Origin of the sequence: Rossellomorea aquimaris (genome assembly GCF_000935355.1) — a bacterium.
GTDB classification, from domain to species: Bacteria; Bacillota; Bacilli; order Bacillales; family Bacillaceae_B; genus Rossellomorea; species Rossellomorea aquimaris_B.
This window is the reverse complement of the sequence record NZ_JXZC01000001.1, coordinates 1-115,343: the sequence shown is the minus strand read 5'-3', so window position 1 is coordinate 115,343 and position 115,343 is coordinate 1. Positions and strand designations below refer to the sequence as shown.

Here is a 115,343-nt window from a genome sequence, read left to right as displayed (position 1 = left end):
GCTTTAGTGATGTTAATCATATTCGCCGTACATGAAGGATCTGCCTGGCATGTTGTGAGCTTCTCTATCTTCGGTGCATCAATGATTCTTCTATACTTATTTTCAACCCTGTTACACAGCTTTAAGCCATCAAAGGTAAAGAATCTGTTTGCCATTTTAGATCATTCGGCCATTTATATCCTGATCGCTGGAACGTATACGCCGTTTATGCTAATCAGTGTAAGAGGTGCATTGGGATGGACATTATTCGGCATTGTCTGGGGACTCGCGATTGTAGGAATTGTATTTAAATGCTACTTCGTTCAACGTTTCCAAGTTGTTTCCACCCTCTTTTACCTAGTGATGGGCTGGCTTGTCATCATTGCCATTAAACCATTATATGCCAGTCTTACCGGTGCCGGATTCGGACTGCTGCTGGCAGGCGGAATCATGTATTCCATCGGAGCTATTTTCTACGTGTGGAACAAATTACCCTACAATCACGCTATTTGGCATCTTTTCGTGTTAGCTGGAAGCAGCTTTATGTATTTTTGCATTCTCTTTTACGTTTAAGGAATTCAACACATAAATAATAAAAAGGCTAGCTAATGTGCTAGCCTTTTTACTATGATACTTTTTTTATTTTATCCAATGAAGCTTGAATGATTCCTCTGAGTTCTTTGGATAACTCTTTTACGTCACTGCCTGCTACATATGCGGAAGGCACGGATGGAAGTATTTCAACATAAATATCACATGGCTTGATACCGCGGGGATGATTTTCAAACATATCAGCTGTCCCTTGAATCACCACCGGGACGATCGGCACACCTGCATCTTTTGCCATGCGAATACCACCTGTTTTAAACTCTTTCAGTTCTCCCCCTTTGTTTCTGGTACCTTCAGGGAAAATAAGTAGGGAATGGCCTTCTTTCAGTAATAGGCTCCCTTTATGGATTGATTGTATCGCCTGTCTTCTATTTTTACGATCAATAAAAATGCACGATATCATGGTCATCCATTCACTGATGATTGGCAGCTTTTTCACCTCAACTTTAGAAATAAAGCCAAATGGTTTCTTTACATATCCTAATAGGACAGGGATATCAAAGTCTCCCCCATGATTAGCCACAAACAGGACAGGCCCCTCAGGAATATGCTGCTGTCCACTAATATGTATAGCACTCCCAGTCTTTTTCATTATCCCCCTTGCCCATTCTTTTGGTAGTCTATGGATCATGCGATCGCGTTCTTCAACCGGAATATCACTACCCAGCCTTTTTGCTTTTTGAAGAGTGGGCAAACTGTAAATAAGATACACACACATATAAATCAACACATACATCATTCTAAACACTTTTTTATCCTCCTTGAAATTCCTTTCATCATTATACAGGAAGGATAGATAGGAAAATAGACAAAAATAGGGGAATGCCGAACAGATCAGGCATTCCCCTATTAGCGATTATTTTCTTATATACACTTTAAATTCATAATCATAAGGATTCTTTTCATCTTTTAATCCCTTTTCAGAGGAAGTGCAGGTGAATTCCTCCCAAGGGATAGCAGGCATTACCGTGTCGCCTTCAAATTCATGATGAATCTCTGTTACATACAACTTATCTACGTGAGGGATGAACTGCTTGTACACTTCTCTCCCACCCATAATAAAGGTTTCTGAATTTCTTCCTTCCGCCCATTCCAGGATATCCTCCACAGAATGCAGGACAAGACAGCCTTCAGGTTGAAAGTTTTTACTTCTTGTAAGAATGACATTCTCGCGTTTTGGTAACGGCTTACCAATGGAATCAAACGTTTTTCTTCCCATGACGACCCCGTGGCCATCCGTCGTTTTCTTGAAAAATTTCAGGTCCTCCGGTAATCTCCATGGCAAACCATTGTCTTTCCCGATCAGGCCATTCTTATCCATTGCCCATATAAAAGAAATCATACACTCACGACTCCTTTGATATGGGGATGAGGGTTATATTCTTCAAGGGAGAAATCCTCAAAGCTGAACCCAAAGATATCCTTTACTTCAGGATTGATTGTTAACGTTGGTAATGATCTGGGTTCCCTTGAAAGCTGTAAGTTTACTTGATCAAGGTGATTCTGATAGATATGGACGTCACCAAAAGTATGGACGAACTCTCCTGGTTCCAGATCACAAACTTGTGCTACCATCATCGTTAATAGGGCATAAGATGCAATATTAAAAGGAACGCCCAGGAATACGTCAGCAGATCGTTGGTAAAGCTGACAGGATAGTTTTCCATCGGCTACATAGAATTGGAATAGACAGTGGCAAGGGGGTAAAGCCATATGATCTACATCTGCAACATTCCATGCGCTTACGATCATTCTTCTGGAATCGGGATTGTTTTTGATTGTATCAATCAAATTCGTTATTTGGTCAATCGTTTCACCATTCGCTCCTGACCATGATCTCCATTGATGACCATATACAGGACCTAATTCTCCGTTTTCATCCGCCCATTCATTCCAGATTCGGACTCCGTTTTCTTGAAGGTATTCAACGTTCGTATCCCCTTTTAGAAACCAGAGAAGTTCATGGATGATGGATTTCACATGCAGTTTTTTAGTGGTAAGAAGAGGGAAACCTTCCTTTAGGTCAAAACGCATTTGATAACCGAACGTGCTGATCGTGCCTGTACCTGTTCGATCTTCTTTCTTCGTGCCATTTTCAAGAACATGTTTACACAAGTCTAAATATTGCTTCACACTGACCACACCTTTTATAAGTTTATAGTTCTTTGAAAAATTGATATGTTGCTGGTGCCTTCTTTTTAAGAAGATTTCTAGATTCTGAGTTTAAATAATACATGGCAAATGTTTCTGCAAAATATTCTTCTTTGTATTGAAGAAAATAGGGTTGGTCCGGGAAAACCTGTGGAGCTTCTCTCTTCCAAAGAGGCAAGAATTCGAGCTCATAGTCAAGGTCCTTTAAGACGTAACGATCTATACTGTGGGCGAGTTCATGTAATTCTAAATTAATCGAACTGTGACCTTTCCCTTTCTCACTGTGACCGATTTTCACCAAAACAAGCTTGGATCCGCCAATTCCAGGAACGTCATCCCATGTGATACTTTTATTAGTGTACCCTCTTGGGGTAACTCCTTTCAAGTGACTTGTGGTAGAAAAATCGGTTAAATTTTTTTCAAATAATCTTATTTTAATATCTTGTGAATTCGTAGACTCTAAGAGTGGAGTCGGAATATGATCTAGTCTTTCAATCATTTCCATTGCCGCTGATTTATCATAATTTGACTGGGGCAACAGAACCATGTTTTCTAATTGTTTACTGGATTGAAGTTGTAATTGTGTTTTAAGAGGAGAATGCTTTAAGAGGGTTCCACTGTAGTCGGCTTTTGAATGGGCCCACAGAATGACAAGAATAACCGAAATAACGACGATGCTAAAGATGCGCTTCACTTATTGTCCCCTCCTTTCCTCCAGAAAAAGTATCATGATCGTTATTACTATTTTAACATAATGATAGAGTCGTTTTAGGAGAGATTGTTTCCAATAACTAAAGCGGAGGCGGCTTGGGCAGAGGCGACAAGCATAAGGCGAAGATGCCGGAAAGGCGCTTTCTGCCTTTTTGGCATGTTTGACTTATGACCTCGAGCCTCTAGCCGCCGGAGCTGGATGAAGCAAAAGCGCAGGCGGCTCGTTTAGCCCCGACAAGCATAAGATGAATTGGCCGGGAAGGCGTCCTTTGCCTTCTTGGCCAATTTAGCTTATGACCTCGAGGGGCTAGCCGCCGGAGCTGGATGACACTAAAGCGGAGGCGGCTTGGGCAGAGGCGACAAGCATAAGGCGAACATGCCGGAATGGCCACAATCCCTGTAGATACAAAAAAAGCAAGCACGCTCGTCCACGTACTTGCTTTCATTCATTTCTATGAAATCACTGGGATTACGAAACACTCAACCATTGCGGTGGAGTGTTTTTATCCCAATAGATGCTTCCTAAGTCATGATGTGCTTGAAATTGGTCATGCACTGTATGATAGTGAAAGTTGAAGTAATAGCCATCTTTTGGCGGATGATCTTTTCTTACATGGAAACGTATGACATCTTCACCAGAGCGTTCGTCATAAATATGAAAAATCTTTTCCGTTTTTGCATATTGAGGCACTTCTGAAATAGTAAGTGACGTTAAGTCTTCTTCTGGAAATTGAACAGCTGTATCAGCTATCGCCTTTTCGATTTTAGGAAGGATTAAAGACTTGAATTCGTCTTCAATGACAGGCTTGATCTTAGCCCCGAACTTTTCATAAGCGTTTTTCTCTGCCTGTACCATCATATTCCCTACGAAATCCTCATAGGAAATGGAAGACTCCTCTTCCAGTACTTCCTCTGGAACAGATTCAACCGACGAAGGCTTCCCATTGCCTTTTGCCATGGTATGATTATGTTCATTTAGAAAGGCTTGTGAAGGGGAAACAAGTCCAAATGTCAGGATGGATAGCAGGATAAAAAACGACTTTTTGAGCCAGATTGACATAGATAACGTCCTTTCCTATGTATTACGTCTATTATTATACTATTTCTTACAGATAAAAAGTGAAAAAGGTTTCATTTTTTTGTAGGATATAAAAATATTTATGTGGTAGTATATTAAAGAGGATACTTTGTAAGGAGGATAACTAGATGGATACAGGACTTATGATCAATATCGGATACTTACTTCTATTAGGTTATTTCGTTGTACTAGGATTCACTGATTAATACTTAGATGATTAGACAGGCTTAAGATGCCTGTCTATTTTATTGTTTAGTTTTGATAAACAATGCTGTTATTTTACATAATTTACCTATCACTAAAAATCAACAATCCGTTTATAAACATGTTCTTTAAACTCGAATGATTCCAAAGTGAAATTTGGCTGATGGTCTTTTGATTACGTCAAATCCCAGTTCTTTGAATAGTGGGGACTGATAGTGTTCTTTTAATACTACCCGTTTTTTGGCCACACGTTTTGCTTCTTCTATTCCTTCTTTTGTTATGCCTGTGTAGTTTGCCCACTGGCGGATGGGGTTGATTCCGTGAGAATCGGTCAAGGCTTCTTCAAACATCGGATCAATGTAGACGACGTCAAATGCATCATCCGGTATACCCTTTAATTCTTTCTGAAAATGCCCGTTAATGACGGTGATTCGATTCATAGCGCTATTCAGTTCATCGAGTGGAGATACCCAGTCTTTTAGTCCGTGATGAAGGATATGTGAAATATACTTATTCGCTTCAATTCCGACAACTCTCCCCTTTTCGCCGACGATATGGCTGGCGATAATACTATCTGAAGCAAGACCCAGCGTACAGTCCAGGAAACTCATACCTTCTTTAAGATCTGCAGCCTCAATGAGTGGATCGATCTCCCCTCGCATGACTCTTTTAATCCGAAAGGAAGCGGAGTTTGGATGGAAAAAGAAAGGGCCGCTATTTTCTTCTCTTGAATGAAGTTCCAATCTCTCTTTTCCAATGACTAAACAGTCTTGTCCATGCAGATTCATATGGTGTAAAATCGATCTTTTTTTTCTGGGGATATAGGGAATATCGAGTACCTCAGCTGTTTTATATGCTTTCTCTATGACTTCCTGGTTCGCTCTCCCGCATGTAGTGACAAACACGATAAACATTCTCCTTTATCGGTACCATTTTACTTGTACATATTTTTTACGTTTATTTATCCTACCATAAAAAGAAACGGATGACAGAGTCACCCGTTTCTTTTTGGCCATTTAGCAATTTTGGTCAAAAGCTGTGGATAAATTGGAAATAATCGACGAAATATCATGATCTTCAATTTCTTCCCTAGGGATGAAGTGGACGACTTTCTTTCCTTTCAGTAAGGCCATGGATGGGGAAGAAGGTTCGTATCCTTCGAAATACTCTCGCATTTTGGCTGTCGCCTCTTTGTCTTGACCGGCAAAAACCGTTACAAGATGGTCTGGCGTTTTTTCATTATTCATGACTGATTGCGTTGCAGCTGGTCTTGCCAGTCCTGCTGCACACCCACATACAGAGTTAACAACGACCAGGGTTGTTCCATCTGCATTTTCCATATGATTCACTACATCTTCTTCCGTACCCAGCTCTTTAAAGCCTGCTTTTGTAAGTTCTTGTCTCATCGGCGTAACTAACTGTCTCATATACTCTTCATATGCCATTGACATCATATTTCAATCCTTTCTCTCTTTTATTGTTGACGTGCTTCGGTCATCTGTTTCCAAACAGAACCTTTTGCTTCTTCGCCGCCTTCAATTCGTTCGATTGCCATTTTCACTTGTAATTTCACTTCAAATTCCGAATCATTCTCTGCTTCCTTTAATCCTGGCAGTGCAGATTCATCGCCGACTTCATAAAGGAACATTGCAGCACGCCATCTTACAAGCTTGCTTTTATCCTTTAAAGCTTCGATCATTTCAGGAGTTGCTTTCTTAAAGCCCAGGTCTGACAGACAATCTCCAGCCGTTCTTCTTACAGTCACTGATTTATCCTGTAAACCTTTATACAATAGAGGAAGGACTTTTTCATCTTCGATCATTCCTAAGTAGACAACAGCCAACCGGCGAATGGATACTTTCTCATCCTCCAGAGCTTTTTCCAACAGGGGTAGGTCGTCTAAAGTGGGATCCTCCATCGCATCCAGCTTCTGATACCTTGTTTGCCAGTCCGGGGCTTCAAAGTCCGCGATACTCACCTTTTGCTTTTTCTTATAAATGAGAGGTCCTTTGGAATCGGATGTTTCCTGTGCTTCTTGGACAAGTGCTGCCAGTCTTTCAGAAGGATAGGCTGCAACCAGTTCTTCCGTCACATTATTGCCAATCTCATCTAAGTCCCCGTACCGGATACCATAATCTTTCCACTTTCTGAGAAGGACGACATTATCTCCCTCTTTTTGAGCCTGACCGATCGCTTCCAGGAATGGTGCTGGAAGGGAAAACCGCTTCTCTTGTTCCCCATCTGTCACCTTCACTTGCATGGGAATTCCCTTGAACATCTGTACGCTAACATTCACTTCACCAAAATGTTCTTCCATATGAGATTCATTTTCCTGGTCGAGAGTATCTTCACCGAATGCCTTTCTAACCTGTGGCAAAAGCTCTTGCCAATCGAATTTCGCATTTCGTTCAACGGCTAAGAAGTCGGCAACATGATAGACCCCTTTGATGCCTTCAATGGCAAGGATGTCTTTAATGACGGGAGGGGCCCCGTCCACTTCATCTTTTTTATAATTATTGCTCTTTCCGGCTTTCATTTCCTGATCAAGCAGAACTTTCATTGTATTAGGACTTGGAGTAGGTTCAATCGATACTATCCTCAAGCTTGGTACCCCTTTCTATAAATTGTTCTTATACCATTCATTCTAACACAGTATCCAAGACGCCTTAAACGAAGAGGCTTATTCAGCAAATTCGGAGAGGTATGTCCATCTTTCAATGAGCTCTTCCAATTGTTCGTTGAGATCTTCACTTTCGTTCATTAACTTTTGTGCTTTTTCAAAATCACTGCCGACCTTTTGCAGCTCAGCATCTGCTTCTTCTATACGCTGCTCGATGTCTGCCATCTTTTCTTCGATTTCGTCCCATTCCCTCTTTTCCATGTAAGAAAGCCTCTTTTTCTCTTTCTCTTCCTTCAAGGGAGCAAATTCTTGCTTTTTGACCGGATCTTGCTTCTTACTTTTCGCTTCGTTCTTTTCCAGGTACTCAGTGTATTCACCAAAGTAAAAGTCGATTTGTCCATCTCCATTGAAGACCAATAATTGCTCGGCTGTTTTATCTAAAAAATATCGGTCATGGGAAACGGTTATGACAACACCGGAAAATTCGTTTATATAATCCTCCAGAACAGTGAGGGTTTCTGTATCCAAATCATTCGTCGGCTCATCAAGTAGGAGGACATTCGGTTTTGACATTAATAGCTTAAGTAAGAAAAGTCTTCGTTTTTCTCCACCGGAAAGCTTTCGGATCAATGTACCATGTGTGCTCATTGGAAATAGGAATCTTTCCAACATGGATGTAACGGAGATCTGCTCTCCTTTATCCGTCGTTATATATTCTCCTGCTTCTCTTATATATTCGATCATACGCATATTCTCATCAAGTTCTTCATGACCCTGGGTATAGTAAGCGACCTTTACGGTTTGACCTTTGAGTAATTCACCGCTTGTAAGCTCATCTGTCCCGGCAAGGAGGTTGAGAAAAGTTGATTTTCCGCTCCCGTTTTTACCTACGATTCCAATACGGTCTTTAGGCTTGATGAGGAAAGAGAACTCTTCTAAAATGCGCTTGTCTTCAAACATTTTTGACGCATTCTTGAATTCAAATACTTGTTTACCCAGACGGTTTCCTCCGATTGCCATATCTACCTGGCCGCCAGATGGACCTGAAGACATCGTATCCTCCAAGTTTTCAAATCGTTGAATTCGAGCCTTTTGTTTAGTGGTTCTCGCCTTTGCTCCCCTTCTCATCCAGGCAAGCTCTCTACGATAAAGATTTTGCTGTTTTTCGGATAATTGGCGTTCCACCTCTTCCCTGGAAGCTTTCGCCTCAATAAATGAGGCATAATTTCCTTTGTAGGAGTAAAGGTTTCCTCCATCTAATTCAAAGATTCTGTTCGTTACCTTATCGAGGAAGTAACGGTCATGGGTCACGAGTAACACGGAGCCGTTATACTTCCCTAAATAATCTTCCAGCCATTTAATTGACTGGTAGTCTAAATGGTTGGTCGGTTCGTCCAAGATTAATAAGTCCGGTGTTTCGATCAGGACGCCCGCCAGCGCCACTCTCTTTTTTTGCCCGCCTGATAACTCGCTCATTTTCTTTGAAAAGTCGTGAATTCCCAGTTTTGTTAAAATGGATTTCGCATTTGCACTTGCATCCCAGGCGTGAAGGATATCCATTTGCTTTTGAGCTTCAAATAAATCCTCTTGTATTCTTGGATCTTCTGAGTTGTTCTCCATTTCGATAAGGGCCATTTCATAATTTCGCATAGCCTGGATGATTTTTGCTTCACCACGAAATACTTGTTGTATCACGGTTAAATCCCCATCAAAAGAAGGCTCCTGTTGAAGGTAGGCAATATGATAATCGCCCGGCTTCGAAAATTCTCCAGTATCATATTCTTCCATCCCGGCAATGAGTTTCAACAGGCTTGATTTACCCGTTCCATTCACCCCGATCAGTCCGACTCTTTCTTTCTCAGTAATTGAAAACGATATATCTTTAAACAAAGTTTTCTCCCCATACGTTTTAGAAAGATTCTCAGCTGTTAACATTCTCATTCTTGACCATTCCATTCTTTATTAAATTGCTCTAGAAACCCTAGCATGAAGGCGTGACGTTCTTCTGCCAGTTTCCTTCCCGTTTCCGTACACATCAAGTCTTTCAGCTTTAGTAATTTTTCATAGAAATGATGGATACTGGAACTATCCCCATTTCTGTACTCATCTAAGGTCATCCCCACCCTAACTTGAAATTCAGGATTATATAGTGATCGACCTTTCTTTCCCCCATATGCAAACGTCCTGGCGATTCCTATGGCACCTATGGCATCGAGACGATCGGCATCGCGCACGATTTTCGCTTCCATGGAGGTTAATTCTGCTTCGTGACCACCTTTATATGAAATGGAATAAATTATTGATTTTAACAATTCCATTTCAGAATCCCGAAGAGAGAGGGTGGATAGAATGTAGTCCAGCTTTTCCTTCCCCTCTTCTTCTTCAACGAACTTTTCATCCGGAACATCATGAAGCAATGCAGCGAGTTCGATAATATATGTATTGGGTACATTTTCTTCCCTTGCAATGATAAGTGCCTGTTTACGGACACGATTCAAATGAAACCAATCATGTCCAGTAGACTCCCCAAGGTACTGACGTTTTAAATAGTCGATGATATCGTCCAACTTTTTTCGCTCCATATCACTTTCTCCTCCATTGTACCAAAAAATATCCTCTTATCAGAATAAAAAGGAGTCGATGCATCATTCTCCACATCACTCCTTTTTTCATTAGTTCACTTCGTCTTCTGCAAACCAGCTTATACCGATTGTATTGGCCCCTGCGTGTACGCCAATCACGGCACCCAGCGGGTACGCCCCAAATTCGATTTCCGGGTATTGTTCTTGCAGTTGCTCAATCCATTCTAAAGCATCTCCACGATTTAAACCATGTAATACGGAAACTTTCGATATTCGTTTATTAGCGAGAGCCCTATTTAATTGATCAGCCATGCTGTTCAAACCTTTTTTGATGCTCCTTACTTTATCCTTCACTTCAAGTTTACCATCCTCTATCGCAAGCATGGGCTTTACATTAAGAACACTTCCGAGGAAGAATGACAGCCCACTCATTCGGCCACTTTTATGGAGTTGCTCCAAGCTGCCTACCATGACATAGGTTTCACAAGAAGCGATTCTTTTTTCGATAGCTTCCCTGATTTGTAACGGAGCCATTCCTTCATGCTGCAGTCTTTGACCGTATAGGATTAATTCCGTCAATGGATTGGAAATGACCTTCGAATCTATACAGATAATGTTTGGTAGTGTTTCCTTTAACAACTCTGCAGCTTGATGGGCTGATGAATATGTTCCGCTAAAATGTGAAGAGACATGGATTGAAAAGATATAATCGTATTCCTTGGATAATTCTTCAAACAACTTTTTAAAGGTACCGATTGAAGGTTGTGAGGTTTTCACCTCTACTTTCTCTTCCTTTAACTTGAAGAACAATTCTTCCGGAGATAAGTCAACTCCGTCTTGATACTCGCTCTCACCAAAGAGGATATTCATCGGAACGATATAGATGTGATTTTCTTTACTGCTCGAATGAGTCGGAACAAATGCTGTGCTATCTGTAACCCAGGCTATTCTCATTGTAAAAATCCCCTTTTTCTATATAATTATGAACTCTCTTCCATACTAGAAATCTATTCGATCAAGTTGTTGTAACGTTTCAACTGAAAAGGAAATCATTTGAAGAACATCATCAACCATTTCTTCTGTGATGACTCTATTAAAAGTCAGATTCCCCTCGCAGGCAGGAGGATTAAGAGAGGATATCACTTCTTTCCATTCCCACTTTTTATCTTTACCCCATGTTTCTTCAAGTAACTTACGGCCATTCTTCAACTTCTCGTCACCTTTATAGACGATGAGGATATCAGCTCCTGCTGTATTCTTTTCTGTCATCATCTTTCGCTCCGCCAGAAAGTGACCCATATCCGCTTTCAAATGAAACTCTATCGAGATGGATTCCTTGTAAGGTAAAGAATAGTGAATTTGATAACAACGCTCGTAGTGGGCAAAGTCAAATAAATCCTTCCGATCAAGAATATGAATTTCCCCTGATAAATCAAGATCATATACTGCTCCCTCAAAGATTACCTTTAAGTTGTCAAAGGCTGTTGGATCAAACATGTTTTCCTCTCCTTTCAAACCTGAGTGGCTAAAATAAGCCTATGGCCCTGCCTTCATCATCCACATTCATTCCAAACGCAGCCGGTTTTTTCGGCAGGCCGGGCATCGTCATCACTTCTCCTGTTAAAGCAACGATAAATCCGGCTCCGATTTTCGGTTTCAGCTCCCTTATTGTGATTGTAAAATTCTCAGGACGACCGAGTTTTGTAGGATCATCTGATAGGGAATATTGGGTTTTAGCCATACAAACCGGCAGGACGCCCCACCCCTGGTCTTCAAACTGCTGGAGCTGCTTTCGTGCTTTCACTGTGTAGTCAACTTCTTTCGCTCCGTAAACCTTTTTTGCAATCATTTCAATTTTAGATGGGAGTGAATCAGAAAGTTCATATAGGCGGGAAAATTCTTTTGTGTTCCCTTCGATCTCACGCAGCACCTTTTCCGCTAAATCTCTGCCACCCTCTCCACCTTTTGCCCAAACATCGGTTAGTGAAACTTGAACTCCCAGGTCTTCGCACCACTTGATAAGGGTCTGGATTTCGTCATCACTATCCGTCACAAATCGATTAACGGCAATTACATAAGGTACGTTGAAATGGTCTAACGTTTCCATGTGCTTTTTGAGATTAGACAATCCTTTTTTGAGAGCTCGAAGGTTTTCAATTTGAAGTTCACTTTTCCCTTGACCTCCATGCATCTTCAGAGCACGAATGGTGGCTACAAGCACGATGGCATCCGGGGCTATGTCTGCAGCTCGGGATTTGATATTCAGAAACTTCTCCGCCCCTAAATCAGCACCAAATCCAGATTCAGTTACAACATAATCAGCCAGCTTAAGAGCCGTTTTAGTCGCCATGACACTGTTACACCCATGAGCGATGTTTGCGAATGGTCCGCCATGAACAAGGGCAGGGGAATGTTCAATCGTTTGAACGAGATTAGGTTTCAGGGCATCCTTTAACAATAATGTCAGGGCACCTTCAGCCCCTAAATCTTCAACGGTTACAGGTTGCTTTGTAAAGTTGTATGCGACAACCATTTGTCCAAGTCTTCTTCTTAATTCATCAAGATTTTGAGATAAACAGAGAACTGCCATAATCTCAGAAGCCACTGTAATATCAAATCCGTCTTCGCGTGGAACACCTTGTACCGGTCCACCTAAACCAACGATTATTTGTCTAAGGGCACGGTCATTCATGTCCAGAGCCCGCTTCCATACAATCCTTCTTTGATCGATATTCAGTTCATTTCCCTGATGGATATGATTATCCACCAATGCGGCTAAAGCGTTATTTGCAGTCGTTATAGCGTGGATATCGCCTGTGAAATGAAGGTTAATATCCTCCATGGGAAGCACTTGGGAATACCCTCCTCCTGTTGCACCGCCTTTTATTCCCATCGTTGGTCCAAGTGATGGTTCCCTCATGGCAATGATGGTGTTTTTATCTAACTGATTTAATGCATCCCCGAGTCCAACCGTAACCGTTGATTTCCCCTCTCCTGCAGGAGTGGGATTGATCGAAGTGACTAAGATTAATTTCCCATCGGACTGACCCTGGATTTTTTGAATTGTTTCATACGTGATTTTCCCTTTGTATTTACCATAAAGCTCGATATCATGTTCTGATAGACCTATTTTCTTTGCAATGTCCAGTATCGGTTGCATAGTCGACTGTTGAGCAATTTCAATATCTGACTTCACTATTTTCTTCGTCGTTGTCACCTGTTTTCACCTTCTAGTTATGTAATAGGTATTGGGCATAAGCCCTAGATATAAATTTTACAAAAAATCATGTTTACTCTTAAACTTCATTTACAATCCCTTTGTAATCTTAAATGGTAGTGTTACTTAATTTTACACTATGTTTTATATCTCCACCATTATTGCCTTTTATAGGGGGAATAAGATTGCTGCAAGAAAAGTCAGTTCTAATTTTGACCGCTCGTTTTGGAGAAGGACATATTCAAACTGCTGAAACTCTAGCTCATACATTTAGGATCCAGGGATATAAATGGGTGAACATCTGTGATCTATATGGAGAAGCCTACCCTGCAATGCACTCCTTGGCCCAGAATTTATTAAGAAAAGGATATTCAAAATTCGGTTCCCCTTTCTATAAAGCATTCTACTATGGAACCGATAAACTTTCCTCAAAAGGATTGAGCTACTTTTATCAGCATCTAGGAAAAAAGCGCTTAATGAAACTGGTTGAAACGTACTCACCGTCATGCATTGTCACGACATTCCCACTTCATGCTGCACCATACCTGAGGCTTCGCTCAAGCTTAAACATACCCACATATACCGTCATTACAGACTACTGTGTTCATCCGTTGTGGATTCATCCCATGATCGAGAAATACTATGTGGCAACAGATCACGTTAAGAGGACGCTCGTCACTTACGGAGTAGAGACAGAGAAAATCTTCGTTAGCGGATTACCTATCCGTTCCAGCTTTCATCATACAGTTAAAAAAAACTATAAAGAATTTGAACTTTCCCCAAACCGGAAAACCATCACCATTATGGGGGGTGGTCTAGGTTTGGTTCCGAATATCGAACCCCTTTTATCCTCCCTATCGAATGATCATCATCTTCAAGTAGCTGTTGTGTGCGGGAGGAACGATCAGCTATACAATCAACTAGAAAAATTTAAATCCAACGGTAACATCCACACTTTCGGATATATTTCCAAAATGGAAAACCTGTTTTCCCTTACTGATTGTCTGGTCACTAAGTCGGGTGCCTTATCGTTAACGGAAGCTGCTTGTTTTAAATTGCCTATCATTATTTTCAAGCCTTCACCCGGTCAGGAGAATGAGAATGCCAATTACTTATTAAAATTGACTGCGGCACTCACCTATACAAATCAAACGGATCTTCTTAAAAGCATTTATCGATGTCTATATGATAACAACACCAAAGAATCATTATCGAGAAATATTTCCTCATTATTTAACAAGAATGCCTGTCCAACGATCGTGGAGGATATTCTTCGACACGAGCACAGGATAAACACCCTTGTTGAAAGAAGAATGTGATTTGGAAACCCCCACTTTATATCCTATTTGGTGCCGGAATCGGTTCTTTAGCTTCCCTGGATCCTGCTTTACAGGAATATTCATTGCAGGTTTATGTCTCATGTGAACCGGCCTTAAATATGGACCTCCATTCCTGGCAGGTGATCAAAAAAGGAGTGCAGAATTATATTCTTGGATGATAAACTTGGGGAAAGCTCGTGTTGGATTCAGTCCTTGAGAAAGAAACGTCTCACCAGTGGACAAGGATATCTCAAAACCGATTCAATATAAACGTATCAAAAAAGAACTTGTAAATGAAGTCAGTAAATAAAAAAGACATGCTCGATCCCATTCCGATCGAGCATGTTCATTATTTTTGAAACATAAACAATGTCATAAAAGTTAAAGCTTGCTTTAATTCACTTGGAAGCGTCTCTGTTAATGAAGACGTTACTCCTTTTTTGTAGACCCACTCTTCATCAACCTTCTTCCAGCCTTTTTCACCAGCCAGCTTTTCCAGTTCCCAAGGCATCATTGTGTTACAGATGACGTTTTCTCCATGAAGGCGCGGATAGGCATTTTCCCTGGGGTGAGCGGTCGGACCTAAGAGGCCAATGCATATATACCCGTCAGGAGACACAATTCGCTCGATTTCGTTCAGGGTATGAAGGGGGTCTTCCGTCCATTCAACTGAATTAATCGCCATTACAGCTTGAAACTGTTCATCTTGAAAAGGAAGAGAACGCAAGTCTCCTTGAACAAAAGATAATGAGTCCCTTTCTTGTTTCTTTGCAATTTTAACCATTTTTTCGGAGAAATCCATCCCCGTGACGACATAGCCTTTTTCGAAAAGCAAAAATGAACCATATCCATCACCGCATCCTAAGTCTGCTACAGCATCCCCGCGTTCAATATGTTTAGTGAAAAAGGGAATTATAGCCCTCCTGCTTCCACTTGTCCACATCTCTACACTTTTGGAATGCCAATGATCTGCATTATCTTCCCAGCGTGACCTGGCACTTGTATGCCATTCTGAATTCTTCATATGTACACCTCAATATTTTTTCTATACTATTCTTTATTCTCATTCAGTGAGCCATAATCCTTCTTTTCAGGTATGATCTCTGTTTAATCATTTGAATATCATAATATTATTATGTAAACCAATTGATGATCTGGATTATGTTTTACTGCTCTTTTGTCCATACTAGTCCTATAATCAGAACAAGAAAGGTGATGTTGTATGGAAGAGATTTCTAGGGTCCAACGGAACTACCATGGTGACATTATCAGTTTTCAAACTTCTTCCGGCCGTATTATCTCCTATCGAAAAGCTGTATTGGAAGCATCAGAGGGATTACTTCAAGGAGTAGTCCTGAATGAAAATGAGTGGGGAGAAATAGAACTATCAAGTATGTCGGTCGATGATGGAAGCTTCAATCACTACCCTTCCATTTTCTAGAGTGATGGTAAACTTTTCAGATCGACAAGCCAAAAAGGACTTCATGCTCTAGCAAGAAGTCCTTTTTGGTTTGAATTGTCTGGATTCTACATGCTTTACCCATTATCATTCAGTGCGATTTTGAATTGTTCGAAGTTCTTCTACGCGGTCTTTCTCTTCATCGAAGAATTGAACAAGATCTCCAATGCGGTCAATTGAATCCCAGCTCAGGTGGTGTTCAATTCCTTCAACGTCTTCATATATATGCTCTTCTTTTACTCCAATTACACGAAGGAATTGTTCTAACAGTTCATGTCTATATACTAAACGCTTTCCTACTTTGTTTCCCTTTGGAGTCAGAACAAGCCCGCGATATTTCTCGTAAATGAGATAATCGTCCTTATCTAACTTCTGCACCATTTTGGTAACGGAGGAGGGGTGAACAGATAAAGCTTCTGCTATATCTGATACTCTTGCATAACCCTTGTTCTCAATTAACATATAAATCTGTTCTATATAATCTTCCATACTTGGTGTAGGCATTCTGTACCCTCCAAATTTCCATAAATATCATTAAAAGTTTACTATAACTACAGAATGAATACAACCCAAGCACGTCATTACTCCTCTGTTAATCTTCGGTTAAGGAACCTTGATATCAACCCGTGCTTTGGTGATATCATCCATACAATGAAGAAAATAATTCCTGCGGCTACTGCCATTGAGCCTGAAATGGAAACATCAAACACCTTTGCCCCGTAATATCCAATGATACTATCAAAGACTCCAATTACACCGCTCATTAGGAGCATCACTTTATATTGATCAGTTAGCAAATAAGCTGTAGCTCCTGGAGCAATAAGCATCGCAACAACAAGAATTGCGCCGACGCTATCAAATGCCGATACAGTCGTAACGGAAACAAGTCCCATTAATATATAATGAACCACTAGTACAGGAATTCCGATGGCTGCTGCCATACTGGGATCAAAAGAGGTTAATTTAAACTCTTTAAATAGAAGGAAGATGATGATGATATCTAAGATCAATACAGATCCTAGCATCACAACCGATTTTGGGATGTCCCCGACTAAGGGCAAGGACAAGGTATTCCAAGGTACGAATGCGATTTCACCCATTAAGGCATGCTCCACGTCCAAATGAACATTTTTGGCAAACAATGAAATGAGGATGACCCCTAAAGCAAACAGGGAAGTAAATACCACACCTATTGCAGCATCTTCCTGGATCCCGCTGGAATTCAATAACTGAACCATAAAGGTAGTCAACAATCCAGCCACTGCTGCACCGATCAGCATATAAAATCCATTCATACTTTGGCTGACAATGAATGCCATAACCAATCCGAGGAGCACGGTATGGCTGATTGCATCTGCTAACATCGACATCTTTCTCAGGATTAAGAAGCATCCTACGATGCCACAGGATAAACCTACCAAACTACCAGTCAGAAGAATCCATAATTCATAACTCATATCCCTGCCCCCCCCTTCTGCTTGACATCTTTACGTTTAAGAAAGGATATTGCATATAAATATCTGACATTTTCATTTGCAACTTTGTGAGTTGTTCTTTTGATAACGCCTCTTTTTCTTCCTTTTCAAGCCACTGGATATCAAGTGACCCCAACTCACTCGGGTACATTTCTTTCAGTTCCATGATTTCATCAACAAAGCTGAATTGCTCCGCTTTCATTAGCCCTGATTTTGTAATCGTCAATATTCCATCCTCTTGATTCAGGTAACCTTTTTTCACTAAATGCTTCAATACCCGATTAAATCTTAAGGTAGAAATATTGCTTTGTTGAAATAAATGATCCATACGTATCGTGTGTTTACCGGATTCATACATCTTTTTCAATATAAAGCGCATAGCCAGTCGATCATCATTTTTCAATCTTTTCAATATAACTGAGATTAATCCGCGCTTTGGAGAAAAAAGCATGGATATGATGAAAATAACTGTAGCCGTCAATACAATGAAGGGACCGGTCGATAACCCTTTACCAAGGGTACTGATCAGCGTTCCGGCAGCCCCTGATAAGCCTCCGACCATTCCAGATATAAAGACCATTGTCCGTAATGAATCCGTCCAGTATCTTGCTGATATGGCAGGAGTGATCAGCATAGCCGCCATCAGGATGACACCTACCGCTTGGATTCCGATGACAACCGTAATTACTAATAAGGAAACAAAAAGAAAATTCAAAAATCCTACAGGAAGCCCGATTCCCCTTGCGAATTGAGGATCAAAGGTACTCACCTTAAATTCTTTGAATAAAAGTGACGTAATAATAATTAGAGCCGCTGCCGTTAAGCCCATAAGTTGAACATCTCTCCCCACCAGGGAAGCTGCCTGCCCAAAGATAAAATCATCCAAGCCGCTTTGGTTACCTGTAGGCATTTGAGCAACTTTTGTTAAAAGGACGATGCCTAATCCAAAGAATACAGACAATACTAAGCAAATAGCCGTGTCTTCCTTGATCCTCGTTGTATTCGTAATGAGTTGTATCGTGTAAGCAGCAAGAAGACCCGTGGCGGCAGCACCAATCAATAGTACAAAGAAATTTTTCTCCCCCATGAACATAAATGCAAAACAGATTCCCGGCAATGCTGCATGGGCGACCGCATCCCCTATTAAGCTTTGTTTCCTTAGTAAAGCAAAGCTACCTAAAACTCCGCTCGCAATGCCCAGTAATAAGGTACTCAGTAATACCCATTGGGTATTTCCGTCCGTTAAGATCGATTGCCATAAATGATTCATCATATTCACCTCTTTCTATGGATGAATTAACATTTGATCCTTTTCCAGAAAAGATAATTTCCCTCCATAGGTTAGTTGTAAATTCTCTACGCTAAATACATCTTTTGTTGGACCGTAGGCGATCGTTTTTCTATTCAGTAACAACGTCCAATCAAAGTACTCTGTAACAGTTTGTAAATCATGATGAACAACCAACACGGTCTTGCCTTGTTCCTTTAATTCATTCAATAGGGATATGATCGCTTTTTCCGTTGCAGCGTCAACACCAACGAATGGTTCATCCATGAAATAGACTTCTGCATCCTGAGCCAGTGCCCTGGCAAGGAAAACCCTTTGCTGCTGTCCCCCTGATAACTGGCTGATTTGTCTTGATGAAAATTGAGTCATACCTACTTTATCGAGACACTCCATTGCAAATCGAATATCTTTTTTTGATGGTCTCTTAAACCATCCCAAATGACCATATCTCCCCATTAATACAACATCTAATGCATTAGTAGGGAAATCCCAATCGACAGATCCACGCTGAGGGACGTACCCTACTAATTTGCTTTTAGGGGAATATGCTTTTTCAAAGATTTTTATATCTCCTGACGAGCGTGGAATCAAACCTAAAATGGCTTTAATTAATGTAGATTTACCAGCACCATTAGGTCCGACTATTCCGATTAACTTACCTTTTGGAACAGAAAACTCTACATCCATTAAAACCGGTTTTCTATGATACGCAACGGTTAAACCCTTAATATCGACTGAATTCATGGTTTTCCCTCCTAAGACTTTACTTCAATCCTTTTACAATTGTATCAACATTATGTTTATACATGCCGATATACGTTCCTTCTTCTGTTCCTTCTTTACCCATAGCATCAGAGAATAACTCCCCGCCTTTTTTGACTTCATGGCCTTTATCTTTTGCCCCTGCTATAACGGCGTTTATCGACTTTTCAGAAATACTTGATTCTACAAACACAGCTTTGATGTTTCTATCTACCAGTGTGTTTACAAGGGACTGCACGTCCGCTAATCCATATTCAGCATCAGTACTCAGACCTTGTAATCCCATAACTTGAAGGTCGTATTTTGCTCCAAAATAGTTAAAGGCATCGTGCGCTGTAACAAGAACCCTTTGCTCTTCCGGAATCTTTGCCATTTCTTCAGTAGCATATGCTTTAAGCTCATCTAATTCCTCAAAGTACTTTTCTGTATTTCGAATGTAGTCTTCTTTGTTCTCAGGATCTTTCTCGATCAATCCATCCCGTACTTGCTCTAATGCGATTTTCCATAAATCAATATCGAACCATACATGTGGGTCTGTCGCCGTATTATCTGCCTGATCTTTACGCAGCTTATCTTTAGGTATACTATCAGCGATAGCATAGGTCGGTTTTTCCTTGTTCATTTTTTCAAAGATCTCAAGCATTTTACCCTCTAGATGGAGGCCGCTATAGAAAATGATATCTGCTTCCTGAAGTTTGCCAATATCGGATTGCTTCGCTTTATATAAATGCGGATCTACACCTGGTCCCATTAAACTATGAACCTCTACATGTTCTCCTCCAATATTTTCAACCGCGTCTCCTATTTGCCCGATCGTCGTCGTTACAACTAGTTTATCGCTTGAAGGTCCACTTGTAGTAGCTCCACACCCTGCAAGGATAAGTCCTGCCGATAAAATAATGATCATCCCAACAAGAACCATTAGTCTTTTATTCATATTTGATCTCCTCCCCAATCTCATTGTCTTTATTTTCTATTACATTTACCCTATTCATGAAACTTACATATGTTCACCTTTTTTTACATAAGTAATTTATTTTTTATTAAACTACAAAAGTTTCCCTAGTGCAAACTTTATTACCTTACTCAATATTTGTCAATACATCATCACCAAATTATTTAAAAATTTCCGCAAAAAAAGTGTGAATATTGACTCGAAAATCGCCATATTGTATAGTTAAGACATCATTGAAGTGTACAATTTTCATGCTTATACTTAAGCAATGGAAGTCATCATTTCGTGAAAATTATTTTCCAGAGGCACAAACGTGCTTGAAACATTTAGGAGGATTCGAAAATGCAAAATGGTAAAGTAAAATGGTTCAACAATGAAAAAGGATTTGGATTCATCGAGGTTGAAGGTGGAGACGATGTATTCGTTCACTTCTCAGCGATTCAAGGTGAAGGATTCAAGTCATTAGAAGAAGGTCAAGAAGTTTCTTTCGACGTTGTAGAAGGAAATCGCGGACCTCAAGCAGCAAACGTAGTTAAATTATAATAGGTCGAACAATATAGCATGCAAAAGGGCGACAATTCACGGGGGGAATACCCCAGAATTGTCGCCCTTTATTTCTGGTCAAATAAACCGGTTGGGTTTCCCAAGCCGTCTATGCTTTTTAATTCAATTTTTCTCCATAATTTCTTATTTGTTCCCCGATCGTACATTGTTCTATGCAAAAGCGGTGAGCATGCGTTTTGCCGTATTCTTTGCGAAAGTGTGCTTTAAGCAAGCAATCATTGCAGTAGGTGTCTATGAGCTCATCCACTTTATCCACCACTTGTTTTCGATTCATGTGATCACTCCTAAGCTTGTTCAAGGACTAAATGTGGTTGTTATTTATAGAGTATATAATAGAGGGAGAAATTATTCTATTCGTTTGTTGCTGTGTACTTTTGTACCTTGTAAGGCTTGATTAGCCAGCTTATCCGCTTCTTTATTGTCTTTTCTATTCAGTACGACCAAACTGGTTCTCAATCTAAGTTTTTTAATCAAGGCTTCAATTCGATCAAGCCACCGATTCAATCCTTCCTCATAACAAGGCCACTCCCCACTCAGTTGCTTTAATACAACCTGGGAATCCCCCTTAATGGTACAAGGCATACTTTTGACGCCAATCTCCTCAAGTAATCGGAGAGCTATATGTAGAGCAGCATATTCCGCTTCGTTATTATTGTCTATTTCCTCCAGGAGTTCATTTTTTCTGATTCTGAAAGACTCTCCCCCTTTGTCGTAGTAAACCACAATCCCGGCACCTGCAAGGAGCGTCTCATTATCATAGCCCCCATCAAAATACACTTTGATGTTTTCAGGTTCTTTTTCTAACTCCTGATTCAGTTTAATAAATTCCTTCCTTGACCAAGAATTCCCCATTTCATCGATGATTTCAAGCTCTTGGACCCTTCCTGTTTTCATCAAATCATCAATATGAATCATTGTTTCTTTTCTTGGGAAGTAGTTTGATTCAAACCATATACTTGACGCTGTTTTGCTTACATATTTAAATTTAAGTTTCATTTCCATAAATCTTCACTCCTTTTTTTCCATCTTATTGTTCATTTTCACTTTTATTTGTATAATGAGGACTATTGTTTATTTACGCTTACACTATAGGAGGACATGAAATGTTTAATATATGGTTTGGGTTAGTCTTCGTTCTCGTCACATTCTCTTTACTTATTATTATGTATCGAATGTTTGGACGGACCGGACTATTTGTATGGATAGGGATATCCACGATACTTGCTAACTTACAGGTCGTTAAAACGATAGAAATTTTCGGGTTGACCGCCACTTTAGGAAATGCCATGTACGGGACCGCTTTTTTAGTAACGGACATCCTGAACGAAAAATATGGAAAAAAAGAAGCCCAGAAAGCGGTTTGGCTGGGATTTTTCACTTTAATCGTTATGACTATTATTATGCAGCTAGCGTTGATATTTCAACCGCATCCTGAAGATTTCGCCCAGGAATCTCTCGCTACGATCTTTGGAATCATTCCGAGAATTGCACTTGGAAGCTTAGTGGCTTACCTCGTAAGTCAATTAACAGACGTGTATATCTTCACGTTCTTAAAGAAGAAATTCCCTTCAGATTCACAGTTTTGGATTCGCAATAACGGAAGCACGATGGTAAGTCAGCTTCTTGATACTCTTGTATTCACCAGCATCGCTTTTCTTGGAGAATATCCGATGGATGTTTGGTTTGAAATATTCATTACTACTTATCTCATCAAATGGATCATATCCATAATTGATACCCCATTTGGTTATGTGGCAAAACGATTCCCTAAGAATATAGTTTGATTTTTGACGTCGGGTGATTGATTTCACTCGACTTTTGTATGTTGAGGATGAAAACGTGAAAAACCAATAATCCTCCTTAATCACTCTATATATGCTACTATATTAATATTCAGAATGTGTTTGAGGTGAATATATGTGTTAGAAGTAAATATTGATGGGGCAAGTGCCGGAAACCCGGGGCCAAGTGGAGCCGGTATTTTCATTAAAAACAACGGAGAAGTGGAAAAACACTCCATACCTTTAGGGATCATGGATAATCATGAAGCTGAATTTATTGCATGCAAGAAAGCTCTCGAAATCTGCTTGGAAAAACAAGCGGATACCGTGTGGCTGCGAAGTGATTCACAAGCAGTCGTTCATGCGATTGAGAAAGAGTTTGTAAGGAATATTCAATATAAACAGTTGCTCGATGATATATTGGACTTGACCAGACAAATAGACCTTTTCTTCGTGAAGTGGATACCCAGTAAGGAAAATAAAGCTGCAGATGAGCTGGCCCGAAAAGCTATTCATCTGAACTAAAGAGTGAAATTTGGGGTGGAGTGTAATAGCTTTGTTTTATCGACCGTTATCCAAATTTATCAACCGTTCCTTCATTTTATCAACCTTATTTTCAATACCGACCGTTCTACAAAAATCGACAGACCCAAACCAACAAGACAAAGACCATCAGGAAGCAACCCCTTCCTGATGGTCTCAGTCTTATGCTTGTCGGGCCTGATCAACCCGCCTACGCTTTTCTCTTGTCCAGCTCCGGCGGCTAGTCCCTCGAGGTCATAAGCCAAACCACCCAAAAAGGCAAAAAGCGCCTTTCCGGGTGGTTGGGCTTATGCTTGTCGGGCCTGATCAACCCGCCTACGCTTTTCTCTATGCCAGGCCCTGTTTCTCCATCCACTTCAATGCTTCTTTTCGGGATGGGATTTGCTGGGAATGAAGTCTTTCTAATATGGACATATAGAAACTGCTGTCAAATTGCTTCTGTGCTTTTAATGTTATTTCAATGGCGCTATTGACCAGTTCATCCGGGGCGTCTGTATATTTTTTTCCGAAATAGATGAAGCCAATTGCATCTTCCTGAAATTTGAATCCTTTGTTTTCGAGATCTATGAGAAATTCTTCTGTTGTCTTTTTCACGTTTCTCCTCACCTTATCACCGCTTTATCTTCTCTTATCTTACAGAAAATTTTTTCTTTTGCCTATCCTTTTTCGATATCAAGAAGGCAATGTAGCCCATAAATGAGCCGAGTAACGCACCGCCAACGACTTCTTGAGGCTGATGTCCCAGCATTTCTTTCAGTCTTTTTGGCTTTTTTTCTTCGAATTCCACCGTTTCTTTTTCATGAGCTTTTCTAACAAGCTCATCCAAACTGTTTACTTTAAGGGTCAGTTCACCTGTTTGTCGTCGAATTCCTTGGGCATCATACATGACGATGAGACCAAAGATAAATGAAAGAGCAAAGTCAATCGTTTTGACTCCCCTCTTTAAGGCAATGAATGTTGTTAAAGAGGAAACCCCTGCACTATGGGAACTTGGCATTCCCCCTGTCTGGAAAAACAGCTCAGGTTTCCATTCCTTCTTTTTCAAAAAATGCAGTGGAATCTTCAGCCCCTGTGCGAGGGCTATACTAATAAGCGCCGTTACTATCCCTTTATTCACCCTTACACCTCCCTGTCTCTAGTTTGTCCTAAAATTCTATACACATGGGATATTTGTAATAAACATAGCCAAAATAATAATGACCACATTAAAGGAGGGGTTTTGGCATGACAAAAGGAAACAACAAAAACAAAGGTAAAAGCGCTAAAAGTGTGAATCCACAAGGGATTTCCCAGGATGCTGAATTTGCCATGGAGCCGAAGAGCAAGTTAGAAAATGCTGCTAAAAAAGCAAATAAAAAGTAAGCATTTCACCATTAAAAAAGTGTCAGGGTCAAAAACGATCCCTGACACTCCTACTAAAGGTTAACTTGAGGCAACCATCACATTAGAGCCCACTAAATATCTTCTAAGCACTTTCAACTCTAAGTCATCCACAAGGGAGAGAGTTTCATGAGCTACGTTATTCCAACGGGCTTCATCTACCGAAACAGATAGTGGCACCTCGCAGTGAATCTCAGCTAACTTTCTTGAAACGTGAAGCATGTCCAGATCGACTTCAATCTTCTTTCGTTGCGATGGGGTTAACTCGTGCAGATTGTCGAGAATACCTGAAATATCTTTATATTGTTGAATCAGCTTTAATGCTGTTTTCTCTCCGATTCCTTTAACCCCTGGATACCCATCACTTGTATCACCCATTAATGCTTTCACATCAATAAATTGTTGAGGAGTAATTCCTCTTTCTTCCACAAAAATCTCTTTGGTATAGGTTTGGTAGTTACCAAAGCCTTTTTTCAGGAGCATAATATCGATATTGTCATCCAAAAGCTGCAAGAGGTCCTGATCACCACTGAGGACCGATACTTTGCGCTCGGTATGATGAATTTTGGCAAGAGTACCGATACAATCATCTGCCTCATAGCCTACTACCCCTACATTAGAAAGATTAAATCCTTCTGCCACCTCTTTTGCAAGATCAAATTGCGGAATCAGTTCAACGGGTGGTGCATTTCGATTCGATTTATAATCATTGAATACTTCATTACGGAATGTCTGGCTTCCCATATCCCAGCAGACAATGATATGTGATGGCTTCACATGATCCGCTGCCATTAACAAGTGCTTCATAAATCCCTGAACTCCATTAGTGGGAAGCCCTTTTGAGTTCATCATAAATTGACCCGTTACAGCTGTTGCAAAAAAAGATCGAAATAAAAGTGCCATTCCATCTATAAGTAATAAATGCTCATTTCTATTATTCAAATCATACACTCCTCATCGTTCATTCTCGATTTAGTTCACTTTATAAAGTATAACATATACGAATAAATAGCTAATTGGAAAAGTGATGAACCTTTTCCAATTAGCTATCCCTTTTATTCCCTATCTACCTTGTGATCATTGTAGGAAACCCAATCACTGTAGCTTCCAATATAAAGCTTCACATGATTAAACCCTGCTTCCTTAAGAGCAATGAAATTCGGAGTTGCTGTTACACCGGAACCGCAATAGACAATTACCGGATCCTTCTTATTTAGGTGTGAGAATCGTTTGTTCTGCTCTTCTCCTGGAATAAAATACCCATCCTTCACACCATCTGTCCATGGAAGGTTGATGGCCCGTGGAATATGACCTGGAATTCGGTCTATTGGTTCTTCATGACCCAGGTATCTTTCTCTACTTCGTGAATCAATTAAAGGGATATCTCGCTCCCCACTTGCAATACTCTTCACCTCATCCAGAGAAGCTGCAATGGTTTCATTAAAGCTTGGACGATAACTTTTTTGGGGATACACAGGTACGCTTGATTCTGTTTTCCCTCCAGCCTTTTTCCAAGCGGAAAATCCACCATTTAAGATATACACTTTCTCGTGTCCGATGTATTGGAACAACCACCAGCATCGGCCGGAAAAGGCTCCTTCCTTTTCATCATAAATGATAACTGTTGTATCGTTATCAATACCGACGTCCTCAACCTTGCGCAAAAAGTTCTTCATATTCGGGAGGGGATGACGCCCTCCATGCTTTTTCACATATCCTGATAAATCCTTTTCCAAATCGAAAAATACGGCTCCTGGAATATGACTCTCTTTATACAGTTGACGCCCCTCTGACGGGTTTCCCAGAGAAAAACGACAATCAATGATTCTTAGATTCTCATCATAATTATGCTCACTTAGCCAATCTATATCGATAAGTGCACTCATGATATCATCCCCCTCTTCTTCATCAATTTCAGCACTTCCTCCTTTGGTTCCCAGCATGAGAATTGATAGGTGGTTTTGGTTTCATAGCCTAGTCGGGAACAAAAATAGGTGGTCTTCTGATCAGTCTTAACTCCTTGGATGTGAATACAAGTAGCACAGCAATGATAAGGATTAGCCACTACCCCACTCCTTCTCTTTTAAGCTTGGATGCGTTCGAGCAGCTCCAGATCCTGCTTTAGTTTGTGTAGGTCCTGAACAGTCTCTAAAGCGTCTATATTGGAATCGATCTGCTCTGTCACCTGGCTCGATATTTCTTTTTTAAGTATGTCTAATTCTCTTTCTAAATACGAAGCACCCCATGCTTCCATACGTAACTGTTCGTGTTCTAAATATCTATCTGCAGGCTCTTGAAGTAGTGCTTCCAATTTTTCCTGAACAATCTTTTTTCCGCCTTGTTCAAAGAAATGCTTTGGATTCTTAAATGAAGAAAAGGCTTCTTCGAATGGTCGCAGCTCTGTTTGTTTAAACGCGCTCTCAAATTCAATGGTGCTTTCGTTTTTGTAGTCTTGTGGTGATAATACAAGGTCTTTTTCCACCTGTTGAATCAATTCTTCTAGGACCATCCATTGTTCACTGAGTTGTCTTTGGATGTATTGTTGTATGCGAAGGGAGGTGGCCCTCATTTCCTGAGCCAAATCAAATCCGGTACTCGATAGGAACTCTTTTATACCTTCCCTTATCGCTTGGGATTGATTAGGAAATTGAAGAAATAATCCTGAATGAAAGGCTTCTTTATAGAAGTCGGATACCCTGAAGAACACCCTTTGCTTCACATAATAGACAAGCTCCTTCGATTCTTGTTGCATTTCAATTTCAAGGGGTTGAACAGATTTCGAATCGATAAGTGAGCGAATCTCTACCTTTGCGTCCTTCAGTTCCTGCTTGCGTACTTGCCTATACGCTTTATCACTGGAAGCCGTATGAATATATTGGTTGAACCGCTGTAGTCCCCTATCCCATTCACTAAGGGCGGAATCAATACTCATACTCACTAACTCATTCTGTATAAATGATTGGAATTCCTTCTTAAATAGGTCCATACCTGACTTGTTGGGAGCTGATTCCTTGAGAGCTTCGAGAGAAGACACTCCAAAGATCCTTGGAAAACGGATGCCATATTGAATCAGCTGCGCTTCCACATAGTCTATCACTTCATTCTTTTCTTCTTCATCACTTGCAAGATCGATGGCGTTAACGACAAAGAACATTTTATCTAATTCAAATGTGTCCTTCACTCGCCCTAATTGAATAAGGAACTCCCGGTCTGCCTTGGCAAATGCATGATTGTAATAGGTCACAAATAGGATCGCATCGGCATTTTTAATATATTCAAATGATACTCCCGTATGTCGTGCGTTAATTGAATCTGCTCCTGGAGTATCGACGAGTGTGATTCCCTGTCTTGTAATATCACAGTCGTAATAGAGATCAATGGACTCAACAAAACAAGCTTGAGCTTCATCCGCTACAAACCCTCTATACTCTTCAAGATTTACCATTTTTTTCTTCCCAAGACTCTCCTTAAAGGCAGGATAACCATTATAAAAAGCCTGCAGGAATGAAAGGTGGACATTCTCCTTACCACTGCCTTCACTCGTTAAATCAGGTACAACCCCCATTGCTTCATCGAGTGTTGAAACATTGCGATTGAAAAAAGAAAGAGAATGAACGATGTCTTGAAATAGTTGGTCATAGGTTTTAATTTGTACATGAGCAGTCTCGTGCTCACCACTTTCTGATACCGGATTGATTCGGTTGATCGAAGCAGTTGTCGGATTCGGACTTACAGGAAGTATTTTCTTCCCCAATAGTGCATTCGCAAATGATGATTTCCCCGCACTGAAAGCACCGAATAAGGCAATCGTAAAGGATTGATTGGTAAGGCGTTCTTTCTTTCCTTCTAAAAGATCTGCTGTCTTGGTAAATCCTTTATATTTCCTGAATACATGGGTCATCGTTTCTAAACGTTCGATTACCCCTCCTATAGAAGCTTGTTGCTCTTTTCGAGGCTGAGCCACAATTTCTTCCCTGGTTTGTGTTGTGATCTCTTTTTGATCCAACTCCATGTCAGATGCAAGAATATACTCTTCCGACCTCGCCTTCCAATTGACTATCCATTGTTGGAGAATAGAATCAGCTTGGCTTTGATCGATCTCAATTCTCATTAATTTTCTAAGTTGAGTAGTCTTTTCCTCATGTAATGTGTTCCACTGAAAAATGACTCCCGTTTTCTTTTGGAGTTTATCAAGCTCAGCTTCTAAAGCTGAATTCTCTTCCCGGGATGCACTTTCAATTTCATTCAAAGTGTCTACAAACAAATCATTAGTATAGCTTCTGGCTTTCTTCTTTAATTCCTCAGAAAGATCGTCACAGTATTGGAGTACGTAATCACCCGTAATTCCTGCACCTGGTTTGATCAGACCGTTAAGAAATGGTTCATCCACTTCCAAGGATAATTGATCCCATTTCATTAATTGATCTGATGAGGGACTGTATTCTTTCACCATATTTTTTCCGAGTGTCTTCAGATGCCATTCTAATTGAGATTCAATGCGGGTATTTAAATCGTCTTTAAATTTCTGTATTCTGATCGCTTTTTCGTCTTCAGTTTTTTGTTTTGAAAATATAAAACCTACTTTAAAGTCTGATTGTCTGCTTTCCAGAAAATCTTTCGCTAATTCTCTCGTTTCAAAAGGCATTAAATAAGCATTTTTAAGGATTTCTCTCCTTTCTTCCTCAAAATGTTCATTTATCGCTTTTACGTTATTTTTTGCTAAGGTTTCTATCAATCTTTTTTCAGTTTGCAGAAGTGCGGCTTTGTTATTCCATTCCTCCTCTGTAAGGAGGTCTCTTCCTGTTTCCTCGATTTTCTCAAGCTCTTCCTCATACCACTTCTCATGCTCAGACCGTAATTGAGAGATAGCCGATTCTGCAGAGGCTTCTATCAGATCACTTTTCATTTTCACCTGGTCTTCAATTAATGACTCTAATTCTTCGAGGTCATTATGAGGATGATGTGGAGCTTTTAAACTTGTAAAAAATGTTCCATTGGGTACAACTCCCCAAGATGCAAACGACTTCTCAACACTTTCTTTAAAGTCGCTGAATGCCAATTCTTCTTCCTGGTGTTTATCAATCTGGTTTACAATGAGATACAACTTGACTCCATGACGGATCATTTCCTTTGTGAACTCGAAGTTCACCTGAGATTGAACATGGTTATAATCCATTACGTAAAAGACGGCGTCAGCGAGGTGAATGGCCGATTCCGTTGATAGTCTGTGGGCATCATCCGTACTGTCTACACCAGGGGTATCTAAAACCGATACACCCTCTGGCATCTCACTCTTGCTTCGCCCTATTTCTACAGAATATACCTCTTCACCGTTTTTACAAAAGTCCTTAATGGTGGAGAACTCATATGGTGCCTTAAAGTATAGCGGCTTAGAATGATGATAATGGATTTTCGCAAAATCCGTTGGTGCATGGTGCACCTTCACTAAATTTGCACTGGTAGGGATTGGACTCGACGGGAGGATTTCCTCTCCCATTAAGTGATTGATCATCGTTGACTTTCCTGCAGAAAAATGCCCACAAAAGGCTAAAATCAATTCATCGTTGTTTAATTTCTCTGCTAATCTTTCTACCTTTGCAGCCCGCTCTTCGTCTCCGTTGTGACGGAAAGTTTCGTGATAGGCTGCAAGATGTTGCAATTTATTATGTAATTGGTTACTCTTATGCTCTATCTGACTCATTGAACTAGTTCCTTTCTGTTTTCAGAAAAATGATAACGTTTTTATTTTATCGTATTTGCCCCAATTTCTCTATGAAATCATATCAATGTGGGGAATTTGAGAACGGTATTAGTATATGCAGGAATTTTAAAAGAGCCAAAAGACAAAATAAAAAGCCCTCTTCCGAAGAAGAGGGCTATGTATTTATCGTGTTGTTTCAGTTGCAATCAAGTTTGAATGAACAAAAGATTTTGAGTTTGTCTGGTATGAAGATACTTTCTTCTCTTGTGCTGAATCCTTCATTACATTTGATAAAACATGCTTCATCATGAAGCTATACGCTAATACAGTAAACAATATCAGAAACCATACCATATTTGTCCCCACCCTTTTGTTAATGTTTAAATGAGAATAATTTTCATCTTCAATTAGAATCTTAACAAAAACGATAATCATTTTCAATAAGAAAATTATTTTTCTTTTCTGATCAGGGGGATCCAGCCCTTTGTATGAAGGTGAATCCTTTCATAATCGGTTTCATGGCGAAGCGCATGTTCCTCAAGCGGAATGCGAATAGAGAGAATGAATTGATTCAGTAACGCGAAGATAAACAGGGTCCAATAGGCATGAAAAAGTAATGGAACAATCAAGAACTCTAATGTGACGATCAGGTAGTTAGGATGCTTCATATACTTATAAGGACCTTTCGCTACCACTTCAGCCTTCGGAAGCACGATGATTTTTGTATTCCAATACTTCCCCAGTGAAGAAATCACCCATATTCTCCCGAGCTGAGTGAGGATGAAACCAGCCAACAGGATCGGCCAATAGGGATTGACCCCTGTATGAAAGATCCCTCCTTCAATTAACAGCGAAACAAAGAATGCGATATGGATAGCGACCATCATTTTATAATGAGCCTTTCCATATTCTTTTGCCCCCTGTTCCTTCATCCACTTTTCATTTGAATTAGCGATGAATAGCTCCACAAGCCTCTGAATCATCAGTACGAAAAAAAACAGGATGAAATACAGCATCATTCCCACCTCATCAAAAGCAGTTCTGAACTAAACCCCGGCCCTAAAGCGGTACCCAAACCTATATCTCCACGTTCACAGCCTTTATTCATAAATTCCTTCAGCACATACAAGATGGTTACAGATGACATATTCCCATAGTTTTTTAAGACCTTCATAGATTCAGATGTCATACTTTCTTCCATTCCTAAAGCTTCCTGATAGGCTTCAATGACCTTCTTTCCTCCCGGATGTGCCACAAAGTGCTTAATATCTTCAAGGCTTATATCATTTCGATTGATGAATTCCTCAACATTCGGCCTGAGCCAGTTCTTCACTAGAGTAGGAATATCTTTCGAAAACACAACATACATACCGTTATTCTTTACCTCCCACCCCATTACATCCAGTGAATCCTCCAAAAGAGTAGATTGAGTAGCGAAAATGGATGGCAGCGGGTGGGAAATTCCTTCTAGTAATGGACTTTCATCACCACAAACAACTGCACAAGCAACACCATCAGCAAAAAGTGACGTACCAACTAAATTGCTCTTAGAGCGATCCCCATGCTGAAAGGTGAGTGAACAAAGTTCGATGGAAAGGACGAGAACATTTGCTTTCGGAAAAGCTAAACAGTATTCATAGGCACGTGACAGCCCGTTTGCTCCCCCCGCACATCCCAATCCCCAAATCGGGATTCGTTTAACATGAGAAGAGAACGGCAGATGATTCATAATTCTCGCTTCTAGACTTGGTGTTGCGATGCCCGATGTTGAAATTGTAAAAATCGCATCAATGTCCTCTAATGTAAGCTGATGATGGGATAGGATTTTCTTAACGACCCTGCTCCCCAGTTCAACTGCGTGGTGAATAAATTCATCATTTTTTTCTTGAAAGGTATGCTCCCTGGAAAACCATTCGAGATCTTTTACGAAATAGCGGCTGTCTATTTCACCGTTTTCAAACACAGTGAGAAGACGTCCGATATTCTTAAAGCTTGTCGAAAACAATTGTTTCGCAAATTCTGCCGCTTCTTTTTGTGTAATCTTCACAGGTGGAATCTCGGTTTCAACTGAAACAATTTTCGGCATTCATCTACACTCCTTACAATTCCATGTAAGGGTAGCATTTCCAAAAAATCACAAAACATGTATCGAGATTATGTATAACCCTTCTAATCAATCTAAATAGGTCTTCATTACGAAAGGAATACCCATTGGTGCCTCTTGTGGGGGATAAACACGTCACCATACAAGAAAGAGCTAACCCGCAAAGGTTAGCTCTTTCTTGTATGGAAGTTTAAAAACCTTGAATCGTCATCCCACCGTCTACAAAAATGGTTTGGCCCGTAACATAATTCGAGGCATCAGAGGAAAGGAAAACAGCAGGGCCTACTAGTTCTTCCAATTCGCCGATTCTTTTTAAGGGGGTTACGGCCAAAATATCATTTACATATTCTTTGTTTTGCAATAGCTCTTTCGTTAAGGGCGTTTTAAAATACCAGGGTCCGATACTATTCACATTAATATTGTATTTTCCCCATTCTAAGGCTAAAACTTTCGTCATTTGAATCATGGCAGCTTTCGTTGAAGCGTACACAACCCCCGTTCGTAAAGCTACATGCCCGGCTACAGAAGCTATGTTAATTATTTTACCCTGATTCTTCTCCTTCATATGTTTACCTGCTTCCTGACTCATCATAAAAGCAGATTTCAAATTTGTATCCAAGATCGTTCCCCATTCTTCATCCGTAACCTCCAGGGCGCTGGAACGGATATTCATGCCTGCATTATTAATTAAAATATCAATGGAACGTTTTTGATTTTCTATGTAAGCAATCGCTTTTTGAATTTCCTCCCGTGATGTCACATCTGTCGGGATTATATAAGCCCTTCTTCCCAGCTTTTCAATTTCACTGGCCGTTTCTTCTAAATCGCCCCTCGTCCTTGACAGAAGAACAACATCGGCTCCTGATTCTGCTAAACCTATACTGAGAGCTCGTCCAATTCCACGCCCGGCACCAGTGACAACAGCAAGCTTATCTTTTAATGAAAATGAAGGTAAATACATCTTCACACCACCCTACCCATTATTTGAATCTTCTATATATTAACACAGTCACTTTGACTGCTAAAGGTTTACGGTTCGGTTTAATAAGTTTTCTTTTTTTCCTCCTGGTTCTGGACATGAATCTGGATTTTCGAATCTACGTGAAGTTGACATTGAGGACAAACCGTTTTCTCTGAAAAGATCTGACAGCAATGCTTACAATAAAATTTTTCCACGAAATATCCTCCCCCTCTTTATTATCATTCCTATACTCTATGCATATCGCTCCGACAAATGAACCGGTTGAAAGACCTATTATGTAACTGATTTCACATTTATTTCACAATATTTCTCGTAACCTGTGACATTTATCACAGATTCATAAGGGTTTACACCTTTATGATAGTGATAACGAAATCAATCATCCAATGAATGGAAGGAATGAGATATATGGTGAAACCGGAATTACACCAAAAAACCGAGGTTAAGGTCGAAGAGTCTACTTCACTAAAAGGAACTTTCACATCGGTTCTGTTCTTAGGTGGTTTTCTAGTCCTTACTTGGCTGGGAGTATTCTTACTATTTATCAATCGTTTTTAATTCTGAAGGAGTGGTTAACATGCACATGCATCGCTATGAAAAATGGTGGTTAACATTAGGAACAGGGTCTCTTATCTTATTTTTAATTATTTTAGGAATCAGTGCTTTTCATCAAGGACATCAACCTCCAAGCGCGAAAGCATACGTCAATCCCGAGCGAGTGGATAAAACCTCGCCGTTTAACGAACCTGGTTTGAAGAAGGTAGAAGGAAAGGCTTGGGATTACGAGTTAGTGTTTGTGGCATCTGCATTTCTCTACACACCCGGGGAAATTGAAATACCAAAAGGATCTACACTTAAAATCATCGCCACAACAAAAGATGTTGTTCACGGATTTGAAGTGGCAGGAACAAACATTAATATGATGCTTGAACCTGGATTTGTAAGTGAGTATACAACAACCCTTGACAAAACAGGGGAATTTCTCGTCGTTTGTAATGAATATTGTGGGGTAGGTCACCACACAATGAAATCTATGATCAAGGTGGTGGACTAAAATGAACCGATTTGTTCAAATTGAGAAAAAAGATGCTACTTTGGCGATGGCACATATTTATGTTGGCTTTATCGCATTGGCGCTAGGTGGATTGGCTGGATTATTACAAGTGTTAGTAAGATCAGGAAAATTCATATTACCTGCAGGGATAGGTTATTACCAGGTCTTAACGGTTCACGGCGTATTATTGGGATTGGTTTTAACCACTTTCTTTATCCTTGGATTCCAGCACGCTGCCATTTCCCGAACATCCGGCACCTATTCCGGGAAATCCCGCTTGTTTGGATGGTTAGGATTCTGGGTCATGCTTATCGGCACAATCATGGCCGCTGTTATGATTCTATTAAATGAAGCAACTGTACTGTATACTTTCTATGCCCCCCTGCAGGCACACTGGATATTTTACTTAGGATTGACCTTCGTCGTAGTTGGAAGCTGGTTAGGCGGGACCGGCATGATCATCAAATATATAAGCTGGCGGAAAGAAAACCCTGGACTGCCAAGCCCTCTCTTAACATTCATGGCCATCATCAATACCGTCTTATGGATTGTCGCAACCATTGGGGTGGCAGGAACGGTTTTATTCCAGCTCCTTCCTTGGTCTCTTGGCCTTGTTGATCGAGTAGATGTGCTTGTAAGTAGAACATTATTCTGGTATTTCGGTCATCCCCTAGTATATTTTTGGCTGCTGCCCGCCTATATGGCGTGGTATGTCATTATTCCAAAAATCATTGGCGGAAAAATATTTTCAGATTCGTTAGCCAGACTTTCTTTTATATTGTTCCTCCTATTTTCTATCCCGGTTGGTTTTCATCACCAATTAGTGGAACCGGGGATTGACGCATATTGGAAGTTTTTACAGGTTGTTCTTACCTTTATGGTTGTCATACCTTCCTTGATGACTGCATTTTCTCTGTTCGCTACTTTTGAAATGTACGGCAGATCCAAAGGGGCTACCGGATTGTTTGGATGGTTTAAGAAGTTACCATGGGGAGATGCCCGCTTTACCGTACCATTTATTGGAATGGTAGCCTTTATCCCAGCGGGAGCTGGGGGATTAATCAATGCCTCAAACCAGATGAACCAGGTCGTTCATAATACCATTTGGGTTACCGGTCATTTTCACTTAACTTTGGCAACTTCTGTTGTATTAACGTTTTTCGGTATTGCCTATTGGCTCGTCCCTCATTTAACAGGACGCGTCTTAACGAAAGCAATGAACAAACTGGCAATTGTGCAAGCCATTGTTTGGTCTATAGGAATGGGCATCATGTCAGGTGCCATGCATGCCGTCGGCTTACTAGGCGCACCAAGACGATCTTCTTTTTCAACTTATGGGGATGCACCGCAAGCCCTTGCTTGGATTCCGTATCAAGTCGCACAAGCCATTGGGGGAACCATTCTCTTTATCGGGATCATATTGGTTCTATATATCTTTATCAACCTAGCATTCTTCGCACCTAAAGGAGAAGAAGAATTCCCGGTGGGTGAAAAAGCTGAAGCAGCTGAGAGAACTCCGATGGCTCTTGAAAATTGGAGGATTTGGTTAACTATCCTAGCAGCTCTCATTCTTATCGCCTACACCGTTCCATTCATCGACATGATTCAAAATGCACCTCCTGCATCCAAGGGCTATCGTCTGTGGTAAAAAGAAAAGCGCAGGCGGCTTGATCAGGCCCGACAAGCATAAAAAGAGGCTGCTTCACAGAAGCAGCCTCTTTTCTATTTCTCTTTAATTGGAACAAACAACTCTAATTTCCGTTTATCTTCCGTTTCGTTGATTTCCCTATCCTGGGATAGATACTTCTCGACACTCAGTCTGGAGTAATCTTTTTCAAACCCATTTTCTTTAATCCAGTTAAAGATGGCGAAGTAAGCTTGCTCAACTTCCGTTGAAAGGCCTTCATAAAGAGCGTGGGCATACTCACCGGCAGGGAGTGACAGCTCCACTAATCCCGGTGGAAGCTTTTCCACACGATCAACCTCTACGGTACAGTAATACGTAAAATCAGTCGCTCTGTCATGGAAAGGTGCGTATATGCATTCATCTCCATTGATGTGGTGGATGGATGGGATCATCTGTTGAAACTTAGTGAATAGTCTCGGAATCTCAGAACCTCTTCCATATGGGCCTGTCCAGCCTATTCCAACAAGCAATTTATCCTCTAGCGATGCAACATTAATTTCCATGATTTTGCCTCCAGTGTTTAATTCAAGGAATACACCTTTGAATACTTCTCCGTTAAATACTCGGCCAAGTATTGGGCATTAAGCCCTTCTCCGGTAACCTCCCTGATGATTTCAAGCGGTTTCTTCATCTTGCCCCACTGATGGACGTTCGTCGTCATCCATTCTCTGATGGGAGCAAGATCCCCCTTTTCCAACAGCTCTTCATAATGTGGAAGATCGTGTAACATGGCACGTTTAAACTGTGCCGCGTACATATATCCTAATGCATATGACGGAAAGTAACCGAAGCTTCCACCTGCCCAATGAACATCCTGGAGGACACCTTCACCATTATGGGAAGGACGGACACCTAAATACTCTTCATATTTCTGATTCCAGATTTCAGGAAGATCCTTCACTTCCATCTCATCATTGAATAACCCTTTTTCAATTTCATAACGGATGATGATATGTAGAGCATACGTTAATTCATCGGCTTCGATCCGTATTAATGAAGGCTTCGATTCATTGATCGCCCGATAGAAATCGTCCAGTTCAACAGCATCAAACTGGCCCATCGAGTATTCCTTCAGTAATGAATAATTCTTCTTCCAGAAAGAATGATCCCTACCTACGAAATTTTCATAAAACAGTGATTGTGATTCATGGATTCCCATGGACGTGCCCGTACATAGCGGTGTGCCCATCAGCTTTTTTGAAATGTTTTGCTCATAAAGAGCATGTCCGCCTTCATGGATCGTTCCGAACACAGCTGTTCTCCAATCCTTCTCGTCATATTTAGTTGTTACCCTTACGTCACCAGGGTTTAAACCAATCGCAAACGGATGGACCGTTTCATCAAGTCTTCCTGAGTTGAAATCATATCCCATTTGTTCAAGTATCTTTAAACTGAATTCCTTTTGCTTGGCCTTTGGAAAGTGTTCAAAAAGGAAATCGGTTTTCGGCTTATTTTCCGAATCGGAAATTTTATGTACCAGTGGGACTATTTGATCCCGTAGATCACCAAATACTTTATCTAACACTTCTACCGTTACACCTGGTTCATACATATCCAGTAACGTATTATACTTATTATCCTCGTAGCCCCAATAATCAATAAAACGTTTCGTGAATGCCACCAGTTTTTCTAGATAAGGCTGAAACATGGTGAAATCCGCTTTTTCTTTTGCCTCTTCCCAGACACCTTCTGCTTTCGACTGTAACACTACATACTCCCTGTATTCAGAGGCAGGAATTTTTTTATTCCGATCATACTCTTTTTGACACTCTTCCAATAATTTTTGTGTCGTCTCATCCAACTGGTCCAATACTGGAGTGAGTTTTGCTAAGTAAGCTGCCATTTCATTGGAAGTGGACATTTCAAACAGCTCAGATGAAAGCATCCCGATGACTTCTGACCGTTGTTCTGCACCATTCTTTGGAGCGCCGGTCCGTAAGTCCCAGAACATCAAACCAAGTGCTTCGTTGTAGGCCGACATTTTTTTAACATAATCATGAAATTGATCTTTTGTCTCTAGTATTGATTCTTTCATTTTTTAAAAGCCCCCTTTTTAACATTCAATCTATTTTATCATATTTTTCTGGCAACTTGGGTTCGGAAAGATTGATGGGAGAGGGAATTATCATTGAAGAAAAGTAATCATGGGCCTTTTTATTGTTAAGTTTCAACTGTATTTTACGACTTTTCCAGGTTTATTATCGACTTTTAAGATATATTATCGACTTTGAGCCATTTATTATCGACTTTTAAGTTATATTATCGACTTTGAGCCATTTATTATCGACTTTTATAATATATTATCGAATTTGATTCATTTATTATCGATCACGAAAGTAAGTTCTCACGCCCAGAAGATCCATAAAAAAAACCGCCCATTAAGGCGGTTCCAACTTTACTTGGCTATGCGTTCAATACTTCAATCCCAACGGGTAAAACGGATTCTACCAATTCTTTATGTGAAGTTTCTGCATCATTCATCAGAACATGGATGCTCCCCTTGTCTTCACTCGTCCGAATCAGACGTCCGACTCCTTGTCTCAAGCGAAGGATCATGTAAGGAATATCCACTTCTTCCACAGAGTGAGTGGCATGCTTGCGTTTCGCATCAAAGACAGGGTCCTTTGGAGGGAATGGAAGTGAGTAGATAATGACCTGTGAAAGGGACTCCCCTGGCACGTCCAAGCCTTCCCATAAGTGATAAGAACACAGGACAGTTGACGTTTCCTGCTGGAACTGCTCTACTGTATCACTGATTTCTCTGTCACCTTCATAGATCACATTCCATGCTTGATCAGCCTGTTGCACCTGATACGACCTAAAGGCATTCATTTCATCCTTGGAGGTGAAAAGAATCAACGATTTCCCTTGATTACTCTTCAGTTTGTCCAATACATACTGATTTTTAGAATGTACTCCGGAATTCAGTGAAGGAAGATACGCTTTCATCATGTCCTCGTAATCATATGGGGATTCCACTGAAAATTTTTCATATTTCTCAATCCCCAGTGATTGAGAAACATAAGAGAAGTCTCCTTTATAGGAAAGGGTTGCCGAAGAAAAAATAAATGGGATATTTTGAGAAAAAACCTGTTCTCTAAGAATCTCCTCGACTAATCTCGGCATCACCACAAAGGTGTGCTCTTCCTCGGATGTTTCCAACCAGTAGATTCCCTTTTCATCGTCTAAAAACAGTTTCAACGAATACTGGATCTGCTCCAGGTATTCTTCCACTACCTTTAAAAGATAATCATCCATAACGTACATTTCAGATTCAAAAACGAGTTCATTCAACAGGTTCTCTATTTTCTCCGTTAGAGCCCTTCCTTGCTGTAATATGGCTTCTGACCGAATGATGTATTGTCTATCGGAGCCTGACTCCCCTTTGGATTCCTTCTCTAGTAGCCCGAACCACTTTTCATTGTCGAGCATGATATCTTCAATGATATAAAGGGTCTCCTCCCTCATATCTGAAGATGACAGCTTCTCCAATAGTCCTTCAAGTGTCTCCATCCTCATCCGATAAGTCATCGCTTTTTGAGAAGCAAATTCCAATAAGTGACCTTCGTCAAATACTACAGAGCTTGCTTCCGGCAAAAGTGGCAGCTGCCCTTCCCGTTTACGGGAGTCTTTCGTCCAAATATGTTCCATATAAAAATCATGGGAACAGATGATCAAGTCTGCTGCACTTCGGTAATGTTCGCGATGAAGGGTAAGGCCGCATCGATGACGGTAGGCACATGACATACAATCCTGAAGAGAATCCCAGCCTACACTATTCCATTCATCGTCAGATAGATGAGCATATTCTCTTCTATCTCCATAATGACTGAAGCTTTTCATGGAAGAGTTTTCGTGGACAAAACCAGGTAATTCCTCCCACATGTCCTGGAAATCTTCGTTCAGAGGAAGGTTTTCTTCTAGTTTCTTTATACATAGATATTGCTCTCTGGACTTTGCCAATCGAACATCTATATCAAGGTCCAGTGCCATCTCAAGCTTCTGGATGTCCCCTTCTTTTTTTACAATCTGCTCAATGAGTGTTTCATCCGCACACGCAATGATTGCCGGCTTACCTGTATATCTGGCATACGACAACGCATATAAGAGATATACAAGGGTTTTCCCCGTACCCACACCTGCTTCTGCAAACATAACTTGTTTGTTTTTATAGGCTTGATTAAGCTGAAAGGCCATAAATACCTGTTCATCCCGTAAATCAAATCCTTTTTCAGGCAATAAATCATAAAACACGTCACCGATCCAGTCGGATAATGCTTCATAAAAGGATTGCTCTTTGGTTAATTCAAATGGTAATTTTCTTCTCATGAGGACCTCCTGCGTTACACAATATTTCTAATTTACTAGAATTCTTTCGAAATGAAAAGATAAAAACGTAATTTATTCATGGCTCTTAAGATGAGCCTTTAATTTAAAGTTTTCCGATGCCCTTAACAAAAGAAAAGGGACGCTCCATATCAAGGGTAGATCTACCACTTGTATGGATGTCCCTAATCTCCTTTAGAATACACTCAGTCGTATATTCTCTTTTTTCTTAACAATTCATATTGAAAAGCCTGATCCAGGTTTTTCGCCGCTTCGTGTAAGTCTGGTTGAATGGCTGTTCCTTCTTCACCTGAAGTGGAAGAAATAGAGCTTTGTAATGCCTGATAGATTTTGTGATAATCGATGAAAGAATGGTCCATCCTCTTTCACTCCTCTAAAAATGATAGAACTATTATACGCAGGAATTGAAGAGGATATTCTGACCTTCTTTAACTTTTTTTCGGACTTAAAATGGTTACCCTTTTCTCGGAGGACGCGGGCCAAAGTATTGGTAGTAATCCGTTCGAATAAATCCGTTGAACAATTTACGTTTTTTGGTGGCTTGCTTCCCATAAAATTGTTCAAAATTTTCATGGGACGTCATCATATATACCGACCAGGTTTCCAATTTTTCAAAGGCTTTGCCCATTTCTTGATACATTTTCTCAACCTCTTTACGTTCACCTAGACGTTCACCGTAAGGAGGATTTCCGACAATGATGCCATACTCCAAATCTGAAGTGAAGTCTCGTACTTGCATTTGCTTAAATTTCACTAAATCCCCAAGACCTGCCTCCATTGCATTCTCTTTCGATACTTCTATCATCCGGTGATCGATATCGGTTCCCAATATTTCAAGAGGCTGGTCGTAGTCAGCCAAATCTTCAGCTTCCTGACGCGTTTTTTCCCATACGTCCTCAGGCATCATCGGCCATCTCTCGGACAAAAACTCTCGGTTAAATCCAGGTGCAATGTTTTGCCCGATCAATGCCGCTTCGATTGGAATGGTACCTGACCCGCAGAATGGGTCCACAAAAGGACGATCAGGATTCCAGGTCGTTAGTTGAATCAGTGCTGCAGCCAGCGTTTCTTTTAAAGGAGCTTCACCTTGTCCAATTCGATATCCCCTTTTGTGAAGACCTTGTCCACTAGTATCGAGGGTGATGCTTGCCACATCTTTATGGATCGCCACCTCAATTTTAAACAAGGGGCCCGTTTCCTCAAGCCAAGATGTACGTTTGTATGCCGTACGTAAACGTTCAACGATTGCCTTTTTTACGATCGCTTGGCAATCAGGTACACTGTATAGCTTGGATTTAACTGATTTGCCCTGTACCGGGAATTCTGCATCGACAGGAAGGAAATTCTCCCACGGCAGTTTCTTTGTATTTTCAAATAATTCATCAAAGGAGTACGCTTTAAAGTCTCCAACAAGTATCTTGATTCTGTCAGCAGTTCTTAGCCACATATTGGCTCTTGCGATAGCCGTTTCGTCACCTTTGAAGATGACTTTCCCGTTCTCCACCTGACAATCGTAGCCCAGGTCCTTCACTTCTTTTGCGACAATCGCTTCCAAGCCCATTGCTGCCGTCGCTATTAATGTATATGTATTCATATTGTCACCTCGTTATTAAGTATCTCTATTTAATAGTATTGTCTTGTTTCCCATAAAATAAAAAGGACTGATACAAAAGAGCAGTGTATTACCTGCATGTATCAGTCACTTGCATTATTTAAGCCATATTGCTCTTATCCCGTAACAGTGTTCTGTAAGCCATGTTTTGTTCCGTTGTACTACAAGCGACTTTTCGTCTCGTACTCGGGTGGTAATCATCTATCTACAAAGGAAGTTCCTTTGTCCCTCTCTTCGTTCAATTCCTCCGAGAGGATTCCCCTACCTAATTTTGGGTTTCTCGCTCGTGGGGTTTACCTCGTTCCACTCCTGCCATTTCTAACAGGACTTCGTCACTGTGGCACTTTCAAGGTAGTCACACCATATCCAAAAGGACTTAGGTGATTTCCCTGCCGTCAACTCAATACTTGAGCTGCCCTAGCTTATGAATTGGCTAGGCACGAACACTACGTGCATCTCAGCACCGTGCGAGCATGGACTTTCCTCTACAACATTAAGTTGCAGCGATTACCCAAACACCATTAAGGATCAGCAATAACTAATTATACTGTAGTTTCCCTAAGAATTCAACTGGAAATATTAGTCGTATAATTTGTTGCCAAATACATGTTTTTCTAAATTAGACAAGCGCTTGAGAATATCGAAATTCGTTGTGCCTGTCTGTTGAGCAGGAGCAGCGGACCGTTGCTTACTGGCTCCCTCTACTTGCTTCTTCAATCGCAGGTTTTCTTGTTGAAGATCTTCTATTTCTTGATGAAAGGTTTCATAATCTTTAATAATCAAATCTAAAAATTTATCTACGTCTTCTTGCTTGTATCCCCTCATACCACTTTTAAATTCTTTTTCAAGGATATCCTTAGCCGTTAATTTCACTTTATCTGAGATCATTATTTTCACCTCTATATTTATCACTATCATTTTTTCAAATAACCATCATTTTGTCAATTGTAATTGTTATTGGGGGTTATAAATTTCCGAATGGTCAATGAGTGATAAAGCCCCCTCTACTCATTCTTCCATTGCTCTTCTTCGACGACCCATTGCAGATCATGGAAGGTAATCGCCCTTATTTCAAAAGTTGGATCGGACTCTTTCTTCTTCTTCGCTTCTTGATAGAAGTATTTAGGAGAGCCTTCTTTTTCTTCATCGTACAGTATCACTAACGTTTGGCTTTTTTGCAAGAATAATTGATTTTTGTTTCGAAACTGCTGAGGGCTCTTATAGGGTTCTTTCGAAATAGATTCGATAAAATCCGCTTGAGAAAGGATGAGTTCATAGTATTCCTTATTCTGGTCGTTCCAGTTTTCCTCTTGAGAGATAAAAGGAGTCAGTATAGCCAGTTTAAGATCTGGATAATCTTCTTGAAGTTCAAACACCACTTCTGCCCCCCAAAGTTCTACGCCAAGCTGCCCACTAATGAGCACCCATTCTAATTCTTCATCCAAAAGAGATACTAATTCTTTCTTTAGAGCTTGTTTTATGTAGTAAATCGCTTTGTCATCCTGCTTGAAAATTCCTAACTCAAAGGATTTATACCCGGTTATGCATGCAACATTACTCAAATGCAAAACTCCTTTAGTAAACTTTCAGGGCAAACACGTCTATTTAAAGATTAGTATACCCTAATCCTTTACACTCTATTGTAACATATTTTACGAATTGCGACGTCATCAATCCTTATATCATATAATATTTACAATCATAAAGAAGAGATGACCCTAATAAGCCTTAGTCACTTTAGCAGAGTAACACGGCGTGTCACTCTGCATTTGAAACTAATCTCTTAGAGGCATCCCTCTGTTATCTTAACTCTGAATATTATCGTCCCATACCATACGGTCCGAATGGTGGTCTTGGACGAGGTCCGAATCCCGGTCCACCTGGGCCACCTGGTCCAAATCCTGGGCCCCCTGGTCCAAATCCTGGTCCAGCTGGTCCTCCTGGTCCTCCCGGTCCACCGCCACAATTAAAATGTTGGTGTGAAACACTGTCTACTTGTGATTGTGTTTGCGGGAAATAATGTTTATGTTGATACATAACATTATTTACATTTGTCGTGTGAGTAGGGTGAATGTGCGGCACCTCAAAGGTATTGCATGTATGTTTCACACAACATTTCGTCGGGTGCATGACTGCAGGAAGTACTTGATTAGGTCTTGGTCTTTTATACATAGAAACGCTCTCCTTTCATCTCTTAGTTGTTACACTAATAGCCTATGAAAGGGAGAGGGTACATGTACTAATGAAAATACCTATTTTTAGGAAAACAAATCGTAATCTTACATAAAGCTATATAAAGTTTCCGGATAATTGGTAAACACAAAAGCCGTTAAACCAATGACGACAAAGAACAAAATTAAGATTGCCCGGTTCATTTTCATCATCCCATCTAAATATTAAATATTTTCAACACAATTAACTATTTTACAACTTCTTTTGAAAATTCTCAATATAAAAATAAGGAGATTGGACCATTTTTTTAGCATTTTTTAAAAGTTCTAGTGTCATCGGGAAGGAAGGTCTGCTTTCTTATTTATTTTTCTAGTTAAACGACTCATTCGATGGTGAAGTTTCCCCATATAGATTTCGTGTTGTTTCCTATTCCGGTCTTTGGTTTCATGCATCAAAGATTCTAGCTGCTCACATCTTTTCAACGCAAGATTTAGATTCTTTGTTTTGTGTTCATACACTTTAGCCAACTCCAGTAATACGACTTTTCTAATGGAAATAGGGGCTTCTTTCCACATTTTTTCCCATAACTCAACCGCCCTACTCTCTTCTTTCTCTTTTTTGTATTGAAGAGCGAGGTGGTGCATTGCTTCATAATTCGGTCGATCATTCTCATTTATTATCTCTTGGTAACGTTCTTTAGCAATCTCTCTGTTTCCCGTGTATTCAAGCCACCTCCCGACTTCAAACCGCTCATGACCTGTTGATTGCTTATGGACATTCAATAATTGAAAAGTCAAATGGGTATAGAGAGTGATCAATGACAATATATCCAGCTCATTATGGGTCATAACCTTAAAAATACCCTCTGGATCTTTACGTTCTATATAATCGAAATAAATCATAGGAGCTAAAAACCCCGGAACATCATCCACTCTATTAAACCCAAGAATCTTACGCTCGACGTTGATCAACTTAACGGATTCCAGCTTGTGCTTAAATAATCTTCTGGATCCATGGTAAAGATCAAAATGCCCAAATGCAGGTAATTTGGGAACATGGTCTTTAATGAGTGTATGCCTTGTCTTTACTTGAGGCCAATCGAACGCTTTTCCGTTATACGTCACAAGGGTGTTATAATCCACATTACTTAAAAAGCTGTGATAAAGAGGTATTTCACTTCCCGGCTGTGGCAAAAAGTGCTGGGTCACAATCACTTCTGTTTCTGTCACTTTCCCATGCCCTAATAAAAAGATCGTATTTCCAACTCCTCCACCTAAACCGGTCGTTTCCGTATCGAAGAAAAACATTTCTTCATGATTAAGCCCCTTGGAAGATAAGGGATGCTCCCCGGTAAAATCTTGCCAAGCATCCACCGCTTTAATAAAATCCTTAAATTTGTAATCCCCATGCTGGTGATCGATTGAATATCGTTTCTCCCTGACCAGACAAAAATCACCGTCTATATAGTACGCAGTCGAACCATTTTGTTTCCATAAATCAATAAATGGGAAGTCCGTGGATTCTTGCTCTATCAAGGAAAGCTGAACTTTGTTCTCTTCAGCATCTTCTTCTCTAATAATATGTTTCTTCATTCTTGATAATTTATTTTTAAGAGACAATTCGTTCCCTCCCTCTCTTATTGAAGGAAAAGATGAAGAAGCTTTAATGCATCCAATTTGGCAGTGTCCAGTGAATGATCCGTTCCAATACACGAAGGACAGCCTGTCTGACAGGGACATCTCTCAATCATGTCAGATGTCTCCAGGAGGATTCTCTCCATCTGTTCATACACCTTCTCACTTAAGCCGATCCCCCCGGGGTAACGATCGTAAATAAATATCGTAGGCTGTTCATTGTGTGCAGCCTTTATTTGAGGGACAACGAAAATATCGCTCGGATCGCACATAACAAATAATGGAATAATTGATTTCAAGCTTTGAGCTGCCCCGATAAGGCCTTCTTCCAGACGCTCCTGACTAAATGAAGCATCATCTTTTAATGAAATCCAGCTGGAACTCGTATGCAGCTCCTCTTCAGGCAAATGGATAGGCCCCGATCCGATATTTTCGTGCGTATCAAATTTGATTTTCTTGAAAATCGTTGCCATTGCCTGAACAGTCACGTCCCCATATGCTACGTCATACATTTCCGACATTCGAGTCTTGTCAGTTTCCAGTACTCTCAATTGTACAGCGAGATTGGCATCGGTGAAATAATCCACATCAACTTCCCTTACATACGCTTTCTTTTCATCCCAATCAAGTTCTTCTACTTGGAATTGAACCCCTTGATGTAAATAAATCGCTTCATCATGCAATAAGGTCATGGCTGAGAAACGATCCATCTCCCCTATTACTTTAACGGCGGAGATATCGGTTTGATCAATAATGATGACATTTTCCTGGGAAGCTGAGCGAAGGCTAATGTTATGAGCAGGAAATACATCATTCATCCAATACCATTTTTCACCATTCTTATGTACCACCCGCTCCTCTACTAAAAATTCTAAAATATCATCAATCTCGTGCTTACCAAATTGTTCACCTTCTTTAAAGGGGAGCTCATAGGCAGCACACTTAATATGATCAATAAGAATAATCAAATTATCCGGATTGATTCTCGCGGTTTCAGGCGTTTGCTCGAAGAAGTAATCAGGATGTTCAATAATGAACTGATCTAAGGGGCTTGAGCTTGCCACCATGATCACCAACGATTCCCCATGTCTTCTCCCAGCTCTACCCGCTTGCTGCCAAGCACTTGCGATCGTTCCTGGATAGCCGGTCATGATGCATACTTGTAATTGACCGATATCGACCCCTAATTCAAGAGCATTCGTACTAACAACTCCGTAGATTTCACCAGATCGTAGGCCTTTTTCAATCTCCCGGCGTTGAGTCGGGAGATATCCTCCCCGGTACCCTCTGATTGATTTCGCTCCTAATTGACTCTTAACCAACTCTTGTAAGTATGTAAGTATAATTTCGACTCTCACCCTGCTTCTAGCGAATATGATGGTTTGCACTTTATTCTTCAAAAGCTCACCAGCAATTCTCCTTACCTCAAGAGTCGCACTCCTGCGTATATTCAACGGTTTATTTACAATGGGAGGGTTATAGAATACGAAATGCTTTTTGGCACTGGGTGCACCGTTATTATCAATCAAATTCATTTTTGTACCGGTTAAGTTTTCTGCCAGCTCTTTAGGATTTGCAATCGTTGCAGAAGTACAGATGAAAATGGGGGAAGCTCCATAAAACTCGCAAATTCGTCTTAATCTCCTGATCACATTGCTTACATGTGAACCAAAAACCCCTCTATATATATGAAGTTCATCAATAATGACGTATTTAAGATTCTCAAAAAGAGAAACCCACTTTGTATGATGAGGAAGAATTGCTGAGTGGAGCATATCGGGATTCGTTATGACAATATGCCCTGCTTTCCTTACTTTCTGACGTATATTAGCAGAGGTATCCCCGTCATATGTATAGCTATTTATAGAAGCTTCTGCCTCTGAAATGATTTCATTCAACTCAGATTTTTGATCTTGTGCCAGTGCTTTTGTAGGAAAGATATATAACGCTCGTGCATCCGGGTTATCCATAATCGTTTGTAATACAGGAAGATTATAACAAAGTGTCTTCCCCGATGCTGTAGGAGTGACCGCGGTGAAGCTCTTTCCTTCCATTGCCAGCTGAAAAGCGGAATGCTGATGGGTATAAAGATTTTCAATTCCTCTTTTTTGCAGCGCTTTTTTTATTTTTTCATTTATCTCATACGGCAGATCGACCAATTGCGCTGGTTTTTCATCTATGGTATGCCAGTGAACAATCTGCTTATTAAAATCATCGTCTTTTTTAAAATGTTCGATCAACTGTTGAAGGTTGTTTTTCTTGAACACAGGTACCACCTCCTCCATTCATTTTACCGAATCTATGTTCGAAACTAAAGTAAAAAAACCACGATTCTTTTACCATAGTTATCCAATTTGAAAATGAAGGATTGTAAGGTGGATGAACTTAGAGACTTCTTTTCCATTTTACAGATGAGTTTATAATGCGATATAGGATAAATGCACATATTCAGCAGGTATTCATACATTAGTATGAATACGTTTGCCTGAAAGGAGTATACCCATGTCGAACGACAAAAAAGGTTTTGGTGACCTGATGCATTCCATGAACGAATTTTTTCATGAAAGACCTATGAAAGGAATGCTTCAAAGCATTGACGAGTTTTTCACATCATCTTCTAACCCCTTTGGTTCTTTTCCAGTCGAATTAACCGAAACAGACAATTACTATATCGTGACTGCTCAACTACCAGGTATTAAGAAAGAGCAGATTCAGCTTGATGTGTTCCCTCAGTTCATTACAATTTCTGTAACCAATAAGGAAGAATTCTCCGAGGAAAATGATCAAAATCAAATGATCAGAAGGAAGCAATCCTTGAAAAAGAGCAGCAGGACCATTCCATTTCCAAGGGGTGTAAATGAAAAGAATGTGAAAGCTTCTCATCAAGACGGACTACTTACAGTGAAAGTGAGCAAGGAATCCGGAAAACGAATACCAATAGAATAAAGGCCCTATTACATTTGAAGAAGGAGCTGCCAAATTGGCAGCTCCTTTTAGTGATCCTAAAGTTTAAATATTCCACCTAAGCCTTTTACCAAAGAGGAAACTTGATTGATAGCCCCCATCATTTGTCCTGTTGTATTCATCATTTTATTAAAATCAAGTGATCCGTCCTGTGATTTGAATGAATTCATGATTGAACTTACTCCTCCAGAAGGAGGTTTAGCCATGAATGAGGCTTTCGGATATGGATTCGCAAATGCCTGCTGTTCCATTGCTTTCATTTGATACGGATTGTATTCTTTCTGCTGAAGAGGATTTTCAAAATATGGATTCATTTGCTGGTGATTCATCTGCTGATATTGGTTCATTTGAAACGCCGATCCAGGATATTGGGCTTCTGGCTGTTGATAATAACCGGGTTGGAAAGGTCCATAATTTGGAGGTCTCATCCCTTGAACTTGATAGTTCACCGGTCCCATATTCGTTGGCTGTGAATGATAAAAAGGATAGTAGTTACGCATCTGTCTCTGATTAGGTAAAGAATTCATACTTAGCCCCCTTACTTTATAATGGTTACTATACAGTATGTTTTACCTGGAATAATGGTGAAAGAACCCATAAAGATATTTCGACAAACACAAGAAGAATGTCGGAAGTTACACTATTCTTACAACTTAAAGAAAGGGTTTTCTATGATAGGATAAAAGTAGATGCTTCGCATGAAATATAAGTATTGGGAGGAATTAAGATGAACCTGAGTGAACTGCTGAAGAGATACGAAAGTAGTAAACATTATCAAGCAACAGATCAACAAGAACTTCTTACAATGGCCAAAAAACTTTATATTTCTAATGAGATTTCTTTGCACCACTATAAAGAGCTGGCGAAGCAAATTAATACAATAGAAGAAAAAGCACTTTCCACCCCATAATAAAGAGGCTGCCGATCGGCAGCCTCTTATTTTTCATTCAATTCATCCAATTGAGTTTGCAATACATATGAGACAGATTGATTATGACTGATGAACCGGTTGTAACTGGACTCTGGAAAGAAACAGTGAATCGACAGCATTTCGATATTATCGAACGTGTTTATAATTTGAGGGAAATGCAGGTGTTTTGGCCTTTGTTCCTTGATCCAATCCAAGGACAATTCTTTCCAAGCATCATTCACCGCTTTTACTTTATCAGCAAAAGGTTTTACTTCGGTGTAAAAGTCTCCTTTTTCACCTGACTCGCGTCTGCTTTTATATTCTTTCATCATCTGCTCAACAAGGATGATCAATTCCCCCGTTACTTCCTTCAAATGCTTCAAATAAAGCCCTCCGTAATAGATATAGACAAAATAAAAAGTAGCACAAGGCTACTTTCTTATAAAATCAGTTTAAGACGTCTTATAGGATAATTCAAGTTTTTGTAAGGCAAAGGACTTTTCTCTATTTTTCATAAGAGCGGTTTTTAATTCCACTTTTCTCTCCACTGAGCTCAATTTACTGTCGATTTTCTGTATCTGGTCCGTTAACGAATTCATTCCTTCTTGCTCTTCAACTGAGATTCGATCGTGCAGACTTTGTTCCAATTGATTTAAACTTTCTTCAATTTCAGCTAATTTCAACATAATATCTTGTTTTGGAAGCATTGTGAATCCTCCCGCCTTTTTTTGGATTAATAGTGTAATTCTCTCTTAATGATCCGTTCCCTTCCCCCCTGACAAAACTAGAAGCGTTTCGGCAAAGAAAGTGTTAAAAGGACATTCCGTTAATTATGTTTCGACACTCCCTGAATAAAAGCAGAGGAAACGAGAAAATAATATAGGTGGAGGTGTTACTCAATGAAAAATCAGAAAAACAAACAAAACAAACAGCAAACTACAAACTCAGCCCAAACAAAAGCCTCAAAAGGCAACCCTAAACTAGAAGGCGAAAACCGTCCCGCGACATAAAAAGCGGAGGCGGCTCGTTCAGACCCGACAAGCATAAGGCGAACCCCCCGGAAAGGCGTTCTTTGCCTTTTTGGGTGGTTTGACTTATGACCTCGAGGGTCTAGCCGCCGGAGCTGGCCTAATAAAAAGCGGAGGCGGCTCGTTCAGACCCGACAAGCATAAGGCAAGAACACCGGAAAGGCGCTCTTTGCCTTTTTGGTGTTCTTGACTTATGACCTCGAGGGTCTAGCCGCCGGAGCTGGCCTAATAAAAAAGCGGAGGCGGCTCGTTCAGACCCGACAAGCATAAGGCGAACCCCCCGGAAAGGCGTTCTTTGCCTTTTTGGGTGGTTTGACTTATGACCTCGAGGGTCTAGCCGCCGGAGCTGGCCTAATAAAAAGCGGAGGCGGCTCGTTCAGACCCGACAAGCATAAGGCAAGAACACCGGAAAGGCGCTCTTTGCCTTTTTGGTGTTCTTGACTTATGACCTCGAGGGTCTAGCCGCCGGAGCTGGCCTAATAAAAAAGCGGAGGCGGCTCGTTCAGACCCGACAAGCATAAGGCGAACCCCCCGGAAAGGCGTTCTTTGCCTTTTTGGGTGGTTTGACTTATGACCTCGAGGGTCTAGCCGCCGGAGCTGGCCTAATAAAAAAGCGGAGGCGGCTCGTTCGGACCCGACAACATGAAAAGAAGAGACCGACGCTATTTTAAAGCGTTGGTCTCTTCTTCTTTCCCCTCCACTTACCAATCTTTGTGAATACACCTTTTATGTTTGCCACTTTCTCAAGCTGCCTTTGCTTACGAAAATACCATTGCGATAATTCGATTTTATCGGGAAGTTTTAGCTCTTGATACCATTCCTTATCAATATCTTTTTGAATCGACCAGTCCATATGGGTCCTCCAATGGTGTGGAATATATACATAAGCCTGATGGAGCATTGGCGTATTCGTTTTGGGCGCACTTTTGCAAAACTGTTCGTAGTCCTTTCTAGATCCTGAATGCTCTACTTGTAAAGCGAAATTCAAAAAGGAAGAATGGTAATCAGGTTGAAATAAAATCTTAAATAATCGATTTCCTAACTGGATTCTGTTTTCGATCTTTCTGAAGCCATGGACACTCGCACCTAAAAGCTCTCCCTCTAATGTAGGAAATAGTACGGAGCTGAAATGCAGATGATCTTCTATGAAAAATAGAGATGAGCCAAACACCCTCTTCTTATAAACCTCATGGTCAATGACTGGTTCTTGAATGAGGTGCTGCTCATTAATAATTAGTGAATGCACCAATCTGTGGTCGTCTCTCTCCTCCCAGTAACGATTCCACTCTTCTTCCATGAAGCTTGAAATATGAAATTCTTTAGACAAATGAAACATTTTCTTCTTATATCTCGTCGAATAATGATAAAGAAGGAGCTGGGGAAAGGCATCCTGAAAAATACTCCAGTTCGCTCTTTCGTACGTCATAAATAGAGCATCGCGAGTCGCGGGATGTAAAAGGCGCGGAAAGATATCACCCTTTAAGTCCGTCATATTCCATCCGGCATTCCTTGAGACCATCGAAGCCAGAAAAGACCATTTTATTTCCGGATGAAGAAGGAAAAATTTTTGATAAGCCATCGTTCTTGATATATTATCTTGATTGTGCAGATACACTAAATGGTTGATTTCATGAATCCACTCATTTGTACGTTTAGGTTCAGGTATATAGGGTAAAAAGCGATAAGTATTGCTGGATTTTTTCATCCTTTTTATTCCCCTTTCTCCACTAGTCCTAGAATAAGGAGATTTGTAAACAATTATTCACACAAATTGGAGTGGTTTCTGTTATGATATAGATTAGTCTGCGAGGTGAATTACCATGAAATTCCATTATCCTAATGGAAAGAAATATGTGGAAGCGACATTACCCTCAAAAAAAACAAAGGCCAAACCGAAACAACTATCTTATAGCAACAGAGGTATGACACTTGAAGAAGACATTAATGAAACGAATCAATATTATTTAACGTTTCATAAAGCAGTCATTCACAAAAAACCAACACCAGTCCAAATAGTGGATGTTCACTATCCTTCAAGAAGTGCTGCCGTCATTAAGGAAGCTTACTTTAAACAGCCGTCAACGACGGACTATAATGGTGTGTATAAAGGAAGATATGTCGATTTTGAAGCAAAAGAAACAAAAAACAAAACGTCTTTTCCACTTCAAAACTTTCACGAGCATCAAATCAAACATATGGAAAGCGTCCATAATCAAGACGGCATTACCTTTGTACTAGTAAGGTTTTCGTCTTCGGAAGAAGTATTCCTGCTCCCCTATAAAGCTCTAAGGTTTTACTGGGATCGTATGATAAATGGCGGAAGAAAATCAATCAAGCGAGAAGAACTAGAAGATAAAGGAGTGCCTATTCCTTTGGGACTTCACCCAAGAGTGGATTATTTAAAAATAGTTCATCAGTTATATTTTTAGTTTATAAAAAATGAGTTAATCTATAATTTATCTCAATATCAGTAGTATATTTTAAATCTTAGACAATACTAAAAACACAGAAGATTGAAAGTGAGGAAACAATATGGCTGGACAATATAAGTCAAGGGAAGAAAAACGCCTGGCCCAACAAAAGTCAAAATCGACAAAGAGCAAGAAAAAGGGCTCTTTGGTTAAGCGCGTCATTATATCATTATTTATCATCGGTATTATCGGGATGCTTGCTGGCGCTGGATTATTTGCTTATTATGCATCCAGTGCCCCTAAGCTTGATGAAAAATTATTAAAGGATCCGATTGCATCTGAAATTTATGATATGAACGGAGACTTAATCACCACAGTTGGAAAAGAGAAACGGGAGTACGCAAACTTCGATGACATCCCTCAGGTGATGCAAGATGCGGTACTTGCTACAGAAGACAATCGATTCTATAAACATAACGGAATCGACTTGATTCGTTTAGGGGGCGCCGTCATTGCCAATGTAACAGGTGGTTTCGGTTCAGAAGGTGCTTCGACAATTACCCAGCAAGTAATCAAGGGATCTTTTTTAAGCCCTGAGAAAACGTTAAAAAGAAAAGCTCAAGAAGCATGGCTGGCTCTTAAGCTTGAGCAGGAATATACAAAAGAAGAAATCTTTGAGATGTATTTCAATAAGGTGTATATGTCCGCTGGAATTAACGGTATGGCTACCGCTGCAGACTACTATTACGGTAAAGACATTAAAGACATTGAGCTTCATGAAGCGGCCCTGATTGCCGGACTGCCTCAAAGCCCGAACAATTACAACCCTTTTAAATACCCTGAAAAAGCGGAAAAGCGACGAAATATCGTTCTATCTTTAATGGAGCAGCACGGTAAAATCAATGAAGAAGAGAAAAAGAAAGCACAAGCGGTTCCAATCACTGAAGGATTGGTTTCAGCTGAAGAAGTTGAAAAGAAAAACGGAAACAAATATCCCGCCTTTGTGGATGCTGTTATTGATGAAGTACAGAAAATGGGTGACTACAACCTATTCTCAGACGGTTTAAAGGTCTATACAACTGTTGACCCGGATGCTCAAAAACGTCTGGAAGAAATTTTAGCAGGTGAAAATACCAGCTTCAGTTATCCGGAGAATCCTGAAGAGCCAATGCAGGCCGGGGTAACCCTTATGGATACGAAAACTGGAGAAATCAGGGCGATTGGCGGCGGCAGAGAACAGGATCCAAACGTTCAGCGTGGATTTAACTTTGCGATCGATACAAAACGTCAGCCCGGGTCTACGATCAAGCCATTAATAGACTATGCACCTGCAATCGAACATTTAAAATGGTCGACGTATCATATTTTAAAAGATGAGCCTTATAAATATTCTGATGGAACAGAACTCAATAACTATGATGGTCAATTTAAGGGACCTATCACGATACGTGAGGGCCTCTGGGATTCTCGAAATATTACTGCCCTAAAAGCCTTTCAGGAAGTCGGTCCAGAGAAAGCAGAGGAATTTGTCAATGGTCTCGGATTAAAATTCGATCACTATTATGAATCTGCTTCAATCGGTGGTGTGTCTCCCGGGGTAAACTCCGTCCAAATGGCAGGTGCCTATGCCGCCTTTGGTAATGAAGGAATTTACAACAAGCCCCATACAGTTACAAAAGTGGTATTACGCGATGGTGAAACAGAGATTGAAAATGATAACAAACCAAAACCTGCAATGAAAGAATACACAGCTTATATGATTTCTGATATGCTGCAGAGCGTTATTGATCATCCTAGAGGAACAGGGCTTTATGCCAAGGTGCCAGGTTTACCGATGGCAGGGAAATCAGGTACGACGAACTATTCTCAAGAGGAACGCGAGAAATACGGAATTGCTAAGACAGACGCACCTGATTCATGGTTTGTTGGCTATACGACAAACTATACAGCGGCTGTTTGGACGGGGTATAAGACTCGCTCCATACCACTATCACCTAGGGATAGAAGAGTATCACAATACATCGTCAGTGACTTGATGAGCTATGTTCACGATGGAGTTGACACACCTGACTTTAAAAAGCCAGACAGCGTCGTTGAATCCAAAGTTGAACTAGGAAGCAATCCGGCAAGACTACCAAGTGAATACACGCCGGATGACCGGATAATCACGGAGCTCTTCGTCCGTGGAACGGAACCTTCCAAGGTTTCACAGGAATTCGACAAGATTGATTCTCCTTCAAATCTGAAAGGTAAATACAATAAGAAAGATCAAACCATTACTCTTGCGTGGGATTATGGTAAAGAAAAGGACGTTCAGTTTGAAGTGGCGGTTTCAATAAATGGTGAAGCGAAACAAGTATTAACAACAACTGATAAGAAGGGATTAAATGTTGAAAACATTCAATCCCAAGGAACTTTCACCTTTGAGGTTGTAGCAATTTCAGGAGATCAGCGCAGTAACCCTGCAACGGTTAATGTTGATGTTAAGGCTACTGATGGTGAAGATGAAGAAAACCAGGATGAAAACAATGATGAAAATCAAGACAACAATGGAAATGGTAACGGTCAAGGAAATGGGAATGGTCAAGGAAATGGAAATGGAGAAGATTCAGGTGGTGGTGAAGATACTGGTGGAGGTGAAGACACTGGTGACGACGAAGGCACTACTCCTCCACCTGAAGGAGATGGGACCGGTGATGGAGGTACAGATGACGGCACTGGAGATGGCACCGGAACCGGAGATGGGACTGGAGACGGCACTGGTGACGGCTCAGGTACTGGAGATGGCGCCACGAATGGTGCACCTGCCACCCAATCAGAATCCAGAAGAGATCAAGAATAAAGTAAAAGGCAACGAGAACATATTCTCGTTGCCTTTTTATTTTTCTTTAGCCCGTTTTAAAGCCAGTGATTTAGCATATTGTTTATGCTGTTCCTCGAATAGCTGAGATAACTGTATGAATGAATGGAATAAGGTTGGATTGTTTCTAATGAATTCGATTCTTTCCACTGCGTTTGCGGGTTTAATGGATAATTGATCGATGTGGGAGTCTTCATGATTCAGTCTTACCGGAAGGGAATTACTCCAGAATAAAAGCATATAAAATTGAGAAATGCTTTTTTTCATGGCATGCAATGTATTCTTTGAGCGTTTTTTATATAACGTTTTAAGATACTCCTCTTCTTCTCCCCAGCTCTTCAGAATGGTTCCTACATATAATTCATGATCGATCCAGGGAAATGAACCTGTAGCCACCTCATTGAAATAGAGAATTTCATAAGCAAAGAAAGGGTCATCCGGTGTGATATGAGAAGCATCCACTCTCACTTTTGAGTCAGGAAAGAAAAAGGGATCGATTAGCTGGGACGGGATGTACAAGATCCTTTCCTTCATATGTCACCCTTTTTCTTTAGTCTCTTTTGACCTTCTCTGCATAAATCGACCAGCGGGCAAACATCACATTGAGGGGATTGAGCTTTACAATGATATCGCCCAAAGAAAATCAACCGGTGATGAGTTTCGGACCATTCTTCCTTCGGTATTTTTTTCATTAGCGTTTTCTCTACTTCTAATACGCTATCTTTCCATCGGCATATCCCTAATCTCTTACTTACACGTTCAACATGGGTATCTACTGCCAGAGCCGGCACCCCAAATGCCACCGATACTACTACATTTGCAGTTTTCCTTCCTACTCCAGGCAGTTTCACTAATTCTTCATGACTTTCAGGAACATTTCCTCCATGTTCCGTCAAAATGATCTCACAAAGTTTACGAATGTTTTTTGCTTTGTTTCTGTACAACCCAATGGAGCGTATATCTTGTTGAAGTTCTTCCAGAGAGACCTCCAGATAATCTTCAGGTCGTTTATATTTTTCAAATAAGCCTTTTGTAACTTTATTTACTAAGGCATCAGTACATTGTGCCGATAAAAGGACCGCGATTACCAGCTCAAATGGATTCTCGTGACGGAGCTCACAGTGAGCGTCGGGAAACATCTCTCGCATTTCATCTAAGCATATTTGTATTTGTTTTTTATTTAACATGTGACTCAATACCTCCACCTTGTCCTATAAATCCTATTATCCAACATAAAAATAGACCAACCCTCAAGCAAGTGAGAGTCAGCCCTTTTATCGTCTTATTGCTCAAGCCAATTATAAAATGGTACTGATTTTCGTTTAGGAGAAGCACTAGTATCATTTGAAGCTGCGGGTTTTTGATGTGAACGGAAGCGTTGACTTTGGTTTCGGGCATCTTCGATGGTTTTCACACCGTTTTTCTTCCATTCGAAAAGAATGCGATCGATATATCTAAAATTCAGCTTCCCTGAAATGACAGCTTCTCTCAATGCTGCTTTAATAATAATAGTATTATGATCATCCTGGTCCAACCACATGGCCAACGTTTCGCATTCTAATGGAGATAGTGGTCGACCAAATTCCTGTTCAAATGTGGTGTAAATGTCTGCTTCTTCTTCCATTGATTTCTGCATTTGTTTCATTTTGGAATCTTGTATCACGAATTCAGCCATCTTTTCCCATAACGGATTGAGAGAATACTTTTCAAAAAGGATTCCATCAGGGGAAGACCCTTCTTCGATCGATAGAAACTGTTGTTGCATTAATTTTCTTAAAATAGACGAACAGTATTCAGTAGAAATACTCATAGGTTCTGAGAGCTCTTCTGGTGTAGGGAAATAGTTTCCCTTTTCCAGATGACCGTAAATATGCAAAAGTAAAACGAACTCTGACTCATTTAAACCTAATGTATTGTAATTTGATAATAATAATTGCGGAATGTTAAGTGTTCCCTCTTCGATCCAGGACACCATTAAACGTTTATAATCCATATTCGGCACACCTCACTCACTAGTATATCATGGTTCAGTATATGTGGACATGGTTATGAATTAGAAGAAAGATGGAAAAAAGAAAAGAACCGGCCGGCATTGCTCTAAAAGCAATCCGGCCAGCTCCTTGTTTGTTAGTATTATGGATATAAACGGTTTAGTAGTCGCGGGAATGGGATGGTTTCCCTCACGTGTTCTACTCCGCTGATCCAAGCCACTGTTCTCTCAAGTCCAAGACCGAAGCCTGAATGAGGAACAGATCCATATTCCCTTAATTCCAAGTACCACTTGTAAGCATCTGTAGCAAGTTCATGCTCTTCAATGCGAGCTTTCATCAACTCTGCATCGTGGATACGCTCTGAACCACCTATGATCTCTCCATAACCTTCCGGAGCGATTAGGTCAGCACATAATACCACATCATCACGATCCGGATCTGGTTGCATATAGAACGGCTTTAAAGATGTCGGATAATGAGTGATGAACACAGGTTTATCATAGCTTTCAGCAATGGCTGTCTCGTGCGGGGCACCGAAGTCATCTCCCCACTCGATGTCATCAAAGCCTTTTTCATGTAATAATTTTAGAGCATCGTCATACGTAATGCGCGGGAATGGTGCTTTGATCTGCTCTAATTTAGACGTATCTCTCCCCAAGCGGTCTAATTCAAGCTGACAGTTTTCCAATACTGATTGAACGATGTAAGAAACATATTGTTCCTGTACTTCGAGGTTATCCTTAAAGTCATAGAACGCCATTTCAGGCTCAATCATCCAAAATTCGATCAAATGACGACGAGTCTTTGACTTCTCCGCTCTGAATGTTGGTCCGAATGAGAATACTTTTCCTAATGCCATGGCCGCTGCTTCCATATAAAGCTGACCACTCTGAGAAAGGTAGGCATCTTCTTCAAAATACTTAGTGGCAAATAACTCGGTCGTTCCTTCCGGAGCACTTCCAGTCAGAATTGGAGGATCTACCTTGACAAATCCCTCTTGATTAAAGAATTCATATGTTGCACGAATGATTTCGTTACGAACTTTCATCACTGCATGTTGTTTACGGGAACGAAGCCAAAGGTGACGATGATCCATCAGGAACTCTGTTCCGTGCTCCTTTGGTGTAATTGGATAATCCACTGCTTCATGAATCACTTCTACGCTTTTCACTTGCAGTTCGTATCCAAAAGGTGAACGGGAGTCTTCTGACACCGTTCCTGTTACGTACAGAGACGTTTCTTGAGTCAATGATTTTGCTTTTTGGAAGATTTCTTCTTCCACTTCACTTTTCACGACAACACCTTGAATGAATCCAGTTCCATCACGAAGCTGAAGAAAAGCAATTTTTCCACTTGAACGTTTGTTGGCAAGCCATGCACCGATGGTTACTTCTTCACCAACAAACTTACTTACTTGAGATATAGTAGTTTTCACGATTTTTTCCCTCCAAAAAAACTAAGACGCTTATGTATCGTTATTTATTATACATTTACCCTTATCCCGTCGCAATAGATACAGCAAAACGAGATGATTTTAAGGAAAAAGCAGACCGAAATAAACACGGTCTGCAAACCTTGTATTATTTACTTTTCCTAACAACAAATTCATGCATTCTTTCAATTGCTTTTTCGAGTGCATCAAGACTTGTGGCATAAGAAAGACGGATATTATTGTCCGATCCGAACCCTGAACCAGGAATAACCGCTACCTTAGCCTCTTCCAGAAGAGCTTTGGTAAATTCGTCGACATTGTTGTAGCCTGTTTTCTGAGCCGCTACTGACACATTCGGGAACAGATAGAAAGCACCTTGAGGTTTTAAACAACTAAACCCTGGAATATTGTTTAATTTATCAAAAACAATATTTAAGCGCTCCTCAAATGACTGTCTCATATCCTCTACTGGCTGTTGATCGCCTAAATAGGCAGCAATCGTCCCAAATTGTGAAGTTGTCGTCGGGTTAGAAGTTGAATGACTGGCAAGATTTGTCATGGCTTTAATGATTGCCTCGTTACCTGCCGCATATCCAATTCTCCATCCCGTCATGGAATGAGATTTTGACACCCCGTTGATCACGATGGTTTGCTCTTTAAGTTCTGGAGACAATTCAGCAATAGAAGTATGTGAGTTCCCGTCATACACAAGCTTCTCATAAATCTCATCTGAAACGATCAAAACATCATTTTCTAAGCACACATCCCCAATCGCTTGTAATTCATCCGAAGAGTACAGCATGCCTGTAGGATTACTAGGTGTGTTAAGGATGACCGCTTTCGTCTTGGGAGTGATCGTCTCCTTTAACTGCCTTGGAGTCACTTTGTACTGATTCTCTTCTTTCCCTTCAACGATAACGGGAATTCCTCCGGCAAGCTTCACTTGTTCAGGATAGCTAACCCAATAAGGAGTAGGGATAATGACCTCATCACCTTCGTTTAATAGCACTTGAAATAATGTATAAAGGGCATGCTTTGCACCACTTGTTACGATGATTTCAGAAGGTGCATACGTAAGTTTCTGGTCTGTCTCAAACTTGTGGATGACGGCTTCTTTTAATTTGGCCATTCCACCAGATGGAGTATATTTGGTGTGGCCCTCAGTCATGGACTCATACGCAGCTTTGATGATATGTTCCGGCGTATTGAAGTCTGGTTCCCCTGCACCTAAGCCGATTACATCAATTCCTTGTGACTTCATTTCCTTTGCTTTTGCAGTAATTGCTAAAGTTGTTGATGGTGTTAACGCACTTACTCTGTCAGCTAACGTAAATTTCATTGATGTATTCCCCCTGATCATAAATTTTCAATTTTTCTCCACCATTCTCCTGTTGAAAACAGCAGGTAGAAATAATTTAAATTGTCTTGTTGATCTAAATAGGTAATTTCCCAAACAGGCCCGACGGATTCATATCCTAAACGGACCGATAATAATTCTTTCGGTTGCTTTTCATCATTTAGTTTATTGATTGCCTCTTCTTTTGAAATACCATCTGCCCATTTTTTTTCAATTATTTCCCCTTTTTTATTGGGTACCCAGGCCACGAGTTTCTCGTTTTGATCATCCTTACCTGTCACCACGACATATGACTTAGAGCCGTTGTAGAAGCTTGTGCTTTCAACATCGACGATAGCCGTTTCGGTTTTGACCCGGTCTAGAGCCTTTTCTGCTTGATTATTCAATGGGTTCCTGGAAACTTGATAAAGTACAATCGAAGCCGTTATCCCAAGGACGATGAACAATAGTGCGATAATCTTTATCCATTTTTTCATTACAATCACTCTTTATGTACGATAAATTGTTAATACTGCTTGATTCTGATCTTCCGGATCTAAGGCTAAACCAAACATATAATCATCTTTTTTTAAGGTTCTATTCAGTGTATCAACGACTTTATATAAGTTATCCGTATATTCGATACGAACGGTGGAAAGAATTTCAATTCGGCTCTCCATGGTGTTCCTCCTTTTACCCGCTTACCTATGGCATTTCCTTATAAAAAAACTCTACACACATTATAACAACATTAAAGGCTAATATGGTAGAGGTTATCACAAAAACTATCTGCTAATTCTCACTCATTCAGGCTGACAAATATGTCAGCCCTTCTTTATTTAATGGTGTTAGTCTGTATGGCCTTCTTCTTTAAACACTCCATCTTCTTGATCAAAAGTCAGCACTTCGTAGTTTCTCTTATTAAATTTAATGGCTATCAATCCATGCTGGCCTGTCAGATACAGGTCAATCCACGCCTCGTTGATGGCTTCGAGCATTTCACCATTAAGGAGTCGTTTCTTAGAACGATAAAGCAAAGCCGTTTGAGGATCGATATGCCTCAGAAGGCTATGGGACATGTTTTCAGACTTTGAGTGAAGAGGTATTTTTACAATGTTGACGTTCTTTAGGGGTTTTGTTAGCAAAACCTCTTCAGAATGCGATGATTGCGAGCTGAGCCACAAAAAGCGATGGTGATAAAAGGTTATTGAGAAGTCTAATCCTTCTCGATTCTCATTGCCTTCATGCATCACATTTAACGCCAACTCTTTCGAAAGTGAGTAAGACTGATTCTCTTGAATGGTGTGTATGGTATAGGAACCTATTTCCGATATAGCTTCAGCCAGAGATTTACCCACTATTATCTCTTCTATGGAGTATTTCTCCCCCAGCTCAGTAATCATATCCTCGTGCACTTCTCTTTTCTCCGTGATGATGATTCCCTTTATATTTTTAATACGAATTTGATTCAAATAATAATATAACTGATTGCTCTCCTGAAGAGGTCCGGTATTGATTAAATAATTTTCTCCAGAAGCTAAATGAAGTACAGCTACCTCCCCTTTAATTACAGGAAGAAAACTAATTGCATACTCCTCATGTGATACATGTAAATCCACCTGAGGCACTTTCATTCCATTGGTGTTTGAAATGACGATGAGAAAAGACAGCATTACCATTAAGATGACTCTCATTTTCAATCCTCCAGTTTCACATCTACTCTTTAGGTTGTGTTAAAGAGGAAAATTTATCACTGAAGTTTAATCTGTTTTAGAGCCATTCTTCAATCCATGAAACCAAATCAAATAAATCCCCTTCTTTTACTTCCATTGAAGGGATAGACTGGAGGAAAGCCTTTCCGTACCTTGTCGTCATCACTCTGCGGTCATACACTATTACGATTCCACGATCACTGCTTCTTCTAATCAGCCTCCCTACCCCTTGCTTGAACCGAATAATGGCTTCAGGTAAAGAGTGAGAGGAAAATGGGTTTTTCCCTCGAGCTTTCAGGATATCCGATTTTGCCTGATTGACAGGCTCGTCCGGTGGAGAAAACGGGAGTCTGACCATGGCAAGACAAGAAAGGTCTTCTCCTGGAATGTCTACCCCTTCCCAGAAACTGCTCGTTCCAAATAATATAGCCTTATCGAATCGCTGGAAATTCTTTGTCAGTCGCGTTCGACTCCCTGAGGTGATTCCTTGTGCCATTAATACATATTCCTCTAATAAACCACTTTCTTTCATCAACTCATACGTTTTCCTTAACATATCGTAAGACGTGAATAAAATGAGCATTCGACCTTTCGTCGCTTGTGCGACCCCTATTAAATGAGAGCTTATTGCTTCAATATACTCTTCACTTTGAACTTGCTGTATTTCAGGGACGTCTGTTGGGACGAATAATCTTGAAACTTCATTATAGTCAAATGGAGAAGTGAGCTGTACCTGTTTTACCCCCTGGTCGACAAGGCCTATTTCGTTTAAGAAGTAATTGAAAGACCCGCTGACGGTAAGGGTAGCTGAAGTCAGGACCACGCTTTTCTTTTTGGCAAAGATCTCATCATGAAGCTTGCGATCGACGGTAACAGGTTGAGCTTGTATGGAAAGACTGTTAGGTAATGACCTTGTGTCTCCATCAAGCCAAAGAACATGGTTGTTCATATCCCTTAAAAATACCGTTTGAAAATTCATTCTCAACTCCGTGAAATCCACTAAAAAGCTGTAGAACTCTTCAATTAAGGCTTTTTCTTTATCAAGGAGTTTTATCTTCTTATCCTTGATTGCTTCAAGTACCTGCTGAAACTCTCTTTCTACAAACTTCATTCCTGAAATGACTCGTTCCATGGCCATGAGAACAGGTTGAAAGTAAGTACTTTTTTTCATGTCATCTGTAATTCTCAGCTGTATTTTTTGTATTCCGGTTCTCTTTTTGGCTTTCTTATAGAAAACGCTCGTTAACACTCCAATGGCCTCTTCCAAGTCAACGTAAAACTGGCCAATACGTGCATCCAGCTCAAATGAATGAATTTTCATTTCAATTGAGTGACTGGAAATAAGCTGATCCAGACGATAAAACAACTGTTTTTGGTCCAGTGTTCCTAATTGGGAAGTACTGAACTTAATGGAGAGATAATCCATTACGACTCCAAGATGCTGTCTTGCTGACTTCTCCAGATGATGAGCCTCATCTATTACCAAATATTCGTAAGGAGGAAGCATGCTGCTGTCATTCACAATATCAGTCAGAAGCATTGAGTGATTCGTAATGATGATATCTGCTTCTTGAGCACTCTTTCTTGCGAAAAGATAGAAATCTTTCCCTATCCACGGATCCTTTGTATGAGGCAAGTGCCAGCCATCATGTTTTAAACGATTCCAGAACAATTGCCCTCCCGAGGTGAGGTTAAGTTCATCCATATCACCGGACTCTGTTCGTGTCAGCCAGACTAAAATCTGCATTTTTGTTAGAACTACATCATACTGAGACTCCTCTTCACGGAGGGACTGTTCAAACTTAAACAGGTTTATGTAATGGTTTTTCCCTTTTAACAGGACGGTTTTGAATGGTATAGGGCTTATTCTTTCCAATAATTTAATTTCTTTATGAAGTAATTGCTCTTGCAATTGGACGGTGTATGTACTGATGACCACTCTTTCCCGAGTGGACTTGGAAAACATGACCGCTGGCCATAAGTAGCCCAGTGACTTTCCAACCCCTGTTCCCGCTTCTATGACCACATGACGGGAATCATGAAAAGCATGTTGAATCTCATTCATCATGTCCATTTGCTGCTCCCTCTTCTCATAGAAGGGGACATGCTTTTTTAAGTGCTGTTCTATATTGGGTTCATCAAAAAGGAGCTCTTCAATAGGTGATTCATCTTTGGTTGAAGCAGCTTTCTTCAGAAGAGCCAGTCCTCGGTACACCTCTAACTGTGGTGGAAGGTCCTCTACGTGCTTTTGTTTCTCACTCACAATACTGTCAAACAATAAGGAGAGATCACTTTTCAAATGATGAGAAAGCTTGTGTAGCTTTTCGAGTGTGACTAATGGAAGCTTTGACAATTCTTCAATAAAATATAGAAGGATTTCAGCTGTCACATAGGCATCACTGTCTGCTTGGTGAGGCCTTACATGGCTTAAATCCAATGAATTGGACAGTTCCGTCAGTTTAAAACTGTCTGCCGATGGTAAGGCCACTTTAGCTAACTCTACTGTATCAAACGCAGGTCCCGTAAATGGATTATAGCCTGCCTCTTCCAGTTCTGCTTGAAGAAATGAAAGATCGAATTGAACGTTATGGGCAACAAAAACGCCATGATCCAGAAGCTCTAGTATTTTAGGTGCAATTTCATGAAAGGCTGGAGCGTCCTTGACCATGTCATCATTGATCCCCGTTAACTCCTCAATAAACGCAGGGATCGGTTTTCCAGGTGACACAAATGAAGTGTATTGATCAATGATTCTTCCGCCTTCTATAATAACCGCTGATAGTTGGATGATTTTTTCTCCCTTTTTAGGAGAATTTCCTGTTGTCTCAAGATCGATAACAACCAGTTTAAATGGGTACATGTTATTCACTGCCTTTATATAGATCCTACATCATTCTCTTATATTTCTAAATAAGTGTACCATAAACAAAAAAGCAAGTCTCCTATTCACAAATTAGAAGACTTGCCGATTTCTTTTATAGTATTGTTGCTTCCGGTTCTGTTCCGATCATATCAATGATGCGGTTATTTTCTCCCATGATGGCTACTTTCGGGATATGGTCATGAACCATTTCTTCAGCTACCAACTTATATGATATGATGATAACAATATCACCTCTTTGCACAAGTCTTGCAGCAGCTCCGTTCAAACATATGACCCCGCTCCCTCTTTCACCTGGGATAATATAGGTTTCCAAACGGGCACCATTGTTGTTGTTTACAATCTGAACCTTTTCGTTCGCCATCATACCGACTGCATCTAATATATCCTGATCGATTGTAATGCTTCCAACGTAATCTAAGTTCGCTTCCGTCACAGTCGCTCTATGGATTTTACCACTCATCATCGTTCTAAACATTTAAATCCCCCTCTGGTTCTACACTGATGATTATATTATCAATCAATCTGGCCTGCTTAAATTGAACTGCCAAAGCGATAATGATTTCCCCATGTAAGCTAGTCAATTCCGCTAGCTCAGGGTAGGTATACACTTCCACATAATCAATTTCCCCAGATGTATTTTCTTGGATGTTCTTTGAGATCTTAGAAATAATGGCATCGGGATTTCGTTCCCCATCTTCAATGCTAATTTTAGCTTCTGTCAGACTTTGATAAAGAGTAGGAGCTTCCCTTCTTTCTTCTGCTGAAAGGTAGACATTTCTTGAGCTTTTCGCCAATCCATCCTCTTCCCTGACGGTAGGCACCCTCACGATTTCCACCGGAAAGAAATAATCGCTCACTAACCCTTCCACTACTGCTATCTGCTGGGCATCCTTCAGCCCAAAATACGCTCTCGTCGGCTGAATAAGATGAAACAATTTAGTCAGAACGGTTACCACTCCGTCAAAATGACCTTCCCGCTTTCGTCCGCACAATACTTCTACCCGCTCCGTCACACTCAAGGTGACAGATTGCGTCCCTTTGTACATTTCTTCTACTTCAGGAATAAAGAGTATATCAACCCCAACATCCTTTGCTAACTCAGTATCTCGTTCAACATCACGGGGGTAGCGGTCGAAGTCTTCATTCGGACCGAACTGCAGGGGGTTTACAAAGATACTCATCACGACAGTATCATTGTTTTTCCCCGCTTCCTCCACCAGAGTCAAGTGGCCTTCATGAAGGTACCCCATTGTAGGGACAAATCCGATAGAGGCCCCGGAAGTCTTTTCATGTTGTATCGTACGCTGTAAATCTAATAATTTTGTTATCACTTTCATTTTTTCATTCCACCATAAAGAGCATCCAATTCTTCCTCACGCATCGTAAAGGAATGGTCATCTGTCGGGAAGCTCTCACCTTTAACTTCTTCTATATAGGTTTTTATACTGCTATGAATGGCTTCTGATACGTTGCTGTATTGTTTAACAAACTTAGGCACACGATTCACTCCGTATGTTACAAGATCATGGAACACTAACACCTGGCCATCGGTTTCACTGCCCGCCCCAATTCCAATCGTCGGAATCGTCAAGGCTTCTGAAATCTCTTTGGCTATTTGCTTTGGTACACACTCTAACACAAGTGCAAAAGCACCTGCCTGTTCACATTTTATGGCATCATCGATCAACTTTTTGGCCGTGTCGGCTGTTTTCCCTTGTACTTTATATCCACCAAGGACACCAACGGATTGAGGGGTTAAGCCTAAATGAGCCATAACGGGTATGCCGGCACTTGTTAGGGAATGAATACGATCAATCACATGATCTCCCCCCTCAACCTTCACAGCGTGGGATCCTCCCTGTTGAAGGATCTGAGCCGCTGTTTTAAGAGTTTCATCTCTGGACAGGTGGTACGACATAAACGGCATATCGGTGACGATAAAGGTATTTTTGGCCCCTCTTTTTACTGCTTTCGTATGATGGATCATATCTTCAACTGTAACGGGTACTGTTGAGTCATAACCCAATACAACCATTCCGAGGCTGTCACCTACCAGGATGACATCAATGCCCGCTTCTTCCGCTATCTTGGCACTTGGATAATCATAGGCTGTAAGCATGGAAATCTTTTCTCTCTTATCCTTCATCTTAAGAAAATCTGTTGTTTGTTTCATTATGTCCTCCTTCTTTTCAGTCAGAGGTGACGAAACGCAATGAAAGCACTTTCATAACAGAAATGAAAAAACCTCCTGAATAAATGACAGAAGGATCATAAGTGTTTAGTATCATTGTTTCGACCCTCTGTCCCAGTCCGCAATGGATCAAGGCAGAAATTTGTATTAAAATGCTGAACGTGCAAAGGGTGCAGTTCCAAGGATACTGCCCAATGAGATTATACCATAAAAAAACGAGATGGAAGCAATCGTTTAGCTTCCACCTCGTCTATCCTTAAATATTCACTTCAATATCCGCTGAATAAATTTGATGAACGGTTCCCGTTGAGTCTTCGATTTTTAGAACTCCTTCATCCGTTATTCCCAATGCTTTACCTTCAATCGTTCCATTTATGGTACGGGCACGGATTTTCTTCCCGATACTGATTGCATAACTCTCCCATAATAGCTTGATCGGTGTAAAACCTTCTTTCATATAGATGGAATACAAGGCTTCAATTCGTTCTAACACTTTTTGAACCATTTCAGATCTTGAAAGGGTATTCCCTTGTTCAATTGCCAGTGAGGTTGCAATCGTCTGAAGTTCATCAGGAAAGTGTTCCCTCGTGTGATTCACATTCATGCCGATACCGATGATAATGGAATTTATTTTATCGGATTCCGCTTGCAGTTCCGTCAATATTCCCGTCACTTTCTTTCCGTCAATAAGAATATCATTCGGCCATTTGATTTGAGGATGAAGGTCCGTTACTTCTTCGATCGCTTGAACGACGGCAACTGCAGTAATGAGCGTAAACTGCGGTGCCTTTTGGGGTGGAAGAAGGGGTTTTAAGATCAGACTCATCCAAATTCCCGTTCCCTTTGATGAGTGCCATTCTCTCATCAGCCTTCCTCTTCCGGCTGTTTGTTCGTCCGCAACGACCAACGTACCCTCTGCTGCACCGTCGCCAGCAAGCACATGTGCGATCCGTTGTGTACTTTGTACCGACTCTTCATAATGGATCACTCTGCCTAACGTTTTCGTTTGTAATCCCAAGCGGATCTTACTTTCTGTCACACTATCAGGGGTCTCAATAATTCGATATCCTTTTTTTCTTACGGCCTCTAAAACAAAGCCTTCTTTACGAAGTTCTTCAATATGCTTCCAAATGGCGGTTCTTGAACATCCTGCAATATCAGCCAGCGCTTGTCCGGATAAAAATTCCTGATCCGATTCAGACAAAGCGTGAAGCAATTTCTTCTTTATAGTCGATTGCATGTCTCAAGCCACCTCCTTATCATTTCTTTATCGTTCATGATTGTCCCGGTTATAATTGCAGTTTCAATTTCAGCCAAACGTTCCTTCAGCCATGGACCGCCCTTTTTGTTCGCCCATGTCATTAGGTCATTTCCTGTTACATCCAGCTGCTGTCTGGATGTAATCGCTAAAGATTGATATTCTTCCTTCACCGCTTCTACAGAAGAAACCGGTATGGATTCTATGCATTCATAGACTTTCTCAACGTTAATGACTGCTTCCATACCCGCACGATAAAGCAAAGGCTTAGACCAGCCGGATTTCCTTCTTAACTGCAGGATTTCAAGCTCCTTCGAACGATCCCGTACCGTTTTCGTCGGGAGTCTCCAGCTTTTAAGAAATTCCTGGGGATCAGTATCCCCAATGAAGGCTAAAAGAAGTAACCATGCCTGGTCCTTATTTATGTCTTCTAATCGAGGAAGATCCGCAACCTTTTGAAGAGCTTCTTTATGGTGAGTAAAATGAGGGAGTTCAGTATATAGATTGGTACGAACAAGGAGGATAAATGCTTCTCGTTTCCATTTACCTCCTGCGATCTTCTCGAACTCCATCGTTTTTCTTTCAACGGCAATATGCTCCAGCAGTTTAGAGTGCTCCTTTAGAGCATTCAATGTACCAGACTCAATCTTGAAGCCTAGTTGGCTGACAAACCGGACTCCCCTCATCATACGGAGGGCGTCCTCTGTAAACCTCAAATCCGGTGATCCCACTGTTCTGATCATCCTGTTATGTATATCTTCCCGGCCATTAAAAGGGTCAAATATCCTACCCTGTCCATCCATGGCGATACTATTCATCGTGAAATCACGCCGCTCCAGGTCCCCTTCCAGTGAACGGATGAATTCCACCTTATCAGGTCTTCTAAAGTCAGCATATGTTGATTCTGTTCTGAAGGTAGTGATTTCATATTCCCTTCCTTCATCTACGACCAGAAGGGTTCCGTGTTCAATGCCGATATCAATCGTCTTCGGAAATATCTCCTTTAATTCTTGAGGATAGGCAGACGTAGCGATATCTACGTCATTAATAGGCCTATTCAGCAAGTAATCCCTAACAGAGCCTCCAACGAAATAAGCTTCGAACCCTGCCATTTCAATTTTCTTTAAAACGGGTACGGCTTGTTGAAATATAGACGGTAACAATTTTTACACCTGCTTTACTCAGATCTTTTCCTTCAGACTATTTTATTATAGAAGCGCTTCGTAGATCTGTTCATACTCTTTGACAATCTTACTGGAGTGAAACTTTGTTCTCGCCGTATGTAGTGCATTTCCCGAAAGTTCCTTGTGAAGCTTCACATCTGTCAGTAATTCCAACGATTTTTCTGCAACCTGAGAGACGTTCCCGATTTCACATATAAAGCCATTGTATCCATCCTCGATCACTTCAGGGATCCCTCCTACATTCGTTCCAATGCTTGGTACGCCACAAGCCATAGCCTCAAGGGCTACTAAACCGAAGCTTTCCTTTTCTGAAAGAAGCAGCTTAATATCACTGATCGAATAAAGCTCTTCTAAGTTATCCTGTTTTCCAAGGAAAAGGACTCGACCTTCTAATCCAAGTTCTCTAACCTGTTTGCAAATCACCGTCATTTCAGGTCCGTCCCCAACAAGGAGAAGTTTAGCCGGCATCTCGTTTTGTATAAGATTGAACGCAGCTACAACATCTGTTACCCTTTTCACGCCACGAAAGTTGGAAACATGGATAATGACCTTTTCATTATCCCTAATTCCATATTCATTTCTAAGGTGCTGAGAATCTACTGCCTTATACACTCTTTCATCTATGAAATTATAGACCGTTTGAATTTCTTTATCCGGTTGGATCAAATCATTGGTTTGTTTCACCAAAGCGGAAGAAACTGCGGTGACCACATCAGACTTTTCAATACCGAATCGAATCGCTTTTGTTAAAGAAGGATCATAACCAAGCACAGTAATATCGGTTCCGTGCAGGGTAGTAACAATCTTTACATCTTTACCAGACATTTGTTTACCCAAAATGGCACAGACTGCATGTGGGATTGCATAATGCACATGCAGGATGTCCAGGTTCTCACGTTCTATAATTTCAGCCATTTTATTCGCCAGTGCTATATCGTAAGGTGGATATTGAAACACTGAATACTGACTCACTTCCACCTGATGAAAGTATATGTTGTGATACATTTTATTTAACCGAAATGGAATGCTCGAGGTAATAAAGTGAATTTCATGGCCTTTCTCTGCTAATAATTTACCCAGTTCAGTAGCCACTACGCCTGAGCCACCAACGGTCGGGTAGCAGGTGATTCCTATTTTCATTTTCATACCATTAATCTCCTAACAAATCTTGATGCAATAGTAGGGTATTATAGGAGAAGAATCCTTCAGCGTACCGTAAGCCGGCTTCTTTCCCCATCATTCGCTCCCTTGCTTCAACCGCTTCAATGTAGCCTTCTGTTAAAGGAGTGGACACCCCTTCAGGCCCTTGGGTAAACTGACTCGAATATGCTTCTAAGCTCCGAATCTTCGTATGCATATGCGCCTCGATGTCCACTACAAATTGAGGTTTATGAAAACCGTTGATCATATAAAAATACAGATTTTCCGCTTTATGAGCCTGGGTAGTGGAATGGATATTCCTAATTCCAGCTGAGAAAAAAGCTTCTTTAACCAAGCGTGCCGCATTTCCATGATCAGGATGACGATCCTTTTCATATGGAGCAAATACCGCTTTCGGTTTGTGCATTCTGATCATGTTAACCACTTTCTGAATGTTTTCATCTGTTATGTAAACTCCCCTATCAGGAATATCTAGGGTTTCTCTCTTGCAGGCACCCAGTATGCGTGCAGCTGACCTTGCTTCTTCTTTGCGTAAAGAAACCGTCCCATTCGAAGAAAGTTCTGCCTCTGTCAGATCGCAAATCACAATCTTCTTTCCTTCAGCTGCATATTTCGCAATGGTGCCGCCCATTCCGATCTCCACATCGTCGGCATGAGCTCCGAATGCAAGGATGTCAACTTGTTGATCCACGTTACTCCTCCTTATCCTTTACCACACTTCGCCACTCGATATCCCCTCTTTCAAGCCCTTTCACCAGTACTTCAGCTGTTCCCATATTGGTTGCTAATGGGACTGAATATACATCACACAGTCTGATGAGGGCAGATACGTCCGGTTCATGGGGTTGAGCTGTTAGAGGATCTCTAAAGAAAAGAACAAGATCCATATTATTATTAGCAATATAGGAGCCTATCTCCTGGTCTCCTCCCAGGGGACCTGACCGGAAACGATGGACAGATAGTCCCGTTTCTTCCCCGATTCTCTTTCCCGTTGTTCCCGTAGCAAAAAGAGCGTGCTTCTCTATTATCGGCTTATAAGCTAAAACAAAACGAATCAGATCATCTTTTTTCTTATCATGAGCTATTAATGCGATGTTCATAACACTCATCCTTTAATCTAAAATATTTTCCAACCCGTACACCAGGGTATCCAGTTTCATGACAGTATCAACGGAAACCTTCACTCCCGACATGAAGCTTCCCCTGTTAAAAGAGTCATGACGAATCGTTAAAGTCTGACCCTCCGCTCCCAACATCACCTGTTGATGAGCGACCAGTCCCGGCAGGCGAACACTATGGATGTGCATGCCATCAACATTTGCTCCCCTTGCACCCGGGTGTGTTTCTTTTTCATCAGGGTGCCCCTGCTGCTTCGATTCTCTCACTTCCCTGATCATTTCGGCTGTCTTAACGGCAGTCCCTGAAGGAGCATCCAGTTTTTGGTCGTGATGTAATTCAATGATTTCCACATCGTCAAAATACTTAGCAGCCATCTGGGAAAATTTCATCATGAGCACTGCACCAATCGCAAAATTAGGAGCGATGATACATCCCAATGACTTTGATTCTGCCAGGACCTTTAATTCATTTAATTCTTCTGTAGTAAAACCTGTCGTACCAACAACTGGTCTGACACCGTATTCGAGTGCTGTTTTCGTATGGTGATAACCCACCTCTGGAGTTGTCAGGTCGATAAGCACATGTGGTGTTTGAGCCTGGAAGCATGTTTCGATATCAGCGTATACTGGTACATCTATATCTATTTCTTTTTTGTAATCAATCACACTAATAAGCGTAAAATGTTCAGTATCCTTTACTAACTGAACCGCTTCTTTCCCCATTCTTCCTCTTGGTCCAGCAATCGTGACATTAATTTGTTCCATCTTCATCCCCACTTTCAATTCTTGTCCAGCGATTTTTATCTCTTGTATTAAATTTATGCATCACACGATCGTGGGCCTCTTCCAAGCTGATATCGAGGGAGTTTGCCAGGCAGATGACCACAAACAATAGATCCCCGAGCTCTTCTTCAATCGTTTTTTCTTCCTCTGAATTCTTCTTTGGTTTTTCTCCATAATAATGATTCACTTCTCTCGCCAGTTCGCCAAGCTCCTCCGTGAGCCTCGCAACCATTGCCAATGGACTGAAATATCCTTCTTTAAATTGACTTATGTATTGGTCTACTTCTTTTTGTAATTGATCCATCGTTTTTTTATTATCCATAAGAAGTCACACTCCTTCATTATCTCCTATCATGTTAGCTAAATCCTTCCCGTTTGACAAATATTACGTTTGATTTATTAACTCTTCATTGCTAGTTTGTTTTTCTTCTTATATAATGTCTCTGTCAACGAGATAATACGAATAAAAGGAGGGAATCACAGTTGTTTGGATTACGTTTGAAAAATATATTGTTCATCCTGTTGGGATCAGCTATATTCGCTTTTGGACTTGTTCATTTTAATATCCAAAATAAGCTGGCTGAAGGCGGGTTTACCGGAATCACACTTATCCTATATTTTTTATTTGACATTGATCCGTCGTACTCCAACCTAGCATTAAATATACCCCTATTTTTCATAGGATGGAAGCTTCTCGGAAAGAAAGCTTTTTATTATACTGTACTCGGTACGGTCAGCCTTTCTGTATTTCTATGGATTTTCCAAAGATATCAAATGACGATCAACCTCGAAGGCGATTTGTTTCTTGCAGCATTGTTCGCAGGTGTCTTTATCGGGGTGGGTCTTGGGATCATTTTCAGATATGGAGGAACAACAGGCGGCGTTGATATTATCGCTCGACTCGCCCATAAGTACATAGGATGGAGCATGGGGAAAACGATGTTTATGTTTGACGCCGTTGTCATTGGAGCGTCTCTCATTACGTATCTGGAATACAGGGAAGCCATGTATACGCTGGTGGCTGTATTCGTTGCGGCAAGGGTCATTGACTTTATGCAGGAAGGGGCATACTCAGCCAGAGGTGCCATGATCATTTCCGATAGCCATGAAGAAATCGCTACTGTCATCAATGAAAAAATGGATAGGGGAGTAACCGTTTTAAGGGGGCATGGTTCGTTCACGAAACAAGACCGGGAAGTGCTCTACTGCGTGGTTGGTAAAAATGAAATCGTCCGCCTCAAAAATATTATCACGAGCGTCGATCCACACGCCTTCGTCTCCGTCACGGTCGTGCATGACGTACTAGGTGAAGGCTTTACGTTAGATGCAGATAAAAATCCTTTGCATGACTAAAAGGCAGACCCTCTAAACGGATCTTCAGGCAAAAAAAAAGCCGGGCTCAACACTTGAGTCCGGCTCCTTCTTTATTTAATATCAATCGTCATTATTCATCCCAGTAAAGATTAACACAAGCCTTAGTAATTCAATAACCGCAACTGCTGCAGCCGCTACATACGTCATTGCCGCGGCGTTCAACACTTTACGTGCATGTCGTTCTTCTTCATTACGAATCAGACCAAGTGAAACAATTTGATTCATAGCCCGGGAAGAAGCATTAAACTCAACAGGAAGGGTGATCAATTGGAACACGACCCCTGCTGCCATCAGAATGATACCAAGCAGGAACATCCCTGTCATTTGAGTGAACATCCCGATCAGTAAGAAGATCCAGGACATATTGGAGCCTATGTTCGCTACTGGAACCAAGGAATGACGGAATCGTAGGAATGCATAGCTTTCAGCATCTTGAATCGCATGGCCGACTTCATGGGCCGCCACAGCTGCTCCCGCTACAGAATGTCCGTGATAGTTATCTGGCGACAAGGCAACCGTTTTGGTAATCGGGTTGTAATGATCACTTAAAAACCCCCTGCCTTCCACGACCTTCACGTTGTGTAAACCATTTTCGTCCAGAATCCTTCTAGCCATTTCCCTGCCTGTCATACCGGAAGTAGTGGCTACCCTTGAATATTTCTTGAACGTACTTTTTACCCGCATTTGAGCTCCAATTGGAATAAGAGCAATGAGTAAAAAGTAAATAATAAATCCTGCCATTATCGTAATAACCTCCAGATGTTTAGATACCTAAATTTTATAGTGCTATAACCGCGCTGTCAATTTTTTTGGCGCTCTGACTTTTTTGCCTCACCTTGTCCTTTATATTTTCTCCAACCTACATAAGATAATGTAGAGACAATGATACTGCCCGTCGATATGATCACCCACCAGAGGGATGGGTCCGCCTCATCCTCTTGTTTATTCTCAAACAGCTTCTCAAGGTCAGTTTCCAAGGATGTTAATTCGGTCATGGTTTCCGTGCCATCCAATACGTCTTGCCGGTAGTGATCCAAGTAGGAGATCCTGGCGTCCAGCGCTTGAGCGCGTTCTACCGGAATATCTATTTTAATACTTGGTTGGATAATATTATATTTCGATAAAAACACATTCAATGTGGTATGGTATTCATCAGCATTTCCATTTTCCGCTGCCGACTTCACTCCATTAAATGCCTCCATTATCGGGTCTTCCATTTCGACCCACAAAGGCTGATATTGACTGCTTAAAGCATCCATCACAAGGCGGAACTTTGTAACGGCGTTCACCTTTTGTTCCATGTCAGCAGAGGTCTGATTGATGCTCTCCACTGCCAGATTATGTGAGATGGTGAGAATTCTTAGCTCATCCATTGAAAAAGACCGTTGGGCACTCAAGGATGCAAATTCATCAGAAAAATAAACCAGTAGATGTTTCGCTTCTTCATATCTTCCAGCCTTTGTCATTTGCAAGGCCTGGTCTGCAACTTCATCAAGCTCGTTCATCGGAGACGTCGACTCTACTGCATTTAATGGGTGAGGTATTAAAATGAGAAAAAAGAAAAGCGCGATAAAGAATTGGATAAATTTCATACTTGTCCCCCCTAAAACTACTAGTAAAGTTTATGAAAGGGTGGACAAGAGTAGACCAAAAAAGACTATGGCATCGAATGAATATTTAATCGCTTCGTTTTTCGTGTAAAGTAAAAAGCGATTGCGATCGATGCAATACTTAACCAGAAAGTGAAGTACCCAATATGCTGTATGTACATATACAATCTGGAGTATACAGGAAACTGCATGTAGACGTAATCAATTATGTCATTATGGATGGTCCAGATTCCACCGGCAACAATATGCCAGATCTTCACCCGGTAAAAGGAAGAATACAATATCCCTTGGGCCGCCATCGCTCCGTGTGACGCCATGAGCATATAACCCTCCCAAGGTAGATCACCGGCAACCCAAAGCGTTAACAAATTCATTACCACGGCCCATATCCCATATTTAAATAGCGTGATAATGGCTAACACTTCAACTAAGGGCCAATTGCGATTTAGTAAAAATGCTATGAGAACAAAACAAAAAAACAGGCTTGCTGTCGGGCTGTCGGGAACAAACACTAAAAATTGCGAGGGGGTATTTCGTAGTTGAGGGATATACCATATATAACCGTATATAGTCCCAAATAAGTTCACTATGAGAAGCAACCATATAAACGTTTTGTTCTTCAAGATGGACATGATCCAGAGCATGTATTTAATCCTCTCTTCCAAGTAGAAAAAAAAGAGCCAACGTAAGCCGGCCCTTTTTCACTATTATTCTTTTAACCCAGAGATGAATTCAGCCAGTTTGTCCAGCTCTTCATCTGATCCTTTAAATAAACCTGCAGGCATGCCTGGTGGTTTACCGTTTTTAGCGATATCCGCTACTTCTTCAGGTGAGAGGCCAGTTGCAACTAAAGAAGGTCCTGCTCCACCTTGCAGATTTTCACCATGACAGTTAATACAACCATTCTTCTGGTCTGCATAGATTTTATACCCTTCAGACTCTTTATCGATATCCACTTCAGCCTGGATCTTACCTTGTTCCTTCGCTGCTTCCCAGTCATGAGTCACAACTGATTCCCAAGTCAAGAAATATGTTGCTGCAAGTGCCAATAACATGAATCCTACTGCAAATGGACGTTTCGTTGGACGACGTTCCGGTCCCACGTCGATAAATGGAGCAAGTAGTAGCGCCCCAAATGCGATTCCAGGAATAATGAATGCTCCAATAACATTATAAGGTCCAGATGCGTATGTGTATTTAAGTAATTGGTATAAGAATAAGAAATACCAGTCAGGTAATGGAATATATCCAGTATCTGTTGGATCGGCAACACGCTCTAACGGTGATGGATGAGCAACCGTTAAACATAGATAACCGATTAGGAAAACAGCTCCAACTAACCATTCTTTTAGTAAGAAGTTTGGCCAGAAAGCCTCTGTTTTTCCAGGGAACTCCGAATAATCTTTAGGAATATTCGGCTTTCTGTCTGCAGGTACACGTGAGTCCCCTACAAACTTCATCCCTTTTCCTCGATGCATAGCGTCCCCCTCCTTCTAATTTAAGGTTCATTAATATATGTTCGTATCTTATAGTGGTCCTGAAATACCTTGCTTACGGATCATCAGGAAGTGAGCCCCCATTAGTCCAAGCAATGCTGCAGGCAGGAAGAATACATGAATAGCGAAGAATCTCGTTAGTGTTTGTGCACCAATGATAGAAGAATCTCCAGCGAGTAAGATCTTCACTTGCTCACCAATGAATGGTGTTGCAGCTGCGATTTCGATACCGACCTTCGTAGCAAATAGCGCTTTCATATCCCACGGTAATAAGTAACCAGTGAAACCAAGTCCTAACATTACGAAGAAAATAAGTACTCCAACAACCCAGTTCAGTTCACGAGGTTTTTTGTATGCACCTTGGAAGAAGACACGTAGTGTATGTAAAAACATCATTACGATAACCAAACTAGCTCCCCAGTGATGCATTCCACGGACAATTTGTCCAAATGCAACTTCATTTTGCAGGTAATACACAGATTCCCAAGCGTTTTTAATATCTGGAACATAGTACATTGTCAAGAACATTCCAGATAAAATTTGAATTACGGTAACGAAGAATGTTAAACCACCAAAACAGTAAACAAACGCTGAAAAGTGATGCGCCGGGTTTACATGTTCAGGTACTTCGTGGTCCGCAATATCGCGCCACAAAGGCGTAATGTCCAAACGCTCGTCAACCCAATCATAGATTTTGTTCAGCACAGATTACGCCCCCTTACTTAACATATTTATTTGGTTCAGGTTGTCCAAGGTATAAAATACCGTCTTTTTCTTTTGTTGGATATACATCCAACGGTGCTGTCGGTGGTGTACCAGGAACATTCTTCCCGTTTTTCTCATACAGTCCACCGTGACAAGGGCAATAGAACTTGTTTGGGTTACTCTTGTCGCCCGCCCAGTTAACAGTACATCCAAGATGCTTACATACTGGTGAAAGAGCAACAACATTTCCTTCTTTGTTCTTATAAACCCATGCAGTTTGTGTTACTTCTGATGTGTACCACGCATCTTTTTGTTCATAAGAGAAATCGACACGTACTGGTTCATTCGTTAACTCTGAAACTTTTTGCTTTGTCGCTTTAAATTCTCCAGCAGCTGAAGTTTTTAATACTGGATCTACAGCAAATCGAACCATCGGCATTAACATTCCTGCCGCCATGAAACCGCCTACACCCGTAAGTGTATAGTTAAGGAATTGACGTCTAGATACACGATGTTTGCTCATCCTTTTCCCCCCTCTATCGTAAGGTAAGTCCATCGGACATATTTCGCACAAATATAAAACTAGGACATAACTATGATATATTAAACTCTATACAAGGTCAATAACTCTCTAATCTAAATGATGGACACAATGTGAAGTTTTTATGAATTTTTTTGCCATTTTTGTACAATCACATTTAAGAGTTGCTTCACCTGATCTTCCATGATGGAATGTTTGTACTGTTCCTCTAAATGCTCAAGCGGTATGGAGGGCACCCAGATCAGGCGGTCATGCAATTCCCCCTCTACCTTTTTCCACTCACTGTCCGATGTCAGAAAGAACGTATGTTTCACTCCGCTTGCACTTAATTCCTCTGCCCACTGGGTTAATCTTGAAACCTCTTCCGCCCTTGAGGCAGTCATTACATACGTAAATGGCGGCGTCATGATCATCCTGCCTTTGAATTGTCTTTCAAGGTGAAAGGTGAGTAGAGTTATAAATTCGGATTGTGCTGCAGATACTTTGATATCCTTCCCAAAATCAACAGGAACAATCGGAATGACAGCAGTATCTATGTATTCTTTTTCAGATTCAAAAACTTCAATATCTTTTACGTTCCAATTCATGTAAAACCCTCGTTTCGTCTTTCATTTTTCACTTCCCATCATATCACTTTATAACTCCCTGTTAAAAGCGATTTCACTTTTTGATTTTATTATGTTCCATAATCCTTTTTCCTATCTAACTATTCAATAAAAAAATCGAATGAAGAGATGTCTTTTTCTCTTCATTCGATCTTTTAGCTTAAGCTGTTCAATTCTTTTGTTAATTTCTTGAAGGACTTTTCATCACCCGTATCAAGTGCCTGATCAATGGCCTTCAGCAACCGATCACGTTGAAAGGTTTGCAAACTGTCTTTAAGAAACTGCTCAGCCACAATCCTGTCTTTTTCATTAATCAATAAATACTTTGGCATAAACGGATTTTCTTCAAGTACCGCTGCAAATTGATAACTTGAATTTGCCTTACTGAAGTTCAGTTGAATGTAAATATCTTCGTCTTTATTTAAACGAATGTCGTGAAATGACTTTTCTGCATCTGTTGTCATAATATTTTCTTTATAAAAGCGGAATGGCACATCCTCAACACAATGTGTGGACATCACAAGCCCCCTGGGGCAGTACTGGGACTCTTCCACAAAATGAACTTTTTTCATTAATTGATCATGACTCATCAGGTAATTCAGTATCCATACACATTCTCTTCTTTTTAATTGATATCGGTTCAGAAACCAGCGAATAAATTCTTTCTTCTCGTTGACAGAAACAGGGGTGGTCATGGTTTTCCCTCCTCTGCAGAATCCTTTTATAAGGTCCGTTTTCCTTTTGACAATTTAAAAACGTTAGCTACTCTAAGGTGTTCTCATGTGCTTACACACCAGTCAATTCCCTTTGTACCACCGACGTCGATCAGTCTTGTAATCTTTCAATTAACTCCTGCCACTCGTCATTTGAAGGATCCATTTCAATCAGGTGTTCATATACTTCTATCGCTTCACCTCTGAGTCCTTCTTCTACTAAAAATTGTCCGTACTCTAGTAAAAACTCTTGATGATTCTTAAAGTAAGTATATGCAATACGGTATTGTTTTAATGCATGATTATATTGTTCAAGCCCTTCATAAGCCTTGGCGAGGTCCCAATTGATTTGAGGCTCTTCTTCCCCTTCGACCGTAAGCATCTGGGCAATTTCCAATACATCATCAAATCGGTCCTGTGTAAAGAATAATTTATTAATGACCAAAGCTGCTTCTACATAACCGGGATCTAATGCTAAGGCTTCCCTTAAAAATGCTTCTGCCTCACTCTCTAATCCAAGCTTCAAGGAAATCTTTCCACCGAACAAATTCAGTTCCTTGTTGTATTCATCCTGCTTTACGCCTTCTTGTATGGTTTCAATGCTTTCCTGCAGCATTTCTTCATGCTCATATGATTTCGCTAATAATAAATACACCGAATGATATTCAGGGTCTAACTCCTTAACGGAAACAAACTTTTCAATGGCTTTTTCGTAGAAACCAGCCTGATAAGCGGTAAAGGCGTAACCGAACAGAGTATTTATTTCAAGATGATCCTCAAGTGCCTTTTCATAATGTGTCAAAGCTTCTTCAAAGGCTCCTCCCACACTATAAGCTTCTGCTAATCTTTGATGAACATTTGTACCACCAATCTCAGTGGTCCCATTCTGGATAAGAGTTTGATAGTGCCTTATTGCTTCCAGGAACCTGCCTGTTTCGGAATATAGTTCCCCCAGGCCAAAATCAATGACGGGCTCATCGGGTAATAACCTCTTGGCTTGTAAAAGCTTTTGTTCACTTACTTCAAATAAGCCTTGGATTTGATATAAATCTGCCAAGAGAAGCAATGCTCTTGGGTAGATTGGATCTTTTTCATCCAATTCTGCAAGTTTGTTTATTGCTTCTTCTTCGTTATCCATTTCCACCAGCACTTCTGCAAGTTCAACCAAGAGCTCTCCCTCGCCCGGATAGTACTGAAGGAGATTTTCATACAATTCTTTTGCTTCATCAAGAAACCCTAAATGGTGTAATTCTTCAGCCAGGCTGAATTTCTCTTCATGGCTTCCAAATTTCAATGCTTGCTTATACTCTTTCTGTGCTTCTTCCAATTTTCCTTCTTCTAAAGAAGATAACATTCGTTCAGCGTATGACATGGTCAATCCCTTTCTATAAAAAAGCTTATATTCATTTAAATAAAGTACCCCGGTGTTTGGATGATTAGTTCTTCACCCGCCCCAGGATAAAAATAGCCTCTATCATTTAAGTAATAATATTTTCCTTTGTTCATTGTACATTTTAGCACATGACGACCGGTTTGAAACGGTAAGGGCTCAACACCCTCCTCTTCGACTTTCATATAGAGGTTATAACTTATTTCTCCACCTACTAAAAAATTTCCTCTAAGGGGGTAAATTCCAATTTTCTTCAGTTTCTCTAAAGACATTGGTTCTTTTTGAGTAATTTCATTTGAAAGATGAGGGATTTTCTCGTTTCCCATCGAATTTTGCCATATTTTAAGATGCTTTATTTTTGTTTTTTTGTCTATGTTTGTCGTAAAAAAAGGGACAAAAGTAATAGGGTAATCGTATAAAAAACCTTTGATCCATCCCCAGCGAATTTCCTTGAATGTTTCTATTTCGTCAATGTTAACCCAGACGACAGGAATCTTATGTCTTTTGCATGACCGGATAATCGTTGGAGTGATAAGATTTGCGGATGTTTTTAATCCTATTGTGTAGTCAAGAGGACTGTTAAGCAAGGAGGTTTTGCGTTCATTTAATTTAGATAGGAATTCAAATTCGTACTTTAAATCAAATGCCGTCAGGACTGTGGTACACCCTTTATTGATAAATTCATCTACGTAATAATTCTTGATTGAAAGGAAATCCTTCCCTATAGGTACCTCTAAATCACACATGACATGTCCAGGAGTCATCATGAAAGATGAAACATCCATCCTCATGTAGCGATAATATGAAAAGCTGTCTCTAATGGCCGATATTTTATCGTCTTTAACCAGCAAAGAGGTTTGAGTGACTTTGGAATCTTTAACCCAATTCGCATTTTCAATAATGTACGTGCTCAATTCGTCATCACCTTCCTTTATAGACAAGCTATGAAAGAAGGGGTGAAATCATGCTATGCATTCATATAAAAGGAGAGGTGAAAGGACTAAACCCCAGTCCAAACACCTCCCTCAAGAGTTCATGTACATTATTTCTTTATCAGATGATTTATATGCTCAAAGAAAGCTGGATACGAAATGTTCACTGCACCCGCTCCTTCAAGATAGACGTCAGAATCCGTTATTAAAGAAGCTACAGCCAGTGTCATACCAATCCTGTGATCACCCCAGGAATGAACCTCACCGCCATGCAATGGCGTTTTCCCTTCAATGATCATCCCGTCATCCGTTCCTCGAATGTCAGCCCCAAGCTTCCCGAGCTCTTGAACAATGGCATCGATACGATTTGTTTCCTTAACCTTTAACTCCTCCGCATCCTTAATGGTTGTCTTCCCCTTTGCCTGGGAAGCTAACAAGGCGATAACAGGAATTTCATCAATTAACGAAGGAATCAGGTCCCCCCCTATTTCAATGCCAGTAAGATCGGAAGATTCCACCAGGATGTCACCTATCGGTTCACCATCTTTCGAACTCTCCATTATTTCTAAGGATGCACCCATTCGCTTCATCACTTCTACAATTCCTACGCGGGTTTCGTTAAGACCGACATTTCTCAGTAGCACTCTGCTATCAGGTACGATGGCAGCAGCTACCATAAAGAAGGCTGCTGAGGAAATATCCCCTGGGACATAAACTTCAGTCCCTTTCAAAACCTGACCGCCCTTCACTTTGATTGTATCTCCATGCCGCTCGATATGACCCCCAAATTCGATGATCATTTTTTCTGTATGATTTCTCGTTTTTTCCGGTTCTTCAATTTCAGTTATTCCTTCAGCCTGTAGTCCTGCTAAAATCAGGGCAGATTTCACCTGTGCACTGGCTACAGGTAATGAATAGTGAATCCCTTTGAGGTTCCCTCCCCGAATCGATAATGGAGTATAGTTACCTTCAGAACGACCATCTATTATTGTCCCAAACTTCTTCAATGGTTCCGTTACTCTTTTCATTGGGCGTTTTGCAATCGAGTCATCCCCAATAAGGACTGAATGAAATGGTCTTCCTGCCAAAATCCCCATGATAAGACGAGTAGTGGTACCCGAGTTCCCTACATCCAGGATGTCCTGTGGTTCTGTTAAATGATCCCACCCTTCGCCCTGAACAATTACTTTCTCCTCTGTCACTTGAATGTCTACACCTAACTTACGGAAGCATTCGATTGTACTTAAACAATCCTCTCCCATAAGAAAATTATGTATAACCGTTTTTCCTTCAGCAACCGAACCAAACATAACAGCCCGGTGAGAAATAGATTTATCCCCAGGAACCTGCAGTTCTCCATTTAGACCTTTTCGGGGGTTTATTAATATCTTCTTTCCTTCCATCCTTATCACCCTTTATCCTAAGAATAATTCATAGCCCGTATTTTCTTTTAAACAGTTTAGAGCTCTTTCTCTATCTTCCAGTGTTTGAAAGCTAATGACTAATACTCCGTAAATATCTTCCCTCGTCTCCAGGATTCTAATGTTTGTTAAGCTTATGTTTTCATGAGCGAGGTAAGCTGTAACTTCAGAAATCACCCCCGGATAATCCGGAACGTCCACAAATAGATCATAGAATGAGGGGATTGCCCCTTTTTCAAGGATTGGAAGATCATCCCTAAAGGTTTTCGCTTCACTAAAATAATCAAAAATTTTCTGTGCATCGTTCTCTTCGATGATGGTCATTACCTCATCCATCTCAGCTTTCCATTGTTTGAGGAGAGAAAGCAACACCGTTCTGTTCTGAAGCGTGATATCCTTCCACATTGTCGGATTTGACGAGGCAATCCGTGTAATATCACGGAACCCGCCAGCAGCCAATCGACGCAAATATGGGTGCTGTACAGAGGATTCTTTCGCCTGATGAACAAGAGAAGCGGCAACAATATGTGGAAAATGACTAATCGTACCCGTTAATTCATCGTGTTCCTTTGGTTCTACGATCAGAAATTTGGCATTGGTTCCTTTCAGCCACTTTTGAAGCTCTTCCACTTTTTGGTCAGAAGCATCGGGACTGGGAGTCAACATATAAAAGGCATTCTCAAATAAGATTTCTTTTGCTGCTGCGACACCACTTTTATGAGAACCCGCCATTGGATGACCACCAATAAATTGAAACCCTTTTGAAGTCAACAATTCGGAACACTTCATAATTTGTTCTTTCGTGCTCCCTGTGTCGGTGATTAGAACCGTTTCTTTTAAGGAGAATGTTTGAAATTGTTCAATGATTCTTTCAGTTTGATAGACTGGAGTCGAAATGATGATGAGATCCGCTTTTTCAGCAGCAGACTGTAAGGAAAGAGTCATTTCATCGATAATTCCCAGTGACCTCGCCAAACGTAATTCTTTATGATTAACATCATGGCCAATGATTTTAGCATCGGGGTGTTCGCTCTTTATACAGAGCGCCAATGATCCTCCGATTAATCCCATGCCAATGACCAATACCGTCCCTTTCATAATTGTCCCCCTCATATGATTTGAAAAAAGTCGGTAAGGGCTCGAAGCCCTTCCGACCATCTCTTTCCTTTTTACACTCCGTTTTGAAGGACTAAAAATTCCTTCATTTTTTCAATAACCTCTTCGTTTTGATCATGAGAGCCGACAGTTACCCTTACAGAGTTAGGATACCCCAGAGCCTCTCCGGAACGCACAATGTATCCTTTACTCATTAAGTATTGGAATACATCATCACCGCTGACACCGAAATCGATTAACACGAAATTTGCCTGTGATGGAAAAAAGTTCAGACCGTGTTCCCGGCAGAACTGGTAATACTGTTCCAATCCTTTTCGATTGCTCTCCCTGCATTCTCTGATAAATTCCTGATCTTCAACCGCTGCGGCTGCGGCTCCTTGACCTAAAGAATTATTATTAAACGGTTCACGGATCGGTTCTAACTTCCTAATCACATCTTCATTCGCAATTCCGAATCCTACCCTAAAGCCTGCTAATCCGTAAGCCTTTGAGAAAGTACGTGTAATTAATAATTGAGGGTACGATTTTAATAATTCCAATGAATCATAATAATCTTCGGCCACGACATATTCATAATAGGCTTCGTCCAAAACGACCAATACATGTGCGGGAACAGCATCCAGAAATGAGATGAGCTCTTCACTGCGAATATACTCCCCTGTTGGATTATTTGGTGAACAAAGCCAAACGACTGAGGTAGTTTCATCAACTTCAGCAAGCATTTGGGTTAACTGATGTCTGCCAGCCGGATCAAGGGGAACTTCTCTTACCTCCGCTCCTTCAACAATAGCATTGTGCTTATACTGAGGGAAGGTCGGTTTCGCCATTACCGTGCTCTTATCACCATCTAATAAAGCTCTTGATATGATCTCTATCACTTCATCTGAACCATTCCCGAACAGTAATTGTCCAGGGCCAACAGATAGCTGTTCAGCCACCTTCATACGCAATTCTTTAGCGTAGCCGTCGGGATAAATGGCATGTGAAAAAGCGTTTGTTCTTAAAAAGGTTTCCACCTTTTTTGAGCATCCAAATGGATTTTCATTGGAAGCAAGCTTCACTACTTTCTCGAGATTGAATAGTTCTTTCACATCATCCATCGTTTTCCCGGGCTGATATGCTTTAAGATTTTGAATTTGAGATTTCCACTTCATGTTTAACTTCCTTTCAGACGTTTTCATCAAAGAGAGGCTAGTTATCTTTCAAGTCAGGACGTAAGCTGACTGCATTTTTCATGTAAATATGTTGTATGTCTTTCTGAGATGTTGAAGTATTATAGTGAATCATCACTCTAATACAGTATGACAATCCTTGAGGGATATCCAACTCTTGCATGCACATAACGGGTACATATTTCCATTCTTCGAACCTTCTTAATGCTTTAGCAGGAAATACGCTCTTAATATCACTCGTGGCAGAAATAAATACTGATGCAACATCCTCTGCCATAATATTATTATGTAAAATCATTTCTTTTAAGAGACTTTCAGTTGAAAGGAGAACTTCCTTTTCATTGTCACAATCCGTCGTAGTGGCGCCTCGAACTCCCCTGATCATTCTTCCACTCCCTTTTTCTCCTTTGATTAAACACTCTTTTTATGTTCTTGCGGGTTTTATTAAATCCAGAGTAGGCTTTACAACTGCCTGATAAACTCATCTGCCCGTCTTAAATCCCCTTCAGATACCTTCACCATCAATGGCTCGCCAATATCCTTCAATAACACAAAAACAGGATTTCCGTATTGGGACTTTTTATCATGCCTCATTCCCTCATATAATCTGTCAAATGTAATATGAGATGGAATGTTTAGATTGTATCCAAGTGTAGTGACCCATTTAATGAATTCTTGTAGATTAAATGAAAGTCCGCAATACTGTTCACTAAGATAGAGAGCAAAGATCATCCCGATCATTACCGATTCACCATGAGTGCGATTTCCGTACCCGCTGGCACTTTCAACAGCGTGCCCATACGTATGTCCAAAATTCAAAAAAGCTCGTATATTCGACTCTCTTTCGTCCTTTGAAACAATATCCCCTTTTACACGAATCCCTTTCACTAGGCAATCCGTTAAGAATTCCTTTTCCATTTTTTCCGGAGAATGGAACGAATGCATTAATTCTTGTAAAAAGGTTCGATCGGATAAAAAAGCATGCTTGATCACTTCTGAAAACCCGGATAGCACTTCAGTTCTAGGTAAAGTTGTAAAATAATCTAAATCAAAAAACACACCTTCAGGCTGATAAAACTGCCCTACCATGTTTTTACCCAGGGGATGATTGATCGCAACCTTCCCCCCAACAGCACTATCATGAGCCAGTATCGTTGTAGGGACACCTATGAATGGGATTCCCCTCATATAGGTGGAAGCGACGAAACCAGCAAGATCACCGATTGCCCCTCCTCCGAATGCTATCACCAAGGACCCTCGATCGATATGGTTTTTAAGGCCATGTGTGATGGCTTCTTCATAAACGGCAAAGCTTTTCGCGTGTTCGCCATTAGGAGCCTCATAAGTCGTCACTTCATACGATTGACTTAAAATCTCTGAGAAAGCTGTTCCATGAAGCTTGTAGACCTCTTTATCGGCAATGATCCATAATTTAGAGATAGCAGGAAAGGTCTTTTTAATAAAAGAAACAATTTCATTCGTCATTTCTACTCCAATTTTCACTTCATACGTTTTAGAAGCAGTTTGAATGGTTACATGTTTCATTCATTAATACTCCCTTGACTCTTGTCGTTGTCTATTGATATCTTCAGAAAGCTTATCGAATTGATCACTGTGAAATTGCTCTACAATTGCAGATGCAAGCTCCCATGCAACTACGGCTTCTGCCACTACGCTGGCAGCCGGTACCGCACAGCTATCCGATCTCTCGATGCTTGCTTTAAATGGCTCCTTCGTTTCAATATCCACGCTTTGCAATGGTTTATAAAGGGTAGGAATGGGCTTCATGACGCCTTTTACTCGGATTGGCATTCCAGTCGTCATACCGCCTTCAAATCCGCCTAAACGATTCGTCTTTCGGTAGTACCCTTCTTCTTCACTCCACGCGATCTCATCGTGAACTTCACTTCCAGGTTTTCGGGCCATTTCAAATCCTAAGCCGAATTCGACCCCTTTGAATGCGTTTATACTCATCACTGCCATGGCAATCTTCGCATCAAGTTTGCGATCATAATGAACGTAACTTCCTACTCCTGGGGGCATACCTTCTACGATGACTTCCACAACCCCACCAATGGAGTCTCCATTTTGTTTAGCCTGATCTATTAAGTCCATCATTTTTTGTGCCGCTTCTTCATCCAGGCATCTTACCGGAGATTCTTCGGTTATATGCTTGAGTTCACTGATAGAATCATAGTGTAGTTTCTCTGCTTTAATGCCACCAATTTCAAGAACATGCCCGACAACCTCGATACCTAATAGCTTTAACAATTTTTTGGCAACGGCTCCTGCCGCCACTCTAACAGTCGTTTCTCTTGCTGACGACCTTTCTAATACATTCCTCAGGTCCCTATGTCCATATTTCATGCCACCAACCAGATCTGCATGCCCCGGTCTTGGCCTTGAAATCTTTCTCTTTACCTCCTCTTCTTCTCCAGGCTCGAGAGCTTCGATACCCATTACTTTCGTCCAGTGAGTCCAGTCTTTATTCTCCACAACCAGTCCTAAAGGAGATCCCAGAGTATATCCATGTCTTACTCCCCCAACAATGGAGGCCTGGTCCTTCTCGATTTGCATTCTTCGACCACGACCATACCCTTTTTGCCTTCTTGCCAGGTTTTCATTGATATCCTCTTCTGCTAAAGGCATTCCAGCAGGCAGGCCTTCAATGATGGTCGTTAATTGTGGTCCATGTGATTCTCCAGATGTTAAGTATCTCATTTACTTTCCCCCTTCAACTCGTTAAAGAATTATGTACCAATATAACATAGAGTTTATGTCATTTCCTAGTCCTTAAGTTTAAAAATTTTCTAACAATCTCTTTCCCTAAGATTAAAAAACGATGTGAACCCAATACATATGAACGCATCAGCTGGATGGTTACCATTAAGGAACCATTCAGCCGTATACTATATGCAGATTGACATCGTCGTTTTTATATTTTTTTGTAGAAGAATGTGTCTTCTGTTTCAAAGCCATATTGAGACGGATTAAAGAGTTGTTCTGTACTGCCTACAAATAGTACGCCGCCAGTTTTTAGTGAAGCATTGAATTTTTTATATAAAATGTTTTTTGCTTCTTCTGTAAAATAAATTAACACATTTCTGCAAACGATCAAGTCATAGTTCCCTTCAAACGGGTCAACCAAAAGGTTCTGTTGTTTGAATGTAACGGTTCTCTTAATTTCTTCATTCAGTTTAAAAAAGGGAGGTTCCTGAGTGAAAAATCGGGCTTTCATCTCTCTTGGGACCTCATTTAGTGATCGCTCAGGATAGATACCGTTCTTCGCTCGCTGAATCGCATTCTTATCGATGTCTGTAGCGTTGATGCATATTTGAGAAAGGGGCATGTACTTTGATAGCATCATAGCAAGGGTATAGGGCTCTTCCCCTGTAGAACAGGCTGCACTCCAGACTTTAGGGGTTTTCTGTTCACGTAACATTCTGGGTAAAATTTTCTTTTCAAGTACTTCCCACCGTGTGTAGTTGCGGTAGAACTCTGTAACGTTAATCGTCATCCGATCCAGGAACTCTTCCATTTCCTCTCTGTCCCGGGTCATGCTTCTGAAAAACTCTTGAAAACTCCCGTATCCCCTCTTTTCATATAGGGCAGTTAATCTACGCTTCATTTGGGCTTCTTTGTAAAGGGATAAATCAATACCGGTTTTGCGTTTTATCCCCTGTATGAATTCATAATAATCATTGGACATCTGATTCACTCTCTTTGCACCTTTTAAGTATGGATCTATATTAACTATATCGAACATTCAAGTGGAAAGTTAAACCGAAAAGCAAAAAAGCAAGTCGTCTTAAACGACTTGCTCTACTGGTTATTATACGAAGATTAATAAACCCACTCATTCATTAACTTAGAATATTCAACTAATTCCTCTTCTTTGAAGAATAATCCGATTTCTCTTACTGCGCTTTCTGCTGAATCGGATCCGTGAATAATATTCTTTCCGACTGTTAATCCGTAATCACCGCGGATTGTACCAAGGGCAGCATCCTTAGGGTTTGTTGCACCCATCATTCCACGAGCTGTCGTGATAACGTTTTCACCCTGCCAAACCATTGCAAATACAGGTCCGGAAGTGATAAAGTCAACAAGTTCTCCAAAGAATGGTCTTTCCTTGTGCTCACCGTAATGCTCTTCAGCAAGCTCATTTGAAATGCTCATTAGCTTTGCCCCTACTAATTGAAAGCCCTTTTTTTCAAAACGTGATACGATATCACCGATTAACCCTCTTTGTACGCCGTCCGGCTTTACCATTAAAAATGTTTTTTCCATCTTCCCCACTCCTAAATATGTATGTATAGAAGTCCTAAGGACATCCCACGAAAATAGTAACACTGATTGGGGTTTTTGGCAACGTTTCCATTTTAAATTTTCTTAATATTTTCTCTTGCCGATATAGTTTGCGATATTTTTCAACGTTTTCTTCACACGGTTATAAGGGAGATGATTTAAATCTTCCAACGCCCTGTCCAAATACATTCTACTAAGCTGATGGGATCGATCTATCGCATCCGTTGCTAAGATGGACGAAATGATTTCTTTCATCTCTTCAGGAGAAGTGTATTCAGTCACTCTTTCGATCTTCGTTTTCAGTTTAGGATTTTCCATTGCATATAAAATCGGCAGGGTGATATTACCTTGCCATAGATCACTCCCAGCAGGCTTTCCAAGTTCTTCCTCACTTGCTGTAAGATCTAATATATCATCTGTAATCTGAAAGCTCATTCCCACATTATAACCAAAGCGAAAGAGGCGTCGATGGATTTCAGCTGGAGCACCTGATGAAATAGCGCCTATCTGACAGCTGACAGCAATAAGCAGAGCCGTTTTCCGTTTGATTCTGAGCAGGTAATCTCTCAGGTTTTGATCAAATCGATATTTATCTTTTATTTGAGCGATTTCACCCTTACACACTTCAACAATGGTACGAGAAAGTATTTGGTGCGCTTCAGGTGCTTTAATATTCGTCATATATTCGAGAGCACGTGCAAAGATGTAATCCCCGGTATACATGGCGATACGATTGTCCCATTGAGCTTTAATCGTCGGCTTTCCTCTTCTTAATTCTGCATCATCAATTACGTCATCATGAACGAGGGATGCCATATGAATTAACTCTAAAGCCACTGCTACATTTTTCAAAATGTTTATATCATATTGTCCGAATTTTGCAGACAGCAAGACGAAAACAGGTCGGATTCTTTTACCACCTGCTTGTAGAAGGTGAAGGGACGCCTCTTGTAATAGTTGTGATTCTGACTCAATCGCAACTTCAAGTTCCTTTTCAATTTCATCTATATCCGTTTTTAGAAACGAATACATCCTGTTTAGCTTCATAGTTTTTCCACCTAATTTACGAATTTCTTACTTTCTGCCTGAATGCATAGCAGCCACTCCGCCACTATAGGGTTTCACGTGTATATCTTTAAAGCCTGCTTCTTCAAACATCTTTGCAAGCTCTTTCATCCCCGGAAAATCCCTCGCCGATTCCTGTAACCAGGAATATTCAGTAAAGCTCTTAGCAAAAATCTTTCCAAACATCGGCATAACAAAGCGAAAATACAAGTAATACATCTGCTTGAATCCGAACATGGTTGGTTGAGAGGTTTCAAGACAAACAGCCATTCCACCAGGCTTTACCACACGATTCATTTCTTTCAAAACATGGAGATAGTCTGGGACATTTCGTAAACCGAAGCCGATCGTAACATAATCAAACGTGTTATCTTCAAATGGCAGCTCCATTGCATTGCCGTGAATGAGCTCAATATTGTTCAAGTGGGAATGTTCCACTTTATCCCTGCCGATCGAGAGCATATTTTGACTGAAATCCAGCCCCACTACCTGTCCCGTTTCACCGACTTTTTCCCCTATCGCTAACGTCCAATCCGCGGTTCCACAGCAAACGTCCAGTGCCTTTGAGCCCGGCTCCACATTCATATGTTTCATGGTGTCTTTTCTCCACTTTTTATGTTGCTGGAAACTAATTACCGAATTCATCTTATCATAATTTGAGTATATCTTTTCAAATACTCCATGGACTTTTTGTTCTTTGGACTGCTGCATTCGTTTACCCTTCTTCCGCATATAGTTTCGTCATAGGTTGAGGCTCAGCATAAGGCAATAGCTCTACAATCAGCTTTTTAAAGTATGGTGTTACCGGTTCTATCTTCTCTAGCTGAGTTTGAATGTTTTTCTTCGTTGACCCGATTAACTTATCCAGCTTTGAAAGCAAATGTCTGGACTCTTCCTTCGTTAGCTTTAAAGACGGTGTCTCGCTGCCTGAATCAATTGTTAATGCCGACAGCGCTTTTAAGAAGCTCGTATCCTGTGCATGCTCTATACAAATTCTCTCTTGAACAAGCTTCTTGTATAGAAGGGCTTCTTCAACAAGCATGCTCCATTTATCATCTTCAAAAAAACGAAAGAAGTTCGAAACGATCGCTGATTCTCTTGTCTTTAAGCTTGCCATTAGCTCATCAAGATTTTGATGTTCCTCTTTGTAGATGGAAATTTTGCTTTCGTTAATCTCTTTAATCGCTTTTGCTAATGTTGCGATAAGGTCTACATCATCTGTGTCAGCAAGGATTTTGTAATAGAGGCTGCTAAAGTATACTCCTGCAAGAACCGTAAGCTGTCTCTCCTTCAATGGATCAAGCTCAGAGATTGTAACCTTTTCATGGGTATCAAGGGCTATCTGCAATAACATGGCAGTCGAAATCCATTGTACAACTTCTTTATTCAAGGTCCGTCCCTCATTGACAAAAGGAAGGAGCAGGAAATAAATTCGGTCTCGATCAATGTATGGTTGATCGATGTATTCCTTTAAATAAGAGTGATGTAACTGCTCTTCTATGTATTGATGAATGATATTCGCTTGATGGTTACAATCAATGAATTTCATACCCTTTAATCCCCATTTCTACTATGTATCGGTCTAAAAATTTCAGCATTAAATATTATATCATATAATCTTCAACAATAGGGAATCGGACTTGTCCCTATATAAACCTGAGTATAACAAAGGGGACGACTACGAAGCTCACATCTTCTTAGTCAGTCCCACCTGTATCTCCCTTGGAACGTAAATTCTCGGAGTATTATTTCTTGTTATCACTTTCAACTTCACCGTAGCTTGTAACGATGGTTGCTTTCCCTCTAACTTTAATCGCAGAGGTATGATCCGTAAACTGAGCGATCATGACTTCACCTTTATCAAGCTTTTCTGAATGATGGAACCGGGTATCCGTTCCCCTCGTCAATCCAATCACATTCACACCATCTTCAATCGCTTTAATCACGATATAATCATTTGAATTCGTCATTGGCTCACTCCTAATTCTTTATAAAAGAAAGAACTTCGCTGCGTGCTTGAGCGTTTTCTTTAAACGAGCCTCTTACAGCGGTTGTCACTGTACTTGAACCAGGTTTCTTCACGCCTCTCATTGTCATGCACATATGCTCTGCTTCAACCACTACCATGGCTCCATGAGGCTCCAGGGTTTCCATGATGGTATCTGCCACCGTGGAAGTGATTCTCTCTTGAAGCTGAGGACGTTTCGCTACAGATTCAACTGCTCTTGCCAATTTACTTAAGCCCGCCACTCGACCGTCTCTTGGAATATACGCCACATGAGCTTTCCCGTAGAACGGAACCAGGTGATGTTCGCACATTGAGTAAAATGGAATTTCCTTCACCAGCACAAGCTCTTCATGCTCTTCACTGAATATTGTTTCAAAGTATTCTTTCGGGTCGTGATCGATTCCGGAAAATACTTCTGCATACATCTTCGCCACGCGTTTAGGCGTATCTAATAAACCTTCTCTATTAGGATTCTCTCCAATAGCTTCTAAAATTAATCGAACTGCATCTTCTATTTGGCCATGATTGACTTGTGCCATTATGTTGTCCTCCTAAAATAACTTAAAGAAATAGTAACATTGTTAATATTAGCACAAGCCCATAATGTCATCAAAGACTAGTGCTTTAGAAGTTTTATAATATTATAAAACAGTCTATAATGGAATATTATTTCGTACATATTTTTAATTAGGAGAAACCATACTATAAATGAAAAAAGGCCGCATAAATATGCGGCCTTACTGATACGCTCAAAGTATGTAATTATTTTACAGCTTCTTTAAGCGCTTTACCTGGTTTGAAAGCAGGTACTTTGCTTGCTGAGATTTCGATCTCTTCACCTGTTTGTGGGTTGCGACCTTTACGGGCTGCACGCTCACGTACTTCGAAGTTACCGAATCCGATTAATTGTACTTTATCACCGTTTGCAAGTGAGTTTTGAATTGTATCGAAAACAGCGTCAACCGCTTTTGTAGCGTCCTTCTTAGATAGCTCAGCAGCTTCTGCAACAGCATTGATTAGTTCTGTCTTGTTCATGCCATTCACCTCCTCCCAAGGAAATGTCTCAGTCATGATTCATTTACTTTAATATCATTAGTAAACAAGTTTAGCGAATTCTATACATAAAGTGTAGAAAAAACGCTTGAAAACGTTGCTGAATCAATATTCAACAACAATTCTGTTAAAAGATTATCACAATAGATTGACCTTAGCAAGAATAAATCAAGAAATAATGGGAATCTTTTCTTATATGAAACACAAATGTAATAGAATCCCTGTAGAGCCCTTTGTTCTTGCCGTCTATTCAACCTATCACTTCTTTCGAATGACTGCAACTATTACCCTCATCCTTCAGGTACTCTATCTTACTTCCCAACCTGATTATCCTCTAAACATCCATGAGGTTTTTTATTTGTGGAAGAACCGATATAACTATTGGTTTTTAATTTGGATTCACACACTAAAAACCCCTTAAGATCAAGGTTTCCTTCGATTTAGAAGGCTAATCTCCATGTCATTTCCGACCCGTTAGCTCAGGGGGGATTTATAAATATTCACTTCGAAAACCAGTCTCTCAAATAAGGTAAAAAAATTGGAATCATGCTTGGGAATAAAAGAAATAAGAAAACCAATTTCTTTTGTTTCGTTCCTTTTATTTCACCCAAAACCTTTTCAGACACTCATTTTCCCGCACAAAAAAAGACCTTCCAAGGAAGGCCAAAAGATTTATAGAATGATGGCGATTAATCCACCCGATCCTTCATTTATGATTCTTTCGAGCGTGTCTTTCAGTTTATATCTTGCATTTTCCGGCATTAAAGATAGTTTCGCTTGTATTCCTTCTCTCACGATGGAGCTTAAGCTTCTTCCAAAGATATCAGAATTCCAGATGGAAAGTGGGTCATCTTCAAAGTCTTGCATCAAGTAGCGCACCAGTTCTTCGCTCTGCTTTTCTGTTCCGATAATCGGTTCGAACTTAGACTGTACATCCACCTTAATCATGTGTATGGATGGTGCCACTGCTTTTAAGCTGACTCCGAACCTTGAGCCCTGCCTGATGATTTCCGGCTCATCCAGGCTCATATCATTTAACGACGGGGCAGCAATGCCATATCCAGTCTGCTTCACCATTCTTAATGCGTCAGAAATCTGGTCGTATTCCGCTTTCGCATGGGCGAAATCCTGCATTAATTCAAGGAGGTGATCCTTTCCACGGATTTCCACACCGACAATCTCCTTCAGTACTTCATCGTACAGCTCATCCGGAGCATACAGGTCGATTTCCGCAATCCCTTGACCCATATCGATTCCAGCAAGTCCTGCACGTTCAATATGATCAAATTCACTGAAGTAATGAACAACACGATCTACGTCCCGTAGGCGTTTAATATCCTTAACGGTTTCTTTCACGGCTTCCTGATAGTTCTGTCTGAGCCAATGCTCTTCTTTCAGAACCATGACCCAGCTTGGAAGGTTCACATTCACTTCCAGTACCGGGAATTCAAATAGTGCTTCTCTAAGCACATTGAGGACATCTGAGTCTCTCATACTTTCCACACTCATGGAGAGTACCGGGATATCGTACTTATCTTGAAGCTTCACTCTTAGGTCTTCTGTCTCAGGAGCATGAGGCCTTGCCGAGTTGATTACCATGATGAATGGTTTACCTACTTCTTTCAATTCCTCAATAACTCTTTCTTCCGCTTCGATATAATCCCCTCTACCGATTTCCCCGATGGAACCATCCGTTGTTACAACAACCCCGATCGTGGAATGTTCCTGAATGACTTTACGCGTGCCGATTTCGGCCGCTTCATGGAACGGTATAGGCTCTTCATACCACGGTGTATTTATCATTCTGGGTCCATTTTCATCCTCATATCCTTTTGCACCCGGAACCGTATATCCCACACAATCTACCAATCTCACATTCACTTCCAACCCCTCATCCACGTGAACGGAAATGGCTTGATTAGGAACAAACTTTGGTTCTGTAGTCATGATGGTCTTACCTGCAGCGCTTTGAGGTAGTTCATCCTGCGCTCTTGCACGTTCTGATTCACTGGCGATGTTAGGAAGGACTACAAGTTCCATGAATTTCTTAATGAATGTTGATTTTCCTGTTCTAACTGCTCCTACCACACCTAAATAGATATCTCCGCCTGTTCTTTCGGCAATGTCCTTAAATAGATCGACTCTTTCCAAGAGATTCCCTCCCATCTTATATTCCAGGGATGTTTCATCCGTGTATTCTGTCTCACATTCTATATTTATGATGTTGTCCTAATGACTTATGACTATTAATATGCTTTTTTTCCCTCCTTATGATTAAAAGTATAAAAATTTATTATGTCTGAGCATTTATGATCATTTGTTTTGGTGAAATTCCCCTAAAAGGATGACATAAAAAATAATAACCCTTCTCTTACAATATATTTTGCAAGAAAAGGGTTATGCCTATTTTGTCATAAAGACAGGTTCGTTATTTTCATCCACCGTATAGGGTAAAGAATACGCCGGAACAAAAAAGGTGTCCTCGACAAGTAAATTCCGGATATCTACACCAGGTTCAAGTTCTTTATCATGGGTTTCGATCTTTTCAAATAAGTCCATTGAGTAATCTACAAAAATATCACCATCACCATTAATGACAAGGGGAAGATTTTTGTTTGAATAAGGGCTATTCACATACACTTCACCATCATAACCCAGTTCTTTATAATTTAATGTGTACACATTACCCGCTACTTCCTCTTTAAATGGCGGGTAACCTTGAGCTTCAATTCTGATTTTCAATTCTCTTATTTGTTCCGCCAGCCTAAGGTCAAAAATCTTGACTTGAGGATCTTCCTCCACGTCAGTCAAAACATATTGAAAAATCCCACCGTTTTCAAAAGCATTCCCTGGAATCTCCGCCAAGTACTGAGGGGAAAGCTTTCTGAAATCAATCGGATACTTCTGATAAAGGGGCGTATCCTGGTCTCTTGTTTTAATCGGAAGTAACCCATCATTGTCCTTCTGATAGGTTTCGACCGCATCTTGTACAGCTTTCACCTGTGTTTCATAAGGAATCTGATTCTGACTAAGCTCTTCTTCAGGGTACAAACATCCAGAAAGAATACTCATAGTTAAAACAAGAAGAAATGCAGTTAAACCTAAGCGCTTCAATCTAAAAACGTCCTTTCAATTGGGCAGCCACCTAATTGGTTGGTCCACTAAATACTATATAGATCATCATGAGTCCACCAGCAATCATCAGTATGTAGGCCATGAATGCTGTTATAAAACGCAAGAATTTTTGTTTAATTTTATACCGGCTAAAATAAATCGTTAATATGGCAAAAAACATGAATCCCATAGATGCAAACGAAATCCACATCTTCATCATTGAATCCAACATACATCCCTCCTGTTATCCAATGTATTATATCATAAGATTTTTACAAAGGAATAGAAAAGAATGGTTGTTCATCAATCTGTTACAAACGATAGATAGACTTTTCCTGCATCTCATCTTCCTTTAGGAGAACTTTTCAAAAAAAAGAGCCTCTCATGCATTTCATCATCGATTGATGTTAAAATACATGAGCTGCTCTAAACAAAGGGAGACCTACCCATCCATAGGCAAAGCTGTATATATTCATCACAGTGTATGCAACAGGTTCATGGTTCGCATCCTCGAATGCCTATTATTCCAAGATTAATTCATCGTTTTTGAAAGAAATGTCCACTTCTTTGAAATCATTAGTCTTGAAGTATGATAAGGGCGCCCTATGGAAGAAAATCAGCTTAATTTAACCGCTCACCGAGAATATTCACAAGGTCTTCCATTTCGTTTGTTTTACCACGACCCATTAAATGGTCAACCGCTTCTTTCGCTTCTACCTTATTAAAGAGCACATCATACAGAGCATTGGTAATCGGCATATTCACTTCGTACTTTTCTGCCAGCTGGTGAGCCGCTTTGGTTGTCCGTACACCTTCTACGACCATCCCCATATTGTCCAGGACCTCATCAAGGTTATGACCCTTACCAAGCATGTTTCCCGCCCTCCAGTTTCTTGAGTGTACACTAGTACACGTAACAATCAAATCACCAATACCTGTTAAACCAGAAAACGTTAATGGGTTAGCTCCCATCTTAGTTCCCAAACGGGCTATTTCTGCGAGTCCTCTCGTAATAAGAGCAGCTTTTGCATTATCTCCATATCCTAAGCCGTCTGTAATTCCGGCTGCAAGGGCAATGATATTCTTTAGGGCCCCACCAATTTCAACCCCGAGCATATCCGGATTGGTATACACACGAAAATTCATGTTCATAAATAAGTCCTGAATCTCTTCAGCCGCCTTCATATCCTTAGAGGAAACGGTCACAGTCGTTGGGTGTCTGAGACTCACTTCTTCTGCGTGACTAGGTCCAGACAGTACCACCACTGTATGTAATTTAGCGGGATCCATTTCATCTTCAATCATTTCTGAGATTCTTAGAAGGGAATCAGGTTCAATTCCCTTACTAACATGGACAACGGTTAGTGGTGCACTCTGAACCTCTTGTATCTGCCCCAATACTCCACGAATCGCCTTCGTTGGAACAGCCAGGATGATGGTATCAACGCTATCTAAGGACTCTTTAAGATCGTAATAACCTTTGATGGATTCTGGCAGGTTAACCTCTTTCAAGTACTTTTGGTTGGTATGATGAGTATTAATTTCATCGATCTGTTCTTTTTTGTGTCCCCATAACCTTACTTCCAAGTCATTATCAGCCAGGACCATAGCAAGAGCCGTACCCCAGCTTCCTGCGCCAACAACAGTTATTGTCTTTGAACTTTTCATTTTTACACCCACCTTATTATTTTCTTGCGCGAGCAATAATACGAATAGGAGTTCCTTCAAATCCAAATGCATCACGGATTCTATTTTCCAAGAATCGTTCGTATGAGAAGTGCATTAATTCAGGATCATTAACAAATACCACAAAAGTCGGCGGTTTGACAGCTACTTGCGTGGCATAGTAGATCCGGAGTCTTTTACCATTGTCTGTTGGCGTCGGGTTCATTGCCACTGCATCCATGACCACTTCATTCAACACGCTGGATTGCACTCGCAGGGCGTGATTTTCACTCGCCATATTAATGATCGGAAGCAATGTATGGATGCGTCTCTTCGTTTTGGCAGACAGGAAAACAATCGGAGCATAATCAAGGAATTGAAAATGTTCGCGTATGTTCTTTTCCCATTTGTTCATGGTTTTCTCGTCTTTATCTACGGCGTCCCATTTGTTCACTACGATCACGACTGCACGGCCTGCATCATGAGCATACCCGGCAATTTTCTTATCTTGCTCGATAATCCCTTCTTCTCCATCAATGACAGATAAGACGACATCGGAACGTTCGATTGCTCTGAGCGCTCTTAACACACTGTACTTTTCAGTGGTTTCATATACTTTACCTTTTTTCCTCATGCCTGCGGTATCAATGATTACATAATCCTGTCCATCATAGGTATAGGAGGAATCAATCGCATCTCTTGTAGTCCCTGCAACGTTACTCACAATCACACGCTCTTCACCTAGCAAAGCATTGACTAAGGAAGATTTCCCAACGTTCGGACGTCCAATCAATGAAAATTTGATCACATCTTCCGCATAATCCTCTTCTTCTTCATGTTTGAAGTTTTTCACAACTTCATCAAGAAGATCTCCCAAGCCAAGTCCATGTGAACCTGAGATAGGATACGGCTCGCCAAATCCTAAAGAGTAAAAATCATAGATCATTTCTCTCATTTCAGGATTATCAATCTTATTAATGCCCAGTACGACCGGTTTCTTCGAACGATAAAGGATTTTTGCTACGATTTCATCCGCTGCTGTTACTCCTTCACGTCCATTCGTCAAGAATACGATCACATCCGCTTCATCAATAGCGATTTCAGCCTGCTGTCTGATTTGATCCAGGAATGGTTCATTCCCGAGTTCAATTCCGCCTGTATCTATAATGTTAAATTCATGCGTCAGCCACTCAGCAGAACTATATATACGGTCTCTTGTTACACCAGGTACATCTTCAACAATGGATATTCGTTCTCCAACAATTCTATTAAAGATCGTGGACTTCCCAACGTTTGGACGCCCTACGATTGCTACTACTGGTTTTGTCACGTTATTCACCCTTTCTGTAAGAAGGTTGTCCTATTCTTACATTTCCTCTTTTTAGCCATTTCAATCATAATCTATGCATAAGAAGGACTGGCCCTTAAGGTTTCGTTTCCTTATGGGACAGTCCCCCCCCTAACTTAACTATTCTATCAATAAAAGAATAAACTGGCAATCAATGTTTTACAATGATAAATAGCCCTTCATCCAGTTCATGAGCAATGCCATCCAGTATCGCCTCTAAATTCGCACAGATTTTCTGCAATTCTTCATCTGTTTTACAATAAAAGACGCTTGTTCCACTTGGAACCTTTTCAGGGGATGTCGTAACCGTAGCGAGAATAAACTTCTGGATAGATGTACTCACTCTAATCTCCCCCTTCTTTATTTGCCTTTGATTCAGACGGCATTCTGATCGCATTTTCCAAAGTCGGTACCTGCCCCAGAATGGCAATCGCTTTTTCAACATCTTTCCTCTGGGGAAGGAGGAATACACCTATTCGTCCATCATCCAAATCCCTTTTAGCAAGGGGGGTTAATGCAGGAGTTCCTGAATCTTTAAAAATCCCCAACGAAGTAGACATATCATGAAGAATCGCTTGCCTCTGACCAAGATTTGCTATCGTCGATCTGGCATCAAATGATTTTGGGGAAAGAACAAACCCCATTCCATACCTTAAAATTTCTTCTTGCCTTACCTTTAATCCGATATTCATGATATAAATATTATCAACGTAAAGTCCTGCTCCATCGAAATGAGGCTTAACATATTCGATGTTTACAATGTCTTTCAACCTGCCTCCAGCCATCAATTTATGAGAAGCGATCATACAAATCGCACTGATCAAAAGTGCAACATAGAAGTTAAACACAATAAAGGCTATAGTAGCTAAGAGAGAAGTGAAAATAACCAAGTAATTACGACTTTCAAAGGCTATGGCGATTCCCTCGATGTATGTAGCCCCTCTCGGAACAAGTTCATAAGCATCTAATTCTGTTAATGTATTTCTCTCCATATTTCGTACGTCCCGAAATTGGGAAGCAGCAACGGTCAAAAAGGTAATGGCCGTAAAGTTCTCCTCAAGCAAAGCAGGAATCGCAATAGTACCTAAGCCAGCAGCAATAAATCCAAGAGCGATATGTATAATCTTCCCATGCAAATAAGTGGGATATTGGCGATAGTCTGTACGCAGCATATAAATTCTGGTTAATGTCCCCACTACTACTCCGAAGATGACCGGATACACATACTCATTCATAGATTTTTCATTTCCCCTTTGTTTGTTTGTACTTTGACGTTAAATAGCTGATTTATTTCATCAAACACCTTGATGGTCAGAAGGATTCCAGTAGAAATAGCCAAGACATCCAGATAAACAGGACCACCGATAGGATACATAAACCCTACCTTCTTTAATGGAATGCTCAGAAAGACCTCTCCTACTATACTGCTCCCGGCAATTGCGATCATCCGGTGCATGTATGAAGATGAGCTATAGAAAAGAACACCCAGGAAAGCAAGCGATAGAGCAATGATAAGGTTTCGATCAATGAACATAAGGACAGGATCATAAATAGCGACTAATCCTATGCCTGCATATAGCATCCCCATCGTCAGAATGGCTACAAGCATATATAACTTCTCTCTCAAACTGAAAATTCTTAAGTAATGTATACAAATAAGACTTATAATAAAAACCGGTGCTGCAACCTCCACAGAACCTACTTTCACACCATAAGGAAACAGGCATAATAGCACTAAACACATGAATGAATAACGGAAACGATATGGGTGTGTCTTTTTCATCATAAACGTCGTATAAATCCAAATTCCCCAAAGCAACCATAAATACAGGATCCCATCCACAATCGCTCACTCCCTCCTATTATCTACATTATGGAAAATCTTTATGTATCTCATTCATGTATGAATCAACTTTTCAAAGAAAAAATAAGAAAGGGAGGTGTTTACGATGGGTAAAGATCGTCAAGAAAAGAAACTAAAACAAAGCAAACGAGTAGAATCAGACCGGGACCAGGGCCTGCACTACAACGGAGCAACCAGCCTGCAGGGACCGGAAGAAGCCAAAAGAGAACAGAGGTAACCCGAAAAGCGGAGGCGGCTTGGTCAGAGGCGACAAGCATACTGGGCTTGGAAATTTCATGGGCAAACAATAATCCAGCCGAAATTCTATTTAATTCGGCCGTTTTAAATGAAAATCCAGCGGAAATGGTCTGGAATCCGGCCGCTTTGAACAAAAATCCAGCCGGATCATGGCATAATCCAGCCGTTTTACAAAAATATCCAAAACGCAACGCAACTCATTCAACAAAAAAGAACGAATTCTCAAAGGAGAATTCGTTCTTTTCACTTATTAAACGTCCTATTACTATATTCTCCAGGATTCAATCCTCTTACTTCCAACCAATGATACACATCACCGGACAAAATAAGCGGTGCTCTGTGGAGTTCATCTATCCGTCTGCACCCAAGGGCACACATTAAAAACCGAATATCCGTATGAATCTGATTCACTTCATCAATGGTATCCTTTAGGCCGGATTCCAGAAGCTGTTTGAGAATGACTCCGGCCATCCCTACAGCGGATGCCCCTAAACCTAAAGACTTGACGATGTCTAAACTATTTTGGACACCCCCGGAAGCAAGAATCGGCTTCAAGGATGTTGCATGGCTCTCAGCGATCGCTATGGCAGTAGGAATCCCCCAATCATCGAAAAAATCCAACATTCGTTTTCGTCGTTGATTTTCGATTTTCGAGAAGTTTGTTCCTCCAAAGCCTCCAACATCTATGGCTGAAATATTTGAGCGGGACAAGGATTCCGCAGCCTCTTTACTGATACCAAAACCCGTCTCTTTCACAATGACAGGTACTGAAATACCACCAGCAATTTCCTGTATTCTCTCCAAGGCGCCTCTGAAGTCACGGTCACCTTCAGGCATGGTTAATTCCTGTATGACATTTAAGTGGATCTGAAGGGCATCGGCTTTAATCATCTCCACGGCATCTTTTGCCTGTTGAACAGTTGCTTCGCTCCCTAAATTCCCAAAAACGATTCCGTTTGGATTATTATGGCGAACGATTTCATATGTCTTTCGTTCAGAAGGGTCTTTAAGGGCAGACATTTGAGAACCGACAGCTATCGCCAGACCGGTTTCCCGTGCAAGGATTGATAATTCTTCATTGATTTTAGAGGTTGATTCTCCACCGCCCCCTGTCATAGCATTTATGAAAATTGGCGAACTCCAATTAAGTTCGCCAATTTGTGTTTGTAGATGAACTTCATCTACTGCTATATTCGGTAAGGCCTGGTGGACAAAAGCAACTTCATCAAAACCTGTTCTGCGCTGTTGACCAGTTGATAAAGCGTAGTTAATGTGGTCTTGTTTTCTTTGAGCTCTCGTCACTATTCATCACCATTACTTAAGGTCTTTTAATTTGTCACCAATCATTTCACCCAATTGGAAACCGGTATTCTCTTCGGGCATTTCGTAATCCGTTACTTCTTCCTCTTTTTCTTCAAGGGACTTGATGCTTAACGATAAGCGCTGCTCGTTCTCGTTAACATCGAGTACCTTCACTTTCACTTCTTGATTTTCCTGAAGGACTTCATGTGGGGTACCGATGTGTTTGTGTGATATTTGAGAGATATGAACAAGCCCTTCGACACCAGGTAACACTTCTACAAATGCTCCATAAGATACTAAGCGTTTAACCACTCCGTCCAGGACACTGCCTTTAGGGGCTCTCTCAGAAATATCACTCCAAGGTCCAGGCAGTGTTTCTTTAATGGATAGTGAAATACGTTCGTTGTCACGATCGACGCTTAATACTTTCACCTGTACTTTTTGTCCCTCGGTTACTACGTCTGAAGGCTTTTCAACGTGTTCATGGGAGAGCTGAGAAATATGGACCAATCCGTCTACTCCACCGATGTCTACGAACGCTCCGAAATCTGTAATACGCTGAACTGTACCCTCAAGGACAGCACCAGATTCAATATCCGTAAGAAGCTGTTTCTTCTGCTGCTGCTTTTCTGCTTCTACAACAGCACGGTGTGAGAGGATTAGACGATTTTTCTCCTGGTCCAATTCCACAATCTTGAACGTTAGAGTTTTATCCTTATAGTCCGAGAAATCCTCAACATAATAATCTTCCACTAATGATGCAGGAACGAAACCCCTGACCCCAAGATCAACTACAAGTCCGCCCTTTACAACATCCTTCACTTCCGCTTCAAAGACGTCGCCATTCTCAAAGCGAACTTTCATTTCTTCCCATGCTTTTTCAGCATCTACTTTACGTTTAGAAAGAACCAGAAGTTCTTCTTCAACTTTCGTCACGATTAACTCAAGTACATCCCCTTCACTGACTACATCAGAAGCTTTTTCGATATGAAGGCTTGAGAGTTCACTAATTGGAATGATGCCATCCACTTTGCTATCTTGAACGTCAACTAAGACTTGTTTCTCTTCAACCTTAGTGACTGTTCCTTTAACTTTTTCACCAATTTCAAGATTTTTCACTTCAATTCCATTCATGTCTTCCATTATGTACTCCTCCTTAATCCATGACTGCAAAGATTTTGATAATTGTGAGACTTCACAATTTAAAATATTCTTTCTACTAACTTCTAATAAATACTACTATTTGTCAAGCGAGAAAGCTCATGTTATTAATGCTCGTGTATGAGTTTTTCAATATTCTGCATGATAATCTCAGTCGTTTTCTCTGCATTTAATCTCTCTTCGCGAATGCCTTCCATAGGAATGGGGGGCCCGAAAACGACTTTTAATTTCTTGAAGGGTTTATATGGTCCTATGATGGCACATGGTACAACGTAAGCATCGGAACGAAGAGCAAAGAATCCGGCTCCAGCCAATCCCTTACCTATTTTCCCTGTCTTACTTCTAGTACCCTCTGGAAACAGTCCTAAAACATCACCTTGTTTAAGAACCTGTAAACCTTTCCGGAGTGCTTCCCTGTCACTCATTCCCCTTTTCACCGGGAATGCCCGTAAATCAGGTAATAGCTTACCCAATACCGGGACACTGAAAAGCTCCTCTTTAGCCATGAACGAAACAGGTCTGGGAGCTGATATTCCTACCACCGGCGGATCTAAGTTATCAATATGATTGGCACATAACAGGACTCCCCCGTCTTTAGGGAAATGCTCTAACCCCTGTACTTCGATACGATATAGAGGGGTAAGAATCGATTTAACGAGACCTTTAGCAAAGGAATACAAGTTCACATTAACCTTTCCTTTCTACTAACATCATAATTTGATCCACTACTTCTGAAATGGACAATGAAGTTGTGTCTATTTCAATTGCGTCATCCGCTTTCTTAAGAGGGGCCACTTCTCTTTCTGAATCGATTTTGTCACGGCGAGCGATATCTTCTTTCAATTGCTTCAAATCAGAAGGAAATCCTTTCGATACATTTTCTTCATGTCTTCTTTGAGCTCTTTCTTCTACACTCGCTAATAGGAATACTTTAATTTCAGCGTCGGGAATTACGTGAGTCCCGATATCTCTTCCATCCATTACAACAGCACCCTGTTCAGCTAACTGTTGCTGTCTATTCACCATCTCTTCTCTGACTTGAGAGTGAACCGCCACATGAGATACAGAATTGGTTACGGCTGCTTGACGAATTTCATCTGTCACATTTTCTCCGTCTACATATACAATTTGACCATCTTCAGTCGGTTCAAGCGTGATTTGTGTTTGAGCTAATATTTCCTTCAACTCATTTTCATCATGCAAGTCTATATTCTGTTTCAAAGCTTTATATGTTAATGAGCGGTACATCGCCCCAGTATCAATATAAAGATAAGATAATTTCCCTGCTACAATTTTCGCCACAGTACTTTTCCCTGCAGCTGCAGGACCATCGATCGCAATTCTTAATTTCTTCAACTAATCCACCTACTTAATTTCCTAATAATTTTCTAACCTATTTTAACATAAATCTCACACCACGTTGAAAGAATCTTTATTCAAAAAAAAGAGCAGGCAATCAATTACCTGCTTTACCGGATAAGGTTTCGACTATTTCGCTGTACTCCATTTTTTCGACGCCTTCATAAAAAACGATCTTATTGAGCTCAGGAAGGATATTTAATTCATGGATGACAAATTGTACCGCTATTAATAAAATGAAATGAATAATGACTAACTTGATTAATATTCGCTCAACGGATTTAATTGTAATCACCCTTTTCCTATTGTAATTATAGAAAAAGTATGTGTATATTGTGGAATTTTATTCAAGTAACCCTTTTTTTCTTAAATTTAACTGTCTTTCAAAACAATATCTTAAAATAAGCTGACGTTGATTTTCTGTTAAATGTACAAATTCAATACTTGCAACTTTTTTGTGACCTTTTTCCCAGACGCGGATTACTTTCCCTTCTATTTCTACATACTGGTTTTCACCCGTTTGCATAGGTAAAACGATGGTAGTTGATATGTTAGAACCACTTTTCAGGTCCATTTCCTCTCTCACCAATACCGCGCATCCTCCTGCACTTATATCCTCTGTAATCGTAGGAAAATAATTCTCCTTTATTTTTATTGAAATATCTGTGTTCGCTTCTACTCGCACAAACTGTCTTCTTTGGACCTTTTCTAAACCTTCCTCACCTGGATAATGAATGTGGATCATGGGTATTTTCGATAGTTTGCGACCCTTCACTTCTGTTTCAAACATAAGTACCGTCTGTTCATGAACGATGAAACTTGCTTTAAGTTGTGTACCATCTATTAAGAAGACGGCTTTCTCTGTTTTCGTATGAATAGGGTAATCGATAAAGAGCCCTTCTTCCCCTATCTCAACGACCCGGCACCTATACCGTTCAAAGCTATCATTATGTATGGGTTCCAACTGCAACGTTGCACCTACTTTTATCATAGTAAAATACTCCTACTTCCCGTTTTGTGTACCTATATTATGGCATGACATTCCTCACCTTTCCATACCTTTTTTAATCTCTATTCTGAATTTTTCCACATCTAAAGAATAGGGACGGACCTCAATATCTGAGGTCCGTCCCTTTAAAAGTCTAGACGACTTCTTCATAAATCGGTTCTGCTTTTCTGAGCTTCTCTACTTTTTCTTCTTCTCCTGTGTTTGCATTGATAAATATTCTAAAGGTATCTTTACCCAGCATACCTAAGAATTCGTAGCAGAGCACTTCTTCATTAAGATCATTCACAATTACCGCTTTGCGCTCTTCCATTACTTTTAGATTAGGGTTTGTCGTTTCTTTAGCTTCTGCTTGTGTAATGGACGGTTGTCCGATTTCTCTGTCATGATTATTCTTCAAGTATTCTTCTGCAGCAAAACCGACGATTTGTCCATTATCCAATGCTACTTTAATTTTAACAGAGTCCGGATATATCCTTACACCGTCCAATACTGTCACATAGGTGAAAATACCAATGTTGTCATACTGTGCACTTTCAAATAGTTCTAATTTTTGAAAGTCGTTATCCTTCAGGAAGGCAGTCGCTTTCTCTGCCGCTTTATTTAAGCTGATTTTTGCTTCCTGGACTTCCCGATTGTTGATATACCAGATTGGATATCCACCTTTTTGAGTAATATCCATACTTGCATGGGTTTTACCTTTTTCAACCGTAACACTATAAAATTTATAGTCCGAGCCTTTTCCGCTCTTTGTTACTTTTGCATCAACCTTTTCACTTATCCCGGAATATTTTCTTAAGATTGAAACAGCCTCGTTCTTTGAAATCTCTTTCCCTTTAATCTTCTGAAAATTTTGGTCTTTCTTCTCAGTATTCACAAATGTTGTAGAACCAAAGTTTGCTTCATCATATCCGGAAACATTTTTCTCAACGGTTTTAAAACCATCGATAATGGTGTTATCAGCCTGTTCATTTCCTGACGCCAAAGCAAGCTCTACATCCATCCATCTCAGATTGTTCTCCATAACCAGATGTTGAACCTTTCTTAACTGATTCTGAATATCTGCACTTTGCTCATATAAATTTTCAAGCGATTTATACTCTTTATCCGTTAATGGATTCTTGTCTAAATCCCTCACTGCTACTCGGTAGCTGAAATCTCCAATATTACTCAGGAACTCTTCTGTTTTATTAAAAGGCAGAAGTGTTAACGGAAGCTGCCCTACATCGCTGTGTGCCTGTGAAGTTAACCTCCACACATCGGCGAGAGCCGGAGATAATGATTTCCTTGAATTCATCGCAAGAGTCGAACCGATTTTATCGTGAAGCAGATCCACTTGATAAGTTAACTCATGAAACGCTCTTTGATAGTTGTTTTCAGCATTGATTAATATCGCATTTTTTTCCTGATGCTCTTGATAACCCCAGAAAGCGGTTCCTGCAACACCAAGGACGAGCACCGTAATAAGAATGACACGTAGCAATTTAATTCACCTCTTTAACTACAGAATATGTGCTTTCCAATTTTCTTGATTTGTGGTCGTGACCATATCCACTTGCTTGTTGCTGTCACAGGGTTAAAGTAATAGAGAGCACTTGAAGAAGGGTCCCAGCCGTTTATGGCATCTAAAACCGCTTCTTTCGCTTGTTCATTTGGAGTCAACCATATTTGTCCATCTGCTACGGCTGTAAAGGCACCAGGCTCAAAGATAACCCCCGCAGCTGTGTTCGGGAATGCTGAGCTGTCGATTCGATTGAGAATCACTGCAGCTACTGCAACTTGTCCCTCATACGGTTCACCACGAGCTTCTCCATATACGGCATTTGCCATCAATTGAATGTCGTTTTGTGAAAATCCATTAGGCGTATTCACTGCAGTTGGCTTGGATGGGGTTGGTGTCGGTTTTGGAGCCGGCTTCTTTTGAGGAGCTGCTTTCCCACCGGATTTCCCGCCTTCAGGACCTTTTTGTTTATTTAAATCTGTTCCGCCATAGTGGCTGAAATTGTTGCCTTTTTCAATTTGTTTTTTTACAAATTGCTTGTTATACTTTGATGCTTTCACCAGTTTTTGTTTCGTTTTCGGTCCTGCCAAACCATCAATGGGAAGTCCGAACTCATATTGAAAGTTTCTTAGAGCCCAATATGTGCCCCACCCAAATACTCCATCAATATCACCGTTATAGTATCCGATATATTGAAGTCTGGATTGCAGCTCGATTACATCCTCACCTGTTGCGCCATGTTGGATTACTTGATTAGAAAAAGCGTCTGCCTTCTCTCCTTCAGATGAAATCATAAAAAGAGAACACATAAGCACCATGACGACTGAAGTAGAAATCAATTTGAAGCGACTATTCATAATGCTTTAACCTCCATATCTTCAATTAACATTAACTCTAGTTTTTGTAGAGGCTCCCATTTTATACAAGTGAATAATAAAAATTAGCAAGTCTAAATGCGGATGCATTTCGATCTTGGGCTGCAAGCACTTTGATAAGACTCTGTAATGTGCCAGCAAAAGCCATGTAAACAATCGGAGTTATAATGGAAAAAGGATTACTTCAAACAAATCGAAGGGGGAGGTCATGATGGAAGATTATTTAGCAAAATCATTAGATGAGTGGAAAGAAGATATTTCAGAGGTGTTGGATCAGATTAATACTGACTACGAAGAGATAAAGAAGGAACTGAAGGTGTATTCATATAAATACGGCATTACAAAGCAAGTCATTCAATCAACAGTGAATGAGGAAATCATTGATAATATCAGGGAAATGTATCATAAGCCTTTTGAAGAAAAGTACAATGAACTAAAGGAATACATACGTGAATTGGATGAAAAAAGAAAAGTGTTTCAAATGTTTGTGAATAAAATTGAGGAAGTGAAACGGAAAGAAGCACCAAAAACCGACCTGGCAGCTGCTTACAAATAAATAGTATACAGGACCGCCTCCAGCAAAAGGGCGGTTCTTTTTTGCCGGGAATAAGGGTATCTGAAAATGCAAAAGAGACGCTTCAAATAGAAAGCGTCTCTTAAATAATTTCTTTCTCGACTTCAGTACCCGTATATTTCTTTTCTGTTAATCGATGAGCACTTTTCACTTTCTTCAAACCCAGCCACCATAAGAAAAACATAAATGGGACCATATAATAGACCCAGTTTTTCTCGGATAAAAAGATGTAATTATATGTTCCGTGTAACAGGATGGGCACAAAAATCGCAATAAAAAGCCACTTATGTCTTTCTTCACTCGAGGAGAACTTTGCTTTCCCTAAGTAATATCCCATAATGACACCGAACAACGCATGACTCGAAACCGGCAGGATCGCCCTTCCAAACGCATGCTCTACACCGTTTGCAACCAAATACAAAATATTCTCAACAGTAGCAAATCCAAGTGACACACTTGCACCATAGATAATTCCATCATAAGGCTCGTTAAAATCAACATGTTGGAAGATTGCAAACATCAATATAAACCATTTAAAGAATTCTTCAAAGAGACCGGAAGAAATAAATGCCGTCGACCAGGTTGAAGCAATTATCCCTTCAACTTCTAAAACATATTGTAAAAACATAATAGGAAAAGTAATAAGGGCCCCATACATAAAGGTTTTGAACACTAGCGTAACAGGTTCCGCCTCATATTCATCCCGTAAATAAAAGTAACTTAGCAATGCTAATCCTGGTGCTATACCCGCTGATAAAATCACCAGCATAAAAAAGTCCTCTTTTCTTTCGGTTTTCTTAATCGTATCATGATAATGTAGTAATGGAAATAGGAATTTATTTGGTTGGAGGAATGAATGATGAAGAAAGATATTTTGGTCATACATACAGGCGGTACGATCTCCATGATGGAGGACGAACATACTGGTGCGGTAATTCCGGGGAAGGAAAACCCTCTTTCAGTACAAACGTCCATCGTATCGAATTTAGCAAATTTAACAGTCGTTGAAGCATTTCACTTACCTTCCCCCCATATAACACCGGCGCATATGCAACAATTAAAAGAGATAATCGAATCAAAATATAGGGAAAAATCATTTGACGGAGTCGTCATTACCCACGGAACAGATACGCTCGAAGAAACTTCCTACTTCCTGGATTTGACCCTTTCTCTTCCAGTATCCCTTGTCGTGACAGGAGCAATGAGATCAAGTAATGAGATTGGAGCGGACGGGTTATATAACCTTATTTCATCCATTAGGGTAGCAGCTGATGACAAGTCAAAAAACAAAGGTGTCCTGGTCGTTCTGAATGACGAAATCCATTCGGCTAAAAACGTGACTAAAACTCATACAAGCAATGTATCTACCTTTCAAAGCCCACAGTATGGCCCGATCGGCATTGTGACGAAAAGGGGCGTTCTCTTTCATCACCAGCCTACTTCAAGTGAACACTATCATGTTTGTGACATTTCAAAGAGAGTGACGCTGATCAAGGCTTATGCAGGAATGGACTCTGGCTTATTGATAGCCATAAAAGATTTACAATTTGATGGGGTGGTGATTGAAGCAATGGGGCAAGGAAATCTCCCACCTGATACGGTCAATGGAATCAATGGGCTGTTAGCTGCAAATATTCCCGTTGTCCTGGTTTCGAGATGTTTTAATGGGATTGTTCAGGATATATACGGCTATTCAGGCGGGGGGAAACAACTGAAAGAAAAAGGGGTTATCTTCTCAAATGGTCTTAATGGGCAAAAGGCGAGAATAAAATTAATGGTTGCTCTTTCCCAAACCGATGACCTCAAAGAATTAGAAACGATTTTCAAGAATTAACATTGTCTCTCCGTTCGGTCAGAAAGTAACCATTATATAAGAAAGAGGCTCACATTTAGAGCCTCTTTCTTTTCATCATATATCTTTTTGGATAAGGGATTTAGAGATTAATCCTCCATGCAAACGGCCATTTTCAATAAAGATTTCATTCGCATTGTTACCTGCAGCGATGACACCTGCAATATAGACACCTTCTACATTCGTTTCCATCGTTTCAGGATGATAGGCAGGTCTTCCTGTTTCCTTATCAATATCAATTCCCATTTTAGTCAGGAAAGTATGATCCGGGTGATAACCAGTCATGGCAAACACAAAATCATTTTTGATTTCTTTTTTCTCCCCCTTTACATTGTAAATGACAGAGTCCTCCGTAATCTCATCTACACACGAGTTGAATTCCATCGTTACTTCACCATTCCTGACAAGGGCATCAAAGTTCGGGAGAATCCAAGGCTTCACACTCTTTGAGTACTCACTTCCCCTGTAAAGTACGGTTACTCTTGCTCCCGCTTTATTCAATTCAAGTGCTGCATCGACCGCTGAGTTTTTCCCTCCGATCACTGCCACATCAGTGTCAAAAAAGGGATGCGCTTCTTTAAAATAATGAAACACCTTCTGTAATTTTTCTCCTGGAATCTCTAAATAATTAGGATGATCATAGTAGCCGGTCGCAATGACAATCGACTTACTTTCATACCTACCCTTAGAAGTGTAAACGGAGAAACGGTCATTTTGCTTTTCAACTTTATGAACAGTCTCGAATCGGTTGATTCTTAATTGTTTCCGTTTCGCCACTTCACGATAATACACGAGTGCTTGATTTCTTCTTGGTTTATGTTCTTCGATAACGAAAGGAACGTCACCGATTTCAAGCTTCTCACTTGATGAGAAAAAGGTTTGATGAGTGGGATAGTGGTAAATGGCATTCACGATATTCCCTTTTTCAATGATTAAAGGATTGATTCCTTTTTCTTTTAAACTAATAGCTGCAGACAACCCACAAGGTCCCCCACCAACAATAATGCATTCTTCCATTTTCAAATTCAGACACTCCTTAAATTCCTCTATCTGAATGGTGATTTACTTTCGTGCACTTCAGATGTAAATATTCTCTACTCAATTATTATGGAATAAGATTGTGTTTAGGTCAAAAGGAAGCACTCGCATCTTTTAGTCCTGTCTTCAATATTATCTCTAATAACAGCTAAATTTATCGTACAATACTATTTAATACCTTTAATAAAAAAGCCAAATAAAAAAGGATGAGATAGCGTCCATCTCACCCTCAGTACTTTAAATTAAATCCAACCTCTGAATCGGCATGCTTCTGCCATTTTTCTAACGCCTACCATATAAGCCGCTAGTCTCATATCGACTCGTCTGGACTGCGAAGTTTCATATACATTATTAAAGGAGCTGACTAGGATCTTTTCCAGCTTCTCTTCCACTTCTTCTTCAGACCAATAGTATCCTTGATTATTTTGTACCCATTCAAAGTAGGAAACCGTCACTCCTCCTGATGATGCTAAGACATCCGGCACTAATAAGATTCCCCGCTCTGTCAAGATTTTCGTGGCTTCCAATGTAGTAGGGCCGTTGGCAGCTTCTACCACAATGCTTGCCCGAATATTGTGAGCATTCTTTTCTGTAATCTGATTCTCAATTGCTGCAGGCACGAGAATGTCACAATCAAGCTCTAATAGTTCTTCATTTGTAATCGTATTATTGAATAGTTTCGTAACCGTTCCAAAGCTATCTCGACGATCCAGCAAATAATCGATATCCAAGCCATCCTCATCATGAAGACCACCGTAAGCATCAGAAATCCCAATCACTTTTGCACCTGCATCATGCATAAACTTTGCCAGGAAACTTCCAGCATTACCAAAGCCTTGCACGACGACTCTTGCCCCTTCAAGCTTAATTCCCTTTTTCTTGGCTGCTTCATGGATACAAATCGTCACGCCCTTTGCGGTTGCCGTTTCGCGACCGTGAGATCCTCCTAACACCAATGGTTTCCCTGTAATGAACCCTGGAGAATTATACTCATCTATTCGGCTGTATTCATCCATCATCCAAGCCATGATTTGAGAATTAGTGAAGACATCAGGAGCTGGAATATCTTTAGACGGCCCGACAATTTGGCTGATCGCACGTACATAACCACGACTCAACCGCTCTAATTCTCTAAATGACATATCCCGGGGATCGCAAATGATTCCCCCTTTACCCCCACCGTACGGAAGGTCAACAATTCCACACTTCAAACTCATCCATATAGAAAGTGCTTTCACTTCTTTTTCTGTAACATTTGGGTGAAAACGAATCCCCCCTTTTGTCGGTCCAACTGCATCATTATGTTGAGCACGGTATCCCGTGAAAACTTTTACTTTCCCGTCATCCATCCGGACTGGTATTTTAACTGTTAACATACGTACAGGTTCTTTTAACAATTCATATACTTCTTCTGAATACCCCAATTTATCAAGTGCAAGATGAATAACCGTTTGTGTAGATTTCAGTACATCGTGTTGTTCAGATGTTTGGTAATTTTCTTTCCCCTTTTCGGCTACCATGTATGTAAACCTCCCAGTATCCTTCACTGTTTAACGGATCCTCGTCCGCTTTCATGACATAGTATACACGTTTGATTTCCTCTTGCAAAGAAGGAAAATTAAAAAAAGAGCATTTTTTGAAAACGCTATCATAAACGAAAAGCGGAGGCGGCTTGCCCAGAGGCGACAAGCATAAGGCGAACATGCCGGAAAGGCGTTTTTGGCCTTTTTGGCATGTTTGACTTA

124 protein-coding genes and 1 other RNA gene (1 of these 125 running past the window's edge) are annotated in these 115,343 nt (G+C 40.6%); 18 read left to right on the top strand and 107 right to left on the bottom strand.

The window, feature by feature from the left end; genetic code table 11:
- On the top strand, positions 1–552 hold the 3' portion of the coding sequence (gene trhA, locus TV75_RS00615) for a PAQR family membrane homeostasis protein TrhA (RefSeq protein WP_044336492.1). Its footprint begins 87 nt before the window's first position; only the last 552 of its 639 coding nucleotides appear in the window; its start codon lies off the left edge, out of view; its stop codon occupies positions 550–552.
- A 52-nt stretch (positions 553–604) separates the two neighbouring features.
- On the opposite strand, the gene TV75_RS00610 is transcribed toward trhA, so the two are convergent.
- From TV75_RS00610 to TV75_RS00550, 13 genes are all read right to left on the bottom strand, one after another.
- On the bottom strand, positions 605–1,327 hold the full coding sequence (locus TV75_RS00610; protein WP_253275478.1) for a lysophospholipid acyltransferase family protein: 723 nt from the start codon (positions 1,325–1,327) through the stop codon (positions 605–607).
- A 117-nt stretch (positions 1,328–1,444) separates the two neighbouring features.
- Positions 1,445–1,930: a dihydrofolate reductase gene (locus TV75_RS00605; RefSeq protein ID WP_044336488.1), complete on the bottom strand. Its 486-nt coding sequence runs from the start codon at positions 1,928–1,930 to the stop codon at positions 1,445–1,447.
- On the bottom strand, positions 1,927–2,721 hold the full coding sequence (locus tag TV75_RS00600) for a thymidylate synthase (protein WP_044336486.1): 795 nt from the start codon (positions 2,719–2,721) through the stop codon (positions 1,927–1,929). The genes TV75_RS00605 and TV75_RS00600 overlap by 4 nt, the downstream gene beginning before the upstream one ends.
- Positions 2,722–2,743: 22 nt before the next feature.
- Positions 2,744–3,433, bottom strand: coding sequence for an anthrax toxin lethal factor-related metalloendopeptidase (locus TV75_RS00595; protein ID WP_044336484.1), 690 nt, complete (start codon positions 3,431–3,433; stop codon positions 2,744–2,746).
- Between the two features lie 486 nt (positions 3,434–3,919).
- On the bottom strand, positions 3,920–4,510 hold the full coding sequence (locus TV75_RS00590) for a YpjP family protein (RefSeq protein ID WP_044336481.1): 591 nt from the start codon (positions 4,508–4,510) through the stop codon (positions 3,920–3,922).
- A gap of 350 nt (positions 4,511–4,860) precedes the next feature.
- Entirely contained in the window at positions 4,861–5,646 is a 786-nt protein-coding gene (locus tag TV75_RS00585) for a class I SAM-dependent methyltransferase (protein ID WP_367379293.1), read from the bottom strand.
- Positions 5,647–5,748: 102 nt separating this feature from the next.
- Positions 5,749–6,183, bottom strand: coding sequence for a BrxA/BrxB family bacilliredoxin (locus TV75_RS00580; protein WP_044336477.1), 435 nt, complete (start codon positions 6,181–6,183; stop codon positions 5,749–5,751).
- A gap of 23 nt (positions 6,184–6,206) precedes the next feature.
- Positions 6,207–7,334, bottom strand: coding sequence for a conserved virulence factor C family protein (locus tag TV75_RS00575; RefSeq protein ID WP_044336475.1), 1,128 nt, complete (start codon positions 7,332–7,334; stop codon positions 6,207–6,209).
- A gap of 78 nt (positions 7,335–7,412) precedes the next feature.
- Positions 7,413–9,293 (bottom strand): ABC-F family ATP-binding cassette domain-containing protein, encoded by a 1,881-nt coding sequence (locus TV75_RS00570; protein WP_044336473.1) that lies wholly within the window; start codon positions 9,291–9,293, stop codon positions 7,413–7,415.
- Positions 9,290–9,934, bottom strand: a complete 645-nt coding sequence (locus tag TV75_RS00565; protein ID WP_044336471.1) for an HD domain-containing protein — start codon at positions 9,932–9,934, stop codon at positions 9,290–9,292. The genes TV75_RS00570 and TV75_RS00565 overlap by 4 nt, the downstream gene beginning before the upstream one ends.
- Positions 9,935–10,024: 90 nt before the next feature.
- Positions 10,025–10,888 (bottom strand): DegV family protein, encoded by an 864-nt coding sequence (locus TV75_RS00560; RefSeq protein ID WP_044336470.1) that lies wholly within the window; start codon positions 10,886–10,888, stop codon positions 10,025–10,027.
- Between the two features lie 45 nt (positions 10,889–10,933).
- Positions 10,934–11,431: a hypothetical protein gene (locus TV75_RS00555; RefSeq protein WP_044336468.1), complete on the bottom strand. Its 498-nt coding sequence runs from the start codon at positions 11,429–11,431 to the stop codon at positions 10,934–10,936.
- Between the two features lie 28 nt (positions 11,432–11,459).
- Positions 11,460–13,151 carry a formate--tetrahydrofolate ligase gene (locus TV75_RS00550; RefSeq protein ID WP_082051087.1) on the bottom strand — a complete coding sequence of 564 codons (1,692 nt, stop codon included), beginning with the start codon at positions 13,149–13,151 and terminating at the stop codon, positions 11,460–11,462.
- Between the two features lie 185 nt (positions 13,152–13,336).
- Between TV75_RS00550 and TV75_RS00545 the strand changes: the two genes are divergently transcribed.
- Positions 13,337–14,470, top strand: coding sequence for an MGDG synthase family glycosyltransferase (locus TV75_RS00545; protein ID WP_044336466.1), 1,134 nt, complete (start codon positions 13,337–13,339; stop codon positions 14,468–14,470).
- Between the two features lie 349 nt (positions 14,471–14,819).
- Here TV75_RS00545 and TV75_RS00535 read toward each other — a convergent pair whose 3' ends face one another.
- Entirely contained in the window at positions 14,820–15,494 is a 675-nt protein-coding gene (locus tag TV75_RS00535) for a class I SAM-dependent methyltransferase (RefSeq protein ID WP_044336462.1), read from the bottom strand.
- Positions 15,495–15,692: 198 nt separating this feature from the next.
- Between TV75_RS00535 and TV75_RS00530 the strand changes: the two genes are divergently transcribed.
- Positions 15,693–15,911: a DUF3892 domain-containing protein gene (locus tag TV75_RS00530; protein ID WP_044336460.1), complete on the top strand. Its 219-nt coding sequence runs from the start codon at positions 15,693–15,695 to the stop codon at positions 15,909–15,911.
- A 105-nt stretch (positions 15,912–16,016) separates the two neighbouring features.
- Here the strand turns inward: TV75_RS00530 and mntR are convergent, their stop codons facing one another.
- From mntR to TV75_RS00505, 5 genes are all read right to left on the bottom strand, one after another.
- The gene (gene mntR / locus TV75_RS00525; RefSeq protein ID WP_044336458.1) at positions 16,017–16,433 is read right to left on the bottom strand and encodes a transcriptional regulator MntR; all 417 of its coding nucleotides are present in this window, start codon (positions 16,431–16,433) and stop codon (positions 16,017–16,019) included.
- 77 nt (positions 16,434–16,510) lie between these two features.
- Positions 16,511–17,386, bottom strand: a complete 876-nt coding sequence (locus TV75_RS00520) for a metal ABC transporter permease (RefSeq protein WP_044336456.1) — start codon at positions 17,384–17,386, stop codon at positions 16,511–16,513.
- The gene (locus TV75_RS00515; protein ID WP_044336454.1) at positions 17,376–18,677 is read right to left on the bottom strand and encodes a metal ABC transporter permease; all 1,302 of its coding nucleotides are present in this window, start codon (positions 18,675–18,677) and stop codon (positions 17,376–17,378) included. The genes TV75_RS00520 and TV75_RS00515 overlap by 11 nt, the downstream gene beginning before the upstream one ends.
- Before the next feature lie 12 nt (positions 18,678–18,689).
- The gene (locus tag TV75_RS00510) at positions 18,690–19,436 is read right to left on the bottom strand and encodes a metal ABC transporter ATP-binding protein (RefSeq protein WP_044336452.1); all 747 of its coding nucleotides are present in this window, start codon (positions 19,434–19,436) and stop codon (positions 18,690–18,692) included.
- 19 nt (positions 19,437–19,455) lie between these two features.
- Complete coding sequence (locus tag TV75_RS00505; protein ID WP_044336450.1) at positions 19,456–20,391, bottom strand: metal ABC transporter solute-binding protein, Zn/Mn family; 936 nt, start codon at positions 20,389–20,391, stop codon at positions 19,456–19,458.
- A gap of 360 nt (positions 20,392–20,751) precedes the next feature.
- Between TV75_RS00505 and cspD the strand changes: the two genes are divergently transcribed.
- A complete protein-coding gene (gene cspD, locus TV75_RS00500) occupies positions 20,752–20,952 on the top strand; it encodes a cold-shock protein CspD (protein ID WP_034758543.1) in 201 nt (66 codons plus the stop codon).
- Between the two features lie 118 nt (positions 20,953–21,070).
- Here the strand turns inward: cspD and TV75_RS21300 are convergent, their stop codons facing one another.
- Entirely contained in the window at positions 21,071–21,247 is a 177-nt protein-coding gene (locus TV75_RS21300) for a zinc-finger domain-containing protein (RefSeq protein ID WP_082051084.1), read from the bottom strand.
- 71 nt (positions 21,248–21,318) lie between these two features.
- A complete protein-coding gene (locus tag TV75_RS00495; RefSeq protein ID WP_044336439.1) occupies positions 21,319–21,975 on the bottom strand; it encodes a reverse transcriptase-like protein in 657 nt (218 codons plus the stop codon).
- Positions 21,976–22,076: 101 nt separating this feature from the next.
- On the opposite strand from TV75_RS00495, the gene TV75_RS00490 reads away from it, so the two are divergent.
- Together TV75_RS00490 and TV75_RS00485 are read left to right on the top strand one after the other, a co-directional pair.
- Positions 22,077–22,757, top strand: coding sequence for a queuosine precursor transporter (locus TV75_RS00490; protein ID WP_044336437.1), 681 nt, complete (start codon positions 22,077–22,079; stop codon positions 22,755–22,757).
- A 135-nt stretch (positions 22,758–22,892) separates the two neighbouring features.
- Positions 22,893–23,279: a reverse transcriptase-like protein gene (locus TV75_RS00485; RefSeq protein WP_044336435.1), complete on the top strand. Its 387-nt coding sequence runs from the start codon at positions 22,893–22,895 to the stop codon at positions 23,277–23,279.
- 345 nt (positions 23,280–23,624) lie between these two features.
- On the opposite strand, the gene TV75_RS00475 is transcribed toward TV75_RS00485, so the two are convergent.
- Both TV75_RS00475 and TV75_RS00470 read right to left on the bottom strand, forming a co-directional pair.
- Entirely contained in the window at positions 23,625–23,891 is a 267-nt protein-coding gene (locus TV75_RS00475; RefSeq protein ID WP_044336431.1) for a DUF6123 family protein, read from the bottom strand.
- A gap of 34 nt (positions 23,892–23,925) precedes the next feature.
- Positions 23,926–24,414: a divergent PAP2 family protein gene (locus TV75_RS00470; protein WP_044336429.1), complete on the bottom strand. Its 489-nt coding sequence runs from the start codon at positions 24,412–24,414 to the stop codon at positions 23,926–23,928.
- Between the two features lie 107 nt (positions 24,415–24,521).
- Here TV75_RS00470 and TV75_RS00465 point away from each other — a divergent pair, with 107 nt between their 5' ends.
- Positions 24,522–24,659: a hypothetical protein gene (locus TV75_RS00465; RefSeq protein ID WP_044336427.1), complete on the top strand. Its 138-nt coding sequence runs from the start codon at positions 24,522–24,524 to the stop codon at positions 24,657–24,659.
- 60 nt (positions 24,660–24,719) lie between these two features.
- Here the strand turns inward: TV75_RS00465 and TV75_RS00460 are convergent, their stop codons facing one another.
- From TV75_RS00460 to TV75_RS00430, 7 genes are all read right to left on the bottom strand, one after another.
- Positions 24,720–25,619 carry a 5'-3' exonuclease gene (locus TV75_RS00460; protein ID WP_044336425.1) on the bottom strand — a complete coding sequence of 300 codons (900 nt, stop codon included), beginning with the start codon at positions 25,617–25,619 and terminating at the stop codon, positions 24,720–24,722.
- Between the two features lie 113 nt (positions 25,620–25,732).
- Complete coding sequence (locus TV75_RS00455; protein WP_044336423.1) at positions 25,733–26,563, bottom strand: sulfurtransferase; 831 nt, start codon at positions 26,561–26,563, stop codon at positions 25,733–25,735.
- A gap of 197 nt (positions 26,564–26,760) precedes the next feature.
- On the bottom strand, positions 26,761–30,378 hold the full coding sequence (locus TV75_RS00445) for a dynamin family protein (protein ID WP_044336419.1): 3,618 nt from the start codon (positions 30,376–30,378) through the stop codon (positions 26,761–26,763).
- 183 nt (positions 30,379–30,561) lie between these two features.
- Entirely contained in the window at positions 30,562–30,732 is a 171-nt protein-coding gene (locus TV75_RS21700; RefSeq protein WP_156142290.1) for a hypothetical protein, read from the bottom strand.
- 95 nt (positions 30,733–30,827) lie between these two features.
- Positions 30,828–31,391: an isoprenylcysteine carboxyl methyltransferase family protein gene (locus TV75_RS00440; protein ID WP_044337923.1), complete on the bottom strand. Its 564-nt coding sequence runs from the start codon at positions 31,389–31,391 to the stop codon at positions 30,828–30,830.
- Between the two features lie 2 nt (positions 31,392–31,393).
- Positions 31,394–32,464: a type III polyketide synthase gene (locus tag TV75_RS00435; protein ID WP_044336417.1), complete on the bottom strand. Its 1,071-nt coding sequence runs from the start codon at positions 32,462–32,464 to the stop codon at positions 31,394–31,396.
- A 208-nt stretch (positions 32,465–32,672) separates the two neighbouring features.
- Positions 32,673–33,443 (bottom strand): SDR family NAD(P)-dependent oxidoreductase, encoded by a 771-nt coding sequence (locus TV75_RS00430; protein ID WP_044336414.1) that lies wholly within the window; start codon positions 33,441–33,443, stop codon positions 32,673–32,675.
- 429 nt (positions 33,444–33,872) lie between these two features.
- On the opposite strand from TV75_RS00430, the gene TV75_RS22035 reads away from it, so the two are divergent.
- From TV75_RS22035 to TV75_RS00415, 3 genes are read left to right on the top strand one after another with little or no spacing between them, the layout of a single operon-like run.
- Positions 33,873–34,022, top strand: a complete 150-nt coding sequence (locus TV75_RS22035) for a hypothetical protein (RefSeq protein WP_044336413.1) — start codon at positions 33,873–33,875, stop codon at positions 34,020–34,022.
- Positions 34,023–34,041: 19 nt separating this feature from the next.
- On the top strand, positions 34,042–34,518 hold the full coding sequence (locus TV75_RS00420) for a cytochrome c oxidase subunit II (protein WP_044336411.1): 477 nt from the start codon (positions 34,042–34,044) through the stop codon (positions 34,516–34,518).
- Between the two features lies 1 nt (position 34,519).
- Complete coding sequence (locus TV75_RS00415; protein WP_044336409.1) at positions 34,520–36,166, top strand: b(o/a)3-type cytochrome-c oxidase subunit 1; 1,647 nt, start codon at positions 34,520–34,522, stop codon at positions 36,164–36,166.
- A 74-nt stretch (positions 36,167–36,240) separates the two neighbouring features.
- Here the strand turns inward: TV75_RS00415 and TV75_RS00410 are convergent, their stop codons facing one another.
- The 11 genes from TV75_RS00410 to TV75_RS00370 form a co-directional block, all read right to left on the bottom strand.
- Entirely contained in the window at positions 36,241–36,708 is a 468-nt protein-coding gene (locus tag TV75_RS00410) for a GyrI-like domain-containing protein (RefSeq protein ID WP_044336407.1), read from the bottom strand.
- Positions 36,709–36,725: 17 nt separating this feature from the next.
- Positions 36,726–38,240, bottom strand: coding sequence for a carboxypeptidase M32 (locus tag TV75_RS00405; RefSeq protein ID WP_044336406.1), 1,515 nt, complete (start codon positions 38,238–38,240; stop codon positions 36,726–36,728).
- Between the two features lie 368 nt (positions 38,241–38,608).
- Positions 38,609–40,534 carry an ATP-dependent DNA helicase gene (locus TV75_RS00400; protein ID WP_044336404.1) on the bottom strand — a complete coding sequence of 642 codons (1,926 nt, stop codon included), beginning with the start codon at positions 40,532–40,534 and terminating at the stop codon, positions 38,609–38,611.
- 203 nt (positions 40,535–40,737) lie between these two features.
- On the bottom strand, positions 40,738–40,911 hold the full coding sequence (locus tag TV75_RS21695) for a hypothetical protein (RefSeq protein WP_156142289.1): 174 nt from the start codon (positions 40,909–40,911) through the stop codon (positions 40,738–40,740).
- A 95-nt stretch (positions 40,912–41,006) separates the two neighbouring features.
- The gene (locus TV75_RS00395) at positions 41,007–42,146 is read right to left on the bottom strand and encodes a THUMP domain-containing class I SAM-dependent RNA methyltransferase (RefSeq protein WP_044336403.1); all 1,140 of its coding nucleotides are present in this window, start codon (positions 42,144–42,146) and stop codon (positions 41,007–41,009) included.
- Positions 42,147–42,296: 150 nt separating this feature from the next.
- Positions 42,297–42,683, bottom strand: an RNA gene (rnpB, locus tag TV75_RS21290) — RNase P RNA component class B.
- Positions 42,684–42,743: 60 nt separating this feature from the next.
- Positions 42,744–43,052, bottom strand: coding sequence for a cell division regulator GpsB (gpsB, locus tag TV75_RS00390; protein ID WP_044336402.1), 309 nt, complete (start codon positions 43,050–43,052; stop codon positions 42,744–42,746).
- A gap of 116 nt (positions 43,053–43,168) precedes the next feature.
- Complete coding sequence (locus TV75_RS00385) at positions 43,169–43,726, bottom strand: DUF1273 domain-containing protein (protein ID WP_044336401.1); 558 nt, start codon at positions 43,724–43,726, stop codon at positions 43,169–43,171.
- 256 nt (positions 43,727–43,982) lie between these two features.
- Positions 43,983–44,336 (bottom strand): CotD family spore coat protein, encoded by a 354-nt coding sequence (locus TV75_RS00380; protein ID WP_044336400.1) that lies wholly within the window; start codon positions 44,334–44,336, stop codon positions 43,983–43,985.
- A gap of 332 nt (positions 44,337–44,668) precedes the next feature.
- A complete protein-coding gene (locus TV75_RS00375) occupies positions 44,669–45,955 on the bottom strand; it encodes a ribonuclease H-like domain-containing protein (RefSeq protein ID WP_044336399.1) in 1,287 nt (428 codons plus the stop codon).
- Between the two features lie 17 nt (positions 45,956–45,972).
- Positions 45,973–48,210, bottom strand: a complete 2,238-nt coding sequence (locus TV75_RS00370; RefSeq protein ID WP_437176699.1) for a DEAD/DEAH box helicase — start codon at positions 48,208–48,210, stop codon at positions 45,973–45,975.
- A gap of 262 nt (positions 48,211–48,472) precedes the next feature.
- On the opposite strand from TV75_RS00370, the gene TV75_RS00365 reads away from it, so the two are divergent.
- The gene (locus TV75_RS00365; RefSeq protein ID WP_044336397.1) at positions 48,473–48,916 is read left to right on the top strand and encodes an Hsp20/alpha crystallin family protein; all 444 of its coding nucleotides are present in this window, start codon (positions 48,473–48,475) and stop codon (positions 48,914–48,916) included.
- 56 nt (positions 48,917–48,972) lie between these two features.
- Here the strand turns inward: TV75_RS00365 and TV75_RS00360 are convergent, their stop codons facing one another.
- Positions 48,973–49,461, bottom strand: a complete 489-nt coding sequence (locus TV75_RS00360; RefSeq protein WP_052504373.1) for a YppG family protein — start codon at positions 49,459–49,461, stop codon at positions 48,973–48,975.
- Between the two features lie 200 nt (positions 49,462–49,661).
- Here TV75_RS00360 and yppF point away from each other — a divergent pair, with 200 nt between their 5' ends.
- Positions 49,662–49,844 carry a YppF family protein gene (gene yppF / locus TV75_RS00355; RefSeq protein ID WP_044336396.1) on the top strand — a complete coding sequence of 61 codons (183 nt, stop codon included), beginning with the start codon at positions 49,662–49,664 and terminating at the stop codon, positions 49,842–49,844.
- Positions 49,845–49,870: 26 nt separating this feature from the next.
- On the opposite strand, the gene TV75_RS00350 is transcribed toward yppF, so the two are convergent.
- The 3 genes from TV75_RS00350 to TV75_RS00340 form a co-directional block, all read right to left on the bottom strand.
- Positions 49,871–50,227 (bottom strand): YppE family protein, encoded by a 357-nt coding sequence (locus TV75_RS00350; RefSeq protein WP_082051083.1) that lies wholly within the window; start codon positions 50,225–50,227, stop codon positions 49,871–49,873.
- A gap of 69 nt (positions 50,228–50,296) precedes the next feature.
- Complete coding sequence (locus TV75_RS00345; RefSeq protein ID WP_044336395.1) at positions 50,297–50,551, bottom strand: hypothetical protein; 255 nt, start codon at positions 50,549–50,551, stop codon at positions 50,297–50,299.
- A gap of 988 nt (positions 50,552–51,539) precedes the next feature.
- A complete protein-coding gene (locus TV75_RS00340; protein WP_052504372.1) occupies positions 51,540–52,577 on the bottom strand; it encodes a DUF2515 family protein in 1,038 nt (345 codons plus the stop codon).
- Between the two features lie 115 nt (positions 52,578–52,692).
- On the opposite strand from TV75_RS00340, the gene recU reads away from it, so the two are divergent.
- Both recU and TV75_RS00330 read left to right on the top strand, forming a co-directional pair.
- On the top strand, positions 52,693–53,301 hold the full coding sequence (recU, locus tag TV75_RS00335; protein WP_044336394.1) for a Holliday junction resolvase RecU: 609 nt from the start codon (positions 52,693–52,695) through the stop codon (positions 53,299–53,301).
- A 103-nt stretch (positions 53,302–53,404) separates the two neighbouring features.
- The gene (locus TV75_RS00330; protein ID WP_044336393.1) at positions 53,405–56,125 is read left to right on the top strand and encodes a transglycosylase domain-containing protein; all 2,721 of its coding nucleotides are present in this window, start codon (positions 53,405–53,407) and stop codon (positions 56,123–56,125) included.
- Positions 56,126–56,161: 36 nt separating this feature from the next.
- Here the strand turns inward: TV75_RS00330 and TV75_RS00325 are convergent, their stop codons facing one another.
- The 19 genes from TV75_RS00325 to TV75_RS00240 form a co-directional block, all read right to left on the bottom strand.
- On the bottom strand, positions 56,162–56,677 hold the full coding sequence (locus TV75_RS00325; protein ID WP_044336392.1) for a YpoC family protein: 516 nt from the start codon (positions 56,675–56,677) through the stop codon (positions 56,162–56,164).
- Positions 56,674–57,330: an endonuclease III gene (gene nth, locus TV75_RS00320; protein ID WP_044336391.1), complete on the bottom strand. Its 657-nt coding sequence runs from the start codon at positions 57,328–57,330 to the stop codon at positions 56,674–56,676. The genes TV75_RS00325 and nth overlap by 4 nt, the downstream gene beginning before the upstream one ends.
- A gap of 95 nt (positions 57,331–57,425) precedes the next feature.
- Positions 57,426–58,136, bottom strand: coding sequence for a DnaD domain-containing protein (locus TV75_RS00315; RefSeq protein ID WP_044336390.1), 711 nt, complete (start codon positions 58,134–58,136; stop codon positions 57,426–57,428).
- Between the two features lie 140 nt (positions 58,137–58,276).
- Positions 58,277–59,569 (bottom strand): asparagine--tRNA ligase, encoded by a 1,293-nt coding sequence (gene asnS, locus TV75_RS00310; RefSeq protein WP_156142288.1) that lies wholly within the window; start codon positions 59,567–59,569, stop codon positions 58,277–58,279.
- Between the two features lie 145 nt (positions 59,570–59,714).
- Positions 59,715–60,905, bottom strand: coding sequence for a pyridoxal phosphate-dependent aminotransferase (locus TV75_RS00305; RefSeq protein WP_044336386.1), 1,191 nt, complete (start codon positions 60,903–60,905; stop codon positions 59,715–59,717).
- A 17-nt stretch (positions 60,906–60,922) separates the two neighbouring features.
- Positions 60,923–61,399, bottom strand: a complete 477-nt coding sequence (locus tag TV75_RS00300) for a cell wall elongation regulator TseB-like domain-containing protein (RefSeq protein WP_044336384.1) — start codon at positions 61,397–61,399, stop codon at positions 60,923–60,925.
- Positions 61,400–61,411: 12 nt separating this feature from the next.
- Complete coding sequence (locus TV75_RS21285; RefSeq protein WP_082051082.1) at positions 61,412–61,582, bottom strand: YpmA family protein; 171 nt, start codon at positions 61,580–61,582, stop codon at positions 61,412–61,414.
- Between the two features lie 168 nt (positions 61,583–61,750).
- On the bottom strand, positions 61,751–62,596 hold the full coding sequence (locus TV75_RS00295) for a hypothetical protein (RefSeq protein WP_044336382.1): 846 nt from the start codon (positions 62,594–62,596) through the stop codon (positions 61,751–61,753).
- A 76-nt stretch (positions 62,597–62,672) separates the two neighbouring features.
- Complete coding sequence (gene dinG / locus TV75_RS00290) at positions 62,673–65,474, bottom strand: ATP-dependent DNA helicase DinG (protein WP_044336379.1); 2,802 nt, start codon at positions 65,472–65,474, stop codon at positions 62,673–62,675.
- Positions 65,475–65,589: 115 nt separating this feature from the next.
- Positions 65,590–65,973, bottom strand: a complete 384-nt coding sequence (panD, locus tag TV75_RS00285; protein ID WP_044336378.1) for an aspartate 1-decarboxylase — start codon at positions 65,971–65,973, stop codon at positions 65,590–65,592.
- Positions 65,966–66,835 carry a pantoate--beta-alanine ligase gene (gene panC / locus TV75_RS00280; protein ID WP_044336376.1) on the bottom strand — a complete coding sequence of 290 codons (870 nt, stop codon included), beginning with the start codon at positions 66,833–66,835 and terminating at the stop codon, positions 65,966–65,968. The genes panD and panC overlap by 8 nt, the downstream gene beginning before the upstream one ends.
- On the bottom strand, positions 66,832–67,671 hold the full coding sequence (gene panB, locus TV75_RS00275; RefSeq protein ID WP_044336374.1) for a 3-methyl-2-oxobutanoate hydroxymethyltransferase: 840 nt from the start codon (positions 67,669–67,671) through the stop codon (positions 66,832–66,834). The genes panC and panB overlap by 4 nt, the downstream gene beginning before the upstream one ends.
- Before the next feature lie 274 nt (positions 67,672–67,945).
- Positions 67,946–68,929 carry a biotin--[acetyl-CoA-carboxylase] ligase gene (locus TV75_RS00270; protein WP_044336372.1) on the bottom strand — a complete coding sequence of 328 codons (984 nt, stop codon included), beginning with the start codon at positions 68,927–68,929 and terminating at the stop codon, positions 67,946–67,948.
- Positions 68,914–70,110 carry a CCA tRNA nucleotidyltransferase gene (locus tag TV75_RS00265; protein WP_044336369.1) on the bottom strand — a complete coding sequence of 399 codons (1,197 nt, stop codon included), beginning with the start codon at positions 70,108–70,110 and terminating at the stop codon, positions 68,914–68,916. Before TV75_RS00265 ends, TV75_RS00270 begins: the two co-directional genes overlap by 16 nt.
- A 45-nt stretch (positions 70,111–70,155) precedes the next feature.
- Entirely contained in the window at positions 70,156–71,277 is a 1,122-nt protein-coding gene (gene bshA, locus TV75_RS00260) for an N-acetyl-alpha-D-glucosaminyl L-malate synthase BshA (protein WP_044336367.1), read from the bottom strand.
- A 4-nt stretch (positions 71,278–71,281) separates the two neighbouring features.
- Positions 71,282–71,983 carry a bacillithiol biosynthesis deacetylase BshB1 gene (gene bshB1, locus TV75_RS00255; protein ID WP_082051081.1) on the bottom strand — a complete coding sequence of 234 codons (702 nt, stop codon included), beginning with the start codon at positions 71,981–71,983 and terminating at the stop codon, positions 71,282–71,284.
- A gap of 1 nt (position 71,984) precedes the next feature.
- Positions 71,985–72,392, bottom strand: a complete 408-nt coding sequence (gene mgsA / locus TV75_RS00250; RefSeq protein WP_044336365.1) for a methylglyoxal synthase — start codon at positions 72,390–72,392, stop codon at positions 71,985–71,987.
- Positions 72,393–72,404: 12 nt separating this feature from the next.
- Positions 72,405–73,175 carry a 4-hydroxy-tetrahydrodipicolinate reductase gene (gene dapB, locus TV75_RS00245; protein ID WP_044336363.1) on the bottom strand — a complete coding sequence of 257 codons (771 nt, stop codon included), beginning with the start codon at positions 73,173–73,175 and terminating at the stop codon, positions 72,405–72,407.
- The gene (locus tag TV75_RS00240; RefSeq protein WP_044336361.1) at positions 73,162–73,515 is read right to left on the bottom strand and encodes a nucleotide pyrophosphohydrolase; all 354 of its coding nucleotides are present in this window, start codon (positions 73,513–73,515) and stop codon (positions 73,162–73,164) included. The genes dapB and TV75_RS00240 overlap by 14 nt, the downstream gene beginning before the upstream one ends.
- 161 nt (positions 73,516–73,676) lie before the next feature.
- Here TV75_RS00240 and TV75_RS00235 point away from each other — a divergent pair, with 161 nt between their 5' ends.
- Positions 73,677–74,546: a YitT family protein gene (locus TV75_RS00235; protein WP_044336359.1), complete on the top strand. Its 870-nt coding sequence runs from the start codon at positions 73,677–73,679 to the stop codon at positions 74,544–74,546.
- 81 nt (positions 74,547–74,627) lie between these two features.
- Here the strand turns inward: TV75_RS00235 and TV75_RS00230 are convergent, their stop codons facing one another.
- From TV75_RS00230 to TV75_RS00075, 32 genes are all read right to left on the bottom strand, one after another.
- Positions 74,628–75,308, bottom strand: a complete 681-nt coding sequence (locus TV75_RS00230; RefSeq protein ID WP_044336358.1) for a zinc metallopeptidase — start codon at positions 75,306–75,308, stop codon at positions 74,628–74,630.
- 59 nt (positions 75,309–75,367) lie between these two features.
- Positions 75,368–76,159, bottom strand: coding sequence for a sporulation protein YpjB (ypjB, locus tag TV75_RS00225; protein ID WP_044336356.1), 792 nt, complete (start codon positions 76,157–76,159; stop codon positions 75,368–75,370).
- A 65-nt stretch (positions 76,160–76,224) separates the two neighbouring features.
- Positions 76,225–76,809, bottom strand: a complete 585-nt coding sequence (locus TV75_RS00220; RefSeq protein WP_367379301.1) for a DUF1405 domain-containing protein — start codon at positions 76,807–76,809, stop codon at positions 76,225–76,227.
- A 75-nt stretch (positions 76,810–76,884) separates the two neighbouring features.
- On the bottom strand, positions 76,885–77,655 hold the full coding sequence (locus TV75_RS00215) for a menaquinol-cytochrome c reductase cytochrome b/c subunit (protein WP_044336352.1): 771 nt from the start codon (positions 77,653–77,655) through the stop codon (positions 76,885–76,887).
- A gap of 48 nt (positions 77,656–77,703) precedes the next feature.
- Positions 77,704–78,378 (bottom strand): menaquinol-cytochrome c reductase cytochrome b subunit, encoded by a 675-nt coding sequence (gene qcrB, locus TV75_RS00210; protein WP_044336350.1) that lies wholly within the window; start codon positions 78,376–78,378, stop codon positions 77,704–77,706.
- A gap of 13 nt (positions 78,379–78,391) precedes the next feature.
- On the bottom strand, positions 78,392–78,901 hold the full coding sequence (locus TV75_RS00205) for a ubiquinol-cytochrome c reductase iron-sulfur subunit (protein WP_044336348.1): 510 nt from the start codon (positions 78,899–78,901) through the stop codon (positions 78,392–78,394).
- A 140-nt stretch (positions 78,902–79,041) separates the two neighbouring features.
- Entirely contained in the window at positions 79,042–79,506 is a 465-nt protein-coding gene (locus TV75_RS00200) for a YpiF family protein (protein WP_044336346.1), read from the bottom strand.
- A 173-nt stretch (positions 79,507–79,679) separates the two neighbouring features.
- On the bottom strand, positions 79,680–80,219 hold the full coding sequence (locus TV75_RS00195; protein WP_044336344.1) for a ReoY family proteolytic degradation factor: 540 nt from the start codon (positions 80,217–80,219) through the stop codon (positions 79,680–79,682).
- A 130-nt stretch (positions 80,220–80,349) separates the two neighbouring features.
- Positions 80,350–81,609 carry a tetratricopeptide repeat protein gene (locus TV75_RS00190; RefSeq protein ID WP_044336342.1) on the bottom strand — a complete coding sequence of 420 codons (1,260 nt, stop codon included), beginning with the start codon at positions 81,607–81,609 and terminating at the stop codon, positions 80,350–80,352.
- Positions 81,610–81,644: 35 nt separating this feature from the next.
- Complete coding sequence (locus tag TV75_RS00185; protein ID WP_172655595.1) at positions 81,645–82,394, bottom strand: hypothetical protein; 750 nt, start codon at positions 82,392–82,394, stop codon at positions 81,645–81,647.
- A 275-nt stretch (positions 82,395–82,669) separates the two neighbouring features.
- A complete protein-coding gene (gene aroA, locus TV75_RS00180; protein ID WP_044336338.1) occupies positions 82,670–83,962 on the bottom strand; it encodes a 3-phosphoshikimate 1-carboxyvinyltransferase in 1,293 nt (430 codons plus the stop codon).
- A 12-nt stretch (positions 83,963–83,974) separates the two neighbouring features.
- The gene (locus TV75_RS00175) at positions 83,975–85,078 is read right to left on the bottom strand and encodes a prephenate dehydrogenase (RefSeq protein ID WP_044336336.1); all 1,104 of its coding nucleotides are present in this window, start codon (positions 85,076–85,078) and stop codon (positions 83,975–83,977) included.
- Between the two features lie 71 nt (positions 85,079–85,149).
- Positions 85,150–86,250 (bottom strand): histidinol-phosphate transaminase, encoded by a 1,101-nt coding sequence (gene hisC, locus TV75_RS00170; RefSeq protein WP_044336334.1) that lies wholly within the window; start codon positions 86,248–86,250, stop codon positions 85,150–85,152.
- A 37-nt stretch (positions 86,251–86,287) separates the two neighbouring features.
- Positions 86,288–86,653, bottom strand: coding sequence for a chorismate mutase (gene aroH / locus TV75_RS00165; RefSeq protein WP_044336332.1), 366 nt, complete (start codon positions 86,651–86,653; stop codon positions 86,288–86,290).
- 77 nt (positions 86,654–86,730) lie between these two features.
- Positions 86,731–87,813 carry a 3-dehydroquinate synthase gene (aroB, locus tag TV75_RS00160; RefSeq protein ID WP_044336330.1) on the bottom strand — a complete coding sequence of 361 codons (1,083 nt, stop codon included), beginning with the start codon at positions 87,811–87,813 and terminating at the stop codon, positions 86,731–86,733.
- 3 nt (positions 87,814–87,816) lie between these two features.
- Entirely contained in the window at positions 87,817–88,989 is a 1,173-nt protein-coding gene (gene aroC, locus TV75_RS00155; protein ID WP_044336328.1) for a chorismate synthase, read from the bottom strand.
- Between the two features lie 214 nt (positions 88,990–89,203).
- Positions 89,204–89,977 (bottom strand): CheR family methyltransferase, encoded by a 774-nt coding sequence (locus TV75_RS00150; RefSeq protein WP_044336327.1) that lies wholly within the window; start codon positions 89,975–89,977, stop codon positions 89,204–89,206.
- A 134-nt stretch (positions 89,978–90,111) separates the two neighbouring features.
- Positions 90,112–90,558 (bottom strand): nucleoside-diphosphate kinase, encoded by a 447-nt coding sequence (gene ndk / locus TV75_RS00145; protein WP_044336325.1) that lies wholly within the window; start codon positions 90,556–90,558, stop codon positions 90,112–90,114.
- Positions 90,559–90,660: 102 nt separating this feature from the next.
- Positions 90,661–91,623: a heptaprenyl diphosphate synthase component II gene (hepT, locus tag TV75_RS00140; protein ID WP_044336323.1), complete on the bottom strand. Its 963-nt coding sequence runs from the start codon at positions 91,621–91,623 to the stop codon at positions 90,661–90,663.
- A 27-nt stretch (positions 91,624–91,650) separates the two neighbouring features.
- Positions 91,651–92,352, bottom strand: coding sequence for a demethylmenaquinone methyltransferase (locus TV75_RS00135; RefSeq protein WP_044336321.1), 702 nt, complete (start codon positions 92,350–92,352; stop codon positions 91,651–91,653).
- Between the two features lie 4 nt (positions 92,353–92,356).
- The gene (locus tag TV75_RS00130; RefSeq protein WP_044336319.1) at positions 92,357–93,190 is read right to left on the bottom strand and encodes a heptaprenyl diphosphate synthase component 1; all 834 of its coding nucleotides are present in this window, start codon (positions 93,188–93,190) and stop codon (positions 92,357–92,359) included.
- Between the two features lie 196 nt (positions 93,191–93,386).
- Positions 93,387–93,611, bottom strand: a complete 225-nt coding sequence (gene mtrB, locus TV75_RS00125) for a trp RNA-binding attenuation protein MtrB (protein WP_044336317.1) — start codon at positions 93,609–93,611, stop codon at positions 93,387–93,389.
- Positions 93,612–93,621: 10 nt separating this feature from the next.
- Positions 93,622–94,188 carry a GTP cyclohydrolase I FolE gene (gene folE, locus TV75_RS00120; RefSeq protein WP_044336316.1) on the bottom strand — a complete coding sequence of 189 codons (567 nt, stop codon included), beginning with the start codon at positions 94,186–94,188 and terminating at the stop codon, positions 93,622–93,624.
- A gap of 223 nt (positions 94,189–94,411) precedes the next feature.
- On the bottom strand, positions 94,412–94,684 hold the full coding sequence (locus TV75_RS00115) for an HU family DNA-binding protein (RefSeq protein WP_034758336.1): 273 nt from the start codon (positions 94,682–94,684) through the stop codon (positions 94,412–94,414).
- Positions 94,685–95,374: 690 nt separating this feature from the next.
- Complete coding sequence (gene spoIVA / locus TV75_RS00110) at positions 95,375–96,853, bottom strand: stage IV sporulation protein A (RefSeq protein WP_044336311.1); 1,479 nt, start codon at positions 96,851–96,853, stop codon at positions 95,375–95,377.
- Between the two features lie 252 nt (positions 96,854–97,105).
- Positions 97,106–97,816, bottom strand: a complete 711-nt coding sequence (locus TV75_RS00105; protein ID WP_253275447.1) for a hypothetical protein — start codon at positions 97,814–97,816, stop codon at positions 97,106–97,108.
- Between the two features lie 31 nt (positions 97,817–97,847).
- Entirely contained in the window at positions 97,848–98,048 is a 201-nt protein-coding gene (locus TV75_RS00100; protein WP_044336309.1) for a DUF2768 domain-containing protein, read from the bottom strand.
- 389 nt (positions 98,049–98,437) lie between these two features.
- Positions 98,438–99,484, bottom strand: coding sequence for an NAD(P)H-dependent glycerol-3-phosphate dehydrogenase (locus TV75_RS00095; RefSeq protein WP_044336307.1), 1,047 nt, complete (start codon positions 99,482–99,484; stop codon positions 98,438–98,440).
- A 16-nt stretch (positions 99,485–99,500) separates the two neighbouring features.
- The gene (der, locus tag TV75_RS00090; protein WP_044336305.1) at positions 99,501–100,811 is read right to left on the bottom strand and encodes a ribosome biogenesis GTPase Der; all 1,311 of its coding nucleotides are present in this window, start codon (positions 100,809–100,811) and stop codon (positions 99,501–99,503) included.
- 169 nt (positions 100,812–100,980) lie between these two features.
- Positions 100,981–101,172, bottom strand: a complete 192-nt coding sequence (locus TV75_RS00085) for a capping complex subunit for YIEGIA (RefSeq protein ID WP_044336302.1) — start codon at positions 101,170–101,172, stop codon at positions 100,981–100,983.
- Position 101,173: 1 nt separating this feature from the next.
- Entirely contained in the window at positions 101,174–102,064 is an 891-nt protein-coding gene (locus TV75_RS00080; protein ID WP_044336300.1) for a YIEGIA family protein, read from the bottom strand.
- The gene (locus TV75_RS00075; RefSeq protein WP_044336297.1) at positions 102,061–102,672 is read right to left on the bottom strand and encodes a YphA family membrane protein; all 612 of its coding nucleotides are present in this window, start codon (positions 102,670–102,672) and stop codon (positions 102,061–102,063) included. Before TV75_RS00075 ends, TV75_RS00080 begins: the two co-directional genes overlap by 4 nt.
- Before the next feature lie 106 nt (positions 102,673–102,778).
- Here TV75_RS00075 and TV75_RS21280 point away from each other — a divergent pair, with 106 nt between their 5' ends.
- Positions 102,779–102,910 carry a YpzI family protein gene (locus TV75_RS21280; protein WP_082051080.1) on the top strand — a complete coding sequence of 44 codons (132 nt, stop codon included), beginning with the start codon at positions 102,779–102,781 and terminating at the stop codon, positions 102,908–102,910.
- 263 nt (positions 102,911–103,173) lie between these two features.
- Here the strand turns inward: TV75_RS21280 and fni are convergent, their stop codons facing one another.
- The 8 genes from fni to sleB form a co-directional block, all read right to left on the bottom strand.
- Positions 103,174–104,232, bottom strand: coding sequence for a type 2 isopentenyl-diphosphate Delta-isomerase (fni, locus tag TV75_RS00070; protein ID WP_044336295.1), 1,059 nt, complete (start codon positions 104,230–104,232; stop codon positions 103,174–103,176).
- 12 nt (positions 104,233–104,244) lie between these two features.
- Entirely contained in the window at positions 104,245–105,378 is a 1,134-nt protein-coding gene (rpsA, locus tag TV75_RS00065) for a 30S ribosomal protein S1 (protein WP_044337917.1), read from the bottom strand.
- Between the two features lie 122 nt (positions 105,379–105,500).
- Positions 105,501–106,079 carry a lysophospholipid acyltransferase family protein gene (locus tag TV75_RS00060; protein ID WP_044336292.1) on the bottom strand — a complete coding sequence of 193 codons (579 nt, stop codon included), beginning with the start codon at positions 106,077–106,079 and terminating at the stop codon, positions 105,501–105,503.
- Position 106,080: 1 nt separating this feature from the next.
- Positions 106,081–106,749 (bottom strand): (d)CMP kinase, encoded by a 669-nt coding sequence (gene cmk / locus TV75_RS00055; protein WP_044336290.1) that lies wholly within the window; start codon positions 106,747–106,749, stop codon positions 106,081–106,083.
- Between the two features lie 100 nt (positions 106,750–106,849).
- Positions 106,850–107,047, bottom strand: a complete 198-nt coding sequence (locus TV75_RS00050) for a YpfB family protein (RefSeq protein WP_253275446.1) — start codon at positions 107,045–107,047, stop codon at positions 106,850–106,852.
- Positions 107,048–107,095: 48 nt separating this feature from the next.
- Positions 107,096–107,743, bottom strand: a complete 648-nt coding sequence (locus tag TV75_RS00045) for a flagellar brake protein (RefSeq protein ID WP_044336288.1) — start codon at positions 107,741–107,743, stop codon at positions 107,096–107,098.
- A gap of 151 nt (positions 107,744–107,894) precedes the next feature.
- Positions 107,895–109,241, bottom strand: a complete 1,347-nt coding sequence (ypeB, locus tag TV75_RS00040) for a germination protein YpeB (RefSeq protein WP_044336286.1) — start codon at positions 109,239–109,241, stop codon at positions 107,895–107,897.
- Positions 109,242–109,255: 14 nt separating this feature from the next.
- Complete coding sequence (gene sleB / locus TV75_RS00035; protein WP_253275476.1) at positions 109,256–110,077, bottom strand: spore cortex-lytic enzyme; 822 nt, start codon at positions 110,075–110,077, stop codon at positions 109,256–109,258.
- Positions 110,078–110,345: 268 nt separating this feature from the next.
- Between sleB and TV75_RS00030 the strand changes: the two genes are divergently transcribed.
- Positions 110,346–110,690 (top strand): hypothetical protein, encoded by a 345-nt coding sequence (locus TV75_RS00030; protein ID WP_044336282.1) that lies wholly within the window; start codon positions 110,346–110,348, stop codon positions 110,688–110,690.
- A 100-nt stretch (positions 110,691–110,790) separates the two neighbouring features.
- Here TV75_RS00030 and prsW read toward each other — a convergent pair whose 3' ends face one another.
- Positions 110,791–111,477 carry a glutamic-type intramembrane protease PrsW gene (gene prsW / locus TV75_RS00025; protein ID WP_044336280.1) on the bottom strand — a complete coding sequence of 229 codons (687 nt, stop codon included), beginning with the start codon at positions 111,475–111,477 and terminating at the stop codon, positions 110,791–110,793.
- Between the two features lie 87 nt (positions 111,478–111,564).
- Between prsW and TV75_RS00020 the strand changes: the two genes are divergently transcribed.
- On the top strand, positions 111,565–112,542 hold the full coding sequence (locus TV75_RS00020) for an asparaginase (protein ID WP_044336278.1): 978 nt from the start codon (positions 111,565–111,567) through the stop codon (positions 112,540–112,542).
- Positions 112,543–112,617: 75 nt separating this feature from the next.
- Here the strand turns inward: TV75_RS00020 and TV75_RS00015 are convergent, their stop codons facing one another.
- Positions 112,618–113,583 carry a YpdA family putative bacillithiol disulfide reductase gene (locus tag TV75_RS00015; protein WP_044336276.1) on the bottom strand — a complete coding sequence of 322 codons (966 nt, stop codon included), beginning with the start codon at positions 113,581–113,583 and terminating at the stop codon, positions 112,618–112,620.
- A 257-nt stretch (positions 113,584–113,840) separates the two neighbouring features.
- Positions 113,841–115,118, bottom strand: a complete 1,278-nt coding sequence (locus tag TV75_RS00010; RefSeq protein ID WP_044336274.1) for a Glu/Leu/Phe/Val family dehydrogenase — start codon at positions 115,116–115,118, stop codon at positions 113,841–113,843.
- Positions 115,119–115,343: the final 225 nt, after the last annotated feature.

Bases quoted from the DNA above. Each gene is read 5' to 3' on its own strand.
- TV75_RS00610 (WP_253275478.1), bottom strand. From the start codon at position 1,327: ATGATGTATGTGTTGATTTATATGTGTGTGTATCTTATTTACAGTTTG.
- TV75_RS00605 (WP_044336488.1), bottom strand. From the start codon at position 1,930: ATGATTTCTTTTATATGGGCAATGGATAAGAATGGCCTGATCGGGAAA.
- TV75_RS00590 (WP_044336481.1), bottom strand. From the start codon at position 4,510: ATGTCAATCTGGCTCAAAAAGTCGTTTTTTATCCTGCTATCCATCCTG.
- TV75_RS00585 (WP_367379293.1), bottom strand. From the start codon at position 5,646: ATGTTTATCGTGTTTGTCACTACATGCGGGAGAGCGAACCAGGAAGTC.
- TV75_RS00580 (WP_044336477.1), bottom strand. From the start codon at position 6,183: ATGTCAATGGCATATGAAGAGTATATGAGACAGTTAGTTACGCCGATG.
- TV75_RS00570 (WP_044336473.1), bottom strand. From the start codon at position 9,293: ATGAGAATGTTAACAGCTGAGAATCTTTCTAAAACGTATGGGGAGAAA.
- TV75_RS00565 (WP_044336471.1), bottom strand. From the start codon at position 9,934: ATGGAGCGAAAAAAGTTGGACGATATCATCGACTATTTAAAACGTCAG.
- TV75_RS00560 (WP_044336470.1), bottom strand. From the start codon at position 10,888: ATGAGAATAGCCTGGGTTACAGATAGCACAGCATTTGTTCCGACTCAT.
- TV75_RS00555 (WP_044336468.1), bottom strand. From the start codon at position 11,431: ATGTTTGATCCAACAGCCTTTGACAACTTAAAGGTAATCTTTGAGGGA.
- TV75_RS00535 (WP_044336462.1), bottom strand. From the start codon at position 15,494: ATGAAGAATTCAGAATGGCATACAAGTGCCAGGTCACGCTGGGAAGAT.
- TV75_RS00530 (WP_044336460.1), top strand. From the start codon at position 15,693: ATGGAAGAGATTTCTAGGGTCCAACGGAACTACCATGGTGACATTATC.
- mntR (WP_044336458.1), bottom strand. From the start codon at position 16,433: ATGCCTACACCAAGTATGGAAGATTATATAGAACAGATTTATATGTTA.
- TV75_RS00520 (WP_044336456.1), bottom strand. From the start codon at position 17,386: ATGAGTTATGAATTATGGATTCTTCTGACTGGTAGTTTGGTAGGTTTA.
- TV75_RS00515 (WP_044336454.1), bottom strand. From the start codon at position 18,677: ATGATGAATCATTTATGGCAATCGATCTTAACGGACGGAAATACCCAA.
- TV75_RS00510 (WP_044336452.1), bottom strand. From the start codon at position 19,436: ATGAATTCAGTCGATATTAAGGGTTTAACCGTTGCGTATCATAGAAAA.
- TV75_RS00505 (WP_044336450.1), bottom strand. From the start codon at position 20,391: ATGAATAAAAGACTAATGGTTCTTGTTGGGATGATCATTATTTTATCG.
- cspD (WP_034758543.1), top strand. From the start codon at position 20,752: ATGCAAAATGGTAAAGTAAAATGGTTCAACAATGAAAAAGGATTTGGA.
- TV75_RS21300 (WP_082051084.1), bottom strand. From the start codon at position 21,247: ATGAATCGAAAACAAGTGGTGGATAAAGTGGATGAGCTCATAGACACC.
- TV75_RS00495 (WP_044336439.1), bottom strand. From the start codon at position 21,975: ATGGAAATGAAACTTAAATTTAAATATGTAAGCAAAACAGCGTCAAGT.
- TV75_RS00490 (WP_044336437.1), top strand. From the start codon at position 22,077: ATGTTTAATATATGGTTTGGGTTAGTCTTCGTTCTCGTCACATTCTCT.
- TV75_RS00465 (WP_044336427.1), top strand. From the start codon at position 24,522: ATGACAAAAGGAAACAACAAAAACAAAGGTAAAAGCGCTAAAAGTGTG.
- TV75_RS00455 (WP_044336423.1), bottom strand. From the start codon at position 26,563: ATGAGTGCACTTATCGATATAGATTGGCTAAGTGAGCATAATTATGAT.
- TV75_RS00445 (WP_044336419.1), bottom strand. From the start codon at position 30,378: ATGAGTCAGATAGAGCATAAGAGTAACCAATTACATAATAAATTGCAA.
- TV75_RS21700 (WP_156142290.1), bottom strand. From the start codon at position 30,732: ATGGTATGGTTTCTGATATTGTTTACTGTATTAGCGTATAGCTTCATG.
- TV75_RS00435 (WP_044336417.1), bottom strand. From the start codon at position 32,464: ATGCCGAAAATTGTTTCAGTTGAAACCGAGATTCCACCTGTGAAGATT.
- TV75_RS00430 (WP_044336414.1), bottom strand. From the start codon at position 33,443: ATGTATTTACCTTCATTTTCATTAAAAGATAAGCTTGCTGTTGTCACT.
- TV75_RS22035 (WP_044336413.1), top strand. From the start codon at position 33,873: ATGGTGAAACCGGAATTACACCAAAAAACCGAGGTTAAGGTCGAAGAG.
- TV75_RS00420 (WP_044336411.1), top strand. From the start codon at position 34,042: ATGCACATGCATCGCTATGAAAAATGGTGGTTAACATTAGGAACAGGG.
- TV75_RS00415 (WP_044336409.1), top strand. From the start codon at position 34,520: ATGAACCGATTTGTTCAAATTGAGAAAAAAGATGCTACTTTGGCGATG.
- TV75_RS00410 (WP_044336407.1), bottom strand. From the start codon at position 36,708: ATGGAAATTAATGTTGCATCGCTAGAGGATAAATTGCTTGTTGGAATA.
- TV75_RS00405 (WP_044336406.1), bottom strand. From the start codon at position 38,240: ATGAAAGAATCAATACTAGAGACAAAAGATCAATTTCATGATTATGTT.
- TV75_RS00400 (WP_044336404.1), bottom strand. From the start codon at position 40,534: ATGAGAAGAAAATTACCATTTGAATTAACCAAAGAGCAATCCTTTTAT.
- TV75_RS21695 (WP_156142289.1), bottom strand. From the start codon at position 40,911: ATGGACCATTCTTTCATCGATTATCACAAAATCTATCAGGCATTACAA.
- TV75_RS00395 (WP_044336403.1), bottom strand. From the start codon at position 42,146: ATGAATACATATACATTAATAGCGACGGCAGCAATGGGCTTGGAAGCG.
- gpsB (WP_044336402.1), bottom strand. From the start codon at position 43,052: ATGATCTCAGATAAAGTGAAATTAACGGCTAAGGATATCCTTGAAAAA.
- TV75_RS00380 (WP_044336400.1), bottom strand. From the start codon at position 44,336: ATGTATAAAAGACCAAGACCTAATCAAGTACTTCCTGCAGTCATGCAC.
- TV75_RS00365 (WP_044336397.1), top strand. From the start codon at position 48,473: ATGTCGAACGACAAAAAAGGTTTTGGTGACCTGATGCATTCCATGAAC.
- TV75_RS00360 (WP_052504373.1), bottom strand. From the start codon at position 49,461: ATGAATTCTTTACCTAATCAGAGACAGATGCGTAACTACTATCCTTTT.
- yppF (WP_044336396.1), top strand. From the start codon at position 49,662: ATGAACCTGAGTGAACTGCTGAAGAGATACGAAAGTAGTAAACATTAT.
- TV75_RS00345 (WP_044336395.1), bottom strand. From the start codon at position 50,551: ATGCTTCCAAAACAAGATATTATGTTGAAATTAGCTGAAATTGAAGAA.
- TV75_RS00340 (WP_052504372.1), bottom strand. From the start codon at position 52,577: ATGAAAAAATCCAGCAATACTTATCGCTTTTTACCCTATATACCTGAA.
- recU (WP_044336394.1), top strand. From the start codon at position 52,693: ATGAAATTCCATTATCCTAATGGAAAGAAATATGTGGAAGCGACATTA.
- TV75_RS00330 (WP_044336393.1), top strand. From the start codon at position 53,405: ATGGCTGGACAATATAAGTCAAGGGAAGAAAAACGCCTGGCCCAACAA.
- TV75_RS00325 (WP_044336392.1), bottom strand. From the start codon at position 56,677: ATGAAGGAAAGGATCTTGTACATCCCGTCCCAGCTAATCGATCCCTTT.
- nth (WP_044336391.1), bottom strand. From the start codon at position 57,330: ATGTTAAATAAAAAACAAATACAAATATGCTTAGATGAAATGCGAGAG.
- TV75_RS00315 (WP_044336390.1), bottom strand. From the start codon at position 58,136: ATGGATTATAAACGTTTAATGGTGTCCTGGATCGAAGAGGGAACACTT.
- TV75_RS00305 (WP_044336386.1), bottom strand. From the start codon at position 60,905: ATGAAATTTACGTTAGCTGACAGAGTAAGTGCGTTAACACCATCAACA.
- TV75_RS00300 (WP_044336384.1), bottom strand. From the start codon at position 61,399: ATGAAAAAATGGATAAAGATTATCGCACTATTGTTCATCGTCCTTGGG.
- TV75_RS21285 (WP_082051082.1), bottom strand. From the start codon at position 61,582: ATGGAGAGCCGAATTGAAATTCTTTCCACCGTTCGTATCGAATATACG.
- TV75_RS00295 (WP_044336382.1), bottom strand. From the start codon at position 62,596: ATGAGAGTCATCTTAATGGTAATGCTGTCTTTTCTCATCGTCATTTCA.
- dinG (WP_044336379.1), bottom strand. From the start codon at position 65,474: ATGTACCCATTTAAACTGGTTGTTATCGATCTTGAGACAACAGGAAAT.
- panD (WP_044336378.1), bottom strand. From the start codon at position 65,973: ATGTTTAGAACGATGATGAGTGGTAAAATCCATAGAGCGACTGTGACG.
- panC (WP_044336376.1), bottom strand. From the start codon at position 66,835: ATGAAAGTGATAACAAAATTATTAGATTTACAGCGTACGATACAACAT.
- panB (WP_044336374.1), bottom strand. From the start codon at position 67,671: ATGAAACAAACAACAGATTTTCTTAAGATGAAGGATAAGAGAGAAAAG.
- TV75_RS00270 (WP_044336372.1), bottom strand. From the start codon at position 68,929: ATGCAATCGACTATAAAGAAGAAATTGCTTCACGCTTTGTCTGAATCG.
- bshA (WP_044336367.1), bottom strand. From the start codon at position 71,277: ATGAAAATGAAAATAGGAATCACCTGCTACCCGACCGTTGGTGGCTCA.
- mgsA (WP_044336365.1), bottom strand. From the start codon at position 72,392: ATGAACATCGCATTAATAGCTCATGATAAGAAAAAAGATGATCTGATT.
- dapB (WP_044336363.1), bottom strand. From the start codon at position 73,175: ATGGAACAAATTAATGTCACGATTGCTGGACCAAGAGGAAGAATGGGG.
- TV75_RS00240 (WP_044336361.1), bottom strand. From the start codon at position 73,515: ATGGATAATAAAAAAACGATGGATCAATTACAAAAAGAAGTAGACCAA.
- TV75_RS00230 (WP_044336358.1), bottom strand. From the start codon at position 75,308: ATGGCAGGATTTATTATTTACTTTTTACTCATTGCTCTTATTCCAATT.
- ypjB (WP_044336356.1), bottom strand. From the start codon at position 76,159: ATGAAATTTATCCAATTCTTTATCGCGCTTTTCTTTTTTCTCATTTTA.
- TV75_RS00220 (WP_367379301.1), bottom strand. From the start codon at position 76,809: ATGTCCATCTTGAAGAACAAAACGTTTATATGGTTGCTTCTCATAGTG.
- TV75_RS00215 (WP_044336352.1), bottom strand. From the start codon at position 77,655: ATGCATCGAGGAAAAGGGATGAAGTTTGTAGGGGACTCACGTGTACCT.
- TV75_RS00205 (WP_044336348.1), bottom strand. From the start codon at position 78,901: ATGAGCAAACATCGTGTATCTAGACGTCAATTCCTTAACTATACACTT.
- TV75_RS00200 (WP_044336346.1), bottom strand. From the start codon at position 79,506: ATGAATTGGAACGTAAAAGATATTGAAGTTTTTGAATCTGAAAAAGAA.
- TV75_RS00195 (WP_044336344.1), bottom strand. From the start codon at position 80,219: ATGACCACCCCTGTTTCTGTCAACGAGAAGAAAGAATTTATTCGCTGG.
- TV75_RS00190 (WP_044336342.1), bottom strand. From the start codon at position 81,609: ATGTCATACGCTGAACGAATGTTATCTTCTTTAGAAGAAGGAAAATTG.
- TV75_RS00185 (WP_172655595.1), bottom strand. From the start codon at position 82,394: ATGATGACTCCTGGACATGTCATGTGTGATTTAGAGGTACCTATAGGG.
- aroA (WP_044336338.1), bottom strand. From the start codon at position 83,962: ATGGAAGGAAAGAAGATATTAATAAACCCCCGAAAAGGTCTAAATGGA.
- TV75_RS00175 (WP_044336336.1), bottom strand. From the start codon at position 85,078: ATGAAAGGGACGGTATTGGTCATTGGCATGGGATTAATCGGAGGATCA.
- hisC (WP_044336334.1), bottom strand. From the start codon at position 86,250: ATGAAGTGGAAATCTCAAATTCAAAATCTTAAAGCATATCAGCCCGGG.
- aroH (WP_044336332.1), bottom strand. From the start codon at position 86,653: ATGATCAGGGGAGTTCGAGGCGCCACTACGACGGATTGTGACAATGAA.
- aroB (WP_044336330.1), bottom strand. From the start codon at position 87,813: ATGAAACATGTAACCATTCAAACTGCTTCTAAAACGTATGAAGTGAAA.
- aroC (WP_044336328.1), bottom strand. From the start codon at position 88,989: ATGAGATACTTAACATCTGGAGAATCACATGGACCACAATTAACGACC.
- TV75_RS00150 (WP_044336327.1), bottom strand. From the start codon at position 89,977: ATGTCCAATGATTATTATGAATTCATACAGGGGATAAAACGCAAAACC.
- ndk (WP_044336325.1), bottom strand. From the start codon at position 90,558: ATGGAAAAAACATTTTTAATGGTAAAGCCGGACGGCGTACAAAGAGGG.
- hepT (WP_044336323.1), bottom strand. From the start codon at position 91,623: ATGAAGCTAAACAGGATGTATTCGTTTCTAAAAACGGATATAGATGAA.
- TV75_RS00135 (WP_044336321.1), bottom strand. From the start codon at position 92,352: ATGCAGCAGTCCAAAGAACAAAAAGTCCATGGAGTATTTGAAAAGATA.
- TV75_RS00130 (WP_044336319.1), bottom strand. From the start codon at position 93,190: ATGAAATTCATTGATTGTAACCATCAAGCGAATATCATTCATCAATAC.
- mtrB (WP_044336317.1), bottom strand. From the start codon at position 93,611: ATGACGAATTCAAATGATTATATCGTGATTAAAGCGATTGAAGATGGT.
- folE (WP_044336316.1), bottom strand. From the start codon at position 94,188: ATGGCACAAGTCAATCATGGCCAAATAGAAGATGCAGTTCGATTAATT.
- TV75_RS00115 (WP_034758336.1), bottom strand. From the start codon at position 94,684: ATGAACAAGACAGAACTAATCAATGCTGTTGCAGAAGCTGCTGAGCTA.
- TV75_RS00100 (WP_044336309.1), bottom strand. From the start codon at position 98,048: ATGTTGGATTCAATGATGAAGATGTGGATTTCGTTTGCATCTATGGGA.
- TV75_RS00095 (WP_044336307.1), bottom strand. From the start codon at position 99,484: ATGAAAAGTTCAAAGACAATAACTGTTGTTGGCGCAGGAAGCTGGGGT.
- TV75_RS00080 (WP_044336300.1), bottom strand. From the start codon at position 102,064: ATGAATGAGTATGTGTATCCGGTCATCTTCGGAGTAGTAGTGGGGACA.
- TV75_RS21280 (WP_082051080.1), top strand. From the start codon at position 102,779: ATGGGTAAAGATCGTCAAGAAAAGAAACTAAAACAAAGCAAACGAGTA.
- TV75_RS00045 (WP_044336288.1), bottom strand. From the start codon at position 107,743: ATGATAAAAGTAGGTGCAACGTTGCAGTTGGAACCCATACATAATGAT.
- sleB (WP_253275476.1), bottom strand. From the start codon at position 110,077: ATGGTGCTTATGTGTTCTCTTTTTATGATTTCATCTGAAGGAGAGAAG.
- TV75_RS00030 (WP_044336282.1), top strand. From the start codon at position 110,346: ATGGAAGATTATTTAGCAAAATCATTAGATGAGTGGAAAGAAGATATT.
- prsW (WP_044336280.1), bottom strand. From the start codon at position 111,477: ATGCTGGTGATTTTATCAGCGGGTATAGCACCAGGATTAGCATTGCTA.
- TV75_RS00020 (WP_044336278.1), top strand. From the start codon at position 111,565: ATGATGAAGAAAGATATTTTGGTCATACATACAGGCGGTACGATCTCC.
- TV75_RS00010 (WP_044336274.1), bottom strand. From the start codon at position 115,118: ATGGTAGCCGAAAAGGGGAAAGAAAATTACCAAACATCTGAACAACAC.